This is a genomic window from Yersinia sp. IP36721 (assembly GCF_003634395.1).
In the GTDB taxonomy this organism is placed as follows: domain Bacteria; phylum Pseudomonadota; class Gammaproteobacteria; order Enterobacterales; family Enterobacteriaceae; genus Yersinia; species Yersinia entomophaga.
The window spans coordinates 1-115,343 of sequence record NZ_QCZL01000010.1 but is presented as its reverse complement, the minus strand read 5'-3'; the positions used below and the strand labels follow the sequence as shown (position 1 = coordinate 115,343).

Below are 115,343 nucleotides of genomic sequence, written 5' to 3'. Positions count from 1 at the left end.
TGAATTAGGTGCCAATGACGGGCTGCGCGGATTTCCCCCGCAGGATATTCAGCGGGATTTGGCGCAAATCATCAGTCTGGTTAAAGAGGCCGAGGCACAACCATTGTTAATGCAAATCCGCATTCCACCTAATTATGGTCGCCGCTATACCGAGTCATTCGCCGCACTGTATCCGACATTGGCACAGCAGGCCGAAATTCCGCTACTGCCTTTCTTTATGGAGCAGGTAGCGGTAAAACCTGAATGGATGCAGGACGATAGCTTGCATCCTAACGCCGAGGCGCAGCCGTTTATTGCCGACTGGATGTCAAAGCAACTCACGCCTTTTATCCAAAAAGGCAAGTCAGAATAACGCTGCACTTATTAATATAAGATATTAGCTATCTGATAATATAAGTTCTTAGTAAACCATTAGTCTGAGCAAATAGGTTCATTCAGTAGGTAAAGTTATGCAAAAAGCGGTTTTAATCACCGGATGCTCGAGCGGAATTGGTTTGGTAGCGGCGCAGGATCTGCGTAACAGAGGCTATCGGGTTTTGGCTGCCTGTCGGAAACCTGAGGACGTAGAAAACATGTCCCAATTGGGGCTGGAAGGTATTGAGCTGGATCTGGATGACAGCACCAGCGTCGAGCGCGCCGCGGCACAGGTTATCGAGCTAACCGGCGGGCGACTGTACGGTTTATTCAACAACGGCGGCTATGGCTTATACGGCCCGCTAGACACCATTTCGCGCCAACAAATGGAACGGCAGTTTTCCACCAATCTATTTGGCACCCACCAACTCACCCAATTACTGCTGCCTGCCATGTTGCCCCACGGCGAAGGCCGGATTATTCAAACCAGTTCGGTGATGGGGTTGATTTCAACGCCGGGTCGGGGCGCTTACGCCGCCAGCAAATATGCGCTGGAAGCCTGGTCAGATGCCTTACGGATGGAGCTAAACGGCAGCGGGATTTTTGTCAGTTTGATTGAACCGGGGCCGATTAGCACTCATTTCACACAAAACGTTAATCAGACCCAGGCTGACAAACCAGTGAATAATCCGGGTATCGCCAAACGCTTCACCCTGCCACCTGAAGCGATTTTGCCCAAATTACGTCATGCATTAGAAGCGCCGCGGCCAAAGTTGCGCTATCCGGTCACACTGGTGGCACACGCTGTTACCGTGCTGCGTCGCATTTTACCGGGCCGCTTGCTGGATTGCGTCTTGCGGGGCAACGCCTGATAACCGATAAACCGCGATAGAGGGTTGAAGCCGGATATTCTGCCCCCATCTATCGCTAAAACGGATGAGAGAATAAAGTCATGCTAGCACCAACAGTTATCGATATTACCGAAGCTAACCTACATCAAACCCTGGAACAGTCCATGGCGCAGCCGGTTCTGTTCTATTTCTGGTCGGAACGTAGCCAGCACTGCCTGCAATTAACGCCGGTTTTAGACAAATTAGCCGCCGAATACGCCGGTCAGTTCATTCTGGCCAAAGTAGATTGTGACGCTCAACAAATGGTTGCCTCACAATTCGGCCTGCGGTCTATTCCTGCGGTCTATCTGTTTAAAGACGGCCAGCCGGTTGACGGCTTCCAGGGACCTCAACCGGAAGAAGTTATCCGCGAACTGTTACAACGCGTATTACCTAAACCGGAAGAACTAAAAGCAGCAGAAGCGGCGCAGCTTATCGCCGATGGCAAAGCGCAAGAAGCCCTTCCGCTACTGAAAGATGCCTGGCAGCTTAGCCAATACAACGGCGAAATCGGCTTGCAGCTGGCTGAAGTACAAATTCAACTGAATCGTAGTGACGATGCGGAAGCGGTATTAGAAACTATCCCACTGCAAGATCGGGACACTCGCTATCAGGGCCTGATTGCACAGATAGAATTACTCAAGCAGGCGGCAGATACGCCGGAAATTCAGCAATTACAGCAACAGCTGGCCGAGCAGCCTGAAAACGTCGAGCTGGCGGTACAGCTAGCACTGCAACTGCATCAGGTTGGCCGTAACGAAGAAGCACTGGAACTGTTGATGAGCCATCTGAAAAAAGATCTGGCAGCAGCGAACGGCAACGCTCGCAAAACCTTGATGGATATTCTGGCCGCCCTTGGCACCGGCGATACTCTGGCCGGTAAATACCGCCGCCAGCTCTACTCTCTGCTGTACTAAGCCCATTTTAGCTACTCTGCGCGGGATCTTTCCCGCGCTCTTTCTTATTCACTTTTCAGTTTTTTTTCTGCTTTTTCGATAGCAGAATGATTCCTTACATGTATTTACCTCCCTTTAGTTAGTCTTTTAGCCTGTCGTCGCGTAATATTATGAAACAATATTCATTGACCGACAGGAAGTTAACTATGTTTACGGTTATCCCGATTATTATCGTCGTTGCGCTGGTTGTGGTGTTCTCCGCAATCAAAATTGTCCCACAGGGTTTCCAGTGGACGGTTGAGCGCTTTGGCCGCTATACCAAAACTCTGATGCCGGGCCTGAACATCGTCGTCCCGTTTATGGACCGCATTGGCCGTAAAATCAACATGATGGAACAAGTTCTGGATATTCCTTCACAGGAAATCATTTCCCGCGATAACGCCAACGTTGCCATTGATGCAGTCTGCTTTATTCAGGTTATTGACCCGGTCAAAGCGGCTTATGAGGTCAGCAACCTGGAACTGGCGATTGTTAACCTGACCATGACCAACTTCCGTACCGTGCTTGGCTCTATGGAATTGGATGAAATGCTGTCCCAGCGCGATAACATCAACAGCCGTTTACTCCATATTGTTGATGAAGCCACCAACCCTTGGGGCATCAAAATTACCCGTATTGAAATCCGCGATGTACGTCCGCCGACCGAACTAATTTCGGCCATGAACGCCCAGATGAAAGCCGAGCGAACCAAGCGTGCGGATATTTTGGAAGCCGAAGGCGTGCGTCAGGCAGCAATTCTGCGTGCAGAAGGTGAAAAACAATCTCAGATTCTGAAAGCCGAGGGGGAACGTCAATCCGCCTTCCTGCAAGCAGAAGCCCGTGAACGTGCCGCAGAAGCCGAAGCTCAGGCAACTAAAATGGTTTCTGAAGCTATCGCCGCCGGTGATATTCAGGCGATTAACTACTTTGTGGCGCAGAAATACACCGATGCGCTGCAACACATTGGCTCAGCCAACAACAGTAAAGTCGTGATGATGCCACTGGATGCCAGCAGCCTGATGGGCGCGATTGGCGGTATCGCTGAACTGATTGGCGAGAGCAAAACCAGCCGAGGTAAATAACCATGCTTAAACAGATTGCAGCAAACCCAAATTGGTTTTGGCTATCACTCGGCGGCTTGTTATTAGCCGCGGAAATGTTGGGTGCCAGCGGTTATCTGTTATGGAGTGGAATTGCCGCTGTACTGGTTGGCCTGTTGGTCTGGATGTTGCCGTTAAGCTGGGAATGGCAAGGCGTACTCTTTGCCGTTCTCACCGTCATCGCCGCCATTTTGTGGTGGTATTGGCTGAGTAAACGAGTCAAACCGCAGCCTGCCATGCTTAACCAGCGGGATCATCAAATGGTTGGCCTGCGGGCAACGCTGACGGAACCGACACTGGATGGCTATGGTCGGATGAAAGTCGGCGACAGCAGCTGGCGTATCCATAGTTCTGAAGAATTAAGCGTGGGCACGGAAGTCGAAGTGGTCTCCATTGAAGGTAACACCTTGAATGTCCGTGCAATAATACGCTAGTTTATCGCCCACGTTCGGTTTGCGACCGTGGGCTTCTTATCTCTATCCTTTCTCCTCGCGGTGACAACAACCCGCCAGATTATTGATAATCGGGCAATCCGCCCCCTCGTCGCCGGGGCATTCTGCCGCTAGCGCCAGTAAGCGTAAACGCATCTGATTCAAATCCTGAATATGCCGTTCTATTTCAGCCACTTTCTGTAACGTCGCGGCTTTGACGTCCGCACTATGGCGATCCGGATTATGGAACAGCGCCAATAATTCACGACATTCATCCAGAGTAAATCCCACCTGGCGCGCCTGTCGCAGCAAAGTCAATTCTTCAATATGACGGGCATCATAGCTGCGATAACCGTTATCGGTACGGATAGGCGGAGTTACAAGCTTTTTTTCTTCGTAAAAGCGAATCGCTTTGCTGGTCAAACCGGTCTTTTTGGCCACATCGCTGATATTCATATTTCTCCCTTGACCTTACCCTTGCTGGAAGGTTTAACCTCCATAAGTAGTTAAAATAGTCACGTCGGTCAAGAGAAATTCACCTTGTTGCCTGCCAGAAGATCGGCATCAAGGTAAAGGGCTTAATACCGACTAAACTTATCCCCGCAGTCAAAAGGATAAGTTTTTACTCTTTAAGGAGTTAATCATGTCACACACTACGCTGCTTGCTTTGCAGGGTTTAACCTGCATGAAATGTGCCGGACGGGTGCAAAAAGCGCTGGAAGACCGGCCTGACGTCGAACAGGCTCAGGTTAACGTTCACTATGCGAAAGTGGTCGGTGAGGCCGACATACAGGCACTGATCGAAACGGTAAAACAGGCAGGCTATCAGTCGGAGCCAGTACAACAACCGGACGTAGAGCTACAGCTTTCCGGCTTAACCTGTATGCACTGTGCGGCAACGACACGTCAAGCGCTGGAAGCCGTTCCGGGAGTCATCGCCGCCGATGTATCCACCTCCAACGCCAAAGTTTACGGTCGAGTCGACGCAAACGCACTGATTGCCGCCGTGGAAAATGCCGGTTATCAGGCCACGCTGGCGCAGGAAAACGCCGTCCCAAAAACTGAGCCGCTGGCACATGCTACGCAATCTGCGCCGGAATCTTTGGCAGCGGCCTCTTCTCTTCCGGCAACTGAAAATACTCCCGCAACCGCTCCGTCAGACGGCGACGATCCGGATAGCGTGCAGCTATTGTTAACCGGGATGAGCTGCGCCAGCTGCGTTTCTAAAGTACAAAAAGCGTTGCAAAGCGTGGATGGCGTGCAGATCGCGCGAGTGAATCTAGCTGAACGTAGCGCACTGGTGACCGGTTCTCCGGATAATAGCGCGCTGATCGCCGCAGTAGAAAAAGCGGGCTATGGCGCTGAGATTATCGAAGACGAAGCTAAACGGCGGGAACGCCAGCAGGAAATGTCTCAGGCCAATATGAAACGTTTCCAATGGCAGGCCGCGCTGGGGCTATTATTAGGTATTCCATTGATGGCATGGGGCTTATTCGGCGGCAGTATGACGCTCACGCCGGAAACCCAAACCCCGTGGCTGGTGATCGGTGTATTGACGCTGTTGGTCATGATCTTTGCCGGCGGACATTTCTATCGCAACGCTTGGGTCAGCCTGAAAAACGGCAGCGCCACTATGGATACGCTGGTGGCATTAGGCACCGGTGCCGCCTGGATTTACTCGATTACCGTCAATATCTGGCCCGATGTATTCCCGATGGAGGCCCGGCATCTTTATTACGAAGCCAGCGCCATGATTATCGGTTTAATCAATCTGGGACATGCGATGGAACAGCGCGCCAGACAACGTTCGTCCAATGCGTTGGAACGTTTGCTGGATCTGGCACCGCCAACCGCGCGGGTTGTGACTGAGGACGGTGAGAAACAAATCCCGCTGGCTGACGTACAGCTGGGAATGACCCTCCGTTTGACCACCGGTGACCGGGTTCCCGTTGACGGCGAAATTGTGCAGGGGGAAGTGTGGATGGACGAAGCCATGCTCACCGGCGAACCGATTCCGCAGCAGAAATCCGCTGGAGATAAAGTACACGCCGGAACCTCAGTGCAGGATGGATCGGTTCTGTTCCGCGCTAACGCCATTGGCAGCCAGACTACGCTGGCGCGGATTATCAAGCTAGTACGTCAGGCGCAAAGTAGTAAGCCGGAAATTGGCCAGTTAGCCGATAGAATCTCTGCAGTATTTGTTCCAACCGTCGTGGCTATCGCCTTGATTGCCGGTGTGATTTGGTACTTCTTCGGCCCTCAGCCCCAAATTGTATATACCTTGGTGGTGGCCACCACGGTGCTGATCATCGCTTGCCCTTGCGCGCTGGGATTAGCCACGCCGATGTCGATCATTTCTGGTGTTGGTCGTGCCGCTGAGTTTGGTGTACTGGTGCGAGATGCCGATGCGCTTCAGCAGGCCAGCGGCTTGAATACGTTGGTATTTGATAAAACCGGTACATTGACCCAAGGCCGTCCGCAGGTTGTCGCTATCCATACCTTTAACGGGATTACGGAACAACAGGCGCTTGGCTGGGCGGCTGCGCTGGAAACAGGCTCAAACCATCCGTTAGCGCAGGCAATTTTGCAACGTGCCAAAGGCCTGACTCTGCCTGCCACCAGCCAGTTCCGTACCCTGCGCGGTTTAGGCGTCAGCGGTGATGTTGAAGGAGCATCACTGCTATTAGGGAACAATGCACTACTGAAACAACAAGAGATTGATACCCTTGAGTTAAGCGACTTAATGCGGCAACAGGCGGAAACGGGTGCCACGCCGGTTATTCTGGCGGCCAATGGTCAAGTCGCGGCGCTGTTCTCCATCCGCGATCCGTTACGCAGCGATAGTGTCTCAGCATTGCAACGTCTGCATCAACAAGGCTACAAATTAGTGATGCTGACAGGTGATAACCCGATTACTGCTAATGCTATTGCCAAAGAGGCCGGTATTGATCAAGTGATTGCCGGAGTGCTGCCCGATGGCAAAGCCGATGCGATTAAGCAGTTACAGGCTGCGGGTAACAAAGTCGCGATGGTCGGAGATGGTATTAACGATGCGCCCGCGCTGGCTCAGGCCGATGTAGGTATTGCTATGGGCGGCGGCAGCGATATTGCGATAGAAACTGCGGCAATTACGCTTATGCGCCATAGTCTGCACGGCGTTGCCGATGCCGTAGAGCTATCCAAAGCCACATTACGCAATATGAAACAAAACCTGCTCGGCGCATTTTTCTATAACGCGCTGGGGATTCCAATCGCGGCAGGTATTTTGTATCCGTTCACCGGAACGTTGTTAAGCCCGGTGGTCGCGGGGGCTGCAATGGCGTTGTCCTCAATCACCGTCGTCAGTAATGCCAACCGTTTGTTACGTTTTAAACCTAAACAATAAACGAAGTCCTAACCCAGTGGCGCACAACCCTTTCTTGTGCGCCATTTAGCGTTTAGCATGGGAGAAATGCTAAATCAGGACGCACACCGGTATGGGTCAACTTTTACGTCAGCTAGCCACCTTTCTTGGCATCCTTTCTCCGCCGAGTTATCCGTATCCGGGTATCGATTTACAACTGCCCGGCTCACGTCACTTCCATCTGGTAGGGAGTATCCATATGGGAACCGAAGGCATGTTCCCGCTACCGGATATTCTGTTGGATCGCCTGATAAAAGCCGATGCGTTAATCGTTGAGGCCGATATTACCCAAGGTGGATCCCCTTTCGCTCACTATCCCGATGAGCTCCCGTTGGTCGACCGACTCTCTGAAACAGATTACCAACAGCTCGTTCAGCGCTGTGAAGAATTAAAAACCGACCCGTTGGCTCTGGCCACCCTTCCGGCCTGGCAAATCGCGCTGATGCTACAGGCGCGTCAGGCGCAAAATCTAGGGCTGCGCGGGGAATACGGTATTGATTATCAATTATTGAATGCAGCCAAAGCGCAGCGGAAAAATATTATCGAACTCGAAGGCTCGCAAATGCAGCTTTCCCTACTGGAAACCCTGCCTGACAGCGGAATGGGGCTGTTAAAAGATACTCTGGCTCACTGGCACACCAACGCCCGCATGTTACAAACCATGATCAGTTGGTGGTTAGAGCGACAACCCTGCGGTAGCCTGGCTAAACTGACAACGACTTTTAGCGATGATTTATATGAGCTATTAATGGTGCAACGTAACCAGCAATGGCAAAAACAACTGTCTGCCTTACCGGCGGGGCATTATCTGGTTGCTGTGGGCGCTTTACATTTATATGGCGACGGAAATTTACCGGCTTTAATGCAGCCAGCTCATGGATAAAAAAATGGCCAATATCGCTATTGGCCAGTCAAAGAGGAATTTTCATTGTTTTAGTTATTACGTAGCAAGCCGGCTTTCCTGACGGTCAACCAATTTGCCATATCAGGGTAGCAACCCGCGGATCCTATAAGCAACTGGGATTCATTATTATTGAGGAATACAATTTCATAATTTTGATTCTATTAAGTTAATTTTTTTCTTACTAAGCTGCATTAAGCGTAAGATACTAAAAAGATAAGGATTAGCCGCAACGATAGTCCTGTTATGATTAACTGGTATTATTTTTATAGTGGACGAAAATCATGACTCCTGCCGTCATTCTGCTGGAAAAGCAAAAAATCGCCTTTACTCTTCACCCTTACGAACACGACAGTGCAGAAACGAATTTTGGTGATGAAGCTGTCAGAAAATTAGGGCTAGATGCCCGGCAAGTTTATAAAACTCTGCTGGTTTGCCTGAATGGAGAAGCCAAAAACTTAGCCGTTGCCGTCACTCCGGTCGCCACTCAATTGGATTTAAAAAAAGTTGCCCGAGCCTTAGGAGCGAAAAAAGCAGATATGGCCGATCCACAGCTGGCGCAGCGAGTAACCGGTTATTTAGTCGGAGGAATTAGCCCGTTAGGACAGAAAAAACGTTTACCCACGGTCATCGACAGTCAGGCGCAGCAATATGCCACTATGTTCGTTTCCGGCGGCAAACGCGGGCTGGATATAGAGCTAGCTCCAGCAGATTTAGGCCAGTTGCTCAATGCGGTATTCGCGGATATAGCCAAACGGGATTAATCCTCGCTTCTCTCTGCCACAGAATGCCACTGAGCCAAAAATGGGGAATACGCATAGACGCATTAGCGCTACCCGTACTCCCCGTTCAGATAAAAAGTCCCTAAGGTATTTTTACCTCATCTCAACTCAACTCATTACTTGTAAACAATCTCACCCTTCGGCTCATAGGCCGCAGCATCTAGCGGAGAGTGTTTTTCAATATATTGCTTCAAGACTTCCGCATCGATGAAACCGGTATTAACGTAGCTTGGCAAAGTATCCACCTTCGGATAACCATCACCACCTAGCGCGTTGAAATTCAGCGTTGCCATGCGGTAGGTTTTATTCGCATCCAGCGGTTTACCTTGAATTTTAACATCACTGACACCTGTGCCATCGGCAACCAGGCTGACGTTGGCGAATTGAGCGTAGGCGCCTGAATCCACTTTTTTATTAGCGACGACGGCCAAATACTTCTCAACTTCACTGCCCTTCATATCCACATAAACCAGCGTATTACCGAATGGCTGCACTTTCAGCACATCTTTATAAGTAATATCACCAGCATCGATAGAGTCACGCACGCCGCCGCCGCTCATCACGGCAAAATCAGCGCCAGCACGCTCCATTTGCGCCGCTAATAGCATCCGCGCCATATTAGTTTGCTGGAAACGAACTTTGCTACGATCGCCCTCTAGCTTGCCATTAACGCTACCGACTTTAATTTCCAGCTGCGCTTTGCCTTTATCTTCAAACGGCGTGAGTAATTTCAGCATTGCCGGATTTTCAGCGATCTCTTCGGTATAGAAAACGCGCTCACTGGTACCGTCGGCTTTCTCTACTTTCTTCTTCAGATTAACCGGAATCAGCTGATAGTTAACCAACGTCAGCTCGCCGTTGCGGAATTTAAAATCTGCACGCCCGACGTATTTACCCCATTCGTGCGCCTGAACGATCCAGGTTCCATTTTGACGATCGGGCGCGCAAGCCGTACCCGGAACGTAATCTACCTGCTTATGATTCTCGCTGGACATACAAACCGGATCCTGCGAATGTCCACCCACAATCATGTCCAGATAACCTGCAGGCAGGCTACGAGCCATTTCTACATCACCTGGCGCATTAGAACCGTGATTACCGTTGTCATAATGCCCCATATGGGTGGCTGCGATGATAATGTCCGGTTTTTCATCCTGACGCAGTTTTTCGACGACCTCTTTGGCTTCCACCGCCGGTACACGGAATTCAATATCAGTGAAATACTCAGGATTGCCAATTTTAGCCGTATCGTCAGTGGTTAACCCAATAACCGCAATTTTAATCCCTTGCTTATCAAACAGGGCATAAGGTTTAAATAAGCGCTGCTGGGTACTCTTCTGATAAATATTGGCAGAGAGCAGCGGGAAAGTGGCCCATTTTTCTTGCTGACGTAATACGCTAAGCGGGTTATCAAATTCATGGTTTCCGATCGCCATAGCATCGTATCCCACTAAATTCATACCGCGAAAATCGGGTTCCGCATCCTGTAAATCAGACTCAGGTACACCGGTATTAATATCTCCGCCGGAAAGCAACAATAGGCTGCCCCCTTCTGCTGCCACTTGTTGGCGAATATTATCCACCAAGGTTTTTTGCGCCGCCAGGCCATATTCACCGTGATCGTTTTGCCAGAAATGGCCGTGATGATCGTTAGTGTGCAGTACAGTAATGTCGTAAGTTTTATCTTTTTCCCAAGCGCTGGCCCATCCGGGGGCAAAGGCCAATGTTACGGCCAACGCGCATGCTGTGGTATTTAATGAAAAACGCATGGCAAATCTCCATGTAATCGCCAAAAGCGGGTCGAGTAAAAGTCAGTCTGATGAATACAGATCGCGTAAGAGTTCAGGATTTCTGTGAGAATCAAGGTGATACCTCGATGCAGTTTGCATTGTAACTCGATTAGATACACCTGAATTTCACATTTTTGCGATATCCGTCAAATAATGTTGGATATAGTAAAAATCATACGATATGCATAATATGTATCCATTACCGCGCTACCTTTCGCAATAAAAACAATTAGGCTGATACTCATCATGACCGATCGCATCGTCCCTCCAACCTCCCAAAATAAGGGAAATGCCTTAAAGCGAACTTCGTTTTCTATTTTAGGGGCGATAAGCGTCTCTCATTTACTAAACGATATGATTCAATCGCTGATTTTAGCTATCTATCCTTTATTACAGGCAGAGTTCAGCCTGAGCTTCACTCAAATCGGCTTAATTACATTGACCTATCAGATGACTGCCTCAATGCTGCAACCGCTGATTGGCCTCTACACAGACAAACACCCACAGCCTTATTCTCTACCTATTGGTATGGGATTCACTCTTTCGGGCATCTTATTATTGGCCGCCGCGACTACTTTTCCGGTGGTGTTGCTGGCGGCGGCGCTGGTTGGTACCGGTTCCTCCGTGTTTCATCCTGAATCTTCCCGCGTGGCACGCATGGCGTCTGGCGGACGTCACGGGCTGGCGCAATCGCTGTTTCAGGTGGGAGGGAATTTTGGTAGTGCGTTAGGCCCATTACTGGCGGCGATGTTTATCGCGCCCTACGGCAAAGGGAATGTTGGCTGGTTCTCACTGGCGGCATTACTGGCCATTGTAGTGCTATTACAGGTCAGTAAATGGTATCAAATGCAAAATCGCGCGGTCGCCGGTAAGCCGATAAAAGCGGCACCGGTACAAACACTGCCTAAAAAGACCATAATTGCCACTTTAGCGATTCTGCTAGTACTGATTTTTTCCAAGTATTTCTACTTAACTAGTATAAGTAGCTACTACACCTTCTATCTAATCCATAAGTTTGGTGTTTCAGTACAAAATGCCCAAATACATCTGTTTATATTCTTATTTGCCGTAGCCGCAGGCACCATCATTGGCGGGCCCTTGGGGGACAGAGTCGGGAGAAAATACGTTATTTGGGGCTCCATCCTCGGTGTTGCACCATTTACCCTTATTTTACCCTACGTATCTCTGCAATGGATTGGCATTTTGACAGTGATCATTGGTGTCATACTGGCATCAGCGTTTTCTGCCATTCTGGTTTATGCCCAAGAGCTGATCCCTGGAAAGGTAGGCATGGTTTCCGGATTATTCTTCGGTTTAGCTTTCGGTATGGGCGGGTTAGGTGCGGCTGTACTTGGTTATGTTGCTGATTTAACCAGTATCGAGTTAGTTTACCAAATCTGCGCATTCCTGCCACTCCTTGGCATATTTACTGCCTTACTGCCTAATATTGAAGAAAAGTAGTCAGTATTACTAACTTAAGCCGGATGAGATAGCAGTATTATCTGGCTTAACTACCTATATCTATTAGGTCTAAATGAGATATCACTCATAAATAACCACCTTACGCAATTTACAGGCCAACCTTCAGTTTCATTGACAAAATATGAATTTTTATCGGGTAAAGTTCGCACAAATGCAATAAACTAGTGCTATTGCTGTGAATGAACACTGCCCGCATAACAAGAAGGAGTCTGGATGCACCACTCAACACCCCTGATTACAACGATTGTAGGAGGCCTGGTTCTCGCCTTCCTCCTCGGTACACTGGCACACCGCCTGCGCATCTCCCCATTAGTGGGATATCTCGCCGCAGGGGTGTTAGCCGGGCCATTCACGCCGGGTTTCGTCGCCGATACGTCATTAGCGCCAGAACTGGCTGAAATCGGTGTTATCCTGTTAATGTTCGGTGTTGGGCTGCATTTCTCTCTTAAAGACCTCCTCGCTGTAAAATCCATTGCCATTCCCGGTGCCATAGCGCAAATCGCAGTTGCCACATTGTTGGGTATCGGCCTTTCGAGCATGCTGGGCTGGGATCTGGTCACAGGCTTGGTGTTCGGTCTTTGCTTGTCTACCGCCAGTACCGTGGTATTGCTGCGAGCACTGGAAGAACGGCAGTTGATCGACAGCCAGCGTGGGCAAATAGCCATTGGCTGGCTGATAGTTGAAGATCTGGCGATGGTACTAACATTGGTGTTATTACCAGCATTCGCTGGCGTTATGGGTAGCGAAAATACCAGTTTGAGCCAATTATTCACCGAACTGGCCATAACTATTGGTAAAGTCATCGCCTTCATCACCTTGATGATAGTGGTTGGCCGCCGCCTCGTCCCATGGATATTGGCAAAAACCGCCAGTACCGGCTCCAGAGAGCTATTTACCTTGGCCGTGCTGGTCTTAGCGCTGGGTATCGCTTACGGTGCTGTAGGGCTGTTTGACGTCTCATTCGCGCTAGGCGCCTTCTTTGCCGGTATGGTGTTAAACGAATCCGAACTTAGCCACCGCGCGGCTCAGGATACTTTACCGCTGCGTGATGCCTTTGCCGTCCTGTTTTTTGTTTCGGTCGGCATGCTATTCGACCCGATGATTCTGGTTCGTGAGCCTTTAGCGGTTATCGCCTCACTGGCTATCATTATCTTCGGTAAATCTGCCGCAGCCTTCTTGTTAGTTCGTATGTTTGGCCACTCTAAACGCACTGCACTGACTATTTCAGTCAGTTTGGCGCAAATCGGTGAGTTTGCCTTTATTTTAGCAGGTTTAGGGATCTCCCTTGGTTTGATGTCGGAGCATGGCCGCAATCTGGTTTTAGCCAGTGCCATTCTTTCTATCATGCTGAATCCATTGCTATTTAGCCTGTTGGATCGCTATCTAATTAAAACCGAAACCATGGAAGATCAAATTCTGGAAGAAGCAGTAGAAGAAGAAAAACAAATTCCAGTGGATCTATGTAACCACGCTTTATTAGTCGGTTATGGTCGCGTAGGTAGCCTGCTCGGTTCAAAACTCAATGCAGCGGGTGTTCCATTAGTGGTCATCGAAAACTCCCGAACCCGAGTCGAAGCCTTGCGTGAGCAAGGAATTAACGCGGTACTGGGCAACGCAGCCAATGCAGAAATCATGTCATTGGCTCGACTAGACTGCGCACGCTGGCTGTTACTAACCATTCCAAATGGCTATGAGGCGGGTGAAATTGTCGCTGCAGCGCGCCTCAAACGCCCAGACCTTGAGATTATTGCCAGAGCGCATTATGACGATGAGGTGGTTTATATTTCCGACCGCGGTGCCGATCAGGTCGTTATGGGTGAACGCGAGATTGCCGGCAGCATGCTAAATATGCTGAAAATCGATACGTTGACTGAAGAAGTCAAAAGCTCAGCTTGCCCGATCTGACTAGACCGAAATTAAAATACAAAAGGCCAGCAATGCTGGCCTTTTGTTGTCTAGCGATTGGATTAACGTTCCCAGTAAGACTCTTCCAGACTATCCTCTCGCTCAGGTAAACCGCGCGTCAGACGAGGAGAGTGCTGATTCAACACCTGATAGCTCACTCGATTAGCATATTTACAAACCTGCGCCAAAGACGAATAGCTCAGGTAACTACGCACATGTTTACTTGAATTAGGAACATTATTACGATGATAACCGTTGGCCGCTATATCATGTAACACTGCGGACAATGCCCCATCCCCTGCCCCATTAGTATTCATAATTTTCTCAGGCCCTCCCATATAAGGAGCGATGTGTGAGTAAATCTTGAATGGCATATCACAATGCTCTTTTCTCATTGCGCGGCTAAATTCATACATATTAAATTCAGCAATAGTACCCGGCAGTAAAGGATGTTGAGTCTGGCGTTTGCCAGCTTCTTCCGTATAGCCAGCCATATAAAGGCCATTTGGCCCGGCGGTACATAGCACCAAATCTACCCAATCCAGCGCCATATCCGCGGCCATCAATGGATCGCTGATCCCCGTAAGCTCCAGTGCTTCATCTTCATTCATCGCTAAAATAGAGACGTTTTCTTTAAGGAAATCTCGCCACCATTGAGGATTATCTGCAATGACGTATTTTGTACCCAACGTCAGCACCACTGGCACATGATATTTTTTAGCGTACGCGATAGCCTGCATAGTTGCATCTGGCATTGGCTCACCGGGTTTACAACGTACTAAATAAGCAGTGAGAACTAAAGCGGAGGCACCTGCAATCACTTCTTCAGGAATGCTATCTGGGCGTAGCTGATTCATTTGGCCTGGACTGATAGCGAAAGTCCGCTCTCCGTTCTCAGTAATCAAGGTAAAACAGCGGCCAATAGCGCCATCCACGGCCTGCAAATAATTTAAATCGGTACGACTTGAGGTATTACACAGATAACGATAGGCATAGCTACCAATCTTTATATTGCTGCACATAGTTCCAAGTAAAACAGAACGGTCATCAGCCAGAACCGAGTAATTATGCAATGTATTACCGATGGTGCCACCTGCAAACTCATGGGTAATCAAACCGTTGCTGGTTAACTCCTGATAAAGAGCCTCAGCCACATCATCTTCAATAACTAAAGAATGTCCCTGGCTCAAACCGTAGCGCTGAATAAATCCCTCATCAACTTTGGCCTCAATATCGACTAGGGTTTGGTCGATACCGACGATATAAGAGGTGCTGACCTCATTTTCAGCCTGAACCTGCGTTTGTTGTAATAACGGATCGCGGGCATTAACCGGAAAATAATGTTTGGATTTACGTTTACCAGGAAATTTCATTGTTTTGATTGGCAGTGTGAAGATGAAAAGGAACAGGATTTTAGCATAAGCTCAAGCTGGAAACATAATTAGGGGAAAGGTATGAGGTCGATTTAACGCGGTCAAACAACAAGGATGAATGCTAACCTCAGAATTTTTATCAAAAAAAAACCGGACAAGCAGCGCTAATCCGGCAATGTAAAATATCAATTAGTATTGGTTCGTTATTCTTTATCGGTATTCGCCAGTTTTAGCATCTCTTCTTCACGCTCGCGTTCACGCATGAAATGATCAACTAACACAAAACCGACAGACCCCACCAAACCTGCAAGTGCGAACAGGATCATAATCAGCCCACGTTTAGGCGCATCTCTTTTGGTTGGCTCGGTTGGCTGTTGCAGATATTTAAATGGCACCACTTCCACTTTAGGAATTTCCAGCGCATTTAACTTATCAAGATATAGTCTACGGTTAAGAATTTCAGCATTGATAGAAGCCAGGTCAGTCACCGATTTCTCAATTTCCAATTTGCGATTCAGTGCATCAGAACCCATAGTAATAGGGAAATCTGGATCATCACTAATAGCGGAACCACTGCTGTAAACTGGCTTTTTTATACCCGCCGCATCAGCAATTGAAGTCGCGTACTTCAAACGTTCAATTTTAACTTCCTGATTATTCTTGGCACGCAATAGATCCAAAGTATATTTATCAGTACCAATACCTTTAGCTAAATCAACAGCACGCTGTATTTTTCTAGATACATCAGCATTAACTATACTGTTAACGTAGTTAATATACCCCTGCAATAAATCACGCGCATCTGTAGCCGTCATGGCGCTGTATGATAATTTGTAGTATCGATATTCCTTATCATTATCGCCTTTATCTCTCAGCGGGCTGACTGATGTGATATTCTCATTCACTATCCGTTCAATTAATGCTCTTTTCTCCAGACCATCTTCAGGTTTATCTCGCATTAATCTCTTAAAATACTCAGTATTCACTAAATATTGCTCACGGAGATCTTGAGAATCAAAGTTTTGTTTAAAAGTAGACAATAAATAATCTGAACTGATATCAAGCTTAATATCAAGCACAGATAAATTAGTTGTTATCTTATCTAACACTTGAATTTGTTCATCGCCAGGCGAGACGATGACCGCAGTACTGGTCCATTTTTGCGGAAGAATAAAAGAAACTGAAAATCCTATGACAGTAAAAATAACAACTGAAATTAGAATAGCCATCCGAAACTTTAACAAAATAGCAATGAGACTCAACAAATCAATTTCATTATAAGCTTCTCCCATGCCACCATATCTGTACTTTCTGATAGGAGAAATAATATCATTATTTTTTTCAGCAGCCATTAATAGCATCCAATTTAAATTATTTATTGAAAATAATATAACACATTAAAAACATTAATTATAAATTCGCCCACAGATATGAATAAACATCAAATAATGTTATCAATTATTTTTATTGCAGCACTCTCGACAGAGAACATATTAATTAATAATTTATTTGCCATTTTACCTCTAAACCTCCTATCATCATAATCATTCAATAATTTTATCGCAGCTCTTAACAAAGATTTATTATCCCCATTAATAAAAACATATCCCGCATCGTTATTATTAATCACATCCAATAAATCGTTTCCTGGATTTACACTACCCAATATAGGTATAGATTCAACCATATACCCTAACAATTTACCCGGAAAGTTATGTGTCTTATGTGATTTCGCCAGAGAAAATAAACCTATATCTACATCAGATAAAATACGTCTAAACTCTGACTGTTCAACTGAAGGAAGAAAGTTAACATTAGTTAAACTCCATTCAATTATTTTACTATTGACTAGTTCTACTTCATCACCTTGACCAATAAAAATAAAATGGGCTCTAGAATGTTCCTTCATTCCTTTAGCAAGTAGCAATAGATTGCTCATATCCTGAGCTCGCCCAATATTCCCACCATAAAAAAATATAACTTTTTCTTGTAAAGATAGTTTTTCTCTTAAGCTATCACTTCGGCTGCTACTTTTGTAAGGTTTTGCGCTGGCCCAGTTATACATTACATGTGTGTTATATTTATTATCGTGTCTTAAATTAAAAAGCTCCAAATTTCTCTCTGACATCAGACCAATAGAATTGGCAGATTTATAGTTCAACTCCTCAAAAAAAATAAAGTATTTAGCAATTAGTGATCCTTCCCTAATGAGCCCTTCATCAATAGCCCACTGTGGAAATAGATCTCTTAGTATTAAATATGACTTACAATTGAATTTTCTTTTTAAATAACTAACTATAGGGCCAAAAAAGATTGATGGTGAATAACATATCACTCCATCAAAATAAGTTCCCTCATTTATTTTCCCTTTAAGTGCAAAAAATGCATTAAATGAAATCAATGTCTCATTAAATGCTCTTCTTATCTTTGATGAGCACTTTACATCACCATTTTTAAAATACCAAACAGGTATCTCATCAATAGTATCGATGTATAACCTACTTTCACTATTTTTATATGCTGGAGTAATGATAATAGGTTCATGCCCTAGCCTCTTTAGCTCTATGGCTAGTTCATGCATCATTTTTGCCGCAACTCTTGTACTATAGGGCAAGTAGTCATCAACAAATATTGCCAAACGCATTTAATACTGCCTCCATACCACTCTCTTAACATAGCCTGTATAAGAAAGAATGATACGAACAATTTTATCGGATACATTGGGCATAGAATAATCATCAACTATCCGTAATAACCGATTTCTTCCAGATGGTTGCTCTTTGATAACATCCAATGCTTGTATAATTAAAGATAAATCAAGTCCAGTCATCATGACAGCCCCCTCTTCCATTCCCTCAGGACGTTCGTGAGCTTCTCGCAAATTCAAAGCTGGTATGTTTAAAATAGACGCTTCTTCAGTAATTGTTCCGCTATCTGATAGGACAGCATTTGCATCTAGTTGAAGTTTTACATAATCTTTAAAACCAAGAGGTTTTAACAATCTAACTAATGGATGAAACTTAATTCCTTTTGAGTCTATTTTTTTCTGCGTCCGAGGATGAGTAGAAAAAATAATTGGTCTAGCATATTTTTCCGCAATACCATTTAATGTTGCAACTAACTTATCGAGATTAATTTCAGAATCAATATTCTCTTCTCTGTGGGCGCTGACGACATAATACTCGCCTTTAGTTAAATGCAATTTATTTAAAATATCTGACTCCAAGATACCCGTCATATAATAACTGAGAACTTCAAACATCGGGCTACCCGTTTTAATTACTCTATCAGGTGAAGCGCCTTCACGAAGGAGATATTCCCTAGCAATACTACTATATGTTAAATTAATATCTGAAATATTATCAACAATGAGTCGATTCGTTTCTTCTGGAACCCTCATATCAAAACATCGATTGCCAGCTTCCATATGAAAGATTGGAATTTTGCGTTTTTTTGCCGGAATCACTGATAAACAACTATTTGTATCACCTAAAACTAACAAAGCGTCTGGTTCTAATTTTTCTAAAATCTCATCCGCTGATATTATTATCTTCCCTATAGTTTGCGCCGAAGTTTCCCCTGCCGCATTTAGAAAAAAATCAGGTTTTCTGATATTTAAGTCATCAAAAAATATTTGATTAAGCTCATAATCATAATTTTGCCCTGTATGGATTAAGTAATGGTCACAGAACTTATCTAACTTATCTATTACTCTAGACAATCTTATTATTTCTGGCCTTGTGCCAACAATTGTGACAACTTTCAATTTTTTTAATTCACTTGAAATATTTTTCATATTCATGATGCATTTTCTCAATAAGTTTTAACCAAGGCAGCGGTGTATATTTTGTATAACTTCTAAACAAAGAAGAGTCTAGACTTCGATCTATCTTAAAATCAACATCCTCCTTAATAGAAAGGTTTTTATTATATATAAAATTAACCATATTCAATAAGTCGAATTTGTTAATAGGCTCAGCACTTAGGTGATACAATCCATGTAATTCAGTATTAGGAAGAATAAAATTCTCAATAACCTCGGCCATGTAACATGTTGGTAGACCTGAAAAAATAGCGTTTTTAAAACCAAATACTTCCGATTCTTGCTTCAAGAACCAATCAATTAAACTAACACCCTTCTTTTCTTCGTGACCAATTATTGATGTTCTTAGCGTTATGTGCCCACCATAAGCGACCTCACCAAGCAATTTAGATCTGCCATAAAGATCCACCGAGTCAGGAATATCAAACTCTTTATAATTGCCTTTACATCCCGAGAAAATACAATCAGTTGAAAAATGGATTAATTTAGCGCCAATAACAGTCGCAGCCTCAGCTAGTTTATGTGGTAAAAGAGAATTTATCTCTATAGATACAACCGGTAATTTAGATTCATCTAGCTGTTTTATAATACCTATACAGTTAAAAATAAAATCTGGATTAATACTGCTAATCACATTATTTATATTATTAAAGTCGTTAACATCAACTCCAGATATTATGTTTGTAAAACCCTGACTGGCGAACCTAGATTTTACCGAAGTCCTCCTAACGGTACCAGTCACTTCAAACATATCATTTTCTGAGAAATGCCTAAATATGCTCCCTCCGAGCATACCATTGGCACCAAGTACTAATATTTTTTTACGCATCAGGTTGAGCATCTTCCCCAGCTTCTATTTTTCGAATGAAATCTAATTTACGTAATAAATCACTCATTCCTTTAATATCAAGACGAACAGTATTGTGTGAGTTATAATCATCTATTTCATTTATTTCTTTATTTCCATGCTCATAGTACTTGCTATAATTCAAATCTCTATTATCCGCGGGGATGCGGAAATATTCATGTTGGTCTTCTGCCACCAACATTTCTTCACGACTACATAATACTTCAAACACTTTTTCTCCATGACGAGTGCCGATTAAATTAACCGGATATTCTCTCTTGTTTGTAATTTCTAATATAGAACTAACAAGAGTTTCTATCGTCGCTGCCGGGGCTTTTTGTACAAAAATATCACCGTTACTACCATTTTTAAATGCATGAATTACCAAATCCACAGCATCATCCAATGTCATCATGAAACGTGTCATTGAAGGGTCTGTAATTGTTATAGGCTGATTGTTTTTTATTTGCTGAATAAATAGTGGAATCACTGACCCTCGTGAGGCCATTACATTCCCATAACGTGTAGCACAGATAGTGATACCTTCTGGCACATTTCTTGACTTACCGATAATAACCTTTTCCATCATTGCCTTAGACGTTCCCATTGCATTAATTGGATAAACAGCTTTATCAGTACTCAAACATACAACTTTTTTTACGCAGTTAACTATTGCAGCCTCAAGCACATTATCAGTACCGATAATATTCGTTTTAACTGCCTCCATCGGATAAAATTCACAAGATGGGACTTGCTTTAAGGCTGCAGCATGGAAAATAAAATCAACCCCACGCGTTGCAGAAAGAATACTGTTATAATCTCGGACGTCCCCGATATAAAACTTTATCTTTGGATTATTGTAATGCTTACGCATATCATCTTGTTTTTTTTCATCTCTACTAAAAATTCTAATTTCTTTCAAATCACTATTTAGAAATCGTCTTAAAATTGCATTACCAAATGACCCAGTTCCGCCTGTTATCATTAATACTTTATTGTTAAACATCAGAATTTACCTTTTTAATTAATTCAAAAAACTTTTTCCAAGATGAATCACAGTCATTATTTATCGGTGTGAAATTAGTCTGGTTATATAGATATTTTCGTATAGAAATAGCCCATTTCTGAGTATCTCCTGTTTTCACGAAAGTAGCACCATCATAATTTGATAATACTTCTCTTGAATAAACCTCATCAGCACAAACAATAGGCTTTCCATACGAAGCAGCTTCTTGAAGTGGCAAGCCAAAAGACTCCAGATAACTAGGAAAAACAACTAAATCACTTTTTTTATACATAGATAACACATCAGAATGGCTAATTTTCCCTATAAACTTAAAATTATCTTGCAATGAATTATCATAAACCATATCTATTAGTTCAGGAGACTCATTTTCCTCAAAAGTAAAAACAACAACAACATTTGATATATCTTGTTCTTCTTTTTTCAAAAATACAAATGCCTTAACTATTTCAATGTGATTCTTATAAATTAAAAAACTTGCGGGATAAAAAATTATTTTTTTATTTTCATACTCATCTAAAAAACAGTCACCTCTAAAGTTATTTTCCTCGCCAAAAGAAGGTCTAATTACATGAATTTTCTCCTCATTAATCCCTTTACTCTCTAAACTTTTTTTCATCCAATTAGTTTGAACAACAAATTGTGTATTATCATTTACAAACCTAAAAATAAAATAGCCATAAAACATTTTATACAACCAGAATTTATATTCTGTTTTTTTATAAAAAAGCCATTTCCTTTCAATAAATGGAAGAGCCTGATGTAAATAGATAATATTAGCGACTCGTTTATCGGTTCGAATACTGGTGTTTTGTAAAGAGATAACTACTGCTGGCTCTATATGATTTTTTTCTAACCATTTTTTCAAGCCATATGAATCCCAATAAATACGCATCATCCACGATTTAGCATCGATATAGACAATTTTAACATTACTGGGTAAATTTTTTGGCGAAGTATATTCCTGACAAACAAATACTATATAGTGGAATCCATCTGTAGTTATACTTCTTACAAATTGATTTAAAACCACTAATGCTCCCCCTGAGTCTAAGGCTGTTGCATTCACTATTATCTGATTCAATTTTCAACTAACCTCTTTTGTTTTGAGTATGATCGCTTTTGTTAGCACTAGTTGCATTACTTTTTAATTTAATCAAAAAAAATGAAAGCGTGAACATTATAAAGGGAATAATAAAACCGCTAAATACAGTAACTTTTGTTACCACACTAAATCCATCGCGAAAAAGCATGAAAGGTATTATTGCGCAACTAATTAAATACATATTTCGTAAAATCATACTTCGACTATGTAGTAATAACTCAAGAAAAAATGATAGCATGCTAATAAAAAACACACCACCAACGACTCCAAAATTCCCAATCAATGAAGCAAAAAAGCTCGTAGCGCCTACAGGAGAAATAAAATCAAACCCCACGTCATTCAAAGTCAACTCAGCGCCCGTTTTATATGAATTAACATCTGGAAGAATTAAGAGAAATGAATTTATATAATTATACGGATAATTAAAAATATTAAAGTTTGAGTCATTCGAGAGAAAGCTAAAAAGAGAAAAACTGGTATATACAGGTTCAGCTAATGCTATATAAGAAAGCATGTTAATATTAAAGTCCCCAGATCTTATCACGCCGACTAACACTAAAAATAGCGATAAAAGTAAAAAATAAATTATAACTCTACCTGGTAATTTTTTACGATCATAAAACCACATGAGAATATATACAGCACTTACTATTACATACATCCGCCCCCCCATACTTAACAAAAGAACATTATTAAGTATAAGTAGCACTATAGAAAAATAAATTATATATCGATTTATTGATGGCCTTAATGAAAATGAAATAACAAGCCATAATAGAGCCAATGTCGACATCTTACCCCTTATTCCAATATCATATTCACCGCTATATCCTTTAAAAAAAGCATCTCGAGCATAATACCAAATTACAACTGTAACCATGATAGCCGGAATTAATAATATAATTGAACTCGTTGTTCCCAACCCTTTTATTGAGCATACCCCTTGCATGTCTAAAAATCCCTTTTTCTTGCAAAGATGAGATGCCAACCATGACCCAAAAAAATAAAACAAAACCAAAATAATACTATAAAACAATAGGAATTCTTTTTGCTCCTCAGTTACATTAATAAAAACGTCATGCCAATTATCAAAAGCTGCTAATTTAAAAATATTATAGTTGCAGCCAACAAATAGTGGCAAAATAAAATAATAGTTAATGCCAAAAAGAAATAATTTTTTGTGGTTCAATCCAGAACTAGAAAGCAAAAAATATATAGATGACAATAAAAAAAAAGAAATTATTGTAGTAATCAAGGCTCCTCCCGACAAATACTAAATGTGATAAACATGCTTTAGATAACCAATAGGTAAATATAAAAACATTATTAATTCAATTTTAGTATGAATTCGGATCATTTTAAGTCTACCTTTTACCATAAATAAATTTATAGAATATGTATTTTACTTTTACAATAAAAAAATTGACCATGTTTTTAGTTGTCATTTCAAAACTATTACAACGTCCATAGTTAACACCACTTATATATTCATCATTAATTTTTATTAAATCCACTACATTAGAAAAGCACTCTGAAACATCTCCATCATTAATCAATTTTCGTCTAAGCTCATAGTTTTTATTAATTACACCGGTTATTGTTTCCGGCTTCAAGCTGAGATTATCAAGATATCGATAAAAACCTATCTTTTTACTACTATACATAATTGGCCCATAGTTTTTTATCCATCTAGTCCAGAATTCATAATCAGAGATGGGGTACCAATTCACATCGAAGCCAGAGATAGCAAGAGCTTTCTCCCTATCCATAACAATACCTAACGTAGCCTTGCAACGAGGCCCCCAGAAAAAATCATTCATTCTCATCTCAGATATAGCATTACGAGAAAATATTGATTTAAACAGATAGAATACATTCTGCGCAATTTTATATAATATTTTTTGCTTAACTTTATTACTTTCTGTTCGTTGATCTAAAATATGAGCATCAAATCCGATAAGAGGGACACTATCATAATTAGAAAAATTAGCTAAATATTCCTCAATAGCTGTTGAGAACTCTTGGCATAGTAAATCATCATCATGCAATATTGTGATAAATTTTCCCTTACCAAGAGTTAAACATTGATTCCAATTTTCAAACATAGGAATATTTTCAATATTTTTATAATAAGTAAATTTATAATTTGCAAACTCTTCCATTTCGGATAAAGCAGTTTCTGCCGAGTCAGGGTCATTATCAACGATGATAACCTCAACCGATATATTAAATTCAAGAGAAAATACGCTTCTTAATGTTTCCTTTAATAAAGGAAATCGCTTATACGTTGGTATTGCGATTGTCAGAACAAAATCTTCTTCCACTATATTTTGTTTTAGTATGACGCTTTTCATAAATCTCCAGAACTATTTTTTAATAAATAAGTTAAACATGACAACAGGCCATTTCCAGTTGTTATATATCAACTGAACTCCGCCTTGAGCCAGAATAAGGCCGATAACACCATATTCATAGTAAAATGTAAAAACTATAGATAGTATCACTATTCCCGCGCCCGATATAAGAGAGGAGGATAAGAATGGAACGTGATTTTTTGTAGTAATTATAGTAGCACAAATAGTATGATTCATTTCCAAGAAATAAATAAAACCTAAAATTAAAATATAATTTTGCGGTAGTAAAGAGAGATTTATATTAAGTAGAGGGAAAACAAATCCAGATAATACAACAACGAATAAAAAACCAATTAAATATATCATCGTTGAAAAACCGAATATCTCTAATATTAATTTTCTAATTTCATTATAAGAGTTTCTTGCTACGGACCTGGATATATCAGGAATTTTAATACTTAATAGAACATTGCTTACAGACATTAATGCGAAAAAAACCTGCATAGTTAAAACAAATTGTCCTGCTGTTACAATTGGACAGACTAAACCAACGATTAGCGATGTAGCTCTATTTATTAAAAAACCGCCAAGACTCACAATTCCAAGCTTCGATGCATTATATCCTATGAATGGTATTGTTGAGTTTTCATTAGAAGCATAGCTTTTGTTTGTACGTTGTATATATTCATTTTTTTTGAAGAAATATGAGCAAACATACCTATTTGTCAATACTGAAAATAGGAAACTCAAAGACAAACTGAGTAATGAAGGATATACGTAGATTGCAAACAAACTAAAAAACAACCAAGATATTCGACCTATAATATTAGCTTTATACGAACTCTTAATATCTCCTAGGCCTGTTAATACAGGCGTATAATATAAGTATATAAAACTTACTATTAATCCTCCTGAGAATACAGCCCAGGATAACAAAATAATTTGTTTTGAATCCGCAGGGGATATATAATAAAAATAACCTCCGCCCCCTACCCCTACAACAAATAGCGCTATAATGGAAATACAGGCATAGATCTTCTTAATATCTAATATTAGCCTAGATAAAAGTGAATACGATATTTTATCACCGATGATGATACCTTCCACCCCTGTCTTAACAAGGTTTTTAGCTCCAGATATAACATAACTGACATTCCTTACTATTGCAGGAGATAATCCAAAATCGAATAATAGCACAAGTGATATCATCGATAAAAAAATAACCCAAACACTTGCTATCTCTACATTTATATATTTATATGACAAAAATATAACTAAAAAAGGAATAAATATATTGCAGCATTGATTTACAATCCCCCAACCAACTAGAGAAGTAACCTTCATTTCAACATTATCCTAGATGACATATTTATGTAGAATTTCTCTTTTATTTTATTAATTTTAAAAAAGACTATTACCATAGTAATTAATTACATTACTCCAAACACCAGAGTCGCCACTTTCTCCATAAAAAACACGCTACTCTTTAGTAGAAGATTCATAATTACATGTAAGTTAGTATCATTTTTTATTAGAGAGGTTTTTGACGAAAATATTTATGTAATAACTTGACACTAAGACAAAAGATGTTGGCTCTCTAAAAATTACTCATAGTCAATTGTTTGAAAAAATGTAAGCATGTAGTCTCATTAGGAAATAAAATCATAATTTATTGACTTTGTACATATAATATACTGTAATAAATTCATCGTTTTCTCCTATTTAGGCCATCTTCTAGAGATACTATAGGATACCACCCCGGAATTGTTGTAAGATTAGTGCAAATTTTCATAACCTCTCGTTCCCTTAATGGCCTTGCTCCCCAATTTATATTCAATGCTACATTATTAACTTTTTCATAAAGTTCGACTAAACTTCTTAAACTCATTTTTCTTTTTGCACTGACACAGTATATTTTACTGCTTCCTTGTTGCTCATTTTTAATTTGACCTATCGCCGCTTCATAAGCTCTGCAAATATCGTGAATATGAACCAGTTCAATTTCTTGAATCCCTTCAGACATATCTAATGATTCATTTGTTTCTGCAAGCCTATCTAACAATGGTATTAATTTCATTCTTGGATCATTAGGACCGTAACTATCAAAAAGTCTTAATGAAATACTACAGAATTTCTTAGCACATACATAATATTTTATTATATCCTCAAATGCTTGTTTTGTTGCAGCATATAAATTAACTGGTTCATATTCAGCAGATCCATAATTTTGCCAAGTAGTTCCTGTATTGATGAATCGTCTTACTCCTGATAGTTCCATTGCTTCAAGTAATTTGGTAGGGAATTCAATATTACTCCTTAGTAAATCATCTATTAACTCATAATTATGAGAAGCAGAAGTAAGAGAAGCAATATGAATCACGACATCAGGATTTATATTTTTCACAAGTGAGCATAAATTATTATCATTAAAAACCTCCAACTGAATTCCAGATAACTTCTTACTTTTTTCCTCCTCGTTAATTTCACGCCTCATTAGCCCAAAGACTTCGAACCCTTTTTCTTTCAAATATCTTGCCACGTTCGAACCAATAAAACCACTAACCCCCGTGATTAACACCTTCATATTAAACCTCTTTGAATAATTTATATTATTAAAATAAATCTAAGTTCTTGTCTCTCTCTGAAATTATTGGATTCTCTACTGGCCATTGAAACCCAAAAGAATCCCAACGAATACCCGAATCCAATTCAGGAGAATATACTGTACTTGTTTTACACACTATCAATGTGTTTTCCTTCATGGAAAGAAATCCATGTGCAACTCCTTTTGCTAGAAAAACACTTCTTTTATTCTGGGAGTTTAATATGAAGCTCATGAATTTTCCATATGTGGGTGAGCTTTTGCGTAAATCGAGAAAAACGTCCAAAACTTCTCCTTCAGGACAATACACCATTTTTTCATGGTCATCCGGATACTGTTGAAAATGCATCCCTCGGATAACTCCTTTTTTCGATCTAGAGTAATACTCTTCTGCTAATGGAATATTCAAACCTGAGTTTTTAAATATTTCATTATGCGCAGTTTTAATAAACGCCCCTCTTTCATCTGAAAAACTTTTAGACTCAATTAAGTAACACCCTGCAATATTAAGTTCTGTAATTTTCATTTATTTAGAGATATTAAATATATCTCCCTCGTTTCATCGCTGTTGTATATAAAATATTCACATGAATATATAAATTATTTCAAAGATAATTTTTAATCTCTTTAACACTATATTCATGCATGTCTTTGCCGGCTAGCCAGGCTTTATGCCAGGCCACAATATATTCCAGCGTGGTGTTAAGGCTCCAACGTGGGTGCCAGCCAAGTTGCATTTTAGCTTTTGAACAATCTAACTTTAAATAGTGAGCTTCGTGCGGATGTTCATTACCATCCAATTGCCAACTTGCATCATCACCCCAAAATTCGACCATTTTTTCAACAATATTTTGAACCGGAGTAGCATCTGCTTCATTCGGACCAAAGTTCCAGCCTTCGGCATATTCTACGCCGCCGTTGTACAACTTTTGCGCCAGTAAAATATAACCGGACAACGGTTCAAGCACATGCTGCCAAGGGCGAATGGCGTGAGGATTGCGGATAATAACAGGTTTTGACTCTTCGAAAGCACGTAAAATGTCCGGAACAATACGGTCCAAAGCCCAATCGCCGCCGCCGATAACATTGCCGGCGCGGACAGTAGCCAGTGCTGTACCATGCTGATCGTACTTGGCTGGATTAAAGAAAGAGTTACGATAAGAAGATGTGACTAACTCAGCGCAACCTTTACTGTTGGAATATGGGTCATATCCTCCCATCGCTTCATTTTCGCGATAGCCCCATATCCATTCTTTATTGTCATAGCATTTATCGCTGGTGATATTAACCACAGCTTTGATGCCACCAACTTGACGGATTGCTTCCAGTAAATAGACGGTGCCCATAACATTAGTTGAGTATGTTTCAACGGGTTCCGAGTAGGATAGTCTTACCAGCGGTTGAGCCGCCATATGGAAAACGATTTCTGGCTGAAATTCACGAATTGAGTTTAATAGTTTTTGTTGATCGCGAATATCACCGATTTCTGATTCCATCCCGTCAGCTACGCGGGCAGTTTCAAATAGGCTAGGTTCAGTTGGCGCAGCCAGAGAATAACCTTTAACCGTTGCCCCCATGTTCTGCAACCACAAACTCAGCCATCCACCTTTAAACCCGGTATGACCTGTTACAAAAACACGTTTACCTTGCCAGAAGCTTGCATCAATCATTTTTTATTCCCATACCTTCCAAGGTGCGCGTCCTTCTTCCCACAGTTCATGTAGGTAGAGCTTGTCACGCAGTGTATCCATTGGCTGCCAGAAACCTGTATGCTCAAAAGCCATCAGTTCGCCCTGCTCAGCCAGGGTCATTAATGGTTCTTGCTCCCAAGTTGAGTTATCGCCATCAATTAGATCAATAACTTTAGGAGACAGGACAAAGTAGCCACCGTTAATTAAAGCGCCGTCACCTTTAGGCTTCTCTTTAAAGCTACGAACCTGTTTATCTTTGATGTCTAAAGCACCGAAACGGCCTGGCGGATAAGTGGCAGTTAAGGTCGCTTGCTTACCGTGATTTTTATGGAATTTAATCAATTCCGCGATATTCACGTCGCTGACACCATCACCATAGGTGAAGCAAAAGGCTTCATCGTCTTTAACGTAATCTTTTACTCGACGTAAGCGGCCACCAGTCATTGAATTCTCACCGGTATCAACCAAAGTAACATTCCAAGGCTCGACGCGTTTTTGGTGCACCGTCATTTCATTATCACGCATGCAGAATGTAATATCGGACATATGCATAAAGTAGTTCGCAAAATACTCTTTAATGACATAGCCTTTATAACCACAGCAAATAACAAAATCATTTATTCCGTAGGATGAATAAAGTTTCATAATGTGCCAGAGGATCGGTTTCCCCCCAATTTCTACCATTGGTTTTGGCTTAACTACGGTTTCTTCACTAAGACGGGTCCCAAGACCACCGGCAAGAATGACTGCTTTCACTAGAATCTCCATTACGTATTACTTTGACAAATCAAAGCTATTTTGATGGCACAAAGGCATCAGAGAAAAATTTATTTTCGTTTAATCCATTCTTTATAAAATCAGCGCGCGCAGCAGATATCATAGCTAAGGAACCGCAGGCATAAACATTAAATAGACTGAGATCGGCGATATCGTTAAGAACTGACTGATGTACAAATCCAGTTGCACCAGTCCAACTTTCATCATGACCTGAGACTACAGGAACATAATGAATATTGGGGTACTGAATTGCCCATTCCCTTGCGATATCGGAATAAAAACTATTCCCTGTCGGCATTCCCCAATAAATATACATTTCACGTTGATCATTTTTAGAAATTAATGCTTCAACCATAGACTTAACGGGAGCAAAACCTGTACCACCGGCAAGGAATATAATAGGTTCATTATTCTCACGCACAAAGAAGGTTCCCTGAGGCCCTTCAATACGTAAGAGTTGCTGTGGTTTTAATTCGTTAAAAATGATATGACTGAAAAGTCCATTAGCAACTTTCCGTATATGCAGCTCAACATTCCCGCCGGGCGCGTTAGCAATAGAATAACTACGGCGTTGCCCATTAATTATTAAATCAATATATTGCCCAGCCAAATACTCCATATTGGCGCTAGGTGGAAGCCTTAGCGACAAAATGGCAATGTCTTCGCCAAGATACTCAATATTGTCAACTTTGCAGGGGTAAGTCTTTTTCTTTATGTGGCTAAGTTCAGGATAATAATGAACGTCTAATTCAACATTAGACTTTGCTTTAGAACAGCAAGTTAGTATTGAACCCTTAGCAATATCTTCTTCGGATAAGAATGTATTCTCACCTTGCTCAACCTCGCCTGATAGCACAACAGCCTTACAAGCGCCGCAGGTTCCGTCCTTGCAGCTGTACTCAATATTGATATTATTTTCAAGTGCCGCATCCAGAATGGTTTCAGTACCATCAGAAGTAAAAATAACACCGGATGGATGCAATTTAATTTCTAAAGACATATATAAATCCGAATTAAATAAATTTGAATAAGTAAATTAATTCGCCTGACTGATTTTTATCTTTTTAAGAATTAATCTTAGCGAATGATTTTAACAAAATGCATGGAGTAGCGATCTCTTCATCCATGAAAGGCATCGTCGTATAAATAGAATAAAATCCCCACGCTACCGCCCTTGGCTTGCAGCTACCAATGCACTGATTCGAAGGTTTAGGTCTGTGGCCCCGCAGGGGGCTTGAGGGTACGCGCTTTGGCCTTAAATCGGTCTCAGAGCATTCCTAAACAGCAGACACATTTTAAGTTAAACATTCATTTAATTAAGGCATTAAAATTTTGTGCCAATTCTCGTACTAATACCCCGCTATTACAAGAAAAACGTGATTTATGCCACGCTTTAATTGACTAAGATAATACGAGAAAATCCGGAGAATGCCCTTTGCACAATAAATCGTAACCGAATGTATTCACTTGATTTTCTTCATGTCTTCGAGTATTTAAAAATCAAACTTTCAGCTAAACATAAGCCGCTCTATATATAGAGTGCTTATATTTAGCAAGGCACTACATATGCCGTTTAACTAATAACTCAAGCAAATCAATATGCGCAATATCATCATTCAATGCAGGGATATATTCAAACTTCTCGCCGCCTGCATGTAGGAAAATCTCACGATTTTGTTCTTTAATTTCCTCTAGCGTTTCAAGACAATCAGCGGAAAAGCCAGGGCAGATCAGCTGTATATGCTTAACACCTTGAGAAGGTAAGCTTTTTAAGGTTTCATCAGTATAAGGAGTGAGCCAGGGTTCGCGGCCAAATCGTGACTGGTAGGTCATCATGATCTGTTCTGCGGGCAGCGGCACAACCGCCGTAAGCGCGCGGGCTGTATCTTCACAACGCAGCGGATAGTCGTCACCAAGCTGTGCGTAACGTTTAGGGATTCCGTGGAAAGAGAGCACCAGACGGTCAGGTTGACCATGCTGCTCAAAAGACCGTTCTACGCTTTGTTTTAATGCGGCAATGTAAGCAGGATGCTCTGCATAGTCACGAATAAAGCTGATAGAAGGTAAACGACGATAATTTTTTAGAATACGTGCAACGCTATCCCATACGGCAGCGCTGGTCGAACAGGAATATTGAGGATAAAGCGGTAACACAACCAGTTTAGTTACGCCTTGTGCCAACAGTTTTTCTATGGCACCGGATAAATTGGGTGAGCCATAGCTCATTCCAAGCTCTACCGGTGTGTCCGGCATTCGGGCCGCTAGCGCCTGCTGCTGCCGACGACTAAAAACCAATAGCGGCGAGCCTTCGTCCATCCAAACTGATTGATACAGTTTAGCCACTCGCGGAGAGCGGATTGGCAGTATGACACCGCGTAATAAAGGCCACCAAAGCAAAGGGGAAGTATCAACTACTCGGCGATCGCTGAGAAACTCAGCCAGGTAACGCTTAATCGCTGGAGTCGTTGGGGCATCAGGCGTTCCCAGATTGACCATCAGAACGCCAAGTTTGCTTTGCATGAGTCAGTTCCCTTCCTTTACTAATAAGCTGCAATGTATTTAAACCCGCGACACACAGCGCGTTTATTTACTGCCATTATAGCGAGGCGGCCATAAATATAAACTCCCTGCTACTTCACCTCTGCAATACATAAATAAGAAAGGCGACCCAAGGCCGCCTTCTTTGTCTACTCAGTATATTAGCCCAAAATAGTAGCTAATTCAGCGCTTACTTCAGAAACTTTGCGAGTTCCGTCTAATTTAAAGTACTGGGTGTTGCCTGCATCAGCTTCTTTACGATAGTAAGAAACCAGCGGAGCCGTCTGCTGATGGTACTCAACCAAACGTTTGCGAACCGTGGCTTCCTGATCGTCTTTACGAATGGTTAACTCTTCACCGGTAATATCATCTTTATCTTCAACCTTAGGCGGGTTGAATTTGATGTGATAAACACGGCCAGATGGAGCATGGACACGACGACCAACGATGCGATCAACGATCAGTTCGTCTGGCACGTCAAATTCCAGGACGTAGTCAACCTTAATACCGGCTTCTTTCATGGCATCAGCTTGAGGAATGGTACGAGGGAAACCATCAAGCAGGAAGCCGTCGCGGCAATCGTCTTGAGTGATACGCTCTTTTACCAGTGCGATAACCAGCTCATCGGTCACCAGCTTGCCAGCATCCATAATTTCTTTTGCTTTTAAGCCCAATTCTGAACCGGCTTTAACAGCTGCGCGCAACATATCGCCAGTGGAAATTTGCGGAATACCGTACTTCTCCATGATGAATTGCGCTTGAGTTCCTTTACCAGCGCCCGGAGCGCCCAGCAGAATGATACGCATTGCGTAAATCCCCTTGCTATGTAGTTTTTCTATGTGTTTTTACTAGAATGAAATCGAAAATGCAGAAAACGCGTAACCATACCATTTCCACGGGTGATCGCTCAAGGCACCTTGCCGGAGGAAGTAATTGAAGAAATGAGGCTAACTGAATTGATTTGGCAGAGAAAGGCAGTGATTGTGCGGTTAAAATGCCCCTAACCGAGCTTTTGGTCAGGGGCAATCGCATTGCAAATTAGGCTGTCAGTAACTGATTCATACGGCGAATGAACTGGTTTGGATCATCCAAAGTCCCGCGCTCTGCCAACAGAGCCTGATCGAGCAGCAGCTCAACCCACTCCGCAAACAGGCTTTCATCACTGACTTCAGCGGCACGTTTTACCAACGCGTGTTCTGGATTCAACTCGAAAATGTATTTCACTTCAGGCGCTTGCTGACCCGCAGCGGCAAACAATTTTGCCATTTGTGTGCTCATTTCATCGGCACCTGTGGTGACGATGGCTGGCGTGTCGGTCAAACGATGAGTCAAGCGTACGTCTTTAACTCGGTCATTCAGCAGCGTTTTAACGCGCTCAACGAAAGGCTCCAGTGCTTTTTCCGCTTCTTGCTGCTCCGGAGTTTCTGCATCAACCAGTTTATCCAAGGATTCATCGGCCTTACTCACTGACTGGAAGGCTTTGCCATCGAATTCAGTCAGGTAGCTCATCATCCATTCGTCAATACGATCGGATAACAGCAGAACCTCAATGCCTTTCTTACGGAACAGTTCCAGATGCGGGCTGTTCTTCGCAGCGGCATAGCTGTCGGCAGTAATGTAGTAAATCTTCTCCTGACCTTCAGCCATACGGCTAACATAATCTTCCAGCGAAACGGTCTGCGCCGAGCTGTCGGTATGGGTTGAAGCAAAGCGCAACAGTCTAGCAATGGTTTCTTTGTTGCTGCCATCTTCTGCCGGGCCTTCTTTCAGTACCATACCGAACTGTTGCCAGAACTTCTGGTACTGTTCCACATCGTCTTTCGCCAGTTTTTCCAGCATTTGCAGTACGCGTTTGCTCAGAGCGCTACGCAAATTCTGGGTAATACGACTGTCCTGCAAAATCTCACGAGATACGTTCAGCGGCAGATCGTTAGAATCTATCAGGCCGCGAACGAACCGCAGATAGTTCGGCATAAACTGTTCGGCGTCGTCCATGATAAACACGCGCTGCACATAAAGTTTCAAGCCGTGTTTATGATCGCGGTTCCACAGATCCCAAGGCGCCTGCGCTGGGATATACAGCAGACTGGTATATTCCTGCTTACCTTCTACGCGGTTGTGGCTCCAGATTAATGGATCGGTAAAATCATGGGCGATGTGTTTGTAGAACGCTTTATATTCGTCATCGCTAACATCGGCTTTACTCCGCGTCCACAGCGCCTGAGCTTTGTTAATTTTTTCCCAGCTAACGGTGCCGTCTTCTTCGTTTTTACTTTCGATTTCCACCGGCAGAGCGATGTGATCGGAATACTTGCTGATAATTGAGCGCAAACGCCAATCGTCCAGATACTCATCTTCCCCTTCACGCAGGTGCAGGGTGATTTCAGTACCGCGATCTTCTTTGGTGATGTCAGCGATAGTGTAATCGCCCTCGCCTTCTGATTCCCAGAACACACCAGCATCCGCCGGTGCACCTGCGGCACGAGTGCGAACGGTGACTTTATCTGCCACGATAAAAGCAGAGTAGAAGCCAACGCCGAACTGACCAATCAGTTGGCTATCTTTAGCCTGATCGGAACCAATAGATTCCAGGAATGCTTTGGTGCCGGACTTAGCGATAGTACCGAGGTTTTCAATCACCTCGTCGCGGCTCATACCGATACCGTTATCACTCAGTGTCAGAGTGCGTTTTTCTTTATCGCAAGACAAACGGACGCGCAGTTCACCGTCACCTTCATATAATTCAGGGGCAGAAAGCGCACGGAAACGCAGCTTATCGGCCGCATCCGAAGCATTTGAGATCAGCTCGCGCAGGAAAATTTCTTTATTGGAGTAAAGCGAGTGAATCATCAAATGAAGCAGTTGTTTTACTTCAGACTGAAAACCACGGGTTTCTTGACCTTTCATACTCATTAGTTACCTCAATGCAAATTACTGTGCAGGCGGATATAGCCGAATGATGGAGATCAGATGGGGGTTGTAAGGAGGTGTTTCAAGTCTGAAAAGTGATGTTTGAGAGAAAAAAAGCATAAGCAGGGGCGACGGCCAGATTATCTCAAATGATATTATTCATATGATAATCAATAATAAACCGCCGCCTGACCTGAAAAAGGATCAATATTTGATCGGATGTCGCCCAGCCAGAGAGTGAGACAGCGTGGTGCCGTCCACCATTTCCAACTCGCCGCCCACCGGCACGCCATGCGCTATTCGGCTAGCCAATACGCCATACTGGCCGCACATCTGGCCGATATAGTTAGCCGTTGCGTCACCTTCCACCGTTGGGTTAGTGGCCAGAATGACTTCGCTGATACTTTCGCTGGCGAGGCGTTGTTCCAACAGATCCAGACCAATATCCGCAGGGCCGATACCGTCCAACGGCGATAAATGCCCCATCAGGACAAAATAACGCCCGCCAAACTGCCCGGTTTGTTCGATGGCGTGAATATCCGCCGGGCTTTCCACCACGCAAATCTGCCCGTTTTGTTGACGGCGAGGATTAGCGCAAATGGTACAGCTTTCTTGCTCAGTAAAAGTACGGCAATCGACGCAGTGGCCAATTTCCGACATCGCGCGGGTGAGCGCCTGAGCCAGACGCATTCCACCGCTACGATCCCGCTGTAGCAGGTGGAAAGCCATACGCTGCGCCGATTTTGGGCCTACGCCCGGTAAACAGCGCAGCGACTCCATTAATGTTTCAAGGAGTGGGCTGGTTTGCATCAGAACGGCATCTTAAAGCCCGGTGGCAGTTGCATACCACTGGATACGGAGGCCATTTTCTCTTTTTGCGTTTCATCAATGCGGCGTGCGGCGTCGTTCAATGCGGCCGCAATCAAATCTTCCAGCATTTCTTTATCGTCTTCCACCAGCAGGCTTGGATCGATTTCAACGCGGCGGCAGTTATGCGCACCGTTGATAGTCACTTTAACCAAGCCCGCGCCAGCTTCACCGGTAACTTCCAATTTGGCGACTTCTTCCTGCATCTGCTGCATTTTTTCCTGCATCTGCTGGGCTTGTTTCATTAAATTGCCAATACCGCCTTTACCAAACATAGTCTTCTCTCACAGCAAGGGCCGCGTCTGTGCACCATGCACGTACCGCAGCGATTAAATAGGTCGGATACTTTCTTCATCCAGCTCGGCATCAAAGAATCGACGCAGAGTCTGAATGTTCTTATCCGTAAGAATCGACTGACGCGCCTGCGCCAGCTTCTCTTCATAAATTGCCTGTCGCCATTCCAGCGGCGTTAGCTCCGCCGGATTGTCGTCTTCAATCACGCTTAGTTCAACCGGGCTGCCGTACAACCCACTTAACGCTTCCGTCAACACTTTCTGCGCGGACGGCGAATTCAGATGGCGCTGAGACGAACGCAGGTGAAGGCAAATATTACCCGGTTCTATCTGTTGTTTAAATGCATTCAGCGCCAACTGCTGAACCAATTTAGGGATCTGAAGCTGATTTATCTCCGCCGCCCAAGGGTCGCGAAGAATCGCCTCTTCCGCTAATTTTGCCGATAGCTCCGGCGTTTTCTCATGTTCTAGCGCCGAACGTAACGCTTTAGGCGTAGCAACTGGCTCCGGCGGCGTTTCAGGTTCGTTTTGCGCTTTCCAGCGATACGCCTCTTTCTTGCCCGGTTTCGCCTCGGTGGCTTTGGCAGCCTGACGCTGCTGACTACGCTCGGTTACTGAAGCCAATCGCTCCAGAGCCGAGATTGCCGGCCGCGCTTTGTCAGGCGCTGCCGGCTCATTCTTTTTTGGGCTGGATGTCCCATGCTGTCGTAAAAGCTGGGTTCGCGCCTGCAATAGCTGAGCGGTAGATTCCGGCACCGATGCTGGCGGCATTGGCTCTGACCGAGCTGGTGTAGACGTTACCGGCTGCGGCGCGGCGTGACGCTGCGGTATAGCATGAGTCGGCGCACCGATCGGAGAGGGAATCTGTGGAACAACTTCCGGCTCCGCGATAACCGCTTTTGGGTGGAAAGCCAGAGCGCGTAACAGCGTCATTTCAACACCCATACGGCGATCCGGCGCATAAGCTAGCTCTTTACGCCCCACCAGCAATGTCTGGTAATACAGCTGAATATCCGTTGGCGGCAAAGTACGCGCCAGTTCACGTAAACGCGGTTCTATTTCTGCGTAATGATTATCCAGCATGGATGGCAGCAATTGAATCATTGCAATGCGATGTAACAGACTGAGCGTTTCAACCAACAGGTTTTCCCAATCTACACCGCGTGACGCCGCCTGTTCTATCTGCGCCATCACCCGCGCACCATCGGCGCTCACCAGCGCTTCGATGATCGCCAGCGGCTGTTCATCATCCAAGGTTCCCAGCATCTGGCTGACCGTCGCGGTGGTCACCTGCCCCTGGCCCATAGAGACCGCCTGATCGGTCAGGCTCAGAGCATCACGCATACTGCCATCGGCCGCACGCGCCAGTAGTTGTAACGCGCGAGCATCGCTGTCGATTTGCTCAGCCTGAAGCACTTTTTCAAGCTGAGCACGAATTTGTTCCACATCAAGCGCTTTCAGATGAAATTGCAGGCAGCGGGAAAGAATTGTCACCGGTAATTTCTGCGGGTCCGTCGTCGCCAGCAGGAATTTTACGTGTGAAGGCGGCTCTTCCAGCGTTTTCAACAGGGCGTTGAAACTGTGGCGGGAAAGCATGTGCACTTCATCGATTAGATAAACTTTAAAGCGGCCACGCGCTGGCGCATATTGCACGTTATCCAGCAGTTCGCGCGTATCTTCCACTTTGGTGCGCGAAGCGGCATCGATCTCGATCAGATCGACGAAACGCCCCTGCTCAATTTCCAGGCAGTTGGCGCATTTGCCACATGGCGTGGCGGTAATACCGGTTTCGCAGTTCAGCCCTTTTGCCAATAAACGAGCAATAGAGGTCTTACCGACACCGCGAGTACCGGAGAAAAGATAGGCGTGATGAATCCGTCCTAACGAAAGGCCATTAGCCAGCGCTGTCAGAACATGTTCCTGACCAACAACTTCAGCAAAAGTTTGGGGACGCCACTTGCGGGCAAGGACCTGATAGCTCATTAATACTTCATCGCTGAGATTGAGAAGACCATTTATACAGAAAAAACAAAAACACCGTTACCGCTTATATTTCATACTGGATTGTTTTCATTCACCTTTACTACCAAGATATAACCTATCGACACCATCAAAGTTATACCCATATCATCTATCACTATACTGTACCAGTACGTTGATTGTCATTCCTATTACTTTGAACATCATATTTCAGCGATTTAAGCCTGACTGAGCTGCACACCCTTCTCCGCTCGCAGCACACAGTTATTGAAAGCCTGATACAGCGATTTTATTAATCATTAGGCTTACCAATAGATTGAGCCAATAAATGAAAACGGATACGTACCAGCAGTCCGCCCAGATTTCCCCCGGTCAGAAGCTCCGGATGGCTTTGATGGTAGATGGCAATATCTTTGACTAACGCTAACCCCAGACCGGCTCCGGACTGTTCGCCAACGTTATCCAAACGGTGAAATGGGATAAGCGCCTGTTCAGTTTCGTTATCGGCAATACCGGGGCCACTGTCCTCAATTTCCAAAATACAGTGATCAATATGCTGATCCTGATGCAAGCGTGCAGTGACCGTTCCACCGTCTGGCGTGTATTTCAAGGCGTTATCCAACAGGTTATCGCACAGTTCGGCCAGCAGCAGCCCATCCCCTGCAATTCGGTACTCCCCATCACTTTCATAACCCAAATCAATATGCTTGCTACGCGCCTGCGGCAAACGGGCAAAACAAGCGTCCCGCAATAATTGAGAGAGATTAACAGGTTGCAGAGTTCGCTCTACCACTTTAACGCGGGAAAGCTGCAACAGACGGTCAGTTAGCGCCACCGTGTTATCTAGAGTGTGTTTCATCGCCTGTAGGCTTTCACGCCACTGAGCCGGTTCGTTGCTAGCCAGAGCCACCGCAGCCTGCGTTTTCAGCACCGCCAGAGGCGTGCGCAGCTGGTGAGAAGCATCGGCGCTGAATCGTCCCTGCCGCTCAACCATTTCCCGCAGCCGCTGGATATAGCGGTTAAATGCCAGCAGCAACGGCGCCATTTCAGACCAGGGGAGAATTTTAGGCAGTGGCGTTAACTCACCGGGATCGCGCAGTAACATCAGGCTGGAGAGTTTACGTAGCGGCTTAAGAATTCGCTTCAACAGCAGATAAGCCATAGCCAGCGTGAATAACACTAAAGCCCCCTGAGTGAGCACCGCAGAGACCATAATTTGCTGCGCCAGATTATGCCGCGATGCCAGCGTTTCGGCCACGAGCACCATCACCATCCCCATTACGCCCTCTTCGTTAACCGGCTGATACAGCGCAGCCACACGAATCGGCTTTCCGTCATAATGAGCATCATAAAAATGTACCAATGCGGGATAAAGATTCGAGCGCGGCGTATTGGGCGGTAGCGGCGGTAAATCATCGTAACCGGCAATGCTTTTGCCTTCCGGCGTAATGACCTGATAATAAAGCTGATCATTCATGTTACGTTCGAAACTATCCAGGACAATGTAAGGCACATCCACTTCCAAACGGCCGTTTCTCACTACCAGCCGTTCCGCGACGGTTCTGGCCGAGGCTAACAGCGAGCGATCGTAAGCCAGCGTTGCCGCATTCATCGCACTGATATAATGGGTATAAATCGAAAGGCCGCCGAGAATCAGTAAAGGTAGAGCGAAAAACACCAATAATTGATGGAATAACGAACGAGACGTTGTCAGGCCAGCGCCTTTAGCCCTGCCCATGTTCGCATTCCAGACTGTATCCTAACCCGCGCAATGTCATGATCGACACATCGCTCCCCTGCAACTTTTTACGCACTCGATGAACATACAGCTCAATACTTTCCGGGTTAGCTTCCTCCGACAAGGTAAAAACCTGCTCAAATAATTGCTGTTTTGCCACTGGCCGCCCACGGCGATGCATCAGTGTGGTCAATACCGCAAGCTCTCGAGGCGTCAGCGCCAAGGGTTTATCGTCCAGTAAAAAATATCCCTCATCGTGATAAGTCAGAGAACCAAATTGCAGAGCTTGCTGAGTCACGCCCACGCTGCGACGCAATAAAGCGCGAATGCGAGCCTCCAGTTCGTCGAGTTCAAAAGGCTTGGTGAGATAATCATCTGCGCCCAGATTGAGACCTTTTACCCGATCCGCTACCTCGGTGCGCGCCGTCAGCAATAATACTGGCAAAGTTTGTCCACGTTTACGTAACCGGGCCAAGACCTCTAATCCATTCAAGCGCGGCAAGGCCACGTCCAAAACGACTAAAGCGTAGCTTTCGTTTTGCAGCAAATGCTCGGCTTCAATTCCATCATGGGCGATATCCACGGCAAACCCCGCGTGAGTCAAAGCCTTCTGTAACCAATGGGATAATTCGGGATGATCTTCTACCAACAAGAGACGCATATCACATCCTGTACTTTTTCCTGACCGTTGAAAGGTAACTGAAAGGTTATTGTTTTAACAATTCAGCAACCTCGCAATCGCGGGAAGGCTCACAGTTTGTAAGAAAATAACTTAGGAATCGCTATGAAAAATATAATTACCCGTGCTCTCACCGCTTCCGTCCTGATGTTAGCCGCACAACAAGTTTTGGCGATAGATCCACCGAAGCGCACCGAATGTATTGCTCCCGCCAAGCCCGGCGGCGGCTTTGATTTAACCTGTAAATTGATTCAGGTTTCCCTACAGGAAACCAAAGCCATTGACCGCCCGATGCGCGTCACCTACATGCCTGGCGGTGTTGGCGCTGTGGCTTATAACGCCATAGTGGCGCAGCGTCCGGCGGAATTCGGCACCGTCGTGGCATTTTCCGGCGGCTCGCTGCTGAATCTGTCGCAAAACAAATTCGGCCGTTATAACGCGAATGACGTGAAGTGGCTGGCCGCGGTTGGCACCGATTACGGCATGATCGCGGTACGCAGCGACTCTCCATATAAAACGCTGAAAGATCTGATGGATGCGTTCAAGAAAGATCCAAACAGCGTGGTATTTGGTGCCGGAGCATCCATTGGAAGTCAGGATTGGATGAAAACCGCGTTGCTGGCGCGCGAAGTCGGCGTTGATCCTCACAAAATGCGCTACGTCGCTTTTGAAGGCGGCGGCGAGCCGGTAACGGCGCTGCTGGGTAACCATATTCAGGCAGTTTCCGGCGATTTAAGCGAAATGGTGCCTTATTTAAGCGGTGACAAACTGCGCGTGCTGGCGGTGTATTCCGAACAGCGTCTGCCCGGCCAACTGGCTGATATTCCTACGGCAAAAGAGCAAGGCTTCAATCTGGTGTGGCCAATTATTCGCGGTTTCTATTTAGGGCCAAAAGTGACTGAAGAAGAATACCAATGGTGGATTAACACCTTTAACACCTTGACTCAAACCGAAGAGTTTAAAAAGCAGCGCGACTTGCGTGGGCTGTTTGAATTCAATCTAAGCGGCAAAGCATTGGATACTTACGTCAAAAATCAGGTTGAACAATATCGTGAACAAGCCAAAGCCTTTGGTTTAGCTAAGTAATCGGAGGTAGATGATGAGCGACCGCATTTTTGCCGGTATCTGGATTCTGCTGTGCGTCAGCGGCTTGTTTATCGGCTGGGGAATTCAAAGCGAATACAGCTATGAACCACTGGGGCCAAGGCCTTTCCCTATCGCTATTCTGGCGTTAATGACCCTGTGTGCAGTGCTATTACTGCTGCGCAAGCCGGAAACCGTTTCCTGGCCGCACAGTAAAGTATTACAGCGTTTGCTGGTGATGATCATTACGCTGGTGCTGTATGGCTGGGGTTTTGAATGGCTCGGATTTCCACTCGCTACGGCTTTGTTGACCTTCAGCATAGCGCTGTTGTTCCAGGCCAGCCTGATTCAGGCGCTGCTATCGGCGGTGGTTATCGGTATTGCTTTATTTTATGCCTTTGACCACTTACTGGATGTCACCCTACCGCTCGGCGTTTGGCTGAACTAACGAGGCAATAATGGAAACCTGGATGTATTTATCCCAAGGGTTTGAAGTGGCATTAGTGCCACAAAACCTGATGATTGCCCTGATTGGTTGCTTTATCGGCACCATCGTTGGCCTGCTACCCGGTCTTGGGCCAATCAATGGCGTGGCGATTTTACTGCCGCTGGCGTTTGCCTTAAAGCTGCCAGCAGAATCTGCCCTGATTTTACTGGCAACGGTTTATATCGGCTGTGAATACGGCGGACGTATCTCCTCGATATTGCTGAATGTCCCCGGCGATGCGGCGGCGATTATGACCGCGCTCGACGGCTATCCCATGGCGCAGCAAGGGCGCGCAGGCATTGCACTGTCTATCTCAGCGGTAAGTTCCTTCGTCGGTTCAATCATTGCCATTGGTGGCATTATTCTATTTGCACCGTTGCTGGCGCAATGGTCGCTCTCATTCGGTCCGGCAGAGTATTTTGCACTGATGGTGTTCGCCATCGCTTGCCTGGGCAGCATGATGAGCCAGAATCCGATTAAATCACTATTGGCAGCATTAATCGGTTTGGGGCTGGCAACGGTGGGCGTCGATGCCAACACCGGGGTATATCGATTCACCTTTGACAGCGTCCATCTCTCTGACGGCATTCAGTTTATCGTGGTGGTGATTGGTCTGTTCTCGGTCAGCGAAATTTTGCTGATGCTAGAAGGCACCAGTACCGGGCAAAAACTGGTGCGAAAAACCGGCCGTCTGTTATTTAACCGTAAAGAGGCGGCGGAATGCGTGGGGCCAACCCTGCGTTCTTCAGTGATTGGTTTCTTCGTGGGGATCCTGCCCGGAGCCGGTGCTACCATTGCCAGCGCGCTGACTTACATGACGGAGAAAAAAATCAGCGGCAATAGCGAAAGCTTCGGCAAAGGAGATATTCGCGGCGTGGCGGCACCGGAAGCGGCCAACAATGCCTCGGCCTGCGGTTCGTTTATCCCAATGCTGACGCTAGGCGTGCCCGGTTCAGGCACCACGGCGGTGATGATGGGCGCATTGACGCTGTATAACATCACGCCGGGGCCAGCCATGTTTACCGAGCAGCCGGACATCGTCTGGGGATTGATTGCTTCGCTACTGATTGCCAACGTGATGTTGCTGTTGATGAATCTGCCATTGGTCGGTTTTTTCACCCGAATGCTCACCATTCCCCTATGGTTTCTAGTGCCGGCGATCGCCGCCGTTTCTGCAGTCGGGGTCTATGCGGTACACAGCACCACATTTGATCTGGTCTTGATGGTTGGACTGGGCGTCTTTGGCTATCTGCTGCGAAAAATGAACTTCCCGATGTCACCGCTGATTTTAGGCTTTGTTCTGGGAGAAATGCTTGAGCAGAATTTACGGCGCGCGCTTTCCATCAGTAACGGAGATTTCAGTATCTTATGGCAGGGTGCAATCGCCCAAACCTTACTCGGTCTGGCTGTTGCAGTATTGATATTGCCTTTTATATTAAGGCGTTGGCGTAAACGTCGACAGAAATCACCGGCAAATGCCAATGTGTAATCGTCAGATGCAGTATTATTCGCAGCGAGTATTGTTAACAGAAAATATGGTTAGCTGAAAGTGCAGTCAGACTGTGATCATTCAGACAGCAATAGAGAATTAACTGGGCCTCGTGCTATTTCAGTAACGAGGCCTTTTTTTACCGATTGCCAAAAGGCATGGTCAAATTAATGACCGTCGAAAGAGACCAGACTGTAGCAATCAATACCTTGTTCCGTCAGGCGTTTTTCACCGCCCAGCTCTGGAAGATTGATAATAAATGCCGCAGCAACCACTTCACCTTTCAAACGGTGAATCAATTTAGCCGTCGCTTCAATGGTTCCGCCGGTCGCTAACAGATCGTCGATAACCAGAACTTTATCACCTGGTTTAATGCTATCGGTGTGAATTTCCAGCTTATCGGTGCCGTATTCCAGTTCATAGCTTTCGCTAATGGTTTCGCGCGGCAGCTTGCCGGGCTTACGGACTGGAACAAAACCTACGCCCAGAGCCAATGCAACCGGCGCGCCGAACAGGAAGCCACGGGCTTCGGTACCTACAACTTTGGTCACGCCAGCGTCCAGATAGCGTTCTACCAGCAGTTCGATACTGGAAGCGTAAGCCAAAGGATTATCCAACAGGCTGGTAACATCGCGGAACAGTATGCCCGGTTTTGGATAGTCAGGGATGGTTTCAATACTGTCTTTAATATACTGAAGCTGTTGTGCTGTATTAGGTGCGGTAGCGGTCATAATTTGTGCCTGATAAAACTGCTGAACATACTAAAACGCGGCCACCCGATGTCGATCAAACACCGCCGGGACAGAACACATCCACCCCTTTTAACGCCCTAAACAGGGACTATGGGGCAATCCGCGCACGAAAACGCTCAAATCTATTCAAACTGATGGAAAAATGCAACCGGAGCCAGATAATCAGCGCTTTTTTTGTTGCGTTAGGTCAATAACCGGCATCCGCAGCATGAAAATCAATAAAACGATAAGCATAATTGCTAACAGCATTCTTACCCACCAGATTTTAACCAACCACAGGGATATGGAAAAAGTGATAAGCGTCACCAGTACCGCTTTCCACTTGGCTCCCGGTGGCAGCGCCCGATGTTGCTGCCAGTTGCGAATATAGCTGCCAAACCATGAACGATAGAGTAGCCACTGATGAAAACGCGGCGATGAGCGAGCGAAACACCAAGCGGCTAATAGCAAAAATGGTGTGGTGGGTAACAACGGTAATACCACGCCTAAGGTAGCCAAGACCACGGCGGTCCATCCCAGGATGATTAACAACCAACGAGACATAAGCTCCCTTTATTTATTCTCACCATCATTGAAAAAGATACTAACCGGTACTTTATCATTAACCAGATTCACCACCAGTCGATTCATGATTCAATTTACCCAAACCAGTCCTTATTCCTTGTTTCCCGGCGGGTTCAAAGGCAAGCTAGCCCCAAGAATATCAGGAGAGAATTCCATGAGCACAGAAAAATTGTTACAGGTGCTTGAAAGCCAGGTTGAAGCACTGTCGGCTGAAATCGCCCCACAGGCGCACACGCCTACGGCTCAGGCTCGTTTTGATCAGCTTCTTTTCAGTAACCACGGCACGCGTTTGCGGGATTATCTGCTGGAGGTTCGCAAGAATCTGACACAATTGAAGCAAGTCGTCGCCGAACAGCGCTCCGAACAGGTGGCTTTTTTGGCAGAAAAGCTGGTGGCGCAGATTTCAGCTTTACAGCGAGAGCTCGCGACTCAAACCCTACGTAAAAATCAGCCCAAACCACGACAGGTTAGCCAGGATCCGTACCATAAACTGGCAGAGCATCAGGATTATGAAAGACGGATCATCACTATGATTCAAGATCGTGAAAGTCAGTTGGGACAACAAACCCGTCTGGTGGATCAGCAGCGAATCCAGAAGGAACTGGCGGCGCTGGAAGGCCGATTAATGCGTTGTCGTCAGGCTTTGACGCGAATCGAGCGCAGTATCGAGAGAAAAGATAATGGTTTTTGAAGGCGGGTCACATTTGCATAAATGATGATTATTTGGTTTAAATTTATTATCTATAATAATATTCTGATTAGCTAGCATGCATTCAAAGTTGATTCATTACGTATATATTTACGTCTCTGAGGCTGGCCGGCTTCCTCACTATGCCACCGGATTATGCGGGATAATGCAGCTTATCGATTTGTCAGTTCTGCCGGCATTCACATTGACGGCACGGATATAACTGCACCAGATTGTTTTTGGTGTCACGTTGGATTTTCTTCACTCAAACTGAAACCCTAATGTTGGCTCATATGTCAGTTGAACACGCCCCACCAGAATTGCAGCTAGCGGTAGATTTGATTTACCTGCTGGAATGCAACGAAATTGCGCCAGAAACGGCGCTGGCAGCGCTGGAAATTGTTAAGCGTGACTATCAGCAAAAGCTGAGTCATCACCGTCAGGAATAATTCCCTGCCTGACTACGGCTTACAACGCTGCCCCAAAAAGGGCGAAACCTCTCCGGCTTCGCCCTCAGTATTTATGGGTTTTCCAATTAGTTTTTCCGATCCAAAACCCGTTTCAAACTAAGGCTGCGGTTGTTTCCGCTCGTTATCCGGCATCAAATTAATAGGACGGCTGACTTCCTGCACTTCTGCCCCATCTTCTTTATGCAGATAAACCTCAAGCTGATTGAACGCAATATTGATGTCGTTTTCGCGACAAAGCTTATCAATCGCGCGGTTTAACTCATCCACGGTGTAACTACGATCGCGCAGTTCACGTACATACAACCGCAGTTCATGATCGAGTGTACTGGCACCGAAATTGAGGAAAAACACCTGCGGTTCCGGATCGGACATAACTCTCGGATTATCATGAGCGGCTTTCAGAAGAACTTCTTTAACTTTATCTAAATCAGAGCCATAGGCCACGCCAACTTTAATCAGAATACGGGTAATCGTATCCGACAGCGACCAGTTGATTAAGCGCTCGGTGACAAAGGCTTTGTTTGGGATGATCACTTCTTTCCGATCAAAATCGGTGATGGTGGTGGCGCGGATACGAATTTTGCTAACCGTACCGGAGAAAGTGCCGATAGTCACCGTATCACCGATACGCACCGGACGTTCGAACAAGATAATGATACCGGACACAAAGTTAGCGAAGATTTCCTGCAAACCAAATCCCAGACCCACCGTTAGCGCCGCGACCAGAAATTGCAGCTTATCCCACGAAACGCCGAGAGAACTTAAGGCGGTAATAGCCCCGACCGAGGTAATCAGATAAGTGAGCATAGTGGTTATGGCGTAGGACGTGCCCTGACGCAGCTGCAGGCGAGATAATACCAGCACTTCCAGCAATCCTGGCAGGTTGCGGGTCATGACATAAGCCACCACCAGCGCCATAATCCCCACCAGAATATTACCCAGCGTCACCGCCTGCTGCACATTGGCACCGGCAACCGTGCTGTTGTAATGCCACAGAGTGATACTGTCCAGATAGGAGATAACCGTGACTAAATCCGACCATATCCAGTAAAACGCCGTAGCAAAAATCAGGAACAGCACCATCGTGGTCAAACGTAATGACTGCTGGTTAATTTGATCCAACGCCAGCGGCGGCTCCTCTACCGGCTCACTCCCTTCCGCCCCTTCTTTCGCCAAACTCTGGCGACGAGCAATGGCGCGTCGGTAAGCCAAACGGCGGGCGGCAACGCCTAAGCCTCGAATCGCGGTCAGATAAACGATATTCCACAGGAAGAATAGATAGATACTGTCAATCCAACGCCCGGCCAGACGCAGCGTAGTATAGAAATAACCCGCAGCCATCAGGCCAATCAGAATCACCGGCGTCACCGCAATGGCAGTCACTATCACCAATCGCACCGCGTGGCTGTTTTTCTCACGCCAGCTATCACGACAGAATGGGAAAACAAATACCGCTAGCAGCGCTAACGCAATCACCACTACCACCTGACCGATAACATCATCCACCAGCCGTAGAGGACTTTTCTCGCCCAATACCGACCAGAAAATCACCGGCAGCAGCGCTACGCCCAAACGTACCATTTGCCGACGGTAATGCGCGCAGCGCTCAGCGGCAATATTGAAGTGACGTTCGGTAATCCCCCCTGGGGACAACATGCGGTAGGTCAAATCGAATATCAGCCAGAACAAGGCCAATTGCTGGAAGAAGCTCCAGAGGAAATCACTAATCGCCATCTCCGATTGCAGGCACCAATAGCCTACAAGCAGAATCAGCACCACACCCGGCAATACCTTTAATAAAATGAGCAAAATCGCCTTCGGCGTATGCATCTGCGTATCGTGTTTTAGCTGACCAACATCGTTCGCCAGACTATCCAGATGGTTATCTATGATTTTATAGCGCCAGCGAATCACGCCGACCAGCAGCAACCCCGGAATCACAAAAATCAAAGATTTCAGTAATCCCGCCAGAATATCGCTAGGGGAAAATTTGAAATGAAGATTGCTCAACTCACTGTGAATCGCCTCGGGCAAGCTTTTCAACCACGACCAATCCATCGGTTTATTGCTACTCACCCAAAAGATTTGTTGCGTTAAAGTATGTTGCAGTGAGCTGTTGACGCTGAGTAATTGCTGCTGATTTATTTGCAGGTTAATCGCCAATGTCAGTTGGTTACCCAACTGTTTATTCAATTGATCCAACAGCTCACGGCGAATATCGACAATTTGCCCCAGCGCATCTTCCACTTCGCCACTGACTTTTTCTTTACTGTCGCTCATCACCTTTTGAATATAATCATCGCCCTGGAAGAGCTGATCCCGCTGTTGATTAATTTCAAACTGTTCCAAACGCAGGTCAGCAATGCGCGTCCCCATATCGCTAATCAGGCCATCGGTCGGTAAGCTAAGCTGTTGTTGATACAAAATACGAGATAACAGCAGGCTACCTCGCAATACGGTAATTTGTTCTTTTAAATTGCGTTCAGACTGCAATGCACGATCCAGCCAGTTTTTCACACGAATATTTTGCTGAACCAGCGTATTGCCTTCTTTGGTGGCATTGATCAAACGCTGGCTTAAATCGCGATTAATCGCCAGTTCGCGGCTGACCAGCGGATCGTTTTGAATGTCGGTAGAATCATCCGGAACCTGGGCTTCTTTAGCCGTTTTTTCGGAAAGAATCAGCCGCTTACCACTGACAACCTCTTGAAGCGTTTGGATGTTACGTTCCAGTTGGCCAATATGAGCATTGGTATAATCCCGCTGCTTTTGCAGTAAATCCTGCAACGTAGTGTTGGCTTCCAGATTTCTACGTTGTAAGTCCAACTGCGCATTCAACAACACCTGTTCAGTTAACAGCATTTGCTGTTGCGTAGGACGTAAACCATCCTGTCCCGGCGCTAATCCATTGAGTAAATTACGGATTTGCTGTAGCCGCTGGGAAGCGCTATACATGGCGCTTTGTACACGTTCAGGTTGGGTTTGTAGGGAAATCAATTGGCTATTGTAAGTGGAAAGATCTTCCTGAGCCGCCTGTAGGTCATCCAGCGTTTCATTTAGCCGGGATTCCAATTGACGTAAAGAATAGTTCGCTAGTGATTCACGAGTCAGCGAATCGGAGGAGTTGCTTTTCAGCACTTCCAGCGCATCGGTCGCCTGGCGCAGTTTAGCCGGTGCCTGAGCCAATTGCTGCTTAAGCTGGTTGGTTTCCTGCTTAACCCGCTCAATGGCGTCGAGGTATTCCAGCGTTTGCACCAAATCTTGCTGAGCCAGTTTGTCGGCTGGCGTCGGAGTTTTCAGCTTAGCCAGAACATCGAGCTGATTTTGTACTTCACTACGGCTCGGCACGTCGCCATTTAAGTTCGCCGCGTTAGCCGCAGGCAAACACACCAGCGCCAGAATAAGCAGACTAAAAAGCATCCAGACACGAAGCAAGGGTGCGCTGTTGGTATTGCTGTCGGTATTATTGAAAAGCAGAGACGATTGGGTATTGAACCAGCGAATCATGATCTAACTTCATATCAGCGGAGATAATAGAAATCCTACCACGTTCGGCCAACGCCGATCATAAGAAAAATTCTTCATTGCATAAAAAACGGCCTACGGGGCTGAAAACCGCCCTATCAGCCTGAGAATTAGAAGGTTAACACTTTCTCTGCCGCCAGCGTCCACTGCGCCAGTTCGACCAAAGTCCCAATTTCAATGCCTTCAATAAGCGTCAACGCGCTAATTCCGCGCGCATCAGCACAGGTTTTACACAGTTTGATAGGAACCAACTGGGCGCTGAGAATCTCCAGCATCTGCTGAATGTTGTATCCCTCATGTGGCTTTTGTCCGGTCATAGCGGCAGTTACCGCATCGGACATCAGAAATAACCGAAGATCTAAATCGGGCTGCTGATCTTTTAGCGCAATGGATAAGCGTAGTGCGTTAAATAATGACTCATGACCATAGGCAGCACCGTTGGCAATAACGACCAAAGAACTCATATTTACCTCACGTTAATCTTATTTCGCTGAAGCGCCTTCCCCTCGCAGGGTTTGGCACCGTGAAATCATTTCCAGATAGGTATCAATTAATACCGCTGCATCCTGTTGGATATCAAAACATTCTGGGGTAAATAACCAATTTTCCATCAGGCCGGTAATATAGGCGCGCATAATGATCGCCGCACAGCGGGTATTCAAATCGGCAGGTAGCTGTTTTGCTGCGATACAGTCTTGCAAAACGGCTTCAATTCGCTCATAACTTGCCAGATAGAGGACTTTTCTTGCGTCATGGACTGAGGTCATCTCCCCGACAAATTCGCATTTGTGGAACACAATTTCCATCAAAGCACGACGTCGGCAGTCTTCTTTCGTAGCGACCAGAATATAAATCAGGATTTCTCGTAGGATACGCAGTGGATTATCGGGATATTTTGCCTGATACTCTAGTTCGAGTTCATCGATGTCAAATTCCGATAACGACCAGACTTCATTAAACAGATCGACCTTGTTTTTGAAATGCCAATAAATAGCACCACGGGTAACACCCGCAGCGTCAGCAATATCCGCGAGTGAGGTTCCTGAAACACCATGTTCAGAAAATTCTCTCACGGCGGCATCAAGAATTTGTTGCCGGGTCTCAAGGGCCTGCTGTTTGGTTTTTCGTGCCATGGCGTTGTTTTTTCGGGGGGCTGTGATTTACATACATTTGCGAATGTATGTACCATAGCACGCACATATCATTTTCGCAGCAATGGGTTTTAGAGCTTGTGATCCATTGGTTAATTAAAAATCGGACACTTGAGGTTTATCTATGAGCAAAAACAGAGGGGTAATGCCTCTGGCTGCAATTCTGGTACTTTCAGGCAGCTTAGTACTTATAGGATGTAATGATAAAGATGCAGCGCAAGGCGCCCAGGCACAACAAGCCCCTGAAGTTGGTATCGTGACATTGAAAGCTCAACCTCTCAATATTACTACTGAGCTTCCGGGGCGGACGTCTGCTTTCCGTATTGCTGAGGTTCGTCCTCAAGTTAGTGGCATTATTCTTAAACGTAATTATGTTGAAGGCAGTGACGTTACCGCCGGAACATCGCTATATCAAATTGACCCGGCGACCTATCAGGCCGCTTATGACAGCGCCAAAGGCGATTTAGCCAAAGCACAGGCCAGCGCGGAAATTGCGCGTTTGACCGTTAACCGTTACAAACCTCTGTTAGGCACCAACTACATCAGTAAACAAGATTACGATACCGCGACCTCTAACCTGATGCAGGCCAATGCGGCAGTACAAAGCGCAAAAGCTGCGCTGGAAAGCGCACGTATTAATCTGGCTTACACCAAGGTAACTTCGCCAATTTCAGGTCGTACCGGTAAATCTTCGGTAACCGAAGGCGCTCTGGTTAGCAGCGCTCAGGCCACCGCATTAACCACCGTTCAGCAGCTCGATCCAATGTATGTGGACGTGACGCAGTCCAGTGATGAATTCCTGCGCCTGAAGAAAGAACTGGCCAGCGGCGTCATGAAACAGGAAAACGGCAAAGCGAAAGTGCGCCTGTTATTGGAAAACGGCACTGAATATTCTGAAACCGGGACGCTGGAATTCTCCGGCGTAACCGTGGATGAAACCACAGGTTCCATTACGATTCGTGCCATCTTCCCTAACCCGAACGAGTCATTGTTACCGGGAATGTTCGTCCGCGCCCGTCTTGATGAAGGTGTGAGAGCAGATGCGCTGCTGGTTCCTCAGCAGGGTATTACCCGTAACCCGCGTGGTGAAGCCACCGCGATGGTCGTGGGCGAAGGTGACAAAGTAGAACTGCGCACGGTAACTGCGGCTCAGGCAATCGGCGATAAATGGCTGATTACCGACGGCTTGAAACCGGGCGATCGCGTGATTGTAACCGGCTTACAGAAAATCAAACCGGGCGTGCAGGTGAAGGCGCAGGAAGTCTCTGACGCCGCACCGGCAGCAGCACCGGCTGAACAAGCGAAGAAGTCTTAAAAGGAGCCGGTAATTCATGGCTAAGTACTTTATAGATCGCCCCATATTCGCATGGGTTATCGCCATTATCATTATGTTGGCGGGCGCACTTGCGATAATGAAACTGCCCGTAGCGCAATATCCGACCATTGCGCCACCGGCAATTTCGATCTCTGCCAACTATCCAGGCGCCGATGCGACCACGGTTCAGAATACGGTAACTCAGGTTATCGAACAGAACATGAACGGCATCGATGGCTTGCTGTATATGTCTTCCAGCAGCGACTCGTCCGGTAGCGTACAGATCACTCTGACCTTTAACGAAGGTACCGATCCGGATATCGCGCAGGTTCAGGTGCAGAACAAACTGCAACTGGCCATGCCGCTGTTACCGCAAGAAGTACAACAGCAAGGCGTTAGCGTCGAGAAATCCAGCAGCAGCTTCTTAATGGTTGCCGGCTTTATTTCCGAAGATGGCACCATGCAGCAGGAAGATATCGCCGACTACGTAGGTTCGAACATTAAAGATCCTATCAGCCGTACCTCCGGCGTGGGTGACGTTCAGCTGTTCGGTTCCCAATATGCGATGCGTATTTGGATGGATCCACACAAGCTGAACAACTACAAGCTGACGCCGGTTGACGTTATCAATGCGATTAAAGTGCAGAATAATCAGGTGGCAGCAGGCCAGCTTGGTGGTACACCGCCAGTGCCGGGCCAGCAGCTTAACTCGTCTATTATTGCGCAAACCCGTTTGACCTCTGCGGAAGAATTCAGCCAGATCTTGCTGAAAGTGAACACCGACGGCTCTCAGGTTCGCCTGAAAGACGTCGCAATCGTCAAATTGGGAGCGGAAAGCTACAGCGTTATCGCTCGTTTCAACGGTAAACCTGCGGCAGGTATCGGTATCAAACTGGCTACCGGGGCTAACGCCCTGAACACTTCGGCGGCAGTAAAAGCCGAACTGGCCAAGCTGCAACCGTTCTTCCCAGCCGGTCTAAAAGTAGTTTACCCGTACGACACCACGCCATTCGTTAAGATTTCCATCAACGAAGTGGTGAAAACGCTGGTCGAAGCGATCATTCTGGTATTCCTGGTTATGTATCTGTTCCTACAGAACTTCCGGGCTACCCTGATCCCAACCATCGCCGTACCTGTGGTGCTGTTGGGGACGTTCGCCATTCTTTCCGCCTTTGGCTATTCGATAAACACGCTAACGATGTTCGGGATGGTGTTGGCGATAGGGCTATTGGTGGATGACGCCATCGTTGTAGTAGAGAACGTCGAACGTGTGATGCAAGAGGAAGGGCTACCGCCGAAAGAAGCCACCAAGAAATCCATGGAGCAGATCCAGGGCGCATTGGTGGGGATCGCGATGGTGCTTTCTGCGGTATTCATCCCGATGGCCTTCTTCGGTGGTTCTACCGGTGCGATTTACCGTCAGTTCTCTATTACCATCGTTTCTGCCATGGTGCTGTCGGTTCTGGTGGCGTTGATTCTGACACCGGCACTGTGCGCCACTATGTTGAAACCTATTCCTAAAGGTTCACACGGCCCGAAAACCGGTTTCTTCGGTTGGTTTAACCGGATGTTCGAAAAGAGCACCCACCATTACACCGACAGCGTAGCTAATATCCTGCGCAGTACCGGCCGTTATCTGGTGATCTATCTGGCGATTGTTATCGGTATGGGCGTGTTGTTCCTGCGCCTGCCAACATCATTCCTACCGGAAGAAGATCAGGGCGTATTCCTGACCATGGTTCAGCTACCGGCAGGTGCTACGCAAGAGCGTACCCAGAAAGTGCTAGACCACGTGACGGATTACTATCTGGACAAAGAAAAAGACGTAGTTAACTCGGTCTTTACCGTTAACGGCTTCGGTTTCAGCGGACAGGGGCAAAATACCGGTTTGGCGTTCGTCAGCCTGAAAAACTGGGACGAACGTCAGGGCGAGGAGAATAAGGTACCGGCTATCGTTGGCCGCGCATCTCACGCCTTCTCGCAAATCAAAGACGGTTTGGTATTCGCCTTTAACCTACCGGCGATTGTCGAGTTAGGTACTGCGACCGGCTTTGACTTCCAACTGATTGACCAGGGTAACCTGGGGCATGAAAAACTGACTGCGGCACGTAACCAGCTGTTAGGTATGGCGGCTCAGCATTCAGACATGCTGGTAGGCATGCGTCCAAATGGTTTAGAAGATACACCTCAGTTCAAAGTGGAAGTTGATCAGGAAAAAGCACAGGCCCTCGGCGTGGCTATTTCCGACATCAATACCACACTCGGTTCCGCCATGGGGGGGAGCTACGTGAACGACTTTATCGACCGCGGTCGTGTGAAGAAAGTTTACGTACAGGCAGATGCGCCGTTCCGTATGTTACCGAGCGATATCGATAAGTGGTATGTCCGCAACAACGCGGGTGAAATGGTGTCGTTTGCCACCTTCTCTACTGCGAAGTGGGAGTATGGTTCACCGCGTCTGGAACGTTATAACGGTTTGCCATCAATGGAAATTTTGGGTCAGGCTGCACCGGGTAAAAGTACCGGTGAAGCGATGGATCTGATGGAGCAACTGGCGTCTAAATTGCCAAGCGGTATCGGCTATGACTGGACCGGTATGTCCTATCAGGAACGTCTGTCTGGTAACCAGGCTCCGGCGCTGTATGCCATCTCACTGATTGTGGTATTCCTGTGTCTGGCCGCACTATACGAGAGCTGGTCAATTCCGTTCTCCGTTATGCTGGTGGTTCCGCTGGGCGTAGTCGGGGCGTTACTCGCCGCTTCTCTGCGTGGATTAAACAACGACGTTTACTTCCAGGTGGGCCTGTTGACAACCATAGGCTTGTCGGCCAAAAACGCCATCTTGATCGTTGAGTTCGCCAAGGACTTAATGGAGAAAGAAGGTAAAGGGCTGATCGAATCTACGTTGGAAGCGGTTCGTATGCGTCTGCGTCCGATTCTGATGACCTCACTGGCCTTTATCCTCGGGGTAATGCCGCTGGTTATCAGCAGTGGTGCAGGTTCAGGCGCTCAGAACGCGGTAGGTACTGGCGTAATGGGCGGGATGGTAACCGCAACCGTACTGGCGATCTTCTTTGTTCCAGTGTTCTTCGTGGTGGTTCGCCGCCGTTTCAGCAAGAAGAATGAGGATATTGAACATAGTCATTCGGTTGATCATCAGGTTAAGTAATGCTTAACCTGCGATAACACTCTGTAAAAGGCCGCGCAAGCGGCCTTTTTCTTGCCTGGCATTTCACTAAATTTTCATCGCTCCCCTTCTTAAGCGCAGGTCTGACGATCGCCTCATCCATCATCATTTTTCCATTGTTTGCATTTTTGGCTTGAAACCGCTTATTTCTCGGCGCATAATTATTGTTATATTATAACATTACATAGAGGTTATTATGAGAGCCGGTATTCACCCTACCTATCGCACCGTAGTCTTTCACGACACCAGCGCCAACGTTTACTTCACCGTAGGTTCGACCATAGCCACCGAACGCACGATCGAATTCGAAGGCCAAACCTATCCTTACGTCACTTTGGATATCTCTTCCGCTTCCCATCCTTATTACACAGGGAAACAAAAAGAATTCTCCAAAGAAGGTAGCACCGCGCGCTTCCAGCAGCGTTTTGGCCATTTTTTCAAAAAAAATAACTGATCTGGGAATGCATCATGCAAGTGCTTAGTTCATTACGTTCAGCAAAAAACCGTCATCCAGACTGCAAGATTGTCCGTCGCCACGGACGAGTCTTTGTTATTTGTAAAAGCAATCCGCGCTTCAAAGCGGTTCAGGGAGGAACTAAAAAGAAACGTTAAGTCCGATTTACCAACTTGTATTTTGCTTGTTGCCTGTAGATAAAAAGCCTCGTTGCTGCCCAACGGGGCTTTTTCTTTACCGTAAAACTCACTATGCCGTGCTTTTAGAAGTGTTGTCGCCCCCCTGCCCGTTGCAGACAGGGGAAAATAGTTATTTCATACTGGCGACGATAGTATCGACATTATGTTTGAACGCTTCCGCATAGGTAGCTGCCGGGCCAGTTTTCTGAGATAGCGCTTCAGGAAACAATTCGCCTCCGGCCTCCGCCCCGCTGGCTGCAGCAATCTGCTTCACTAAACGCGGATCGGTTTGATTCTCAATAAAATAGGTTTTTACCTTTTCCTGTTTGATTTGCTTAATCAAATTGGCCACGTCGCTGGCGCTGGCCTCGGCTTCAGTGGAAAAACCAACGGGTGCCAAAAAGGTGACGCCATATTCCTGTCCAAAATAACCAAAAGCATCATGGCTGGTCAGTACTTTGCGTTTTTCAACGGGAATACTGGCAAACTGGGCTTTAGCATAGGCATCCAGTTTTTCCAATTTCTGGATATATTCTGCACCATGTTTACGGTAATAATCCGCGTCCTCAGGATCGGCAACGATTAAAGCATTCATCACATGCGTGGCATATTGAATACCATTTTGCATACTGTTCCAGGCGTGAGGGTCGGTCACTTTTTTCCCCTCCTCCTCCATTTTCCGTGAATGAATACCCTCTGAAAGCGTCACCACCGGCCCTTTATAGCCAGAGGCCGCAATAAGACGATTCAACCAACCTTCCAGACCCAGCCCGCTGACAAATACCACGTCAGCCTGAGAAATCTGTTTGCTATCTTTAGGCGAGGGGGAAAAACTGTGCGGATCGCCGTCCGGCCCCACTAGCGTGGTGACTTTCACATGCTCACCACCGATTTGCTGCACAATATCTCCTAGAATAGAAAAACTGGCGACGGCTTCGATAGTTTTGGCCATAGCCAGCGGGCTGGACAGCAGGGCAGCGACCGCCAACGCGATAGGTAAACGCTTCATTTAATTCTCCTTTAAAGCACACACTTCTAATCCCGCGCCACGGCCCAAATGCCGCCGCGCGAGCCAAACAAAATCGAAATAAAGAAAATAATACTGGCGCTAAGCACAATAGCCGGCCCGGCGGGCAGTGAAGCGTAGTAAGACCAAATCAAGCCTACAACGCTGGAAATCATGCCGATCAGCACCGAAAAAGCTAAAGTATGAGGTAAATCCTTGGCCCAAAAACGCGCACTGGCCGCAGGTAACATCATCAACCCTACCGACATCAAGGTGCCTAAAATCTGGAAACCGGCGACCAGATTGACCACGACCAAAGCAAGAAAAATGCCATGCACCACCATCAGCCAACGCCCCATACTGACGCGCAGAAAGACAGGGTCGAATGATTCAATCACCAGGGCTCGATAAATCAACGCCAGTACTAACAGCGAAAGGGTCGCGATAGCGCCCACCATGGTCATCGCGGCGGAATCAATAGCCAGAATCGAACCGAATAACACATGCAATAAATCCATGCTGGAGCCGCGTAATGAAACCAAAGTGACGCCAAGTGCTAGAGAACCCAAATAAAAACCGGCGAAACTGGCGTCCTCTTTTAACGGTGTTTTACGGCTGACTAGCCCTGATAGCATGGCCACCGCCAGTCCAGCGATAAATCCACCGATGCCCATCGCAACCAGCGATACGCCAGAAATCAGGTAGCCAATAGCCGCACCGGGTAATACCGCGTGGGAAAGCGCATCCCCCACCAGACTCATTCGTCGTAGCAATAGAAAAACGCCAAGCGGCGCGGCGCTCAAAGACAAAGCCAGACAAGCCACCAACGCTCGTCGCATAAAACCGAAATCGACAAAAGGGTCGGCTAATAGATGAAACAAATTCATGGCTGGGCTTCCACAGACAGATTATTTTGATTGGAAAGGTTTCGGCCTGCTTCAGCGCACTCGGCAAACAAGCGTTTAGATTCATCCCAGCGACAATATTCAGCGGTGAGCTGTAATACTCGTGGAAAATGCTGCGCTACCATCGACATATCATGCAAAACGGCAATAATGGTTCGCCCTTCCTGATGGAGCTGCTGGATAACGTTTAATAGCAAGCAGAGAGTCTGATTATCAATGCCGGTAAAAGGCTCATCGAGCAGTAATAAAGGAGCCTGCTGTACCAACAACCGGGCGAAAAGTACCCGCTGCAACTGCCCGCCGGATAACACCCCAACCGGACATCTGGCCATATCCAGCATGCCGACGGTGTCCAAAGCCTGCTTGATGCGTTGTAACGATTGTCGATTCAGGCCACCAAACATCCCACTTTGTGGCCAGCATCCCATTGCTACTACATCGAACACGATAATAGGGAATTGGCGATCCAATTCGGCTTGCTGCGGTAAATAAGCCATTCTGGGAATCTTCTTGTCGCCAAAGACTATTTTGCCGCCTAACGCTGGCTGTAATCCGGCCAATGTCTTAAGTAAGGTGGATTTGCCGGCACCATTTGCGCCAATCACTGCGGTGAGCGAGCCGCGGGCAAAAGAGCCGGTAAGAGGAGCGGTGACCGGCTGCTGCCCATAACCAACCTGTAGCTGTTGCAAAGTGATCATGGCAGTGCATTCGCCCAATAAATGGCTGACCACAATAAGATCAGCACGGTTATCATGCCGAACGCGCGCAGCCATGAAGAAATTGAAAATAGCGTTCGATTCGGTACAGAAAGCGACGCTTTATGGTGATGGGATTGGCACATAGGAAGATATCAGTGAGTTATTATTGATACATTATAACATCACATCAAGTTGTCAGATTCAATACTCAAGATGATATTGATGCATAATTTAGGTAACAAAGAGTGAGATAACGCGGAGAAAGGAGAATCAGGGAGAAGAGTCTAGAGTGGGAGGCCTATGGCAATAGCAGGCAAAAAATTATGGTTTAAACTGTAAATGGCATCTAATTTAATTTAAAATAATTCGTAACAGTAAATTAAATTATCTTTACCAAATGACACCGGGTTAGCCAGCTATACTGTTTCGTATTCGGAAGGGTAATGATAGCAATATCGAATGATCTTTAGTTGCCCATGTGTAAGGCTGCGTCCCTCCATCATGGGCTTCCCTTCACATTAACCGCTCAACAGATGAATTTAGTCTTAAATTTTTCTTGTACTCACAGTGCAATAATCGGGAAATATTAGGAAGCCATGACTCTCACTCGTCAAGATTAAACAATATTAAGTCTATTCTGACGTATTACACTACATTGCTAAGCTGTTTATTTGATTAATAATATTACTTATTCGAATTATTCAAAAACCACTTAAATCTCATGGACAACAGGCTGTATCAGCAGGTTCACTCCCTGCCCTTGAGTTTTGATACATTAAATAAATTAATTAGCCCATAAGCGAACAATTAATGAACAAGGAAATCCGAGGAGACTTCTCCCGCTGCCTCAGCTCTGTTTCACAACTGAGTGAGGTAATAAAAGATAATATCAGCACGATTGAAGAAAACCTGACGTCTGGGCTAATGTATTATTCCGAAGATGCACGCTACGCTGCAGGCTCATTAGAAATTCTTGAGATTAAAAACATTCAGCTTAACGATTATTCAATGACTTACCGTTATCAATGGTATATTTTTAACGCCTGTCTTGATATCAACACCCAAGATTACATTACTAACGCTGTAACATTTATTGTACATCCTGAAAAAATAATCTTTGATATAATAGATTACGACAAACCCTCTACCGCTGATGAATTGTAAGATTAAGTAATAAAGATAGAGCAGTGACTGAAAAAATGATTTATATTTGTATACGACAGACTTATTTACTTTCTGGCTGTTTACCTGTTCGTATAATGATTATCAGTCTACTCACTATGTGTTATCGCACCGATTAAGCGTTAACGGAGGGGATGATATGGATGAGTACTCACCTAAGCGACATGATATTGCTCAGTTGAAATTCTTATGTGAGAATTTGTATGATGAAGGTATTGCCACATTAGGCGATAGTCACCACGGCTGGGTAAACGATCCGACTTCTGCGATAAATTTACAGTTAAATGATTTGATCGAGCATATAGCTTCATTTGTGATGAGTTTTAAAATAAAATACGCGGAAGAAGCGGACCTCTCCGAGTTAGTGGAGGAATATCTAGACGACACTTATACACTGTTTAGTAGTTACGGAATTAATGACCCGGAATTGCGTCGCTGGCAGAAAACAAAAGACCGATTATTCAGACTATTCTCAGGGGAATACGTCTGTACCCTGATGAAAAATTAAGGGATAGTGCCCTATAATTTCTTTATTCATATTTTATTCATATATTGAGAAGAATTTCCATTATGACCAAAACTGACTATCTGATGCGTTTAAGAAAATGCACAACAATTGACACTTTAGAACGTGTTATTGAAAAAAATACGTATGAACTATCTGATGACGAACTGGAATTATTCTACTCCGCCGCAGATCATCGCCTGGCTGAGCTAACTATGAATAAACTGTATGATAAGATTCCTATGGGTGTTTGGAAGTATGTAAGGTAAATCGCTTAGCGCTGGTTAAGACGAACAACGTTGAGCCGATAACCCTATCGGCTTCAATGGGGTAATGATTTAACGGTTATCATAAACTATGTAAAAACTCTTTTCTGTCTGTACGGTTATTTACGTAACCCGGTACAACACCCCTTTACGCCAATATTTTAATCTAATTTTGTCAAATCCAGTTAAAAATAGCCTTTTATCCAAAACAATAATGGTTAGCTTCAAGGTTTAGGTATTATGGTTAGTGGCTAAAAATTCAATTCTTATAAGAAACACCCCAACGCTTTTTCCCCGTAGTTTTTTAAAAATATCCATTCTTGCCATTGATAAACTATGGGGATGACAAAGAGAGATATCTAAATACAAAATGTATTGAGCATATTGTGCCTTTGTCTCGGTTAAACGATACAGGCTAAAAGGATAACTACGGGGAGAGAGCAAACGTTGGTGAAATCGCTGCAACAGCCTAAAGAAAGCGATTAAATCATCTGGGTAGTGAGGTAGGAGTAGTCAGGTATAAGTCGTTGGGTGTAAATGGCGATATATGAGAAACAGGAGAGATTTAGGCTAGGCCAGAATTGGTGGAGACCCTGCCAGCTACATCCCGGCACACACCTCGCCTGCTGCGGCTGCTTCCTTCCGGACCTGACCGAGTTCACAAGTTAGTGTTGCGGGAGAACCAACAGAGCCTCCATTGACAGCTCCTGATACTCCGAAGCGGTGGGCATTATTGACCATACCCCGCTAAATAGCAAGACAACCCGCATCAACTGGTGGTTTCTTGCCCAACAAATGGCTAGTGGCCGTCAGAAATATGTTTCTCGCAGCTCCGGGGATATTGCATGATAATAATTCCAGGCACTCGCATTCATTTAAAAAGAGCTCCGCAGAGTATGGAACAGGAAGAAGATAGTTTCCGTCAGCGCGTATTTCATGTGGTATCCGCCATTCCTTATGGTCAGGTGACCACCTATGGCACCATCGCGCGTCTGTGCGGCTCGCCACGGGCAGCCAGACAGGTCGGTGGAGTACTGAAACGCCTGCCGGAAGGCACTAGCCTACCCTGGCATCGTGTCGTCAATCGCCACGGTGAAATCTCACTAAGCGGCGAAGATTATTTGCGTCAGCAAAAAGCCTTACTAGCGGAAGGTGTCACTTTTGAAGTTCAAGGATATATCGACCTTAAACGATTTGCCTGGCGTTGGTAATAGCGGAAAATTAAAACAGAAAGATAAAAGCAGTATGGGAAAATACGCCTTGGCATCTATTCCATCCTGCTTTTATGTCATTCTCAAAGGTGATTAAGGTGTAGTCTGAATTGGCGCGGAGGTTACCGGTACTAATACCAGATCCGCATTTGTCCCCTGACCACGGTTAATCACTTCCTGAATGGTATCAGTGATAAATAATAACTGGCCATTCTGAGTTATCGCCGCGCTAAGGATAATCCGAGCGTTAGGCGTAATTTCCGCAGGATTAAACGGCAGCACGAAAGTAAAAGGTGCCTGCTTGCCGTCGGTTCGCACTGCACGCTGAGCAATCACTTTGGAAGGAGCATCGGCCAAAGAAGCATCAGACAAGGTTACCGTAATGACTGCGTCAGGTGGCAATGCCACACGTTCGCGAATATTTACGGTACCTCTGACTGATGGCTGCGCGATAGCGGCCGAGGTCGCTGCGGCGCTTGCTGCCGTCTGGGTAGGAACTTCTGCGCCGTGATTCGCGCAACCCGCCAAGGTTACCGTTAATGCTGCGCCGCCAACTATCTGCCATAGTTTCATAGGGTCGTCTCCTTCTTATTATCCCAATGCCGGTGACTCATCGAAAATCCGGCGCTTAATAAGTGGCTTCAACCACCTAGACAGGTAATTATAGCATAAAACGCTACCTGGCGTTTCTGACATCCAGCCTAATCATTCAGTTAGCAATTAGTTTCTCTACAAACAATAGTTTGTATAGTGAATTAATAGCAATACATTGACTAGCTACCTAATAATTCAGCACACTATGCTGAAAGAAAACACAGAGGGCCACACCATGGGTCAGGCACTGCAAAAGCTCCTCAACTTGATTAATCTGGAAAAGATCGAAGAGGGTCTTTATCGTGGCCAAAGTGAAGACTTAGGGCTGCGTCAGGTATTTGGCGGACAGGTTGTCGGCCAGGCAATTTATGCTGCGAAACAGACCGCACCAGCCGATCGTTACATTCACTCTTTCCATAGCTATTTTCTTCGCCCCGGCGACAGCAGCAAACCTATCGTTTACGATGTGGAAAACCTGCGAGATGGCACCAGCTTTAGCGCACGCCGCGTCAGCGCTATTCAAAATGGCAAACCGATCTTCTTTATGACCGCGTCATTCCAAACGCCTGAAGAGGGATTTGAGCATCAGAATGACATGCCGGATGTGCCACCGCCGGAAGGTTTGGTATCGGAAGCCGAAATCGCCAAAAATCTGGCGCACCTGATTCCAGAAAAACTGCGGGATAAGTTTATTGGCCACCAGCCGATTGAAATGCGACCGGTTAAATTCCATAACCCGTTGAAAGGTCATAAAGAAGAACCGCTGCGTCACGTATGGTTCCGCGCTAACGGCCAGATGCCGGACGATTTGGATATCCACCAATATTTGCTGGGCTACGCGTCTGATTTTAACTTCTTGCCGACGGCTCTTCAGCCTCATGGCATCGGTTTTCTCGAGCCGGGAGTACAGATTGCTACCATCGATCATTCTATGTGGTTCCACCGCCCATTCCGCCTGGATGAATGGCTGTTGTATACGGTAGAAAGTACTTCAGCATCCGGCGCTCGTGGCTTTGTTCGTGGTCAGATTTACAATCGCCAGGGTGTGCTCGTCGCCTCTACGGTGCAAGAAGGGGTTATTCGTTTACGCGGCTGATGGGTACTTGTGCCGCTGATTCATTCGGTTTTACTTCTTTCTAATCTCTTTAATCAACAAAGGGGCGAAATCAATATCGCCCCTTCGCTAAATATTACTTATTTCGAACTCAAATTCTTACTGGTTATAAGCATTTTCACCGTGGCTGTTAACATCCAAACCTTCGCGTTCCTGCTCTTCTGGCACTCTCAGGCCAACGATAACATCGGCAATTTTGAAAGCGATAAAGGCAACAACGCCAGACCAGACAACACACACGCCAATACTGAAGAGCTGTACGCCGACCTGATGCCCCATGGTGACACCAGCCGCATAACCGGTGCCTCCCAGTGAAGATGCGGTAAACACGCCGGTAAGTATGCAACCTACGATACCGCAGACGCCGTGTACGCCAAATACATCACAAGTATCATCAACACGTAGCCATTTCTTCAGTAATACAACGCCCCACAACCCAGCAACGCCACCGACTAAACCAATAATCAGCGCGCCACCAACGCCCACGGTGCCCGCAGCCGGCGTAATAGCAACCAGACCCGCGATACAGCCGGAACAAGCGCCGAGCAACGATGGTTTCCCACGTAAAATCCACTCGGCAAATACCCAGGATAAAATAGCGCCAGCTGTTGCCACCACGGTATTAATAAAGGCCAATGCGGCAATTTCATTCGCTGAACTGGCAGAACCTGCGTTAAAGCCAAACCAGCCGATATACAGAATAGCGGTACCGGTAAAGACCATAGGCAAGTTGTGAGGTTTAAAGGCTTCTTTCCCAAAGCCTGCTCGTTTACCCAGCATATAGGCACCGACCAAACCGGCTACCGCGGCGTTAATATGCACCACGGTGCCACCGGCAAAGTCCAGCGCGCCATCCTGTGCCAGAAAACCGCCGCCCCACACCATATGCGCCATAGGTAAATAAGAGAAAGTCAGCCAGATCAGAGTGAAAATGAGCACCGCAGAGAAGCGGATACGTTCAGCAAAGGCACCGACAATCAACGCCACGGTAATACAGGCGAATGAAGCCTGAAACGCAACGTGAATCAATTGATAGAAAGTGCCGCTCAGGTTGGTCAAGCCAATGCCTTTCAGCATTGCCATTTCGAAACCACCGAAGAATGCGTTACCTGTGCCGAAAGCCAGACTGTAGCCGTAGATAATCCACAGTACGCAGACCAGAGCGAAAGTGACCATCACCTGTGTCATTAGTGACAGCACGTTTTTCGAACGAATCAAGCCACCGTAAAACAAAGCGATGCCTGGGATAGTCATGAACAACACCAACGCAGTGCAGATCATCATAAAGGCGTTATCGGCTTTATCAGCGACCGCAGGCGCGGCGGCCATAGCCATCGAAGGCAACATGGCTGCTGCGCTCAGGCCCCACACGGATAAACGTTTTTTCATTATCAACCCATCCCTAATCACTAAATTTGAGCCTAGAATCAGAGCGCTGCTTCGTCTGTTTCACCGGTACGAATGCGAATAACCCGTTGCAATTCGGCAACGAAAATTTTGCCATCACCGATCTTGCCGGTGTAGGCCGCTTTGCTGATGACATCAATGACTTCATCCAATTGATCATCGGCAATAGCAATGTCTATTTTGACTTTGGGCAGGAAATTAACGCTATATTCAGCCCCACGATAAAGTTCAGCATGTCCTTTCTGGCGACCAAATCCTTTCACTTCGGTTACGGTCAGCCCCTGAATACCTATGGAGGATAAGGCTTCGCGCACATCCTCAAGTTTGAATGGTTTTATTACCACGGTAACCAGCTTCATATTTGCCCCTTCTCGAATTAAGTCCGAATAACGTCTGCCGCATCAGGGATAAAGCAAAGGATGTGCCATAAATAAACTAGCGAAGAATTTATTGATAAAAAGAGGCTTGAGGATGGATTATCGACTTCAGTATAGGTGTGAATCTCACCGCAGCAGCGAGCAGTACGTTTTTTGTGCACCAAAATAGTGCCACACGCGTCACAAAAGTGCATTTCCACGAACAAGGCGGCGCAAGACGCCAGATTTTAGTGCGGGGAAGAAAATAAGCGGGCATGAATTGAATTTCAGGGGGAAAGCTCCCCCTGACAATCTGAGCTAGCTAATAGCGGCTTCTTCCGGTTCGACGGTCTCCAGTTCTTCGCTAACTAACTGCAATTGATACATTTGATAATAGCGGCCCTGTTGCGCAAGGAGTTCCTGATGCTTGCCTTGCTCCACCGCTTGTCCACGATGCAGAACTAAAATACTGTCGGCATCCACAATGGTCGACAAACGATGAGCAATCACCACCAGCGTGGTATTTTTTCGGATTAAGTGCAAAGCTTTCTGAATAGCCTGTTCCGTGCCGGAGTCAATATTGGCCGTTGCCTCGTCCAGAATCAGAATTTGCGGCGTTTGTACCAATACACGAGCCATAGCCAGTAGCTGTTTTTGTCCAACCGACAGCGTATTGCCCTGCTCCCCCAAACGAGTGTGTAATCCTTCCGGCAAGGCGCGGACCAAAGGTGCCAGTTGAACGGTTTCCAGCGTCTGCCAAACCTGTTCCTCACTGATATCACGCCCCAGTGTAATATTGGCAAAGAAAGAATCAGCCAGCACCACCGGATCTTGCTGCACCATGGAGACACCCTGTCGCAGCACTTGATGAGAGAGTGTGTCAAGCGGGCGCCCATCCAGCAGAATCTCTCCCTGCTGTACCGGGTAATAGCCCATCAGCAAGTTGGCTAGCGTACTTTTCCCACTGCCGGTATGCCCGACCAATGCGACAAAGCCTCGCGACGGCACATCCAGATTGATGTGGTTTAGCACTGTTTTATCCGAACGATAAGAGAAGGAAACGTCTCGCATCCGGATATGACCGCTGGCCAGTGGATTATTATCCTGACCGTAACCTTGCTGAGCGCGATCCATCAGTTCGAATATACGTTCCCCAGCCACCACCGCCTGCTGCATGATTGATTGCTGAGAAGTTAGCTCGATTAAAGGTTCATTCAGGCGACCAAGGTAGTTAATAAACGCGTACAGTACCCCCACACCCACCGAGCCTTCTGGGCTCAACCCAAACAGTAACAACAGCCCGCAAAGTACCAATGCCGAAAACAAGCTGAGTAATGGCCGTAGCAGGAAGCCTTCTAGACGCAGAGTTTGCATTCGCGCCCTATAGTGCGCCCGATTAACGGCAGACATTCGCTCGCCAAAACGAACCTGCTGGCGGAATTGCTGAATGACCCCCATGCCGTTGATAACTTCGTTAAAACCATCGTTAATATCTGCCAGATAGGCGCGTACTCGCCGTACCACCGGCGTGCTGTAGCGTTGATAAAGCGCCATGACCACCAAAACCGCCGGAAAAATACAGATGGCAATCCACGCCATACGCCAATCGAGGCTAAACATCGCCACCAGCATCGCGCCAATTAACGCCGCACTTTTCAGCACGGTAGAAACCACCATCACATATAAATCTTTAATGACTTCGGTATCGTTAGTAACGCGAGAAATTAATTGACCGACCGGCTGAGTATCAAATGCGCTAAGCGGCTGGCGTAGTGCGGCATCCATCACTTCAATACGCAACTGTTGCACCACACCCACGGCAGCCCGGTTAAACAGAATCGTCTGAAAATAATGCAGCGCCGCCGCCAAGAGTTGCAGCAGCAAATAGGCCAGCGCCAAGCCACTCACTACAGCCAAGGGCAAATTGCCTTTTGCGACCATATTATCGATGAAATAGCTGATCAGCAGTGGGCCACTTACCTCCGCCGCTGCCGCAATCCACAGCATGACTATCGCGATAGACAAGGGTCTTTTGTAGGCTGAACCATAAGCCAGCAGACGTTTTAACGTCGGCCAAAGTTGTCGAGCTTTACTCATCGGATACGACCTCCAGCCCTTCATCGCTATCTAAAGCTGCTTCAATTTGCTGATAACGATACATTTCCCGATACCATCCCGACTGATTCAGTAACTGCTCATGATCGCCACGCTGCACCACGCCCCCCTGTTGCATGACCAGAATTTCATTTGCCTCAGTCAATGCAGAGAGACGATGAGCGCTAATAATAACGGTGCGATGTGCTCCCCACTGACGCAGGTTCTTCAGGATTTGATGCTCCGTCTGCCCATCAACCGCCGACAGAGCATCGTCCAGAATCAATATTTCGCTATTAAGCAACAGGGCGCGAGCAATAGAAATACGCTGCTTTTGTCCACCGGAAAGCATCACGCCCCGCTCTCCCACTTCGGTTTCGTATCCCTGTGGTAACCGCAGAATATCTTCGTGAACGCTGGCTAAACGAGCCGCTTGTTCAATTTCCTGCTGCGTGGCCTCAGGCTTACCCAATGCAATATTGCCTGCAACGGTATCCGAGAATAAAAATGGCGTTTGGCTGACCACCGACAGGCGGCTACGCCAATCGTCCAAACGAATAGCCGTCAGAGGTTGCCCCTGATAGCAAATGTCACCTTCGTCTATATCAAACTGTCGTTGAATCAAGGCCAGCAAGGTACTTTTCCCCGAACCGGTTGGGCCGCATAGCCCCAGCATCTCTCCTGGCTCCAGCTTCAGCTTGACGTCTTGTAAAGCGGGCTTATCACTTCCGGGATAATCAAAGCGGCGAATATCAATCGTCAAAGTACTGCGTTCCGCCTGTAATGGCGTTTGTCCATCGACAACAACCGGAGCCTCTTCCAACAAACTACGGATACGGCCGTAAGCGGCACTGCCACGCTCAACGATATTAAACATCCACGCCAGCGCCAGCATTGGCCAAATCATCAACCCTAAATACATAATAAAACTGGTTAATTGCCCTAACGTAATGCTGCCATTCACAACCATCCAGCTACCGCCACCGATGGCCAGTAAATTGGCTACGCCGATAGCGATATAAATCGTAGGATCAAAACAGGCATCAACCTTGGCTACGTGCATATTTTTCGCACCGGCCTCGGTTGCTACACGGGAAAACTGCTCAGACTGATGATTTTCAAGGCCAAATGCCTTAATCATGCGAATGCTGGTCAGGCTCTCTTGCGCCTGATTATTTAACGCCGAGAAAGCCCCTTGCGCAGATTTAAAACGTTGGTGCAATAAATCACCGAAATAATTGATTACAATCGCCATTATCGGCATCGGTAACAACGACAGCAGCGTCAGCTGCCAGCTGATTTGTGTGCTCATCACAATCAGCACCGCACAGCCCATCACCAATGAGTCCACCAGCGTCAATACCCCTTCACCGGCGGCGAAAACCACTCGATCGACATCATTGGTGGCGCGAGCCATCAGATCGCCTGTGCGGTGACGCAAGTAAAAACCAGGATTCTGCCGGCTAAGCTGACGGTAGAAATTAGAGCGTAATTCCACCGCTAATTGATAGGATGCGCCGAAGAGTAATACGCGCCAGACGTAGCGTAGCAGATACACTATTATCGCGGTCACTACCATTACGCCAATCCATGTCCACAACATATTGGCGGACATGGTTTTTTCCGTCATACCATCCACGATGACCCCAACCAGTTTGGGTGGCAACAGCTGTAAAATGGCGATAATGATCAGCAGTACTACCGCACCCAAATAGCGACGCCATTCGCGACGAAAGTACCAGCCTAGTTGAGCAAACAATCTCACGCAGTTTTATTCCATGATATGAAGGGAAATAGTATGGAGGCGAATCGAATAATGTCAGACTCTCTCGCCACGGCTCATGCGGCATAGAATAACATCGATAAAGTTGTTATTTAGTGAATTATTCACTCAGGAACCGGTAGTACCGTTGTGTACTTAATTTTCTCCATTGCGAAGCTGGAAGTTACATCTATCAACCCCGGAACACCATTCACCATACGCTTATAGAAACTATCGTAGCTTTTCATATCCGCAACTTCGACCTGCATCAGATAGTCATATTCTCCGGCCATACGGTAGAAAGCCAGTACCTCCGGCATCTGCTTAGTGAATTGCACAAACTCCTGATACCAGCCGCTATTATGCTGTTGGGTTTTTATCAGTACGAAAGCCGTTAATCCCAGCCCCAGTTTTTCGCTATCCAAGAGCGCCACCCGGCCACGGATATAACCTTCATCCTCCAGACGCTTTAGCCTTTTCCAGCAAGGCGTTGACGTCAGATTGACTGCCTCTGCCAAAACCTGAAGAGAGAGCGTGCAATCCTCCTGCAACATACGCAGTAGTTTTCGGTCTGTTTTATCTAACATATCGCCACTCCAGAGAATAAATTTCTCTCATTAGGAGATAAAGAAGTAAAAATGGCAACAATTTTTTCCCAAAATACCGTTAACCTAGTCATAATTTGATACCCCCGACATCGCAGGCCACTACATGACCAATACTTGGGTAAAAAACGCCATCAGTGAAATAGAGGCGGATTTTCAACGCTCAGCTGATACACACTTAATTCGCTTAAATTTGCCTGAGTTTCCTGGCATTTACCTGTATCTGAAAGACGAAAGCACCCATCCAACCGGAAGTCTGAAACACCGGCTGGCGCGCTCTCTGTTTCTTTACGGCCTGTGTAACGGCTGGATAAAGGAAGGGACAACTATTATTGAGGCCTCTTCCGGCAGCACTGCGGTTTCTGAAGCTTACTTTGCCCGCCTGATTGGGTTGCCGTTTATTGCAGTTATGCCAAGCTGCACCGCGCGCAAAAAAGTCGAACAAATTGCCTTTTACGGTGGTCGCTGCCACTTTGTCGATCATGCGGGGCAAATTTATGCCGCGTCCGAGCAGTTGGCAAAAGAATTAAACGGCCATTATATGGACCAATTCACCTACGCTGAGCGAGCTACCGATTGGCGCGGAAATAATAATATTGCCGATAGTATCTATCGCCAGATGGCCCGCGAACCCTTTACCGTTCCCAATTACATTGTGATGAGCGCTGGTACCGGTGGCACTTCGGCGACGCTGGGCCGTTATATTCGTTATCAGGGGCATAATACTCAATTGATGGTAGTCGATCCGGAAAATTCGGTCTTTTACGATTGCTTCTGCAATCGGGATCGCAGCGTAACCGGCACCTGCGGCAGCCGCATCGAAGGGATTGGCCGCCCGCGCGCCGAACCCTCTTTTATTCCTGAGGTGATCGATAGCATGCTACGCGTTCCCGACGCGGCCAGCGTTGCTACGGCACATTGGTTAGAAGGCGTTTTGGGTCGTAAAGTGGGCGCCTCCACCGGCACTAACGTATGGGGTGCTTTACAGTTAGCCCGACAAATGCGTGAAAAAGGCGAGTCAGGAGCTATTGTCACTCTGCTCTGCGACAGCGGAGAACGCTATCTGGATACTTATTACAACCCTGAATGGGTGAGCGCTAACATTGGGGATTTAACCAGTTTTAAGGCGGAGTTGGAAAACCTGTAATCATCCAGTTCATCGGCCAATTTATTTAAAGTTGGTCGATAATAAGCAAAAAAAAGCCGGATAAATATCCGGCTGGCTAATAGCAATCACCTCAGAATTCGGGGGAATAGGTGAGGTGTGGTGAACTTAGCCAATGTTGCAAATAGTGAGCTACGGCCTGTTCTTCACAATGGCCAATAACCTGAAGCTGCGGCAATGCTGATTTAAGCTGAGGCAATGCGTTACCCATTACCATTCCGCGCCCAACCTGATCAAGCATTTCTTTATCATTCATTGCATCTCCAAATGCCATGCAATCGACCATTTCAACACCCAATAGTTCTGTCAACGAAGCCAGAGCAGCACCTTTATTACAGTGACGAGGTAAAACTTCCAGACAGTCCCTGGCAGAAAAACACAAATCCACCTCTTGCCCCATCCGCGCAGCTAACCTGTCCTTCAGCGGCAACAGCTCTTCGTGAGGCGCGCAGAAACAGATTTTGTGTGTTCCTGCCAAAGGTAACTGATTAAATTCAGTGAGTTGGTATTTAAACCCGCTCAGTTTATGCGCCGTTAACTGCGCCGGATCGTCACGATTGGTAAACCAGCCTTCATCGCGAAAAATATGCATGCTGGCGTTGGTAGACCAGGTTGTTCCCAGAACGAACTGCACTAATTCCGCGGGTAAATCTGTACCCTGCAATTTATTGCCGTCAATATCATGAATACGGGTTCCATTACCGGTAATCAGATAACCTTTAATTCCTAAACTGGATAAAATCCCTTTCATATCGAGGTAATGACGTCCGGTAGCAAAAGTGACAATTATCTGTCGCTGGTGCAATTGATGCAGCGCTTCCAAAGTCGCCTCACCGATCTGATGGTTACGCATTAATAAAGTTCCATCCATATCGAAAGCGGCTAAGCGGTACATACTTACCTCATAAAATTGTGAGCCTGCTGGCAGTGACAAAAGTATGGCGTAGTATTTAGGGAACTAATAGTGAACAATTAATACAAACCCTTCCGGATTTAACTATGCGCATATTTCACCGATTGGCTCAATATCAGCGTTTATATCAAGAATTTGGCCAGCAGGCTGGTAACACGACGGTTAGTGAATTAGCCAAGCTGTTTTTTTGTAGCGATCGGCATACCAGAACCCTTATCCAAAAATTTGAGGAACAGGGCTGGCTCAGTTGGGATGCGCAAGTTGGCAGAGGCAAACGAGCACGAATTCACTGCCTGAAAACACCGGATGAATTGCGAGCAACCTATCTACGCCAGTTATTACAACAAGGGGATCATCAGGGTGCATTTCAATTAGCCCAGTTGGAACCCCAGCGTCTGCATGCATTACTTAGCCCACATATGGGCGGGCAATGGCAAGCGGATAGCCCGGTACTACGAATTCCTTATTATCGAGAGCTGGAACCGCTAATTCCGCTAGAAACCAACGGGCGCGCGGAACAGCATTTGATATATACGCTACATGCGGGTCTGACCCGCTTTCAGACCGGTGATCCTCTGCCAAAGCCCGATCTGGCCCATCACTGGCACATTAGTGATGATGGCCTAACCTGGCAATTTTTCTTACGCAGCCAGCTTCGCTGGCATAATGGCGATCCCATTAGCGGAGCACAGTTACTGGAAACCTTCCATATACTGCGTCACCATCCTCGCGGTCAGCCGGGGCTGGAAAATGTTAAATCTATAACTCTGCCGCATGCGTTATGCGTCCAGTTTACCCTTGAATATCCCGATTACTGGTTGGCTCACCGTATGGCCGATTTGCCCTATCGTTTGTTTCACCCTGACTCTCCATCGGTAGGCGCCGGGCCGTTTAAAGTAGCCGACTTTGAAAAACATTTGATAAGGCTCGAACAACATGAGTTTTATCATTTGCAGCATCCCTATCTCGACAGTATCGAATACTGGATCTCCCCACAGCCTCCGGATGTTGTGGTTAACGGCAGCAGCCAGCATCCGGTCAGCATCACCATTGGGCAAAGCGAAGATATGCCCTTGGCAAAACCTGTTCAACGCAGTACCAGCCTAGGTTTTTGCTATTTAGCCATGAACCTGAAACGAGGCCAGCTCAATTCCCAGCAAGCCAGAAAAATGATGATGCTGATTCAGGCATCCGGTTTTCTGGCAAATTTATCCATTCAAAGGGGAATTATCATTCCCAGCGAAGAAATGTTGCCCGGCTGGCCTATCCCTCGGTTCCCAGAAGATAAAAGCATCACGCTACCTAAACGGCTAATTTTGCTCTACCAGCAACCAGCAGAGTTGACCATGGTTGCCAGCGAGTTGAAAAAATTACTCGCCGAACACGGCTGCGAGCTTGAAGTTCAATTTTGCGCCAACAAACACTGGCAAAGCGTTAACCAATGTGAACAAGCAGACCTCTTAATGTCAGACCATCTTGTTGGAGAATCCCGCGAAGCCACCATGGAAAGTTGGTTACGCCATGATTTTTTATGGCAGGGTATTCTTCCGGCAGACTTACTGCTTTGGCAACAGCAGTCATTACTGCAAATTCAACAGGTTAAAGCACCAAGTGAACGTTATGCATTATTGCGGGAACACTATCTACAGCTGATGTCCACCGGGTTGGTTCTGCCGCTATTAAATTATCAATATCAGGTTAGTGCGCCACCGAGAATCAAAGGCGTTACGCTCACCGCCTACGGTTGGTTTGATTTTTGTCAGGCCTGGTTGCCCCCTACCCCAGATTCATCGCTGGATAACGCCATATTAGATAATTAAAGCGAACTATCCTTGGATAGCGCTTATTGCAGGTACAGTAATTATCAATGGCTTCACTGATTCAATTCGGCCTGTTATTACCTTTTAGCCAGCTAACTGAGTTAACATAGCCACAGTATTTAATTTCCGGCTCAAGGTTATTGTTATATCGACCTTAAGCCTACGAGGGAGCGATTAATGAAACGCGCAGTCGTAGTATTTAGCGGTGGGCAGGACTCCACCACCTGTCTGATTCAGGCATTGCAGCAATATGATGAAGTTCACTGTGTGACTTTTGATTATGGTCAGCGCCATCGTGAAGAGATCGACGTAGCCCGCGAACTTGTCATTCAATTAGGCGCCAAAGCGCACAAAGTGCTGGATGTCTGCATGCTAAACGAGCTGGCGGTCAGTAGCCTAACTCGCGACAGTATTCCCGTGCCGACTTATGAAGAAAGCAGCGAAAATGCCATTCCCAACACCTTCGTTCCCGGCCGCAATATCCTGTTTCTGACTCTGGCGGCAATCTACGCTTATCAGGTACAAGCAGAAGCGGTCATTACCGGTGTATGCGAAACGGATTTCTCTGGCTACCCAGATTGCCGCGATGAATTTGTTAAAGCCCTCAACCATGCCATTAATCTCGGCATCGCGCGGGATATCGCTTTCATCACTCCGCTAATGTGGCTAGACAAAGCTGAGACCTGGGCATTAGCCGATTATTACCAACAGCTAGACCTTATTCGCCACCACACGCTGACCTGCTATAACGGCATTAAAGGCGATGGCTGCGGCGAATGTGCAGCCTGCCACTTACGGGCTAATGGGCTGAATAATTACCTAACTAATAAGTCTGCTGTCACGACCAGCCTTAAAAAGAAAATCGGTCTACTTTAATTTCAGTTTCCCCAGTTTGGTTCAGCCCTAATCGGTTCAACCTAAACAGGCCTATGCAGTCTGTGATACATAAATTCACAGGCTGCTTGCTATAGAGCTATAGAGCAATGCAAAATATTATTCGAACAAACTGAACCCAAATAGCCGCAACGATTTTCAAAGTAAGCTAATTAAAGCACCATTGCTCATCAGGACGACTACTGCCCTTGCGTCGGCTCTTCTAACGCACTCAATCTTTCCCGAAGCTCGCCGTCTATTGGCACAGCTTTTTGTGTTCTCAGATCAATACAAACAAAAGTCAGTGCGGCATCAGCCACCAGCGAACCATCGGACTCTAAGGTCACAATCTGATTAAGCACCCCGCTTTTACCACTGAGTTTTACCAAATGGCTATCTATGCGTAGCACATCACCTAACACCGCGGGTTTACGGTAACTAATATTGACGTTCACCACGATAAAAGCGATATGGTTGCGGGTCATCCACTGAAATGCTTCCTCCCCATCCAGCCATTCCCAGCGCGCTTGCTCAAGAAACTCAAGATAACGGGCATTATTAACATGCTGATAAACGTCAATATGAAAACCACGAACTGTTATATGGGTGCGCATAGAAAACCTCAGCTACGGGATAAAATCGAATGCAGGTAAGCATCTGCCAGAACTGTAAACCAAACTGGTATGACCTCATCGATAATAGCAGAGCCACCCAAGCACATAGCAGACTCACTATATAACTTAGATTTAGATCACAGTTAGTTAACCAATTATTTACATTTTCGCTCTCTGCGAACAGCCTTACACCAACTCCACTATTGCAGAATAAAATAGCTGAACTGAACGCACCCCATTAGCTCAGCTATAGTAAAAAATATACCAATAAGTTAGTTACCTAATAATTCCAATTTGTGTTTTAACTCCCCTTCCATAGGCAGCGCTTTTTGTATTCCCATATCTATGCAGACAAACGTCATATCAGCGTCTGCGATAACCGCGCCGTCCGATAACCTTTTCATGACCTGCTTGAATTTCCCGCAGCGCCCTTCCAGGGAATACACCAGACTCTCAATTCGTAGCAGATCTCCCTCAACGGCCCCTTTACGATAATTAATATTGATATTTACCATATAGAAACCAATATTCCGTTCTTTCAACCATTCCAGCCGATTCTCTCGATCAAGCCAACGCCAGCGCCCCTCCTCAAAGAACTCCAAATAACGTGAATTATTGACATGTAAATAACCATCAACATGATAGCTTCTAACCAAAACTTCATGATGCATGCTAATCAACGCCCCTTTCATCATTTATGAATTTTTCAAATACATACGCCACAGAACTGGTATGACCTGATGAAAGGTTAGCAGCCAATGTTATAAACCACTAACTAAATGATTAAATATCATTCAACTTACATTTTTATTTTCTGCCGATTGCGCTCAATAAATATCGGCCCAATACCTGAAACCTCTTGCAGTTGCTCTATTTGACTAAAGAAGCCAAATTCCTCTCGATAGCGAACAATGGCCTGGGCTTTTTTCAAACCAATACCGCTCAGCGCAGCAGCCAGCTCTTCTGCCGTGGCTTTATTAACATTTATCAGTCCGTCTTCTGCCTCATTTTTCCCGGCTGAAGGCTTATTGGTGTTTGCTCCGTCAGCTTTCAAGTTATTTTCTTTCGACCTATTCCACGACTTCTCTGAGGTTTGAGCCGATGCTTTTGATGAGTTGGTTTGCACGGATTCTTTCGTTTGATTAGGAGCCGCTAGCGTTACCGGAGCTGATAACCAGGCCAGTAGCAATGCCAGTGCTAAGGATTTTCCATTATTTTTCATGCTGTATCCTCCATGTATTTGACAGCATCTGTACCTTGCCTCAAGCGTTTTTTTTCGGCAAATCACGGATTCCAGATATGCGAAAGGCCGCTAAAGCGGCCTTTCATTGTTACATCGGTTTGCAGAGGTTTGCGATGTTTACTGCGGCTGTTGTTGTTCCGCAGCACCCATTTTAATCGTTGCCTGTTTGTGCAAGTTAGCCATCAGCGCATCCAGAGTCACCCCGCCGATACCCTCTTCCATTTTAGCAATGAAGTTTGCCATTTCACCCTCTGGTAATTTACCCGGCGTAACGGAAAGCAATTCGATCAATACAATATTGTCCTGACGATCCTGAGATAAACCGTAAACCGGTTTGTCCGCCTGCGGATGAGGCAGCGCAAATACGGTTTGAACTAACTGATCGTCATCCGGCGCACGAGCGATGGACTTCTTCTCGCCAAAGCTCAGACCAGCGGCTTTCATCGCTTCTTCGCCTTTATCTTGCTTCAGCGCAGCCAGAATTTTTTCACCGTCAACGCGAGCCTGCTGCTCTGCTTTCTGGCGTTTAACCAGTTCAGCAACCTGATCGCGTACCTGATCAAATGGCTGTACGCCTTCTGGTTTATGACCATCGATACGAATCACGAATGCGCGATCGCCATCAACGGTAATGACATCAGAGTTACTGCCAGGAGCACCATTCTCACCAACCAAAGCGCCATCAAAGATAGCCTGAACTACGGGTTTGAAATTCACTTCGGCAGGTACAGAATCACGAGTAAACCAACCGGTTTGCTTCGCTTTGGCACCAGCAGCTTCTTCAGCTGAAGCCAGAGACTCATTATCACTGGTTGCCGCCTCGCTCACTTTCTGCTGCAACGCATAATAAGCATCAACCGCTTTTTCCTGCTTAACTTTGGCTGCCAGCGAATCATGCACTTCAGACAGCGGCTTAACCTGCTCTGGCTTGACGTCGTTCAAGCGAACGATCAAATAACCCACAGAAGACTTCACCACGCCAGACAGCTGGCCTTTTTCGGTCAGATTCGCTTCTTTCAGCTCATCGGCGGTTGTCTCAGGTTCTAACCAACCCAGTTCACCGCCATTTTTACGAGAAATAATGTCGGTGGATTTTTCTTTCGCCAACGTAGCGAAATCAGCACCTTTTTTCAGTTCATCCAAAGCAGCCTTGGCATCTGCCTCGGTTTTAAATTGAATAACGCTGTAATTTCTGCGCTCCGGCTGAGTAAAACTGGATTTGTGCTGATCGTAATAAGCAGCAATATCTTCTTCAGTCACGGTGATTGTATCTTGCATCGCTGCCGCATCCATGGCGATGAAACTCACTTTCATCTCTTCAGGCGCGATAAAGCTGTTTTTGTTCTGATCGTAATAGGCTTTCAGCTCTTCATCAGTGACTTTCTGCTGAGCCTGTAACGCTTTCAGATCCAAGGTTGCCAGTCGCACTTCACGCTGTTGCAAAATCAGCTCGGACATAGCGGTAGCTTCTGCCGGCAGTGCAAAACCGCTGTCGTTAAAGGCCTGTAGCAATTGCTGATTAATCAACTGCTGACGTTGTACCTGCGCGAACTGATCGAGGCTGTAGCCCATACGGTTTACTAGCTCGAGATATTTGCTGTTATCGAACTGACCGTTAGTCTGGAAATAAGGAATCTGGCGAATAGATTCTTTTACCTGATCGACACTGGCAGTCAGGCCGAGTTGTTTAGCATATTGGTCGAGCAACATGTTGTTGACCAGTTGCCCCAACACCTGCTGACGCAGCTGCTGCATATAACCTTCATTACCAGCCAGCACGGAGAACTGCTCGCCTAGCTGTTGCTGTAAACGACTACGTTCACTTTGCATTGCCTGTTCAAGCTGGGCACGGCTTATCTCTTGGCCATTAACCTTAGCTGCATAGTCGTTGGAGCCACCGATCAGATAGCCGCCCACGCCGGTCAGGATAAAGGACAACATAATCAGGGCCAGGATGATTTTGAGCACGACGTTATTTGCAGCCGCGCGTAAATTGTCCATCATAATGTGACAATACTCCGCTGTAATGTGGATAAAAACTCTTGCTCAGGTATGAAGACCCAGCGTTCCTTGCGTCAGCCCAAAATCGTTGCTGCGCGATAAAACTTCTCACAGTGGCCAACGCCGCCATTGCCTTACGGCTAAGTCAGCATTTTACGCCAGTTCAACTGCCAAGCGAAAAAAAAGCGCATCAGTTACGATGCGCCTTATATCTTACCTTACCAACTCAACTGCGTCAGGTTATTGTTTATCACAAACAATATTTGGCACCGAAGAGATCTGAGGTAGTCATCAGTTAACTGCGTCTTTCAGGCCTTTACCAGCACGGAAGCCTGGTACTTTTGCAGCTGGAATACTGATTTCTTTACCGGTCTGAGGGTTACGGCCAGTACGGGCAGAGCGCTCACGTACTGCAAAAGTACCGAAACCAACCAGAGCTACATCATCCCCTTCTTTCAAGGATTCAGTAACAGAAGCAATAATTGCATCTAACGCGCGCCCAGCGGCCGCTTTAGAAATATCAGCACCTGCGGCAATTTTGTCGATCAGTTGTGACTTATTCACTCTTTCATCCCCTTTAGAATTCTATCGTCGCGCCGAAAATCCCTACGGACAACACGACAGCGCAGCTGTTATATCAATCCTGTCTAGCCTTGGCAAGCAACCTAAAGGCGAATGCTTTCGTCAGACAGCCGATCTAACTTAGCGGCACAAAAAATAGCTGGCAAGTAGGATTTCGCTTACCAGCATTAGTTTTATCAATACTTCTTGCTATCCGTCACTATTTTGACGCAACAGGCTGTGCGCCAAAGGCCGGATTTTGCAACGCAATGGCTAAAACATCATCAATGCGCTTAACCGGATGAATCTCCAGATCGGCGATAACGTTGTCTGGAATCTCTTCCAAATCACGTTTGTTCTCATCTGGGATCAGTACCACTTTGATACCACCACGATGAGCTGCCAGCAGTTTTTCTTTCAATCCACCGATAGGCAATACCAAACCACGCAGCGTAATTTCACCCGTCATGGCGACGTCGGCGCGCACAGGGTTACCCGTCAGGCAGGAGACCAACGCAGTACACATTGCGATACCTGCACTTGGGCCATCTTTCGGCGTAGCGCCTTCAGGTACGTGAACGTGAATATCACGTTTTTCGTAGAAATCAGGGTTAATCCCCAATTTATCCGCACGAGCACGAACGACTGTCAGCGCAGCCTGAATGGATTCCTGCATGACTTCACCCAGAGAGCCGGTATAGGTCAATTTGCCTTTACCCGGAACACAGGCGGTTTCAATAGTCAGCAGATCGCCACCCACTTCGGTCCATGCCAGACCCGTTACCTGACCAACGCGGTTTTCAGTATCGGCGCGACCATAGTCAACCTTCTGAACACCCAAGAAATCCTTCAGGTTATCTCCGTTGATTTCGATGTGTTTAACCGTTTTATCCATTAGCAGATTTTTTACTGCTTTGCGGCACAGTTTGGAAATTTCACGTTCCAGACTACGTACCCCAGCTTCGCGGGTGTAATAACGGATAATGCTAATAATCGCGCTGTCATCAATAGTCAGCTCGCCTTTCTTAATGGCATTACGCTCGAACTGTTTTGGTAGCAGGTGCTGTTTAGCAATGTTGAGTTTTTCATCTTCGGTATAACCAGACAGACGAATCACTTCCATACGATCCAGCAACGGTGCTGGGATATTCATGGAGTTGGAGGTCGCCACAAACATCACATCGGACAAATCGTAGTCCACTTCCAGATAGTGGTCGTTAAACGCCACGTTTTGCTCTGGATCCAGCACCTCCAGCAACGCTGACGCCGGATCGCCGCGCATATCGGACGCCATTTTATCGATCTCATCCAACAGGAAGAGTGGGTTTTTCACACCCACCTTCGCCATTTTCTGGATCAATTTACCTGGCATAGAACCGATATAGGTACGACGGTGGCCACGAATTTCCGCTTCGTCACGCACGCCGCCCAACGCCATACGGACGTACTGACGCCCGGTCGCTTTGGCAATAGATTGCCCCAGAGAGGTTTTACCCACGCCCGGAGGCCCTACCAGGCACAGGATTGGGCCTTTGATTTTGCTGACTCGGCTCTGAACCGCAAGATACTCAAGGATGCGGTCTTTCACGCGCTCCAAACCATAATGGTCGGTATCCAACACTTCCTGCGCCTTGACCAAGTCTTTTTTAACTTTGCTACGGCTGTTCCACGGAACCTGCAACATCCAATCGATATAACCGCGCACTACGGTAGCTTCCGCAGACATCGGCGACATCATTTTCAGTTTTTGCAGCTCAGCTTCGGTTTTTTCACGCGCGTCTTTCGGCATTTTCGCCGCTTCGATTTTGCGTTTCAGCGCTTCGTGTTCATCCGGCGCATCGTCCATTTCACCCAGTTCTTTCTGAATAGCTTTCATTTGCTCATTCAGATAGTACTCACGCTGGCTCTTTTCCATCTGCTTTTTAACGCGGTTACGGATACGCTTCTCAACCTGTAACAGATCGATTTCCGACTCCATCATTGCCATCAGATATTCAAGACGTTCGGTAATGTCGAACATTTCCAACACTGCTTGTTTATCATTCAATTTCAATGGCATATGTGCAGCAATGGTATCCGCCAGACGTGCAGCGTCTTCAATGCTATGCAGGGAGGTCAGGACTTCCGGTGGGATTTTTTTATTCAGTTTGATATAGCCTTCAAACTGATTAATTGCCGTGCGCACCAGTACTTCCTGCTCACGCTCATCGATTGCAGGTGATTCCAGGTATTCGGCCTGGGCAGCGAAATGCTCTCCGCTGTCAGACAGAGTGGTAATGCGCACACGCTGTAACCCTTCGACCAGTACTTTGACTGTGCCATCAGGCAATTTCAGCATTTGCAAAATAGAGGCAACGGTGCCAACAGAAAACAGATCGTTGATACCAGGCTCATCCGTCGACGCTTCTTTCTGTGCAACCAACATGATTTTTTTATCATGTTCCATTGCAGCTTCCAGGCACCGAATCGACTTCTCCCGGCCAACAAACAGTGGGATCACCATATGCGGGTAAACCACTACATCGCGCAGAGGCAATACAGGGATTTCTATGCGTTCGGAACGCTCAGGGTTCATAGAGCTCTCTCTTATGTTTAGCTTCCGCCAGATTTCAGGAAATCTCGTGAAACACGGGAGGTCACGAGTTTCACTAAATAGGTTATTGAGTATATGGGGACGAATGTCTTACATTCAACGATAACAATGCGAGGAAAAAGAAATGGGGGATAAAATCCCCCATTATCTTACTAACTGTCTGGATTATTTGGCTAATTATTCGCCAGAAGCTTGCGCTTCAGGCTGGCCGTAAATCAGCAGCGGTGCAGATTGACCGGCGATAACTGATTCATCAACAACCACTTTATCCACACTTTCCAAAGATGGCAGATCGTACATGGTGTCCAGTAAAGCCGCTTCTACGATAGAACGCAGGCCACGAGCACCGGTTTTACGCGCCATTGCCTTTTTAGCAATCGCCGTCAGAGCTTCATCGCGGAATTCCAGCTCAACGCCTTCCAGATTGAACAACGCCTGATACTGCTTGGTCAGGGCGTTTTTCGGCTCTTTCAGAATCTGAATCAGGGCGTCTTCGCTCAATTCACTCAAGGTAGCAACAACGGGCAAACGACCAATGAATTCAGGAATTAACCCGAACTTGATCAAATCTTCTGGCTCAGCCTGTCTTAGCAATTCGCCTTCGGTTGCTTTCTCGGATTTTCCTTTTACCGTTGCGCCAAAACCAATACCGGTACCGGTATTCAGACGCTGCCCGATAACTTTATCCAGACCAGCAAATGCGCCGCCACAGATAAACAGAATCTTCGAGGTATCAACCTGCAGGAACTCCTGCTGCGGATGTTTGCGTCCACCCTGTGGCGGTACGGCAGCAATAGTACCTTCGATCAGTTTCAGCAAGGCTTGCTGTACGCCTTCACCTGATACGTCACGGGTAATTGACGGGTTGTCCGATTTACGAGAAATTTTATCAATTTCATCGATATAGACAATACCGCGCTGCGCTTTCTGCACATCGTAATCGCATTTCTGCAACAGTTTCTGGATGATGTTTTCGACGTCTTCACCCACGTAACCGGCTTCGGTTAGCGTCGTCGCATCGGCCATGGTGAATGGCACATCCAGGAAACGAGCCAGCGTTTCCGCCAACAGTGTTTTACCGCTACCCGTTGGACCGATTAGCAAAATGTTACTTTTGCCCAGCTCAATGCCGTTGCTGGTATCACCGTTACGCAGACGCTTGTAATGGTTATAAACCGCAACCGCCAACACTTTTTTCGCTGGTTCCTGCCCGATGACATAATCATCCAGATGGCGACGGATTTCATGCGGTGTTGGCAATGAGCTACGCTCCCGATGCGGGGCGACCTCTTTAATCTCTTCGCGAATAATGTCGTTGCACAAATCGACACATTCATCGCAGATATACACTGACGGCCCGGCAATCAGCTTACGCACTTCATGCTGGCTTTTGCCGCAGAAAGAGCAATACAGCAGCTTTCCTGAACCGTCTTTGCGCTTATCTGTCATCAGTAAACCTCTTCTTTAGTATCTGCCGTCACTAACAACAGGACGGCAGGGAGACTATTCTCGTTACTTCTGGACGTCACGTCTTCATCAAACGGACTGCCGGCACCTTAGCGTGCTAAAAGACTAAACTTTTCCAATTATAGTCTATCGGCGCACAGAAATACGCTGTTAGTCACGGCGGTTGAATATCTCATCGACCAATCCATATTCTACAGCCTCGGCCGCAGACAGGAAACGGTCACGCTCCGTGTCTCTCTCTATTTCTTCGAGAGGTTTCCCCGTATGTTTCGCCATCAGTTCGTTCATACGGGATTTCACTTTCAGGATTTCTTTCGCATGAATCTCGATGTCGGTCGCTTGCCCCTGGAATCCGCCCAGCGGCTGGTGAATCATCACCCGCGAGTTTGGCAGACAGAAACGCTTCCCTTTCGCACCAGCGGTCAGCAAGAATGCGCCCATGGAACATGCCTGGCCCATACAAATGGTGCTGACATCCGGTTTGATGAACTGCATGGTGTCATAGATAGACATACCCGCAGTGATCACCCCGCCCGGTGAGTTAATATAAAGGAAGATATCTTTTTCCGGGTTTTCGGCTTCCAAAAACAGCATTTGTGCCGTAATCAGGTTGGCCATGTGATCTTCAACCTGGCCGGTTAGGAAGATAATGCGCTCTTTCAGCAGACGGGAGAAGATATCGTAAGAACGTTCCCCACGTGAAGTCTGCTCAATCACCATCGGCACCAGAGCCATGTTAGGTGCAAATTGATCTCGTTCGCCACTGTATGACATTACCATCTCCTAATAGAATTTACTTTGGCGCCATTAATAACCGATTCTACTTGAGATAAGCAATGATGACCATGATAAGCAGTAGGTCGTCCCAGACATATCCAGCGGTGATAATCAGCCAACGCAAGGAAAGATAGAACATAAAGTCTGTAATAGTAATTGGGGGAAGGATACTGTTTTTCAAGCCCCATACCTTTTATTGTCTCAACGCCCCTTTCTCACCTCACGCGTTTTTTAGACGCTCGCTACGGATTTAATTCAGCACTTTCTTTTATTTTTTTAATATAGCCCAGTTTGACGGGAACCATAGCCGAGAATTTGTTGTTTTTATCGTGTAAATCAAGAAGAAAAAAGCCCGTAGCCAAAGGCGACGGGCTTGAGAAGTCAAAACGCCAAGTCAAAGATACTTAACGTTATGCGCTAAAAAACATTACGCTGCAGTGGTCTGATTCATCAGCTCGCTGAAGGTAGTTGGTTTTTCGGTTACCTTGGCTTTAGCCAGCAGTGTTTCTACCGCTTGTTCTTCCAGAGCAACGTTACGCATGTTGTTCATCAGCTCTTTGTTTTTGCTGTAGAACTCGATAACTTCTTGCGGATCTTCGTAGGCAGAAGCCATTTCTTCGATCAGCGCTTTAACGCGGTCTTCGTCAGCTTTCAGCTCGTGCTGGCTGATCACTTCGCCCAACAGTAGGCCAACAACAACGCGACGTTTAGCTTGTTCTTCGAACAGTTCACGTGGCAGTTCAGCAGCTTGTTTCTCGTTGCCACCGAAACGCTGTGCAGCCTGGCGACGCAGAACGTCGATTTCGCTGTCGATCAAAGCAACTGGAACGTCGATTTCGTTAGCGCTAACTAAACCGTCGATTGCCTGAGTTTTAACACGGTTACGCACTGCGCCTTTCAGCTCGCGTTCCATGTTTTTACGTACTTCAGCGCGCAGACCTTCGATAGAACCATCAGCCACGCCGAAACGTTTGATGAATTCTTCAGTCAGTTCTGGCAGTTCACGTTCTTCAACTTTCTTCAGAACGATAGCGAACTTGGCTGATTTACCTTTCAGGTTTTCAGCGTGGTAATCTTCTGGGAAGTTCACGTCGATAGTGAATTCTTCGCCCGCTTTATGACCCACAACGCCTTCTTCAAAGCCTGGGATCATGCGGTTCTGGCCCATAGCCAGTACGAAATCAGTTGCTTTGCCGCCTTCAAACTCTTCGCCGTCGATAGAACCGGTGAAGTCCAGAGTCACGCGATCTTCTGCTGTAGCAGCGCCATCGGTGTCTTTCCAGGTAGCTTGTTGCTTACGCAGGGTGTCCAGCATCGCATCAACGTCGGCGTCATTAACTTCAACAACCGGTTTCTCTACTTCGATTTTTTCCAGATCTTTCAGTTCAACTTCTGGATAAACTTCGAATTCAACAGAGAAAGTGAAATCTTCGCCTTCTTTGTATTCGCCCGGTGCGTAGCTTGGTGCGCCAGCCGGGTTGATTTTTTCTTTGATGATCGCGTCAACAAAGTTGCGTTGCATCAGATCGCCCAGTACATCCTGACGAACGGACGCGCCGTAACGCTGTTCAACGATGTTCATCGGCACGTGGCCTTTACGGAAACCGTCAATGCGAACATTTTTAGCCGCTTTCAACAGCTCGCTTTTTACTGCTTTCTCAATGCTATCAGCAGCAACAGTGATAGTTACACGGCGGCCAAGGCCTTGGGTGGTTTCAACAGAAACTTGCATCTTGTTACCTCAAAAAAATCACAGTGCTCGGTCAACTCCAGAAGCCGCTATCAAAACCCTGCCATTGTAGGAATGACACTGGCCCTGAAAACACCCTCTAAGAACCGGGACGGCCGCATTACAGAACCGAGTATCCCAGATGTCAGAAGCGTCCCGAAACCATTCCGGAAAAATAAGACGCGACATTATAGCGGTGCATAGGTTTCGAGTCGAGGAAAGCGAGTGAATGTCAGCGCGCGAAAATTTACGCGGACGTCGATCCCTCGACAAAAACGCTGGCAGCGCTGTGCTAAAAATAGTGTTGTCGCCAGTTAAAAAACAAACGGCCCAAAGGCCGCCTGTGGATTTCTCTATTACTAATACCTTAAATCAGCAGAAAAGTTCCACGGAAATCAGGCAAATACCATATTTATGCCAAGGTTCCGGCACCGCGGCATGATGGAGAGTCAGGCAAGGTGTCTTGCAGACTCTCCCATTCTTTGACCGTGTAGGTATGTAATGCCAGCGCGTGGACTTCACCGGCTAATTCTTCGGACAATACGCCATAAATGGCACGATGGCGGTTTAAAAAGCGCTCACCGGCAAATTTATCGCTAACAATCACAACCTTAAAGTGGCTCTCCGAGCCTGCGGGCACATTGTGTCTGTAGCTTTCGTTTATCACTTCCAGGTGAACAGGTTCAAATGCCGCCCTGAGTTTTTCTTCTATCTTTTCGCGAATCAGAATCATAAAGATCTCCTTACTGCACCGGCAGAGAACTGCACACCTTCTTACAGCAATATTAGTCGGTTTTGGCTGTTTTATAACATTCCTTTGACAATAATTCTCGGTTAAATACGCCTAACGCCGACGAAACGGCCAGAGGTTGAGGATAATCCGATTGTCACGGCAAAAGGTTATTTGTAGGGTTCCAGTATGAAAATCCGTATTTGTGGCGAATTTGTCACCATTGGGATCTTCCCCCTATCTGCGGCAGTGCTATGATGTCGCAATAATATTGCAGCTATCCCGCTCAGTTTATTAAAAATTCCATAACTCTCGAGAAAGTGAACATGCTAAAGAAAATTCTTTTCCCGCTGCTGGCCGCGTTGATGCTGGCGGGTTGCGCCACCAACAGCAATACGCTTGAAGTCACGCCGAAAATCGTATTGCCACCGCAAGATCCCACCTTGATGGGAATTACCATCAGTATCAACGGTGCCGATCAGCGTCAGGATTCCGCGCTGGCCAAAGTCAACCGCGATGGCAAATTGGTGGTATTAACGCCATCTCGCGACCTGCGCTTCCTGTTGCAGGAAGTGCTGGAAAAACAAATGACTGCCCGTGGCTATATGATTGGTACCGGCGGCCCGGTTGATCTGCAAATCGTAGTTAACCAACTGTTCGCCAACGTGCAGGAAGGTAATCTGCGCTACAACATCACGACCAAGGCTGATATCTCCATCACAGCTCAGGCGCAAAATGGTAACAAACAGGTTAAGAACTACCGTTCTACCTATAATGTCCAGGGCGCATTTACCGCAACCAATGCCAAAATAACTGAAGCAGTGAATACCGTGCTCAGTGACGTTATTGCGGATATGGCTCAAGACACCAGCGTTAACAGCTTTATCAAACAAAACGCACGTTAATCTGTTGTTTGCTTAACTTTGCTCTGCCCTGAATCGGGGCAGAGCACGTAGGTTTCTTATGTCCAGTCGCTATTCAAACCTGTTTACACAGCGTAATTCGCTCATTCTTTTATTACTGGGGTTTGCCTCCGGTCTTCCTTTGGCTCTGACGTCCGGCACGCTGCAAGCCTGGATGACGGTGGAGCAAGTTGATCTGAAAACCATCGGTATTTTCTCTCTGGTCGGTCAGGCTTACGTCTTCAAGTTCTTGTGGTCCCCATTGATGGACCGCTACACCCCTTCTTTCCTTGGTCGTCGCCGCGGTTGGTTACTGGTGAGCCAGCTATTATTAATAGTGGCTATCATCGTAATGGGCTTTATGGAGCCGGCGAAGCATTTATGGTGGCTGGCAGCGATTGCGGTATTGGTCGCCTTCTGCTCGGCGTCTCAAGACATTGTTTTTGATGCCTATAAAACCGATTTGCTTAGTGCAGAAGAACGGGGAACCGGCGCCGCAGTTTCGGTTTTGGGTTATCGGCTGGCCATGTTGGTTTCCGGCGGTTTGGCGCTATGGATTGCGGACCGTTATCTCGGCTGGCAGTCAACCTATTGGTTAATGGCTGGTTTGATGGTTATCGGGGTGGTTGCTACTCTGATGGCTCCTGAACCGGATGCCCCCGCCGCCGCACCTAAAACGCTGGAACAGGCAATTGTTGCCCCGCTGCGCGATTTCTTTGGCCGTAATAACGCTTGGCTGATTTTACTGCTGATCGTGCTTTATAAAATGGGCGATGCTTTCGCCGCTAGCCTGAGTACGCCGTTTCTGATTCGTGGGCTAGGTTTCAACGCCGGTGACGTCGGCCTGGTCAATAAAACCCTAGGTCTGTTAGCGACGATTATCGGTGCTTTGTATGGCGGTTTGCTTATGCAACGCCTCAGCTTATTCCGCGCCCTGATGATTTTCGGCATCTTGCAGGCGGTTTCCAATCTGGGCTATTGGATTCTATCGGTGACAGACAAGAATATCTTCACCATGGGGAGCGCCATTTTTCTGGAGAACATCTGTGGCGGCATGGGTACCGCAGCCTTTGTGGCGCTTTTGATGACGCTGTGCAATAAGTCGTTTTCCGCCACTCAGTTTGCCTTATTGTCAGCACTGTCTGCGGTTGGTCGCGTGTATGTCGGCCCGGTTGCAGGCTGGTTTGTAGAAACTAACGGCTGGTCGATATTTTATCTGTTCTCCATCGCCGCCGCCGTTCCGGGCCTGATATTACTCTATATCTGCCGCCATACCCTTGAATTCACGCAAAAAACCGATGAATTCATGCCTCGAACCGAATTTAAAAATGGTTATCGCTGGGCCTTACGCTTTTTAACCATCGGTTGTTTATTATTGGCCGCGTGGCTGGTGCTATTAATCAGCAATGCCTGGGGATGGACCGCAGCGCCAGAAGTGGCCGATGTGCTGCTATTACGAGGGATTCAACTCAGTATTGTTGGAATGATACTGGGTGGAGCGCTGGATTATCTGGCACTGCGTCGCGCCCGCTTGACTTAAGACGACACGTTGCTTCACCAATAGCCGGTATTCTATTACCGGCTTTTTTATACGTAAAAGTTAGTCAACTGGGTATACACCCGACAAAACCACAATCATGATCACATTATTAAGCAACTAATCAGAAATATTATTCTTAAAATGAGATTCAAATCACCCTCAGGTCTTTAACCTTTTGTGCTGTCAGACTATGATGTGCGCACTTTTTATTAAGGACATATGTCCTTTTATTTCCCCTGACACCTTTTAACAATAATTGAGGCTTTTATGCGTAAAATTCTCGTTGGCGCCATCGCGCTAACTGCGGTCACTCTGGCTCCTTCTGCGCAAGCTGAATACCAATGGGGTTTCGGCAATATCAGCATGAACTACCTGGATTGGACGAAGAGCACTACGCATAAATCCGGTGGTTCATCTCATAAAGATGACTTTGCCTATATTGAATTAGAGGGCGGCGCAGGTTTTAGCTGGGGTGAAGTTTACGGCTTCTTCGATTTAGAAAACCCGTTCAACTCCAAAACTGCTCAGCCGGGCGATAACCAGCGTTACACCTTTAAAACCACTGGCCGCTACTATTTAGGCGACACCGGTTTTAACCTATACGGCCACGTTTATGGCACCTACTCTCTGCCAGCTGCTGAAGGCAACAACTACAGTAACTTCCACGAAGTGAATACCCTGTACGGTATCGGCTATAACACCACCATTGCTGGCGTATGGATGAAGCCTTTCGTTGCGCTGCACTACGTTGACCAAACTTATTACTCAGGTAATAACGGTTATGTTGTTGGTTGGGTTGCTGGCTACGATTTCACCGCTTTCGATGAGAAATTCAGCATTACTAACTGGAACGAGCTGGAATTTAACCGTGCAGAACGCTATGCGGCAGGTAACGGCGGTCGTAACGGGGTGAACGGTGCTATTGCACTGTGGTGGACACCAATGAAACAATTCACCACTGGTATTCAGTATCGTTATGCTTATAACAAGCTGGGCGAAGACTTTTTACAAGACGGTATCGTTTACTCAATTAAATATAATTTCTAACTAAATGATTCCGGGGAAACCATTTTGGTTACCCCGGAATATATTTTAATTCACTTTTAAGATACATATTATTTACATAAAATCGTAAATAAACTCCTCCCAAATCTGTATTTCCCGACAATAAAATCCTGCTTGGCATTGTTTTTCCTTAATATAGTTAGCTTTTAGTTACGCTTGTTAATTAACTCTTGCGCCAACATATTGTTGCAATTAGAAAATTATCAAAGAGAGCAACATCTGTGACCCCCTTAACATAAAGTGTCAACAAGCCGCTGACACAACCTTAAGCGTGTTTACAGTCCTGCAACCTTCCCGTAAAATGCCCGCACACCTGAAACGACAATAGAGCCCTTTGTAATTGAGGTCGTTAGATGAGACTTAAGAAATACATTAAAAATATTGGGATGTTGTCTTTATTTGCAGCCACGGTAACACTCGCTGGTTGCGATATGGTATTGATGAACCCTAAAGGCACAATCGGACTCGAACAAAAAACGCTGATACTCACCGCTATCGGTTTAATGTTGATCGTAGTAGTTCCGGTTATTTTTATGGCGTTTGCCTTTGCGTGGAAGTTCCGTGCTTCCAACAAAAATGCAACCTATACCCCGAACTGGTCCCACTCCAACAAAATTGAGCTTGTTGTATGGGCTGTACCAATTATTATCATTGCTATTCTGGCAACGATAACCTGGAAAACTTCTCACGAACTTGATCCGTTCAAACCTTTGGTTGTCGAAGGTAAAGAACCGATCACTATTGAAGTGGTTTCTTTGGACTGGAAGTGGCTGTTTATCTATCCAGAACAAGGTATTGCCACCGTCAATGAAATCGCCTTCCCTACTGATGTTCCCGTGAACTTTAAGATCACATCCAACTCAGTGATGAATTCGTTCTTTATTCCTCAGTTAGGCGGACAAATTTACGCGATGGCCGGGATGCAAACCAAACTGCATCTGATTGCCAATGAAGCCGGTAAATACAACGGTATTTCCAGTAGTTTCAGCGGTAAAGGCTTCTCTGGTATGAAATTCACTGCGATCGCTACGCCGACTCAGGGTGATTTCGATCAGTGGGTCGCGCAGGTGAAAAAATCGCCAAACACCCTGAATACCACTGCTGATTTCGATAAATTGGCTGAGCCGAGCGAAAATAACCCGGTTGAGTATTTCTCCAGCGTTAAGCCGGAGCTGTTTAAAGAAACGATTGGCAAATTTATGGGCGATATGAACATGCACAAGAGCGATGACATGCATAAAGGCATGGACATGAGCAAAGGCATGGAAATGGGCGACCACTCTCACGCCGGAGCCGAGGAATAAACGATGTTGGGAAAATTAACACTTGATGCGGTTCCGTTACACGAACCAATCATAATGGTTACCGTTGCTGCAATTATTCTAGGCGGTCTGGCATTAGTTGCCGCCCTGACTTATTTCGGCAAATGGAAATGGTTGTGGAGCGAATGGTTGACCTCCGTTGACCATAAGAAAATCGGTATCATGTACATTCTGGTAGCGATGGTCATGCTGTTGCGTGGCTTTGCCGATGCCATCATGATGCGAAGCCAGCAAGCGCTTGCTTCGGCTGGCGAGGCAGGATTCCTGCCACCTCATCACTATGACCAGATATTTACCGCCCACGGCGTAATCATGATCTTCTTCATGGCGATGCCTTTCGTGGTGGGTCTGATGAACATCGTCGTACCATTGCAAATTGGTGCTCGCGACGTTGCCTTCCCGTTCCTGAACTCCCTAAGTTTCTGGTTCTTCGTCGTCGGGGTGGTGTTGATCAACATCTCTCTGGGAGTCGGTGAATTTGCTCAGACTGGCTGGTTGGCGTATCCGCCGCTGTCAGGCATTGAGTACAATCCGGGCGTTGGCGTCGATTACTGGATATGGAGTCTACAGATTTCAGGTCTGGGTACCTTGTTGACCGGTGTTAACTTCTTCGCGACTATTCTTAAGATGCGTGCTCCTGGCATGTCCTTGATGAAGATGCCTGTCTTCACCTGGGCGGCTTTCTGTACCAACATCTTGATTATCGTTTCTTTCCCGATTTTGACCGTAACCGTTGCGTTACTGACTCTTGATCGTTACATGGGCACCCATTTCTTTACCAATGATATGGGCGGCAACATGATGATGTACATTAACCTGATTTGGGCTTGGGGCCATCCGGAAGTGTATATCCTGGTTCTGCCGGTATTCGGTGTGTTCTCCGAAGTCACGGCGACCTTCTCGAAGAAACGTCTGTTCGGTTATACCTCATTAGTATGGGCAACCATTGCCATTACCGTTCTGTCGTTTATCGTTTGGCTGCACCATTTCTTTACCATGGGTTCAGGTGCCAACGTAAACGCCTTCTTCGGTATTGCTACCATGATTATTTCCATCCCGACCGGGGTGAAAATCTTCAACTGGCTGTTCACCATGTATCAAGGCCGTATCCAGTTCAACTCTGCGATGCTGTGGACCGTTGGCTTTATCATCACCTTCTCCATCGGTGGGATGACCGGCGTTCTGTTAGCCGTACCGGGTGCGAACTTCGTACTGCATAACAGTCTGTTCCTGATTGCTCACTTCCATAACGTGATCATCGGCGGCGTAGTATTCGGTTGCTTCGCAGGTCTGACTTACTGGTTCCCTAAATCTTTCGGCTTCACGCTGAATGAAACCTGGGGCAAACGTGCGTTCTGGTTCTGGATTATCGGTTTCTTCGTAGCCTTTATGCCGCTGTACGTTCTGGGCTTTATGGGTATGACCCGTCGTTTAAGCCAGGATATTAACCCTGAATTCCACCCGATGTTGATGGTGGCAGCAGGCGGTGCAGTACTGATTGCCTGCGGTATTCTGTGTCAGGTTATTCAGGTCTTCGTCAGTGTGCGTGACCGTGAACAAAACCGCGATCTGACCGGTGACCCGTGGGATGCACGTACGCTGGAATGGTCTACCTCTTCCCCACCTCCGTTCTATAACTTCGCCGTAGTGCCTGAAGTTGTTGACCGTGATGAATTCTGGGACATGAAAGAGAAAGGCGAAGCTTACAAGCGTCCGGCTAAATATGAAGAGATCCACATGCCGAAGAATACCGGCGCGGGTGTCATCATTGCAGCTTTCAGTCTGATCTTTGGCTTCGCCATGGTCTGGCACATCTGGTGGATGGCTATCGCCGGCTTCGTTGGCATGATCGTCACCTGGATCGTGAAAAGCTTCGACGAAGATGTGGATTACTATGTGCCGGCAGAAGAAGTTGAGCGCATTGAAAATCTTCACCATGAACAAATCAGAAAAGCAGGCGTGAATCATGTCAACTGAAACTCTGACTAACCACAACGTAGCCCATGCAGAGCATGGGCACCACGATGCGGGAGCCACCAAGGTCTTTGGCTTCTGGGTCTACCTGATGAGCGACTGTATTCTGTTTGCGACTTTGTTCGCAACCTATGCAGTATTGGTAAACGGGACCGCTGGCGGCCCTACAGGTAAGGACATTTTTGACCTGAACTTCGTTTTGGTCGAAACCTTCCTGCTCCTGTTTAGTAGTATTACCTATGGCATGGCCATGCTGGGTATGAACAAAGGCAACAAAAATCAGGTAAATCTCTGGTTGGGTATGACCTTCCTGTTCGGCCTGGGCTTCGTGGCGATGGAAATCTATGAATTCCATCACCTGATCGCTGAAGGCTACGGCCCGGATCGCAGTGCGTTCCTGTCTAGCTTCTTTGCGTTGGTTGCCACTCACGGTATTCACGTAACAACTGGTTTGGTTTGGATTATCATTATGATGATTCAGGTAGCGAAACGCGGCCTGAACCCTACCAATCAAACGCGCCTGATGTGCCTGAGTCTGTTCTGGCACTTCCTGGACGTGGTGTGGATCTGCGTATTCACCGTTGTTTATCTGTTAGGAGCCATGTAAATGAGTCATTCAACTACTGGTCACGGTGGAGCAAGCCACGGCAGCCTGAAGTCCTATATAATCGGCTTCGTTCTGTCAGTAATTCTGACAGTCATTCCGTTTGTCATGGTTATGCAGGGCACCGCTTCTCATACCATGATTCTGGCAACGGTTGTGACCCTTGCCGTGGTGCAGATTATCGTACACCTGGTGTACTTCCTGCATATGAATGGTAAGTCAGAAGAGCGCTGGAACCTGGTGGCGTTCCTGTTCACCGTAATGATTATCGCGATCGTTGTTGTGGGCTCGCTGTGGATTATGTACAACCTCAACATCAATATGATGGTTGACTAAAGAGCTGCATGTGATGATTAAGCAATACCTGCAAGTAACTAAACCAGGAATTATTTTCGGCAATTTAATTTCTGTCGTTGGGGGATTCCTCCTCGCCTCTAAAGGCGATATTGATTACCCCCTTTTTCTCGCCACGCTAATCGGTGTTTCGTTAGTTGTTGCCTCCGGGTGTGTATTTAACAACTATATCGACCGTGATATCGACTGCATCATGGAGAGAACGAAGAACCGGGCCTTGGTAAAAGGCCTTATCGAACCGAAGATAACCCTGATTTATGCATCGGTACTGGGTATTGCGGGCATGCTGTTGCTTTATGTGGCGGCCAATGTGTTAGCAATGGCACTGGCCGTCATAGGTTTCATTATCTATGTCGGGGTTTACAGCCTCTACATGAAGCGTAAGTCGGTATACGGCACTTTGATAGGCAGCTTGTCCGGTGCGGCTCCGCCGGTTATCGGCTACTGCGCGGTGACAGGCCAGTTTGATACCGGCGCATTGATCCTGTTATTGATCTTCAGCATCTGGCAGATGCCGCATTCATACGCGATCGCCATATTCCGCTTTAAAGATTACCAAGCGGCGAATATTCCGGTATTGCCAGTTATAAAAGGGATATCGGTCACTAAAAACCATATCACCCTGTATATTCTGGCATTTATGGTAGCAACACTGATGCTGACTCTCAGCGGCTACGCCGGATATAAATATCTGGTAGTCGCAGCGGCAGTCAGCGTCTGGTGGTTGGGAATGGCTCTGCGTGGCTACAAAGCAACGAATGACAGCGTATGGGCGAGAAAACTCTTCGTATTCTCAATCATTGCGATTACTTCATTGAGTGTAATGATGTCTGTAGACTTCAACGTTCCGTCATCTGCTGCATTACTGACTTACGTCGGGTAAGCACACCGAAAGTTCCATGAAGCGGCCTCGCTGGTTTCCAGCCGGTCGCTTCCTCTTTTCTACCCTACCCTGTTTTATTCATACCTGATTTTGCCATCAGACTGTATATTCCTCTCGTTTTGAATACACCTATCAACCGTCTGATAAACTCTATTTTTCCGGAAGATACTCACTCTGGCTGTAATATATTCTAAACATCAATAGATTTACCGGTTGGCACTAAAATCATTACAATAGTGCAATAAGTTTTTTTGAGGTGGTAATGAACGATAACAAAATGACTCCGTTAGAGCTCCGGGCAACCTGGGGGCTGGGAACGGTTTTTTCACTGCGCATGCTCGGGATGTTCATGGTGCTGCCGGTGATCACCACCTATGGCATGGCTTTGGCCGGAGCCAGTGAAGCACTGATCGGTATTGCTATCGGTATCTACGGTCTGGCTCAGGCAATATTCCAGATTCCTTTCGGATTAATATCCGACCGTATTGGCCGTAAACCTCTGATCGTTGGCGGGTTACTGATTTTTGCGCTGGGTAGCGTGATTGCTGCCATGAGCGATTCTATTTGGGGCATTATCCTCGGCAGGGCATTACAAGGTTCTGGTGCTATTGCCGCCGCAGTGATGGCTTTGCTTTCGGATCTGACTCGCGAACAAAATCGTACTAAAGCCATGGCATTTATTGGCGTTAGCTTCGGTATTACTTTCGCTATTGCTATGGTACTCGGCCCAATCGTCACCCACGCCTATGGCCTGAATGCACTATTTTGGGGCATAGCGGTACTGGCGTTACTGGGCATCGTTATCACGTTGGCAGTGGTGCCTTCTGCGGATACCCATGTATTAAATCGCGAATCCAGCATAGTAAAAGGCAGCGTCAATAAAGTATTGAAAAACAGCCGGTTGCTAAAACTTAATTTCGGCATTATGTGCCTGCATATTCTGTTGATGTCGAGCTTTGTCGCCCTGCCTCAGGCCATGGCCAAAGCGGGCTTACTGCCCGAACAGCATTGGAAGGTTTATCTGGTGACAATGCTGGTTTCCTTCGCGGCGGTAGTACCATTTATTATTTATGCCGAAGTCAAACGCCGGATGAAACAGGTGTTTATGGGCTGTGTGGCCGTATTGCTGATCGCCGAAGTAGTGATGTGGGCATCCGGTGAACACCTGTGGGGCATTATCGCTGGTGTGCAACTCTTCTTTATTGCCTTCAATGTGATGGAGGCAATTTTGCCTTCGTTGATTAGCAAGGAGTCTCCCGCTGGCTACAAAGGTACGGCGATGGGAATTTACTCTACCAGCCAGTTTATCGGCGTAGCCATTGGCGGCAGTTTGGGCGGTTGGTTATTCGGGCTCGACGGTGCGGGAGTGGTGTTTATCGCCGGTTCGGTCATTGCTTTGGTGTGGTTTGCCGTTAGCGCAACGATGCAGGAACCTCCTTATGTCAGTAGCTTACGCATCACGCTGTCCGAATTAGCGGCTAAAGATTCGGCCTTGGAACATAAAATTAAAGCGCAGCCAGGCGTGACCGAAGCGATAGTCGTAGCGGCAGAACGCAGCGCTTATGTGAAAGTAGATATCAAGAAAACGAACCGATATCAGTTAGAACAACTGGTTAACGCTGTGTAAGAAGCATCGATGATGAGATGAGGAACAAAAGCTGTAAATGGGCATTTGTTCCTCTTTATCAATCAGCAGCCTTTATTACTGTTATCAGCAATCAGACTTTGAGCTTAGTCGCGGAAGTTATTGAACTGGAACGGTTGCCCCAAATCTGCACCGCGAACCAGTGCCATTACGCTTTGCAGATCGTCACGCGCTTTACCGGTTACGCGAACCTGTTCACCCTGAATCTGCGCCTGCACTTTCAGCTTGCTGTCTTTGATCAACTTAACCAGCTTCTTGGCCTGCGCGCTTTCAATGCCCTGCTTCAGCTTGGCATCCACGCTGTAGGTTTTGCCGCTGCGATCCATTTCTTCCGGAATCTCCAGCGCCGCACCTTCGATGCCACGTTTGCTCAGTTGCGCCCGTAGAATATCGAGCAACTGCTCCACCTGAAAATCAGATTCGCTGGCAACTTTAATACTTTCGTTTTTCTCATTTAATTCAAAACTAGCTGGGACGTTACGAAAATCCCAACGGTTTGCCAGATCGCGGGTGGCGTTTTCTACTGCGTTACGCACTTCCTGCATATCAATTTCAGAAACGATGTCGAAAGATGGCATATTCCCTCCTCCATATAAGATGAATGGCAAGCATAATAACCGCTTTATCGTCGTAGACAAAATCAAGCCGCTGGCTGTTCGCATTTTCGCCACAGAACGTAGCTAACTCAGCGTTTAATGAAGAAAAAGTCTATAATCCAAGCATAACACTTATAAATATTTAGCGCGTTTTCCGTTTACACCAGGGAGAGAGTTATGAAGATTACGGTTCTTGGTTGCGGTGCGCTCGGGCAGCTTTGGTTATCGGCTCTGTACCAACAAGGCCATGATGTTCAGGGTTGGTTGCGAGTGCCTCAACCCTACTGTTCGGTGAATGTCATCACCCTTGAAGGTGACGAATTCAATCAAAATCTGCCCACCAACGATCCGCAGCATTTAGCAGAAAGCGAGTTACTGCTGGTATGTTTGAAAGCTTGGCAAGTTTCCAGCGCGGTAACCACCCTACTGCCTAAACTCAATCCGGATTGCACGGTTTTGCTCTTGCATAACGGAATGGGTACGCAGGAAGAGTTACCGGACGCGGTAAATACTTTCCTGCACGGCGTAACGACTCATGCAGCGCGACCTGACGGCAATACCATTATCCACGTTGCCGGCGGCATATCTCATATTGGCCCCGCGATTGCCCCCGGCAAAGATGTCAGTTATCTGGCGGATATACTGCACCACGCCCTGCCGGACGTCGCATGGCACAATGATATTTCCTCCGCCTGCTGGCATAAGCTGGCGGTCAACTGCGTTATCAATCCTCTTACCGGCCTGTATGAGTGCCGAAACGGTGACCTACAGCGTTATCCTGAGCTGGTAACGCGATTATGCGCAGAAATTGCCGATGTAATGGAAATGGAAGGTTTCCATACCTCCACCGAAAGCCTGCTTTATTATGTGCAGGAAGTGATTCAAAGTACGGCTGATAACGTCTCCTCCATGCTTCAGGATTTACGTGCGCAGAGACATACAGAGATCGACTATATCACCGGCTATTTACTACGTCGGGCGCGCAGTCACGGCATGACGCTGCCGGAAAATTCACGCCTGTACGATTCGATTAAACGAAAGGAAAATGTGTATGAGCGTATCGGCACTGGTTTGCCTGGCACCTGGGAGTGAAGAAACCGAAGCGGTCACCACCATTGATGTGCTGGTACGTGGCGGCTTTGAAGTGACGACCGCAAGCGTAGCCGGTGATGGAGAGTTAGTAATTACTTGCTCTCGCGGTGTAAAACTGGTGGCAGATACGCGTCTGGTCGATGTGGCCGATCAACAATTTGACGTAGTGGTATTACCCGGCGGAATAAAAGGGGCAGAATGTTTCCGTGATAGCCCGCTGCTGGTCGAAAAAGTGCGGCAAACTCATAATGAAGGCCATCTGGTCGCAGCCATTTGCGCGGCACCGGCTTTGGTGTTAGAACACCATAACCTATTCCCCATCGGGAATATGACCGGTTATCCCGGCTTGAAAGATAAAATTTCACCGAATAAATGGATGGATCAGCGAGTGGTCTACGATCGTAGAGTCAATCTGGTTACGAGCCAAGGGCCGGCAACCTCTATCGACTTTGCATTAAAAATCATCTTTTTATTATTGGGAAGGGAAAAAGCTGAGGAAGTCGCCCGTCAGCTTATTCTGCCGCCGGGCATCTTTAATTACCGTAACTGATTCATATAGCAGCCGTTCGACGCTGAACGGCTGTTTTAACCCTAAGATTAAGCTAATGCTTCTTTATCTAAACGTACCTGCTGATCTTTGCGTTCCCGCTCCAGTTCCAGCACGCCGCGATGGGACAGATAGCAGAAGATAATGCAGCAAATAATCCCCCCCATCAGCAAGTAGAACCCGCCGTGCCAACCCACTCTATCGACCATTACGCCAAACAGGCTGGTACCCAAACTGGCTCCAAGGATATAGCTCATAAAGCCGCGTAAGCCCACCGCTGACCCTACGGCGAAGCTCGGTACGATTTCCATGGTCTGCACTGAAGCCAGGAACTGAGGCACATAAATCAGACAACCGACGATAGCCGCAAAGAAAGTCACCATCAGTAGGGAATCACACTGCCAGTAACCGATCAGGCAGATAAAGATCATCACCATACAAATCATCGCCAACGGCATTCTACGGCCGCGGAAGAATTTATCCGATAACCAACCGGCCAATAACGTAGAAGGGATTGCCGCCCATTCAAAGAACAGGAAAGCCACGCTCATTTCGCCCTTGGTGAAGTGTTTTTCAGTCAACAGATAAATCGGTAGCCAACTGATCATACCGAAACGCACCATATAAACGAAAACATCTACGAAAGACACGTACCAGGCATGCTTGTTTTTCAGTACATAAGTACAGAAAATCTGGAATGCAGACATATTTTCCGGTGCTTTCTGCCCGGCTTTAACTGGCTCAATCACCAAGGCTTCCGGCATGATTTCCTGTAACGGAGGTAAGCCTTCACTAACCGGAGAACCTTTGCCCAACAGCAATACCATTGACCCCAAAATCACCGCAATAATGGCAGGCACGATATAGCTAGCGGTTTGCCAGTGCTCACTGCCTAAAATTGCGAATGCGCCGCCGACGATAGGTGCGACCACGCCGCCGCCTACATTATGGGAAATATTCCAGATAGCCCCCACCCGGCCACGCTCACGACGCGGGAACCAGTTGGCGATAGTAATAAAGGAAGGCCCGACTCCCATTCCCTGGAAGAAACCGTTAAAGATGACTAATACGGCAAACAGCCAGAATGCGCCGCTAAACCCCAATCCTACATTGACCAAGGCGCACAGTAGCAAACCCATTGCCATATAAACTTTGGGATTGGCCTTATCCGCCAAACTACTCATGATGCCTTTACTAATACCGTAGGCAATTAACATACAGCTACTTAGCATGCCAATTTCCGTGGCGCTTAAGTGCAATTGTTCTTTTAAATAAGGTGTAGAAAGCGTGAAGTTATTCCGCACAATATAGTAGGAAAGGTAACCAATAAATATACTGAACAACGCCTGAACCCGATAACGATTATATGTAGCTATTACTTTATCGTCGGGAACTTTATGGGTTGCTATCTTGGGTTTCATAAATGAGAGCATAGTTCACCTTAAAGATTTATTATTAAATTGTTATTTAGAAAAATGGATTTCCCTGGCGTTGAAGCCAATAAGTCTGTTATCGCAGACATTGTCTGAATAAAATAAAGTGTCTGATACTACAAAGCAGTTGATAATCCCAGCGCCACTGCGTCATTATGTTTCGCAGTCAGCATGCAGCGACTGACGAATTGGTGCAACCTAAGGGATATGTTTCAAAATTGACACAACAACCCAAAATTTATGAGTCAAAATTAACTCATTTTTGTCTTTCTTTATTTTTACGCGTTAAAAAAGACAAAAATGGGACAAATTGGAACAATCCGGCCATCGCTATAAATATATTTATTTGTTATTTATTTGATATTAATCACACATTAACCGGGGCGAATAAATAGATGCAAAGTTTACGCAACATTCTCTTGAACCTAATTATTGCCCTGAGTTTAGCTCCCGCGAGTTACGCTAATGAATTGGTTATTGCCACCACCTTCTCCCCCGAAGCTACCGCGCATATCATTGCGCAATGGCATAAACAGCCGCAGGCAGTTTCTATTCGAACGCTAAATCGCACTAGCTCTTCCCTAGAGCGTTTACTGGATACGCCAATGGGGGAAAATATCGATTTGGTGCTGACCTCATCCCCGATGTTGATGCAGCATTTGCAGGATCATCAGCGTTTGGCTACCTTGCCTACGCTGGCAGTACATAATCAGCAACGCGTTCCAGAATCCATCCGCAGCTCCACGGCGGCGGTAGCCATTTCCGGCTATGGCATTCTGGCCAATAGCGCACGCTTAAAAGAAAAGCATTTACCCACGCCGGTCACCTGGGACGGATTAAAAGACGCCCGCTATCAAGGGATGATTTTAATGAGCAGCCCTTCTCGCTCCGACACTAACCATTTGATGATAGAAACATTGCTACAGCAACGGGGCTGGCAGCAAGGCTGGGAAACCCTGCTGGAAATTTCCGGTAATCTGGCCACAATTTCTTCCCGCAGTTTTGGCGTTTCCAATAAAATCAAAACCGGACTCGGCCTTGCCGGCCCCATTATCGATAATTACGCCACTCTGTTGCTAAAAGACCCGCAGCTCAGTTTCAGTTACTTTCCTGAAAGCGGCGCTTCACCGACTTTTATCGCCATGACGAAAGGCAGCTCGCGCCAAACCGACGCCGCCCGTTTCATCAATTTTCTACTGAGTGACAGCGGGCAAAAAGCACTTTCAGATACCGATACCGGCAAGTATCCAGTTTCCCCGTTACCCGTTGAAGATCCGCGCGCCAAACAGCAACAGCGCTTATTACAGCAAACGCCGCTGGATTATCGCCAGATCCTGCAACGGCAGAAACTCGTGCAGCAATTGTTTGATACCGCGATCACTTTCCGCCTGCACCAGCTACAGGATGCGTGGAAAGCTTTGCACAGCGCCGAAGCTCGTCTAAAACGCCCTCTGCCGGAAATCCGGGCATTGCTGACCGCCGTACCCGTCACTCCGCAGCAGGCTGTGGATATGGATTATCTGCAACGCTTTAACCAGGGGCCGGATAACGCAATGGAGTCAGAGCTAATGATTTGGCAACAGTTCTTCCAAAAACAGCAGCATTTGGCGATCCAACAGTTGGAATCGCTGAAATGAACCCGCTTTTCTATCGCATCACTATCAGCTCTATTTTGCGCTGGGCATTTGCCTTTGGTGCAATACTGACTCTGTTTGTCAGCGCCGTCAGTTTGTATTCATGGCACGCCCAAAGTAGCCAGATTCGCTATGCGCTGGATGATTACTTTCCTAAAATTCAGGCGTCCTTTCAGCTGGAAGAAAATCTGAATGCACTCATTCAGGAATTGAATGAATTCCAGCATGCCCCCAACACAACGGCGCGTATTCAAATGCGCGATCAGATTGCTCATCGGCTGGATACCATCGAAATGGCCAGCCGACGTCTGACACCGGACAGCCAGCGCCAGTTGGCAACGACGTTGACCCGAAGTCGGGAACTGCTTTCTCGATTGGATAGTGCGCTATACAGTAATTTCCTCGCCAGAGAAAAGATCACCGAGCTCGCAGCACGGATTAACTGGCTTCACGATGATTTCAATACCGAGCTAACGTCGCTTTCTCAGGATATTAGCTGGCAGCAAGGCTCGCTCATCGATCAATTAACGCAGAAAACCAGTCTGGAAAAAAATCACCAGTTGCAAAGTACGCTGCGCAATGTTCAGGATGAATTACAGCTGGTTTACGCCCTTGCGCACATTGAAACTCAGGTGGTTGACGATCTGCGCGAACAGCTGGCCAATCCGAATATTGATAGCCTGAATAATCACATTCGTTACCTGAGCTACCTAAAGCAAACTGCGGAATCCAACATGCAATCGTTGGCAAAACATCCCAGCACCATCACTCTGCGCCAGACTATCGATGAATTGCTCAATTTAGGCACCGCAGAGCTAAAAATGCCGGCTATTTTGCAAGAACGGGCAACGGCGCTGGCATTGCTGGAGGAAACCGTGAATGCGAAAGAGCAAACCCTCACTCGCTTTCGCAGTCAGATTGAAAACCAGTTGGGCAACAGCCACCAGCAGTTACAAACCTTCAATCAACGCCTCGGCGATATTATGGGCATCAGCGGCCTGCTGATTATTGTCGCAACCCTCCTGGCTCTGCTGTTTGCCTTTACGCTCAATCATTTCTATATTCGCTCACGCTTGATCAAACGCTTTACCCTGTTAAATCAATCGGTAGCGCGTTTAGGCTGCGGCGAACTGGATACAACTATTCCGGTCTACGGAGGGGACGAACTGGGGCGAATTGCTGGATTACTGCGCCGCACCATCGGCCAGATTAATCAGCAAAAAAATCAGCTTAAACAAGAGATTGATGAAAGACGGCTCATTGAGAAGGATTTACGTACTGCGCAAGATGAACTGATTCAGGCGGCTAAACTGGCGGTAGTCGGGCAGACGATGACCACCCTTGCTCATGAGGTAAATCAGCCTCTCAATGCCCTGTCGCTGTATTTATTCAGCAGTGAAAAAGCGCTTAAAAACGGCGATAACGCCATGCTGGAGGCCAATCTGGATAAAATGCGCGGTTTGATTCTGCGTATTGTGAATATTATTAAGCAGCTACGACAATTCTCCCGTCGCAGCGATGCACATCAACAGTTACACCCCATCGATCTACGAGCCAATCTGGATGCGGCCTGGGATCTTTTATCCTTGCGTCATCGTCCACTCAAGGCGCGGTTCATCCAGCCAGAAAGTTTCCCTTTGGTATACGGCGACGATATTCGTATTCAGCAAGTGTTGGTCAACTTATTGACCAACGCGCTAGAAGCCAGCGCTCAACATCCGCCAATCATTGAGGTTTCTTTCGAACAACAGGCAGAAAATCTATTGCTGACTCTGCGAGATAATGGTCAGGGCTGGCCGCTAGCGCTGGCGGATCGATTGCTTAAACCTTTTACGACCAGCAAAGAAGTGGGACTGGGTATCGGTCTATCGATTAGCCAGTCCATTATGGAGCAGTGCGCAGGAGAGCTGCGGTTGGCGTCAACATTAGACCACCACGGAATGGTGATATTGCAATTCAGGAGTCTGAGCCATGTTAACTGATGAACAGCAAATTTTACTGATTGATGACGATATTGATGTGCTGGACGCCTATTGCCAGATCCTGACGCAAGAAGGTTATCAGGTAGCGGCATACAGCTCACCGCAGGCGGCAGCAGAACTTATTACCACCGATTGGCAGGGTATGGTCATCAGCGATGTCTGTATGCCAAACCTTTCCGGCATGGCTCTGCTGGAAATTTTGCTCGCCAAAGATCGTCATCTGCCGATATTGCTGATCTCCGGCCACGGCGATGTTCCCATGGCGGTGGAGGCGGTGAAAAAAGGTGCCTATAACTTTCTGGAAAAACCAGTCAATCCGGAAAAATTACTGCAATGCGTTCAGCTGGCGCTGGCAGATAGACAGGCTCTGATTGCTCGTCGTCACTGGCAGCGGGAGCAGCTTAGCGAACATCTGTTGGGCAACAGCGGTTGGGTTCGGCAACTAAGAGAACGCCTGCAGATGCTGGCCGATATTGATGTGCCGGTATTTTTTTACGGTGAGCTGGGAACCGGCCGCTCTCTGGCGGCACGCTATCTGCACCAACTGAGCCAACGCCGCAATAATCCGTTGATCATCATCGATCCTACCAGCGATGAGAATATCGACCTCAATAGTTACATCAATCAGGTACAGAACGGTACATTGGTAGTAAAAAACATTGAACGGCTCGCCAGCCAGCAACAGCGTGCTTTGGCGCAACTGCAAAACCCTGAAGAATGTCATTTCCGTTTAATTGCTTTGAGCAACTCCTTACCTGCACAGTTGGCCGCTCAGCAATTGCTGGTTCCCGAACTCTACTATCGATTTTCTCTTAGCCATATTGAGTGTTTACCCTTGGCAAAGCGCCCTGGCGATATTGAGGTACTATTCCGCCATTATCTGGAAAATGCCTGTAAACGTCTGGATCGCCAGCAGCCACAGCTGAGTGAGGCTTTCGTAAAAAGGTTGTGTCGCCGTCCGTGGCCGGGAAATATTCGAGAGTTATTAAACGCGGCAGAATTATTTGCCGTTGGCGTGATGCCATTGACCGAAACCAGCATGGAATGGGTGACTGAAACTGACTGTGGCCCGTTGGATGAACGAATTGAACAGTATGAGCTGAAGATAATTAATGAGGCGCTAAATATCCATCAGGGAAGAATTAACGACGTAGCAGAGTATTTGCAAGTACCGCGCAAAAAGCTCTATCTACGGATGAAGAAATACGGCATCGATAAAAAAGACTATCGCTATTAGCTTTCGGAAATAACAAAGGGCGCATTAGCGCCCTTTCAGAATCAGATACCGTCTCAGTTATGGACGATAAACTTTTACGTTCTTGTAGCCCTGCTCACGCAGATATAGCGCCTGCAAACGGCTCATCACGCCACGCTCACAGTACAGCAAATAGGTTTTGCTCTGATCCAGATCGCCAAACTGAGTGCTTAACTTATAGAAAGGCAAGGTCCGTACTTCTACCGGAGCCAAAACCAACGGCTTCTCTTCCTGCTCATCCGGCGCGCGAATATCCAGCACCACATCGGTATCAGCCAGTTCTGCTACGGTTTCTACTTCAGCCACCTGTTCGCGGCTTTGCTCGGCGATAGTGCGGATATCCACGTTTTTCGCTTCGCTCACTACACGATCGAGAATTGAGAAATCAAAGTGCGACTCTTCTTCCTCTATTTTAGCTTTCACCGCTTTAACCGTTGGGCTTTTAGAAATCACACCACAGTATTCCGGCATGGTTTTGGCAAAGTCTTCGGTACCGATCTCGCGCGCCAAATTGATAATGTGTTCTTTATCATGGGAAATCAGCGGGCGCAGAATCAGCGTGTCAGATGCGTTATCGATCAACCGCAGGTTGGTCAACGTCTGGCTGGAAACCTGCCCCAGCGCCTCACCGGTTACCAACGCCTGCACGCCATAGCGCTCCGCGACCTGAGAAGCCGCTCGCACCATCATGCGCTTCAGCACTACGCCCATCTGACCGTCTTCGACTTTCTCCAGGATTTCCCCAACCACAGGTTCAAAATCGATCGCCACAAAACGAACTTTGTGAGAGCTACCGAAGCGGTTCCACAGATAATGAGCCACCTGTTTTACGCCAATTTCATGAGCTGAACCGCCAAGATTGAAGAAGCAGTAATGTACCCGACAGCCGCGGCGCATCAACATATAGCTGGACACGCCGGAATCAAAACCGCCAGAAATCAGTGATAAAACATCTTCCTGCGTACCAATAGGGAAACCGCCCAAACCTTCGTGACGAGCTTTGATCAGCACCAGTTTATCTTGATCGATTTCCAGATTGACCGTGACCTGAGGCGCAGTCAGTTTCACTTTAGCCGTCTCAATATGCTGGTTCAGACCGCCGCCGACGTAGCGCTCTGCTTCGCCGGAACTGAACTCGTGCTTACCACGGCGTTTTACCCGCACGCAGAAGGTCTTGCCCACCAGCGTGTCACGATAAGCTTCCAGCGTTTGCTCGAAAATATCGTGTAGATCGGTGTAACTACGGTCTTCCACTTCCAAAATATGGTGAATACCGGGAATTCGGGTTAAAGCGTCACAGATCGCGGGGCCAAGATTTTCATCTTTGGTACGCACTTCAATATGATCCCAGTGACGAACCACCGCCAGCGAGTCATCAAGGTGTTTCAACACGTTGCGAATATTGGTAGTAAGAATCTTAATGAAGCGCAAACGCACAGTTTGACTCTTGATGGTGATTTCTGGGAACAATTTAATGATAAACTTCATGGCGGTCTTTAGTTGTCTAGTATGATGAGTGAATTAGGTTGCTATCGAAAGAACAATACTGTTGAGTCAAAATGACCGGACGACGCAGCGGTAAATAGCGAGTCACTGAGTAAATGGACGATGTTATCGTTAAGGCTAACTCCGGGCTGTCTGCCTTACCAATAATATTCAAGGCGCGGAGTATATCACCATATAGTGGATATCTGCTTAATAAAACCCGAAGCAAACGCCACGATTTGCTCGGCATAATTCGTTACAATAGCCCAAAACCGAGAGTGGCCCACCGGCCCCATGACGCCAACTTAACGTTGAAAATAAAATATGCCTAGAAAAGCTGCATCACCAGAAGCTACGGATAAGCCAGAGGCTACCGTAAAAAGTAGCGCCAGTTTTGAGACTTCACTCAGCGAGCTGGAGCAAATTGTGACCCGCCTGGAGTCAGGTGAACTGCCGTTGGAAGATGCGCTTAACGAATTCGAACGCGGCATACAGTTGGCTCGTCAAGGCCAGCAAACGCTGTTGCAGGCAGAACAACGGGTTCAGATATTGCTCAGTGATGACACCGATGCGCCGCTGACGCCTTTTACGCCGGATACCGAATAAACATGTCCCATCAGAACGAAATGAACCAACCCGTTGTTTTTACAGAGCAGTTGGCGATATATCAACAACGAGCTAATGATGCATTACTGAGTTTTATTGCACCGCTGCCGTTTAACGACAGCGAGCTAGTGCAAGCAATGCGTTATGGCACGTTGTTGGGCGGTAAACGACTGCGCCCCTATCTGGTGTACGCCACCGGCCAAATGTTCGGTTTGTCGCTCTCGACGCTGGATGCGCCAGCGGCAGCGGTAGAATGTATACACGCCTATTCTTTGATACATGACGATTTGCCGGCGATGGACAATGACGATCTGCGCCGTGGTCAGCCAACTTGTCATATCAAATTTGGCGAAGCCTGCGCGATTTTAGCCGGCGATGCCCTGCAAACGCTGGCATTTAGCATTTTAGCCGATGCGCCAATGCCGGACGTCGCCATGCAGGATCGCGTCAGCATGCTGTCCGAACTGGCAAAATCCAGCGGCGTAGCCGGAATGTGTGGCGGACAGGCCTTGGATCTGGCAGCAGAAGAGCGCCATATTTCACTGACGGAGCTGGAGCAAATTCATCGTCATAAAACCGGCGCGCTGATCCGTACCGCGGTGCGCATGGGCTCATTGGCTGCGGGAAAACCCGGCCATCGGGCTTTGGAACAGTTAGATCGCTACGCCGATGCCATTGGCCTCGCCTTCCAGGTTCAGGACGATATTTTAGACGTTATCGGTGATACCGCTACAATAGGCAAACGCCAGGGTTCAGACCAACAGTTAGGCAAAAGCACCTATCCGGCCCTACTGGGTCTGGAAGCAGCCCAAACCAAAGCCAGAGATCTTTATCTCGAAGCTCTGGCGGCGCTGGATGCTTTGGCTGAAATGTCGTATGACACCGCCTCACTGCGGGCGCTAGCGAGTTTTATAATTGAACGCGATAATTAGAAACAATTAATCCAGTAGGCGTTACTCGTGCAGAATAATATTCTGCCGCCAGCGCACCGGTGTTCAGACGATTTCTGATCCCGGCACTGCCCTGCCGGGAATGGTAATGCAGCAGCCTACGTAAACACCTCTGATATGAGCATCGAATGAGTCTTGATATAGCCAAATACCCGACACTGGCACTTGCGGAGAACCCCGAGGAACTGCGTTTACTGCCAAAAGAAAGCCTGCCCAAGCTATGCGATGAGCTGCGACAGTATTTACTCGACTCTGTTAGCCGTTCTAGCGGCCACTTTGCGTCAGGGTTGGGAACGGTTGAGCTGACCGTGGCCTTGCACTATGTCTATAACACGCCGTTCGACCATCTGGTGTGGGATGTCGGTCATCAGGCGTATCCTCATAAGATTCTAACCGGTCGACGCGATCGTATTGCCACCATTCGTCAAAAAGAGGGTTTACATCCTTTCCCTTGGCGTGATGAAAGCGAATATGACGTGTTATCCGTCGGGCATTCATCCACGTCTATCAGTGCCGGCTTAGGTATGGCCGTGGCCGCCGAACGTGAGGGTAAAGGCCGCCGTACCGTCTGTGTGATTGGCGATGGCGCGATTACCGCAGGTATGGCGTTTGAAGCCATGAACCACGCCGGTGATATCAATCCGGATATGCTGGTCGTGCTCAACGACAATGAGATGTCGATCTCTGAAAACGTCGGCGCGCTGAATAATCATTTGGCCCAATTATTATCCGGAAAACTGTATTCCACGCTGCGCGAAGGAGGAAAAAGAGCCTTCTCCGGCCTGCCGCCGATTAAAGAACTACTCAAACGTACTGAAGAACATCTGAAAGGTATGGTGGTTCCGGGTACGCTGTTTGAAGAGCTCGGCTTTAATTATATCGGCCCGGTTGATGGCCACGACGTACAAGCTTTAACCCAAACGCTGAAAAATATGCGTAGCCTCAAAGGGCCGCAACTTCTGCATATTATGACCAAAAAGGGCAAAGGCTACGCACCAGCGGAGAAAGATCCTATCGGCTGGCATGCGGTACCTAAGTTCGATCCTGCGCTAGGTACTTTGCCAAAAAGCAAAAGCGATTTACCCACCTATTCCAAAATATTCGGCGATTGGCTGTGTGAAACGGCTGAAAAAGACAGCCAACTGATGGCCGTTACCCCTGCTATGCGCGAAGGCTCTGGTATGGTGCGGTTCTCCCGTGAATTCCCGCAGCAGTACTTCGATGTGGCCATAGCAGAACAACACGCGGTGACCTTCGCTGCCGGTCTGGCGATTGGTGGCTATAAACCGGTTGTAGCGATCTACTCGACTTTCTTGCAGCGAGCTTACGATCAGCTGATTCACGATGTGGCCATTCCTAATCTACCGGTACTCTTCGCTATCGATCGCGGCGGTATCGTCGGCGCTGATGGACAAACCCATCAGGGCGCTTTCGATCTATCATTTATGCGCTGCATTCCTAATATGGTCATCATGGCGCCAAGCAATGAAAATGAATGCCGCCAGATGTTATTTACCGGCTACCACTACGACGGTCCAGCGGCGGTACGCTACCCTCGCGGGAATGGTACTGGCGCAGTTTTAGAGCCATTACAGGCTCTTCCTATCGGCAAAGGTATTGTGCGTCGTCAGGGTGAAAAAGTCGCAATTCTGAGCTTCGGTACATTGCTTTCTGAAGCGCAGCAGGTGGCAGAAAATCTGAATGCTACATTAGTGGATATGCGCTTTATCAAGCCGTTAGATGAAGAACTGGTATTAGAAATGGCAGCCCGTCACGATTTACTGGTTACGCTGGAAGAGAATGCAATCATGGGTGGCGCTGGCAGTGGTATTAACGAGCTGTTAATGGCAAAACGCCAGCAAGTTCCGGTACTCAATATCGGTTTACCCGATCGCTTTATTCCGCAAGGTGAGCAGGATGAAATGCGCGCCGAATTTGGTTTAAGCGCAGCGGGTATTCAGAAGACAATTGAAGACTGGCTAGCTTAATCGGCCATTACCCATAATTGGGGCTGATATCACGCAAAAGGGCACAGCTTAAACGCTATGCCCTTTTCTATTTAGCATATTCTCATCAGATAAACCTAACCCACACCACGGAAAGAAAGCTAAATTTTTTAGTGACTTGCCATGCTATGAGTTGTTCTGGTATTAGCCAAAAAGCGCTAAAGGCCATTGGTGCCCGATAAAATAAATCACTGCCGCCGCCCCCACGCCAGCAATGATATCGTCGACCATAATACCCATACCGCCATGAAGATTTCGGTCAAACCAACGGATTGGCCAAGGTTTCCAGATATCCAGAATACGGAAAACGACAAACCCCGCCAGCACCCACTGCCAGTCATTCACCGGTAATGCCATCAACGTGATCCACATTCCGACAAACTCATCCCAGACGATACTGCCGTGATCGTGAACTTTCATATCTTTAGCGGTTCGATGACAAACATAAACGCCAATGCAAATGCTAAACATCACGACCAGAGAGTAAAGTTGCCAAGGCAATTGGATCAACAGCAACCAAAATGGAATGGCGGCAATCGACCCCATAGTGCCCGGTGCCCACGGCGATAAACCGCTACCAAAACCAGTCGCCAGCAGATGCCAGGGATTGGTTAATCGCAGACGTTTCTTCGCCTCATCCATGGTTAGCCTTGGCTGGTAAAGTGATCGAAACCGCGCAAACCGACGTCAACAGGTTTGCCATCGCTAAAGAACTTCACCCCTTCGGATAAAGGAGCTATCTGACCAATACAAGTATAGCCCGCTCCGGCGTGGCTGAGCGCCACATCTAACGCCCCACGATTGATTTCAGGGACGGTGAAGCACAGTTCGTAATCTTCACCGCCGCTGAGTGCCCAAATCAGCGCTTGCTCAGGATCAACCTGATTTTTCATCGCATCTGAATAAGGTAGGGCGTCCAGCTCGATACGTGCACCGCAGTTGCTGGCTTTCAAAATATGCTGTAGATCGGAAACCAACCCATCGGAAATATCGATGGCTGAATTAGCCAAATCCCGCAATGCCTGCCCTTGCAGAACCCGTGGCTGTGGCCGCAGATGACGATTGATCAGTTCAGCCCGATCCTTCGCATCTTCAACCCGCAGCTGATTTTGCAGAATGGCTAAGCCAGCCGCGCTATCACCCAAGGTGCCACTGACATAAATCCAGTCGCCAATTCTGGCGCCGGATCGGGTCAACGCCCTGCCCGCAGGAATAAGCCCTTGAATAGTCAGCGTCATACTTAACGGCCCACTGGTGGTATCACCGCCGATAAGCTGCATGCCATAGTAATTGAGTTGGTCAAACAGACTGTCACTGAATGCCTGTAGCCAGGATTCGTTCACATCAGGGAGGGTAAGTGCTAAAGAAAGCCAGGCAGGGTCCGCGCCCATCGCTGCCAAATCACTGAGGTTTACCGCTAAAGCCTTGTAGCCCAAGTCTGCCGGGTCAATATCCGGTAAGAAATGGACGCCTGACACTAAGGTGTCTGTGCTGACCGCTAACAGTTGTCGTTCACCGACTGTTAGTAGCGCACAGTCATCGCCAATGCCCAACTCCACGTCCCGGCGGTTACTCCTGAACCGGTCAAAGTAGCGAGCAATGAGGTCAAATTCGCCACATGCCATAATACAATTCCAGAAAGGTTAGCCGATATATAAATTAAGGCCGGAAACCGGCCTTAATTTATATCGTTGATGTAATGCGATTATTTTCGTTTACGCACGACTGGAGCAACTTTGTCCAGCACGCCGTTAACGAATTTATGGCTATCTTCAGCGCCGAAAATTTTGGCCAGTTCGATCGCTTCATTGATTGCCACTTTATAAGGGACATCATCACGTTTGCTCAGTTCAAAAATCGCAAGACGCAGAATCGCTTTTTCAACCTGACCTAATTCTTCGAGTTGGCGTGACAGATACGGCGCCATTGCAGCATCCAGCGCGGTTACATTCACCGCAACGCCGGACAGCAACTCGCGAAAATAGGAGATGTCTACATCTTTGACATCCTGCTCCGACAGGAACTGTAATTCAACATCAGCGATGTCGTTTTTAGACAACTGCCATGAGTAGATCGCTTGAACAGCGCACTCACGAGCGCGGCGACGAGCAGCAGGTTTCACAGAATTCCCCTTAACTTAACTAAATTCAGCCTTTAATAGCTTTGATTACATTAATCATTTCAAGTGCGGTCAGGGCAGCTTCTGCACCTTTATTACCCGCTTTAGTACCAGCGCGCTCAATAGCCTGCTCAATGCTTTCAGTGGTTAAAACACCGAAAGCCACAGGGATATCGCTGTTCATGGCAACGCTTGCCAAGCCAGAACTTGCTTCACCAGCAACAAACTCAAAGTGCGCAGTGCCCCCACGGATCACAGTACCCAGAGCGATAACCGCGTCATAACGATTAGTTTTTGCCAACACATTAACAGCCAACGGCAACTCATAGGCACCCGGCACCCAAACAACGGTAATGTTGTCGTCGGAGACCTGACCAATGCGCTTCAGGGCATCAATTGCGCCTTCCAGCAGACTGTCATTGATAAAGTTGTTAAAACGCGCAATCGCAATCGCCACGCGGGCAGTAGGAGTAGCAACAACACCTTCGATAACGTTCATAGCTTTCCTCAATATCGGTTCATACCCCGCAGGGGGGCGGATTCTATCATATTCTTTCGCTGCCTGCGCCTGCGCATTTGTAAAACGCCCGACAAGACGGCCACCGGTAGGAAAATCTCCTACCATAAATTGGGGTTAATACCTCGGTTTTAGGCGTAATCGTAAATCAGGGCCTATCTGCCGCACTTCACTAAAGCTGAACTCGGGGGCCTGGGAAAGTTGATCCATTCCGGGCAAATGGCATAAACCACGGGCGCTATCACCGAGTAATTTGGGCGCGACATAGAGGATAAGTTCGTCGACCAAGCCAGCCTGCAATAATGCGCCGGCCAGCTGTGGCCCGGCTTCCACCCAGACCGAGTTAATTTGGCGTTTGCCAAGTAGCATCATCAGCAAGACCAAATCGATGCCGTTACCGTGATGTGGGAGCAATACCTGCTCGACGCTATCCGGCCACGGCTGCTGATCGGCCTTGACTCTTGCCAGCCAGCAGTTTCCCTCCTGCTGCACCACCTGATGAGTTGGAGCAACGCGATTCTGGCTATCCAGAATAATACGAGTTGGCTGTCGTAGCGCCGATTGCGGGTAAATTCGTTGGGTTTCTGCATCCAGTTCCGACCAACGTACGGTCAGCGAAGGATCGTCAGCCAGCACCGTTGCGCTGGTGCTAAGAATCGCCGAACTTTGGGCTCGAAAACGCTGAACGTCTTGTCTGGCCTGCGGAGAAGTAATCCACTGACTTTCCCCGGATGCCATGGCGGTTTTACCGTCCAGCGACGCCCCCATTTTCAATTGAACATAAGGAAATCCGGTACGCATACGCTTCAGGAAACCAAGGTTAACCGCCTCGGCTTCGGCCAGCATCACCCCATCCACGACTTCGATACCCGCCTGTTTGAGCCTATACATTCCGCGCCCTGCGACCTGAGGATTCGGATCTTGCATCGCGGTAACAACCCGCCGAATCCCCGCAGCGACAAGCGCATCCGCGCAGGGAGGCGTGCGCCCGTGATGGCTGCAAGGTTCTAGCGTAACATAAGCGGTCGCACCTTTAGCGGCGTCTCCTGCCATGCGTAACGCATGTACTTCCGCATGAGGTTCACCGGCACGAAAATGGTAACCTTCTCCGACGATCTGACCATCCCGAACGATCACACAGCCAACGTTAGGGTTTGGCGAAGTCGTAAATCGCCCTAAACGCGCCAGTTCAAAAGCTCGGGCCATATAAATCTGGTCGGAATGCATGCTAATCCTTAAATTCTACGGAAAGAACCCACTCTGAAAGAATCAGTCCTGCAATCTGGCAATTTCTTCGCCAAACTCACGAATATCTTCAAAGCTACGATAAACCGATGCGAAGCGGATATAGGCGACTTTATCCAGTTTTTTCAACGCTTCCATCACCAGATTACCCACCATTTTGGTTGGCACTTCACGTTCGCCGGTGGCCCGCAGTTGGGATTTAATATGGCTAATGGCCATTTCAACGTCGTCCGAGCTAACGGGGCGTTTTTCCAACGCTTTCAACATCCCGCGTCGCAGCTTATCCTCGTTGAAAGGTTCGCGAACATCATCACTTTTGATCACGCGAGGCAACACCAACTCGGCGACCTCAAAAGTGGTAAAGCGCTCATTACAGTCCAGACACTGGCGGCGACGGCGAACCTGTGAGCCATCACCCACCAGACGGGAGTCAATCACTTTGGTATCAACGGCGGCACAAAATGGGCAATGCATAGCAGTTCCTGATAATTGTTCCCAAATTTGCCTACAGTTTACCGCGAAGTGCCACGACAACAAAGGCTCAAGCCCATTTGTTGCGTAGCGTTGCGCAGTTATTGGTGAAATTATGTGTAAGACCTCGACCTGGCAATGACTTTCCCATTTATCGGGGCTAAGCTAGATGATAGATATACTGAAAAGGAAATCATTATGATGACAACCAGTTATCCTCGAATTTGTTTATTGGCCGCAGTGATAGTACTGGCCGGTTGTGCGCAGGATCCAGAGATTCCCGCGCTGAAAAATCAGGTTGGCCAGCTAAGCCAAAAACTGCAAACCCTGACCAATCAAGCATTAGCCGTAGAGCAGCAAAACACGCTGAACCGCCGCTCGCTTAACGGCGTTTACCTGTTGCCGGCTGCCAATACGCCTGCGGTGTTGAACAGCAGCGTCGGCAAACTTGGGGTTTCACTGACCGATATCTCCAGTGAAGCGAATGGATCTCAGGCATTGCTGCATATCCGTAGCCTGACAGACCAACCGCTCCCAGCCATGAGCGCCAACGTTGAGTGGGGACAATTGGATCCAACGACAGGCCAGCCATTAACTGCGGACGTTTTGTCACAGCCCGTCGCTATTAGCGCTTCTCTTTTGCCAAAAACCGAACACACCATTGAGTTGCGACTGAGCGGTCTCACACCGGAACAGCTAGGTTATATTCGTTTTCATCAGGTGGTTAACGCCGCTGATGCCGAAAGAGACGCGGTAAGCGAGTCTTTACTTCCTGCTCAATAAAGGTTTCTAGCCACTAAAACGCCAGTGCTCAGACCAGCCCCCGCTCAGCCTCAACTTGGCCAGCTTCACGAGTTCCAGATGTCAGGAACCAGTGCTACCGTCTTTCACTGTGGTTGAATAGACCCGGGTTTCGTAGACACTTTTTTGCCTCATAATGGAGGCTCAATGAAGGAGTGTTTATGTCAGCCAAAAATTTCACTGAAGAATTCAAAATTGAAGCCGTA

Annotated in this window: 104 protein-coding genes, 1 other RNA gene and 1 other annotated feature (1 of these 106 running past the window's edge); of the genes, 45 read left to right on the top strand and 60 right to left on the bottom strand. The window is 46.9% G+C overall.

The window, feature by feature from the left end; all coding sequences use genetic code 11:
- The 5 genes from tesA to DBA33_RS10585 all read left to right on the top strand — a co-directional run.
- A protein-coding gene (tesA, locus tag DBA33_RS10605; protein WP_064512354.1) for a multifunctional acyl-CoA thioesterase I/protease I/lysophospholipase L1 crosses the window boundary here: on the top strand, positions 1-352 show its 3' portion. 290 nt of this gene lie to the left of the window's left edge; only the last 352 of its 642 coding nucleotides appear in the window; its start codon lies beyond the left edge, outside the window; the stop codon is at positions 350-352.
- Positions 353-449: 97 nt separating this feature from the next.
- A complete protein-coding gene (locus DBA33_RS10600; RefSeq protein ID WP_064512352.1) occupies positions 450-1,226 on the top strand; it encodes an SDR family oxidoreductase in 777 nt (258 codons plus the stop codon).
- 80 nt (positions 1,227-1,306) lie between these two features.
- A complete protein-coding gene (locus DBA33_RS10595) occupies positions 1,307-2,161 on the top strand; it encodes a co-chaperone YbbN (protein WP_064512350.1) in 855 nt (284 codons plus the stop codon).
- Positions 2,162-2,346: 185 nt separating this feature from the next.
- Positions 2,347-3,261 (top strand): SPFH domain-containing protein, encoded by a 915-nt coding sequence (locus tag DBA33_RS10590; protein ID WP_064512348.1) that lies wholly within the window; start codon positions 2,347-2,349, stop codon positions 3,259-3,261.
- Positions 3,262-3,263: 2 nt separating this feature from the next.
- Entirely contained in the window at positions 3,264-3,713 is a 450-nt protein-coding gene (locus DBA33_RS10585; RefSeq protein ID WP_064512346.1) for an NfeD family protein, read from the top strand.
- Positions 3,714-3,755: 42 nt separating this feature from the next.
- Here DBA33_RS10585 and cueR read toward each other — a convergent pair whose 3' ends face one another.
- Positions 3,756-4,166, bottom strand: a complete 411-nt coding sequence (gene cueR, locus DBA33_RS10580; RefSeq protein ID WP_064512344.1) for a Cu(I)-responsive transcriptional regulator — start codon at positions 4,164-4,166, stop codon at positions 3,756-3,758.
- Positions 4,167-4,353: 187 nt separating this feature from the next.
- Here cueR and copA point away from each other — a divergent pair, with 187 nt between their 5' ends.
- The 3 genes from copA (at position 4,354) to ybaK (ending at position 8,778) form a co-directional block, all read left to right on the top strand.
- On the top strand, positions 4,354-7,095 hold the full coding sequence (copA, locus tag DBA33_RS10575) for a copper-exporting P-type ATPase CopA (protein ID WP_120806428.1): 2,742 nt from the start codon (positions 4,354-4,356) through the stop codon (positions 7,093-7,095).
- A gap of 91 nt (positions 7,096-7,186) precedes the next feature.
- Entirely contained in the window at positions 7,187-7,996 is an 810-nt protein-coding gene (locus DBA33_RS10570) for a TraB/GumN family protein (RefSeq protein WP_120806427.1), read from the top strand.
- Between the two features lie 302 nt (positions 7,997-8,298).
- Entirely contained in the window at positions 8,299-8,778 is a 480-nt protein-coding gene (gene ybaK, locus DBA33_RS10565; protein WP_064512339.1) for a Cys-tRNA(Pro)/Cys-tRNA(Cys) deacylase YbaK, read from the top strand.
- A 134-nt stretch (positions 8,779-8,912) separates the two neighbouring features.
- Here ybaK and ushA read toward each other — a convergent pair whose 3' ends face one another.
- Positions 8,913-10,565 (bottom strand): bifunctional UDP-sugar hydrolase/5'-nucleotidase UshA, encoded by a 1,653-nt coding sequence (gene ushA / locus DBA33_RS10560; RefSeq protein WP_120806425.1) that lies wholly within the window; start codon positions 10,563-10,565, stop codon positions 8,913-8,915.
- Positions 10,566-10,832: 267 nt separating this feature from the next.
- Here ushA and DBA33_RS10555 point away from each other — a divergent pair, with 267 nt between their 5' ends.
- Together DBA33_RS10555 and ybaL are read left to right on the top strand one after the other, a co-directional pair.
- The gene (locus DBA33_RS10555; RefSeq protein ID WP_064512336.1) at positions 10,833-12,047 is read left to right on the top strand and encodes an MFS transporter; all 1,215 of its coding nucleotides are present in this window, start codon (positions 10,833-10,835) and stop codon (positions 12,045-12,047) included.
- A gap of 234 nt (positions 12,048-12,281) precedes the next feature.
- On the top strand, positions 12,282-13,973 hold the full coding sequence (ybaL, locus tag DBA33_RS10550) for a YbaL family putative K(+) efflux transporter (protein WP_120806423.1): 1,692 nt from the start codon (positions 12,282-12,284) through the stop codon (positions 13,971-13,973).
- A gap of 62 nt (positions 13,974-14,035) precedes the next feature.
- On the opposite strand, the gene DBA33_RS10545 is transcribed toward ybaL, so the two are convergent.
- The 23 genes from DBA33_RS10545 to tctD form a co-directional block, all read right to left on the bottom strand.
- A complete protein-coding gene (locus DBA33_RS10545; RefSeq protein ID WP_064512332.1) occupies positions 14,036-15,346 on the bottom strand; it encodes an inosine/guanosine kinase in 1,311 nt (436 codons plus the stop codon).
- Between the two features lie 203 nt (positions 15,347-15,549).
- Positions 15,550-16,698: an LPS O-antigen length regulator Wzz(fepE) gene (gene wzz(fepE), locus DBA33_RS10540; RefSeq protein ID WP_120806422.1), complete on the bottom strand. Its 1,149-nt coding sequence runs from the start codon at positions 16,696-16,698 to the stop codon at positions 15,550-15,552.
- 89 nt (positions 16,699-16,787) lie between these two features.
- The gene (locus tag DBA33_RS10535) at positions 16,788-17,990 is read right to left on the bottom strand and encodes a glycosyltransferase family 4 protein (RefSeq protein ID WP_120806420.1); all 1,203 of its coding nucleotides are present in this window, start codon (positions 17,988-17,990) and stop codon (positions 16,788-16,790) included.
- Positions 17,991-19,148 carry a UDP-N-acetylglucosamine 2-epimerase (non-hydrolyzing) gene (wecB, locus tag DBA33_RS10530; RefSeq protein ID WP_205582772.1) on the bottom strand — a complete coding sequence of 386 codons (1,158 nt, stop codon included), beginning with the start codon at positions 19,146-19,148 and terminating at the stop codon, positions 17,991-17,993.
- Positions 19,123-19,998: an SDR family oxidoreductase gene (locus DBA33_RS10525; protein ID WP_120806462.1), complete on the bottom strand. Its 876-nt coding sequence runs from the start codon at positions 19,996-19,998 to the stop codon at positions 19,123-19,125. The genes wecB and DBA33_RS10525 overlap by 26 nt, the downstream gene beginning before the upstream one ends.
- A complete protein-coding gene (locus DBA33_RS10520) occupies positions 19,991-21,022 on the bottom strand; it encodes a polysaccharide biosynthesis protein (RefSeq protein WP_120806419.1) in 1,032 nt (343 codons plus the stop codon). The genes DBA33_RS10525 and DBA33_RS10520 overlap by 8 nt, the downstream gene beginning before the upstream one ends.
- Positions 21,015-22,109 carry a glycosyltransferase gene (locus tag DBA33_RS10515; RefSeq protein WP_162975195.1) on the bottom strand — a complete coding sequence of 365 codons (1,095 nt, stop codon included), beginning with the start codon at positions 22,107-22,109 and terminating at the stop codon, positions 21,015-21,017. Before DBA33_RS10515 ends, DBA33_RS10520 begins: the two co-directional genes overlap by 8 nt.
- 22 nt (positions 22,110-22,131) lie before the next feature.
- On the bottom strand, positions 22,132-23,400 hold the full coding sequence (locus DBA33_RS10510) for a hypothetical protein (RefSeq protein WP_120806415.1): 1,269 nt from the start codon (positions 23,398-23,400) through the stop codon (positions 22,132-22,134).
- 109 nt (positions 23,401-23,509) lie between these two features.
- Complete coding sequence (locus DBA33_RS10505; RefSeq protein WP_120806414.1) at positions 23,510-24,499, bottom strand: glycosyltransferase family 2 protein; 990 nt, start codon at positions 24,497-24,499, stop codon at positions 23,510-23,512.
- 12 nt (positions 24,500-24,511) lie between these two features.
- On the bottom strand, positions 24,512-25,843 hold the full coding sequence (gene wzx / locus DBA33_RS10500; RefSeq protein WP_120806412.1) for an O-unit flippase-like protein: 1,332 nt from the start codon (positions 25,841-25,843) through the stop codon (positions 24,512-24,514).
- 361 nt (positions 25,844-26,204) lie between these two features.
- Positions 26,205-27,083 carry an NAD(P)-dependent oxidoreductase gene (locus DBA33_RS10495; protein WP_120806410.1) on the bottom strand — a complete coding sequence of 293 codons (879 nt, stop codon included), beginning with the start codon at positions 27,081-27,083 and terminating at the stop codon, positions 26,205-26,207.
- Between the two features lie 28 nt (positions 27,084-27,111).
- Positions 27,112-27,627, bottom strand: coding sequence for a dTDP-4-dehydrorhamnose 3,5-epimerase (gene rfbC, locus DBA33_RS10490; protein WP_120806408.1), 516 nt, complete (start codon positions 27,625-27,627; stop codon positions 27,112-27,114).
- Positions 27,628-27,706: 79 nt separating this feature from the next.
- On the bottom strand, positions 27,707-28,771 hold the full coding sequence (gene rfbG, locus DBA33_RS10485) for a CDP-glucose 4,6-dehydratase (protein WP_120806406.1): 1,065 nt from the start codon (positions 28,769-28,771) through the stop codon (positions 27,707-27,709).
- Between the two features lie 3 nt (positions 28,772-28,774).
- The gene (rfbF, locus tag DBA33_RS10480; RefSeq protein ID WP_049598616.1) at positions 28,775-29,548 is read right to left on the bottom strand and encodes a glucose-1-phosphate cytidylyltransferase; all 774 of its coding nucleotides are present in this window, start codon (positions 29,546-29,548) and stop codon (positions 28,775-28,777) included.
- Positions 29,549-29,585: 37 nt separating this feature from the next.
- A complete protein-coding gene (locus DBA33_RS10475; RefSeq protein WP_064512314.1) occupies positions 29,586-30,569 on the bottom strand; it encodes a CDP-6-deoxy-delta-3,4-glucoseen reductase in 984 nt (327 codons plus the stop codon).
- A 560-nt stretch (positions 30,570-31,129) separates the two neighbouring features.
- Positions 31,130-32,089 (bottom strand): ferrochelatase, encoded by a 960-nt coding sequence (hemH, locus tag DBA33_RS10470; RefSeq protein WP_120806403.1) that lies wholly within the window; start codon positions 32,087-32,089, stop codon positions 31,130-31,132.
- Between the two features lie 179 nt (positions 32,090-32,268).
- Positions 32,269-32,913, bottom strand: a complete 645-nt coding sequence (adk, locus tag DBA33_RS10465; RefSeq protein ID WP_120806402.1) for an adenylate kinase — start codon at positions 32,911-32,913, stop codon at positions 32,269-32,271.
- 232 nt (positions 32,914-33,145) lie between these two features.
- On the bottom strand, positions 33,146-35,014 hold the full coding sequence (gene htpG / locus DBA33_RS10460; RefSeq protein ID WP_162975196.1) for a molecular chaperone HtpG: 1,869 nt from the start codon (positions 35,012-35,014) through the stop codon (positions 33,146-33,148).
- Between the two features lie 207 nt (positions 35,015-35,221).
- Positions 35,222-35,827 carry a recombination mediator RecR gene (recR, locus tag DBA33_RS10455; protein ID WP_049598610.1) on the bottom strand — a complete coding sequence of 202 codons (606 nt, stop codon included), beginning with the start codon at positions 35,825-35,827 and terminating at the stop codon, positions 35,222-35,224.
- Positions 35,827-36,159 carry a YbaB/EbfC family nucleoid-associated protein gene (locus tag DBA33_RS10450; protein ID WP_049598609.1) on the bottom strand — a complete coding sequence of 111 codons (333 nt, stop codon included), beginning with the start codon at positions 36,157-36,159 and terminating at the stop codon, positions 35,827-35,829. Before DBA33_RS10450 ends, recR begins: the two co-directional genes overlap by 1 nt.
- Positions 36,160-36,213: 54 nt before the next feature.
- Complete coding sequence (gene dnaX, locus DBA33_RS10445) at positions 36,214-38,160, bottom strand: DNA polymerase III subunit gamma/tau (protein WP_120806400.1); 1,947 nt, start codon at positions 38,158-38,160, stop codon at positions 36,214-36,216.
- Positions 36,817-36,881 (bottom strand) — a sequence feature (DnaX frameshifting element). It overlaps the preceding gene by 65 nt.
- A gap of 289 nt (positions 38,161-38,449) precedes the next feature.
- Positions 38,450-39,895 carry a sensor histidine kinase gene (locus tag DBA33_RS10440; protein WP_120806399.1) on the bottom strand — a complete coding sequence of 482 codons (1,446 nt, stop codon included), beginning with the start codon at positions 39,893-39,895 and terminating at the stop codon, positions 38,450-38,452.
- Positions 39,882-40,556, bottom strand: a complete 675-nt coding sequence (gene tctD, locus DBA33_RS10435) for a transcriptional regulator TctD (RefSeq protein ID WP_120806398.1) — start codon at positions 40,554-40,556, stop codon at positions 39,882-39,884. Before tctD ends, DBA33_RS10440 begins: the two co-directional genes overlap by 14 nt.
- A 123-nt stretch (positions 40,557-40,679) precedes the next feature.
- On the opposite strand from tctD, the gene DBA33_RS10430 reads away from it, so the two are divergent.
- The 3 genes from DBA33_RS10430 to DBA33_RS10420 are packed head-to-tail and all read left to right on the top strand — an operon-like array spanning position 40,680 to position 43,633.
- Positions 40,680-41,660 (top strand): tripartite tricarboxylate transporter substrate binding protein, encoded by a 981-nt coding sequence (locus DBA33_RS10430; protein ID WP_064512300.1) that lies wholly within the window; start codon positions 40,680-40,682, stop codon positions 41,658-41,660.
- A 13-nt stretch (positions 41,661-41,673) separates the two neighbouring features.
- Positions 41,674-42,105, top strand: coding sequence for a tripartite tricarboxylate transporter TctB family protein (locus DBA33_RS10425; protein ID WP_064512299.1), 432 nt, complete (start codon positions 41,674-41,676; stop codon positions 42,103-42,105).
- A gap of 10 nt (positions 42,106-42,115) precedes the next feature.
- Positions 42,116-43,633 carry a tripartite tricarboxylate transporter permease gene (locus tag DBA33_RS10420; protein ID WP_064512297.1) on the top strand — a complete coding sequence of 506 codons (1,518 nt, stop codon included), beginning with the start codon at positions 42,116-42,118 and terminating at the stop codon, positions 43,631-43,633.
- A 167-nt stretch (positions 43,634-43,800) separates the two neighbouring features.
- On the opposite strand, the gene apt is transcribed toward DBA33_RS10420, so the two are convergent.
- On the bottom strand, positions 43,801-44,364 hold the full coding sequence (gene apt / locus DBA33_RS10415; protein WP_064512296.1) for an adenine phosphoribosyltransferase: 564 nt from the start codon (positions 44,362-44,364) through the stop codon (positions 43,801-43,803).
- A 183-nt stretch (positions 44,365-44,547) separates the two neighbouring features.
- Positions 44,548-44,928: a DUF454 family protein gene (locus DBA33_RS10410; RefSeq protein ID WP_064512295.1), complete on the bottom strand. Its 381-nt coding sequence runs from the start codon at positions 44,926-44,928 to the stop codon at positions 44,548-44,550.
- A 175-nt stretch (positions 44,929-45,103) separates the two neighbouring features.
- Between DBA33_RS10410 and priC the strand changes: the two genes are divergently transcribed.
- Positions 45,104-45,640: a primosomal replication protein PriC gene (gene priC / locus DBA33_RS10405; protein ID WP_064512293.1), complete on the top strand. Its 537-nt coding sequence runs from the start codon at positions 45,104-45,106 to the stop codon at positions 45,638-45,640.
- A 290-nt stretch (positions 45,641-45,930) separates the two neighbouring features.
- Complete coding sequence (rsmS, locus tag DBA33_RS10400) at positions 45,931-46,086, top strand: pleiotropic regulatory protein RsmS (RefSeq protein WP_064518170.1); 156 nt, start codon at positions 45,931-45,933, stop codon at positions 46,084-46,086.
- 117 nt (positions 46,087-46,203) lie between these two features.
- Here rsmS and mscK read toward each other — a convergent pair whose 3' ends face one another.
- The 3 genes from mscK to acrR form a co-directional block, all read right to left on the bottom strand.
- Entirely contained in the window at positions 46,204-49,527 is a 3,324-nt protein-coding gene (gene mscK / locus DBA33_RS10395) for a mechanosensitive channel MscK (protein ID WP_120806460.1), read from the bottom strand.
- Positions 49,528-49,742: 215 nt separating this feature from the next.
- Positions 49,743-50,096 (bottom strand): DsrE/DsrF/TusD sulfur relay family protein, encoded by a 354-nt coding sequence (locus DBA33_RS10390; RefSeq protein WP_064512288.1) that lies wholly within the window; start codon positions 50,094-50,096, stop codon positions 49,743-49,745.
- An 18-nt stretch (positions 50,097-50,114) separates the two neighbouring features.
- A complete protein-coding gene (gene acrR, locus DBA33_RS10385) occupies positions 50,115-50,765 on the bottom strand; it encodes a multidrug efflux transporter transcriptional repressor AcrR (protein WP_064512286.1) in 651 nt (216 codons plus the stop codon).
- A gap of 142 nt (positions 50,766-50,907) precedes the next feature.
- Here acrR and DBA33_RS10380 point away from each other — a divergent pair, with 142 nt between their 5' ends.
- The 4 genes from DBA33_RS10380 to ykgO all read left to right on the top strand — a co-directional run bounded on the left by DBA33_RS10380 (position 50,908) and on the right by ykgO (position 55,897).
- Entirely contained in the window at positions 50,908-52,098 is a 1,191-nt protein-coding gene (locus DBA33_RS10380) for an efflux RND transporter periplasmic adaptor subunit (protein WP_064512284.1), read from the top strand.
- A gap of 16 nt (positions 52,099-52,114) precedes the next feature.
- Positions 52,115-55,267, top strand: coding sequence for an efflux RND transporter permease AcrB (gene acrB, locus DBA33_RS10375; protein ID WP_064512282.1), 3,153 nt, complete (start codon positions 52,115-52,117; stop codon positions 55,265-55,267).
- A gap of 214 nt (positions 55,268-55,481) precedes the next feature.
- Positions 55,482-55,739 (top strand): type B 50S ribosomal protein L31, encoded by a 258-nt coding sequence (locus DBA33_RS10370; protein WP_064512281.1) that lies wholly within the window; start codon positions 55,482-55,484, stop codon positions 55,737-55,739.
- Positions 55,740-55,753: 14 nt separating this feature from the next.
- Positions 55,754-55,897, top strand: coding sequence for a type B 50S ribosomal protein L36 (gene ykgO / locus DBA33_RS10365; RefSeq protein ID WP_071889688.1), 144 nt, complete (start codon positions 55,754-55,756; stop codon positions 55,895-55,897).
- Between the two features lie 151 nt (positions 55,898-56,048).
- Here the strand turns inward: ykgO and DBA33_RS10360 are convergent, their stop codons facing one another.
- Genes DBA33_RS10360 through DBA33_RS10350 form a run of 3 tightly spaced genes read right to left on the bottom strand, consistent with a single transcriptional unit; the run spans position 56,049 to position 58,527 of the window.
- Positions 56,049-56,927, bottom strand: coding sequence for a metal ABC transporter substrate-binding protein (locus tag DBA33_RS10360; RefSeq protein ID WP_064512279.1), 879 nt, complete (start codon positions 56,925-56,927; stop codon positions 56,049-56,051).
- Positions 56,928-56,953: 26 nt separating this feature from the next.
- Positions 56,954-57,811 (bottom strand): metal ABC transporter permease, encoded by an 858-nt coding sequence (locus DBA33_RS10355; protein ID WP_064512277.1) that lies wholly within the window; start codon positions 57,809-57,811, stop codon positions 56,954-56,956.
- Positions 57,808-58,527, bottom strand: coding sequence for an ABC transporter ATP-binding protein (locus tag DBA33_RS10350; RefSeq protein WP_120806397.1), 720 nt, complete (start codon positions 58,525-58,527; stop codon positions 57,808-57,810). Before DBA33_RS10350 ends, DBA33_RS10355 begins: the two co-directional genes overlap by 4 nt.
- 810 nt (positions 58,528-59,337) lie before the next feature.
- Here DBA33_RS10350 and DBA33_RS10345 point away from each other — a divergent pair.
- The 3 genes from DBA33_RS10345 (at position 59,338) to DBA33_RS10335 (ending at position 60,483) form a co-directional block, all read left to right on the top strand.
- The gene (locus DBA33_RS10345) at positions 59,338-59,691 is read left to right on the top strand and encodes a hypothetical protein (RefSeq protein WP_064512275.1); all 354 of its coding nucleotides are present in this window, start codon (positions 59,338-59,340) and stop codon (positions 59,689-59,691) included.
- A gap of 157 nt (positions 59,692-59,848) precedes the next feature.
- Entirely contained in the window at positions 59,849-60,217 is a 369-nt protein-coding gene (tomB, locus tag DBA33_RS10340) for an Hha toxicity modulator TomB (protein WP_064512273.1), read from the top strand.
- A 62-nt stretch (positions 60,218-60,279) separates the two neighbouring features.
- Positions 60,280-60,483 (top strand): HHA domain-containing protein, encoded by a 204-nt coding sequence (locus tag DBA33_RS10335; protein WP_064512271.1) that lies wholly within the window; start codon positions 60,280-60,282, stop codon positions 60,481-60,483.
- 588 nt (positions 60,484-61,071) lie between these two features.
- Here the strand turns inward: DBA33_RS10335 and ffs are convergent.
- Positions 61,072-61,168, bottom strand: an RNA gene (ffs, locus tag DBA33_RS10330) — signal recognition particle sRNA small type.
- 208 nt (positions 61,169-61,376) lie between these two features.
- Here ffs and DBA33_RS10325 point away from each other — a divergent pair.
- A complete protein-coding gene (locus DBA33_RS10325) occupies positions 61,377-61,691 on the top strand; it encodes an MGMT family protein (RefSeq protein ID WP_235601054.1) in 315 nt (104 codons plus the stop codon).
- Between the two features lie 93 nt (positions 61,692-61,784).
- Here DBA33_RS10325 and DBA33_RS10320 read toward each other — a convergent pair whose 3' ends face one another.
- Entirely contained in the window at positions 61,785-62,264 is a 480-nt protein-coding gene (locus DBA33_RS10320; protein ID WP_120806396.1) for a YbaY family lipoprotein, read from the bottom strand.
- A gap of 256 nt (positions 62,265-62,520) precedes the next feature.
- Here DBA33_RS10320 and tesB point away from each other — a divergent pair, with 256 nt between their 5' ends.
- Positions 62,521-63,381: an acyl-CoA thioesterase II gene (tesB, locus tag DBA33_RS10315; protein WP_064512267.1), complete on the top strand. Its 861-nt coding sequence runs from the start codon at positions 62,521-62,523 to the stop codon at positions 63,379-63,381.
- Between the two features lie 117 nt (positions 63,382-63,498).
- Here the strand turns inward: tesB and amtB are convergent, their stop codons facing one another.
- The 5 genes from amtB to DBA33_RS10290 all read right to left on the bottom strand — a co-directional run bounded on the left by amtB (position 63,499) and on the right by DBA33_RS10290 (position 69,605).
- Positions 63,499-64,788 (bottom strand): ammonium transporter AmtB, encoded by a 1,290-nt coding sequence (gene amtB, locus DBA33_RS10310; protein ID WP_064512266.1) that lies wholly within the window; start codon positions 64,786-64,788, stop codon positions 63,499-63,501.
- A gap of 38 nt (positions 64,789-64,826) precedes the next feature.
- The gene (glnK, locus tag DBA33_RS10305; protein ID WP_009114005.1) at positions 64,827-65,165 is read right to left on the bottom strand and encodes a P-II family nitrogen regulator; all 339 of its coding nucleotides are present in this window, start codon (positions 65,163-65,165) and stop codon (positions 64,827-64,829) included.
- A gap of 315 nt (positions 65,166-65,480) precedes the next feature.
- Positions 65,481-67,259: a SmdB family multidrug efflux ABC transporter permease/ATP-binding protein gene (locus DBA33_RS10300; RefSeq protein WP_120806392.1), complete on the bottom strand. Its 1,779-nt coding sequence runs from the start codon at positions 67,257-67,259 to the stop codon at positions 65,481-65,483.
- Positions 67,252-69,021 carry a SmdA family multidrug ABC transporter permease/ATP-binding protein gene (locus DBA33_RS10295; RefSeq protein WP_120806390.1) on the bottom strand — a complete coding sequence of 590 codons (1,770 nt, stop codon included), beginning with the start codon at positions 69,019-69,021 and terminating at the stop codon, positions 67,252-67,254. The genes DBA33_RS10300 and DBA33_RS10295 overlap by 8 nt, the downstream gene beginning before the upstream one ends.
- Positions 69,022-69,143: 122 nt before the next feature.
- Positions 69,144-69,605, bottom strand: coding sequence for an Lrp/AsnC family transcriptional regulator (locus tag DBA33_RS10290; protein WP_049598560.1), 462 nt, complete (start codon positions 69,603-69,605; stop codon positions 69,144-69,146).
- Positions 69,606-69,729: 124 nt separating this feature from the next.
- Here DBA33_RS10290 and DBA33_RS10285 point away from each other — a divergent pair, with 124 nt between their 5' ends.
- Positions 69,730-70,770: a PLP-dependent cysteine synthase family protein gene (locus tag DBA33_RS10285; protein ID WP_064512260.1), complete on the top strand. Its 1,041-nt coding sequence runs from the start codon at positions 69,730-69,732 to the stop codon at positions 70,768-70,770.
- Between the two features lie 91 nt (positions 70,771-70,861).
- Here the strand turns inward: DBA33_RS10285 and cof are convergent, their stop codons facing one another.
- Complete coding sequence (cof, locus tag DBA33_RS10280; RefSeq protein WP_120806388.1) at positions 70,862-71,683, bottom strand: HMP-PP phosphatase; 822 nt, start codon at positions 71,681-71,683, stop codon at positions 70,862-70,864.
- Positions 71,684-71,787: 104 nt separating this feature from the next.
- Between cof and DBA33_RS10275 the strand changes: the two genes are divergently transcribed.
- Both DBA33_RS10275 and queC read left to right on the top strand, forming a co-directional pair.
- Entirely contained in the window at positions 71,788-73,521 is a 1,734-nt protein-coding gene (locus DBA33_RS10275) for an SgrR family transcriptional regulator (RefSeq protein ID WP_120806387.1), read from the top strand.
- Between the two features lie 177 nt (positions 73,522-73,698).
- Positions 73,699-74,397: a 7-cyano-7-deazaguanine synthase QueC gene (queC, locus tag DBA33_RS10270; RefSeq protein WP_120806385.1), complete on the top strand. Its 699-nt coding sequence runs from the start codon at positions 73,699-73,701 to the stop codon at positions 74,395-74,397.
- A gap of 197 nt (positions 74,398-74,594) precedes the next feature.
- Here queC and DBA33_RS10265 read toward each other — a convergent pair whose 3' ends face one another.
- The 10 genes from DBA33_RS10265 to bolA form a co-directional block, all read right to left on the bottom strand.
- A complete protein-coding gene (locus tag DBA33_RS10265; RefSeq protein WP_064512253.1) occupies positions 74,595-75,008 on the bottom strand; it encodes a thioesterase family protein in 414 nt (137 codons plus the stop codon).
- Between the two features lie 272 nt (positions 75,009-75,280).
- A complete protein-coding gene (locus tag DBA33_RS10260; RefSeq protein WP_064512251.1) occupies positions 75,281-75,679 on the bottom strand; it encodes a thioesterase family protein in 399 nt (132 codons plus the stop codon).
- A 128-nt stretch (positions 75,680-75,807) separates the two neighbouring features.
- Positions 75,808-76,230: a helix-hairpin-helix domain-containing protein gene (locus DBA33_RS10255; RefSeq protein WP_120806383.1), complete on the bottom strand. Its 423-nt coding sequence runs from the start codon at positions 76,228-76,230 to the stop codon at positions 75,808-75,810.
- A gap of 138 nt (positions 76,231-76,368) precedes the next feature.
- Complete coding sequence (gene ppiD / locus DBA33_RS10250; protein WP_064512247.1) at positions 76,369-78,255, bottom strand: peptidylprolyl isomerase; 1,887 nt, start codon at positions 78,253-78,255, stop codon at positions 76,369-76,371.
- 288 nt (positions 78,256-78,543) lie between these two features.
- The gene (gene hupB, locus DBA33_RS10245) at positions 78,544-78,816 is read right to left on the bottom strand and encodes a nucleoid-associated protein HU-beta (protein ID WP_004392663.1); all 273 of its coding nucleotides are present in this window, start codon (positions 78,814-78,816) and stop codon (positions 78,544-78,546) included.
- 217 nt (positions 78,817-79,033) lie between these two features.
- Positions 79,034-81,388, bottom strand: coding sequence for an endopeptidase La (lon, locus tag DBA33_RS10240; RefSeq protein WP_049598546.1), 2,355 nt, complete (start codon positions 81,386-81,388; stop codon positions 79,034-79,036).
- A 195-nt stretch (positions 81,389-81,583) separates the two neighbouring features.
- Positions 81,584-82,855, bottom strand: coding sequence for an ATP-dependent protease ATP-binding subunit ClpX (gene clpX, locus DBA33_RS10235; protein ID WP_064512245.1), 1,272 nt, complete (start codon positions 82,853-82,855; stop codon positions 81,584-81,586).
- Between the two features lie 168 nt (positions 82,856-83,023).
- Entirely contained in the window at positions 83,024-83,647 is a 624-nt protein-coding gene (gene clpP, locus DBA33_RS10230; protein WP_049598543.1) for an ATP-dependent Clp endopeptidase proteolytic subunit ClpP, read from the bottom strand.
- 430 nt (positions 83,648-84,077) lie between these two features.
- On the bottom strand, positions 84,078-85,382 hold the full coding sequence (gene tig, locus DBA33_RS10225; RefSeq protein WP_049598542.1) for a trigger factor: 1,305 nt from the start codon (positions 85,380-85,382) through the stop codon (positions 84,078-84,080).
- Between the two features lie 409 nt (positions 85,383-85,791).
- Complete coding sequence (bolA, locus tag DBA33_RS10215) at positions 85,792-86,112, bottom strand: transcriptional regulator BolA (protein ID WP_120806381.1); 321 nt, start codon at positions 86,110-86,112, stop codon at positions 85,792-85,794.
- 323 nt (positions 86,113-86,435) lie between these two features.
- Between bolA and DBA33_RS10210 the strand changes: the two genes are divergently transcribed.
- The 9 genes from DBA33_RS10210 (at position 86,436) to DBA33_RS10170 (ending at position 96,380) form a co-directional block, all read left to right on the top strand.
- Positions 86,436-87,014, top strand: a complete 579-nt coding sequence (locus tag DBA33_RS10210; RefSeq protein ID WP_064512240.1) for a lipoprotein — start codon at positions 86,436-86,438, stop codon at positions 87,012-87,014.
- 58 nt (positions 87,015-87,072) lie between these two features.
- The gene (gene ampG / locus DBA33_RS10205) at positions 87,073-88,551 is read left to right on the top strand and encodes a muropeptide MFS transporter AmpG (protein WP_064512238.1); all 1,479 of its coding nucleotides are present in this window, start codon (positions 87,073-87,075) and stop codon (positions 88,549-88,551) included.
- 267 nt (positions 88,552-88,818) lie between these two features.
- Positions 88,819-89,598: an outer membrane protein OmpK gene (locus DBA33_RS10200; protein ID WP_064512237.1), complete on the top strand. Its 780-nt coding sequence runs from the start codon at positions 88,819-88,821 to the stop codon at positions 89,596-89,598.
- Between the two features lie 371 nt (positions 89,599-89,969).
- A complete protein-coding gene (gene cyoA / locus DBA33_RS10195; RefSeq protein WP_064512235.1) occupies positions 89,970-90,920 on the top strand; it encodes a cytochrome o ubiquinol oxidase subunit II in 951 nt (316 codons plus the stop codon).
- Between the two features lie 3 nt (positions 90,921-90,923).
- The gene (cyoB, locus tag DBA33_RS10190; protein ID WP_120806379.1) at positions 90,924-92,915 is read left to right on the top strand and encodes a cytochrome o ubiquinol oxidase subunit I; all 1,992 of its coding nucleotides are present in this window, start codon (positions 90,924-90,926) and stop codon (positions 92,913-92,915) included.
- On the top strand, positions 92,905-93,519 hold the full coding sequence (locus DBA33_RS10185) for a cytochrome o ubiquinol oxidase subunit III (protein WP_049598534.1): 615 nt from the start codon (positions 92,905-92,907) through the stop codon (positions 93,517-93,519). The genes cyoB and DBA33_RS10185 overlap by 11 nt, the downstream gene beginning before the upstream one ends.
- Positions 93,520-93,852: a cytochrome o ubiquinol oxidase subunit IV gene (locus DBA33_RS10180; RefSeq protein ID WP_049598532.1), complete on the top strand. Its 333-nt coding sequence runs from the start codon at positions 93,520-93,522 to the stop codon at positions 93,850-93,852. It abuts the gene before it with no gap.
- A gap of 13 nt (positions 93,853-93,865) precedes the next feature.
- Positions 93,866-94,753, top strand: coding sequence for a heme o synthase (gene cyoE / locus DBA33_RS10175; protein ID WP_064512231.1), 888 nt, complete (start codon positions 93,866-93,868; stop codon positions 94,751-94,753).
- Between the two features lie 262 nt (positions 94,754-95,015).
- Positions 95,016-96,380 (top strand): MFS transporter, encoded by a 1,365-nt coding sequence (locus DBA33_RS10170; RefSeq protein WP_064512229.1) that lies wholly within the window; start codon positions 95,016-95,018, stop codon positions 96,378-96,380.
- A gap of 104 nt (positions 96,381-96,484) precedes the next feature.
- On the opposite strand, the gene DBA33_RS10165 is transcribed toward DBA33_RS10170, so the two are convergent.
- The gene (locus tag DBA33_RS10165) at positions 96,485-96,976 is read right to left on the bottom strand and encodes a YajQ family cyclic di-GMP-binding protein (RefSeq protein WP_064512227.1); all 492 of its coding nucleotides are present in this window, start codon (positions 96,974-96,976) and stop codon (positions 96,485-96,487) included.
- A gap of 195 nt (positions 96,977-97,171) precedes the next feature.
- On the opposite strand from DBA33_RS10165, the gene panE reads away from it, so the two are divergent.
- Complete coding sequence (gene panE / locus DBA33_RS10160) at positions 97,172-98,086, top strand: 2-dehydropantoate 2-reductase (RefSeq protein ID WP_064512225.1); 915 nt, start codon at positions 97,172-97,174, stop codon at positions 98,084-98,086.
- Positions 98,046-98,636 carry a protein deglycase YajL gene (gene yajL / locus DBA33_RS10155; protein WP_064512224.1) on the top strand — a complete coding sequence of 197 codons (591 nt, stop codon included), beginning with the start codon at positions 98,046-98,048 and terminating at the stop codon, positions 98,634-98,636. The genes panE and yajL overlap by 41 nt, the downstream gene beginning before the upstream one ends.
- A 47-nt stretch (positions 98,637-98,683) precedes the next feature.
- Here yajL and DBA33_RS10150 read toward each other — a convergent pair whose 3' ends face one another.
- Positions 98,684-100,066, bottom strand: a complete 1,383-nt coding sequence (locus tag DBA33_RS10150) for an MFS transporter (protein ID WP_064512222.1) — start codon at positions 100,064-100,066, stop codon at positions 98,684-98,686.
- Between the two features lie 395 nt (positions 100,067-100,461).
- On the opposite strand from DBA33_RS10150, the gene DBA33_RS10140 reads away from it, so the two are divergent.
- The 3 genes from DBA33_RS10140 to DBA33_RS10130 are packed head-to-tail and all read left to right on the top strand — an operon-like array spanning position 100,462 to position 104,919.
- Positions 100,462-101,703 carry an ABC transporter substrate-binding protein gene (locus tag DBA33_RS10140; RefSeq protein WP_084414257.1) on the top strand — a complete coding sequence of 414 codons (1,242 nt, stop codon included), beginning with the start codon at positions 100,462-100,464 and terminating at the stop codon, positions 101,701-101,703.
- The gene (locus DBA33_RS10135; RefSeq protein ID WP_064512217.1) at positions 101,700-103,682 is read left to right on the top strand and encodes an ATP-binding protein; all 1,983 of its coding nucleotides are present in this window, start codon (positions 101,700-101,702) and stop codon (positions 103,680-103,682) included. The genes DBA33_RS10140 and DBA33_RS10135 overlap by 4 nt, the downstream gene beginning before the upstream one ends.
- On the top strand, positions 103,672-104,919 hold the full coding sequence (locus tag DBA33_RS10130; RefSeq protein WP_120806374.1) for a sigma-54 dependent transcriptional regulator: 1,248 nt from the start codon (positions 103,672-103,674) through the stop codon (positions 104,917-104,919). Before DBA33_RS10135 ends, DBA33_RS10130 begins: the two co-directional genes overlap by 11 nt.
- Positions 104,920-104,976: 57 nt before the next feature.
- Here DBA33_RS10130 and thiI read toward each other — a convergent pair whose 3' ends face one another.
- Positions 104,977-106,425 (bottom strand): tRNA uracil 4-sulfurtransferase ThiI, encoded by a 1,449-nt coding sequence (thiI, locus tag DBA33_RS10125; protein ID WP_064512213.1) that lies wholly within the window; start codon positions 106,423-106,425, stop codon positions 104,977-104,979.
- Between the two features lie 321 nt (positions 106,426-106,746).
- Here thiI and xseB point away from each other — a divergent pair, with 321 nt between their 5' ends.
- From xseB to dxs, 3 genes are all read left to right on the top strand, one after another.
- A complete protein-coding gene (gene xseB / locus DBA33_RS10120) occupies positions 106,747-107,028 on the top strand; it encodes an exodeoxyribonuclease VII small subunit (RefSeq protein ID WP_064512212.1) in 282 nt (93 codons plus the stop codon).
- A 2-nt stretch (positions 107,029-107,030) separates the two neighbouring features.
- Positions 107,031-107,960, top strand: coding sequence for a (2E,6E)-farnesyl diphosphate synthase (gene ispA, locus DBA33_RS10115; RefSeq protein WP_120806372.1), 930 nt, complete (start codon positions 107,031-107,033; stop codon positions 107,958-107,960).
- A 146-nt stretch (positions 107,961-108,106) separates the two neighbouring features.
- Positions 108,107-109,966: a 1-deoxy-D-xylulose-5-phosphate synthase gene (dxs, locus tag DBA33_RS10110; RefSeq protein WP_064512208.1), complete on the top strand. Its 1,860-nt coding sequence runs from the start codon at positions 108,107-108,109 to the stop codon at positions 109,964-109,966.
- Between the two features lie 162 nt (positions 109,967-110,128).
- On the opposite strand, the gene pgpA is transcribed toward dxs, so the two are convergent.
- The 6 genes from pgpA to nrdR all read right to left on the bottom strand — a co-directional run bounded on the left by pgpA (position 110,129) and on the right by nrdR (position 114,339).
- Positions 110,129-110,626: a phosphatidylglycerophosphatase A gene (gene pgpA, locus DBA33_RS10105; protein WP_120806370.1), complete on the bottom strand. Its 498-nt coding sequence runs from the start codon at positions 110,624-110,626 to the stop codon at positions 110,129-110,131.
- 2 nt (positions 110,627-110,628) lie between these two features.
- Entirely contained in the window at positions 110,629-111,609 is a 981-nt protein-coding gene (gene thiL, locus DBA33_RS10100) for a thiamine-phosphate kinase (RefSeq protein WP_120806369.1), read from the bottom strand.
- Between the two features lie 80 nt (positions 111,610-111,689).
- Positions 111,690-112,106, bottom strand: coding sequence for a transcription antitermination factor NusB (nusB, locus tag DBA33_RS10095; protein ID WP_049598505.1), 417 nt, complete (start codon positions 112,104-112,106; stop codon positions 111,690-111,692).
- A 25-nt stretch (positions 112,107-112,131) separates the two neighbouring features.
- Positions 112,132-112,602, bottom strand: a complete 471-nt coding sequence (gene ribE / locus DBA33_RS10090) for a 6,7-dimethyl-8-ribityllumazine synthase (RefSeq protein ID WP_064512201.1) — start codon at positions 112,600-112,602, stop codon at positions 112,132-112,134.
- 135 nt (positions 112,603-112,737) lie between these two features.
- Complete coding sequence (gene ribD / locus DBA33_RS10080) at positions 112,738-113,847, bottom strand: bifunctional diaminohydroxyphosphoribosylaminopyrimidine deaminase/5-amino-6-(5-phosphoribosylamino)uracil reductase RibD (protein WP_064512199.1); 1,110 nt, start codon at positions 113,845-113,847, stop codon at positions 112,738-112,740.
- A 42-nt stretch (positions 113,848-113,889) separates the two neighbouring features.
- Positions 113,890-114,339: a transcriptional regulator NrdR gene (gene nrdR / locus DBA33_RS10075; RefSeq protein ID WP_049598500.1), complete on the bottom strand. Its 450-nt coding sequence runs from the start codon at positions 114,337-114,339 to the stop codon at positions 113,890-113,892.
- Between the two features lie 198 nt (positions 114,340-114,537).
- Between nrdR and DBA33_RS10070 the strand changes: the two genes are divergently transcribed.
- Positions 114,538-115,119: a DUF3251 domain-containing protein gene (locus DBA33_RS10070; protein WP_064518162.1), complete on the top strand. Its 582-nt coding sequence runs from the start codon at positions 114,538-114,540 to the stop codon at positions 115,117-115,119.
- Positions 115,120-115,343 lie beyond the last annotated feature (224 nt).

What these genes read in the sequence shown, in the direction of transcription:
- DBA33_RS10345 (WP_064512275.1), top strand. Translation starts at nt 59,338, where the DNA reads ATGAACAAGGAAATCCGAGGAGACTTCTCCCGCTGCCTCAGCTCTGTT.
- cyoA (WP_064512235.1), top strand. Translation starts at nt 89,970, where the DNA reads ATGAGACTTAAGAAATACATTAAAAATATTGGGATGTTGTCTTTATTT.
- rfbC (WP_120806408.1), bottom strand. Translation starts at nt 27,627, where the DNA reads ATGAAAATTACAGAACTTAATATTGCAGGGTGTTACTTAATTGAGTCT.
- DBA33_RS10165 (WP_064512227.1), bottom strand. Translation starts at nt 96,976, where the DNA reads ATGCCATCTTTCGACATCGTTTCTGAAATTGATATGCAGGAAGTGCGT.
- tesB (WP_064512267.1), top strand. Translation starts at nt 62,521, where the DNA reads ATGGGTCAGGCACTGCAAAAGCTCCTCAACTTGATTAATCTGGAAAAG.
- DBA33_RS10255 (WP_120806383.1), bottom strand. Translation starts at nt 76,230, where the DNA reads ATGAAAAATAATGGAAAATCCTTAGCACTGGCATTGCTACTGGCCTGG.
- ampG (WP_064512238.1), top strand. Translation starts at nt 87,073, where the DNA reads ATGTCCAGTCGCTATTCAAACCTGTTTACACAGCGTAATTCGCTCATT.
- DBA33_RS10410 (WP_064512295.1), bottom strand. Translation starts at nt 44,928, where the DNA reads ATGTCTCGTTGGTTGTTAATCATCCTGGGATGGACCGCCGTGGTCTTG.
- DBA33_RS10590 (WP_064512348.1), top strand. Translation starts at nt 2,347, where the DNA reads ATGTTTACGGTTATCCCGATTATTATCGTCGTTGCGCTGGTTGTGGTG.
- thiI (WP_064512213.1), bottom strand. Translation starts at nt 106,425, where the DNA reads ATGAAGTTTATCATTAAATTGTTCCCAGAAATCACCATCAAGAGTCAA.
- DBA33_RS10300 (WP_120806392.1), bottom strand. Translation starts at nt 67,259, where the DNA reads ATGAGTAAAGCTCGACAACTTTGGCCGACGTTAAAACGTCTGCTGGCT.
- priC (WP_064512293.1), top strand. Translation starts at nt 45,104, where the DNA reads ATGAGCACAGAAAAATTGTTACAGGTGCTTGAAAGCCAGGTTGAAGCA.
- DBA33_RS10390 (WP_064512288.1), bottom strand. Translation starts at nt 50,096, where the DNA reads ATGAGTTCTTTGGTCGTTATTGCCAACGGTGCTGCCTATGGTCATGAG.
- DBA33_RS10260 (WP_064512251.1), bottom strand. Translation starts at nt 75,679, where the DNA reads ATGCATCATGAAGTTTTGGTTAGAAGCTATCATGTTGATGGTTATTTA.
- DBA33_RS10545 (WP_064512332.1), bottom strand. Translation starts at nt 15,346, where the DNA reads ATGAAATTTCCTGGTAAACGTAAATCCAAACATTATTTTCCGGTTAAT.
- ppiD (WP_064512247.1), bottom strand. Translation starts at nt 78,255, where the DNA reads ATGATGGACAATTTACGCGCGGCTGCAAATAACGTCGTGCTCAAAATC.
- cueR (WP_064512344.1), bottom strand. Translation starts at nt 4,166, where the DNA reads ATGAATATCAGCGATGTGGCCAAAAAGACCGGTTTGACCAGCAAAGCG.
- wzx (WP_120806412.1), bottom strand. Translation starts at nt 25,843, where the DNA reads ATGAAGGTTACTTCTCTAGTTGGTTGGGGGATTGTAAATCAATGCTGC.
- DBA33_RS10520 (WP_120806419.1), bottom strand. Translation starts at nt 21,022, where the DNA reads ATGTTTAACAATAAAGTATTAATGATAACAGGCGGAACTGGGTCATTT.
- yajL (WP_064512224.1), top strand. Translation starts at nt 98,046, where the DNA reads ATGAGCGTATCGGCACTGGTTTGCCTGGCACCTGGGAGTGAAGAAACC.
- DBA33_RS10525 (WP_120806462.1), bottom strand. Translation starts at nt 19,998, where the DNA reads ATGCGTAAAAAAATATTAGTACTTGGTGCCAATGGTATGCTCGGAGGG.
- panE (WP_064512225.1), top strand. Translation starts at nt 97,172, where the DNA reads ATGAAGATTACGGTTCTTGGTTGCGGTGCGCTCGGGCAGCTTTGGTTA.
- DBA33_RS10380 (WP_064512284.1), top strand. Translation starts at nt 50,908, where the DNA reads ATGAGCAAAAACAGAGGGGTAATGCCTCTGGCTGCAATTCTGGTACTT.
- queC (WP_120806385.1), top strand. Translation starts at nt 73,699, where the DNA reads ATGAAACGCGCAGTCGTAGTATTTAGCGGTGGGCAGGACTCCACCACC.
- hemH (WP_120806403.1), bottom strand. Translation starts at nt 32,089, where the DNA reads ATGCAAAGCAAACTTGGCGTTCTGATGGTCAATCTGGGAACGCCTGAT.
- DBA33_RS10210 (WP_064512240.1), top strand. Translation starts at nt 86,436, where the DNA reads ATGCTAAAGAAAATTCTTTTCCCGCTGCTGGCCGCGTTGATGCTGGCG.
- acrB (WP_064512282.1), top strand. Translation starts at nt 52,115, where the DNA reads ATGGCTAAGTACTTTATAGATCGCCCCATATTCGCATGGGTTATCGCC.
- ushA (WP_120806425.1), bottom strand. Translation starts at nt 10,565, where the DNA reads ATGCGTTTTTCATTAAATACCACAGCATGCGCGTTGGCCGTAACATTG.
- clpX (WP_064512245.1), bottom strand. Translation starts at nt 82,855, where the DNA reads ATGACAGATAAGCGCAAAGACGGTTCAGGAAAGCTGCTGTATTGCTCT.
- DBA33_RS10600 (WP_064512352.1), top strand. Translation starts at nt 450, where the DNA reads ATGCAAAAAGCGGTTTTAATCACCGGATGCTCGAGCGGAATTGGTTTG.
- lon (WP_049598546.1), bottom strand. Translation starts at nt 81,388, where the DNA reads ATGAACCCTGAGCGTTCCGAACGCATAGAAATCCCTGTATTGCCTCTG.
- DBA33_RS10275 (WP_120806387.1), top strand. Translation starts at nt 71,788, where the DNA reads ATGCGCATATTTCACCGATTGGCTCAATATCAGCGTTTATATCAAGAA.
- DBA33_RS10290 (WP_049598560.1), bottom strand. Translation starts at nt 69,605, where the DNA reads ATGTTAGATAAAACAGACCGAAAACTACTGCGTATGTTGCAGGAGGAT.
- dxs (WP_064512208.1), top strand. Translation starts at nt 108,107, where the DNA reads ATGAGTCTTGATATAGCCAAATACCCGACACTGGCACTTGCGGAGAAC.
- DBA33_RS10285 (WP_064512260.1), top strand. Translation starts at nt 69,730, where the DNA reads ATGACCAATACTTGGGTAAAAAACGCCATCAGTGAAATAGAGGCGGAT.
- tctD (WP_120806398.1), bottom strand. Translation starts at nt 40,556, where the DNA reads ATGCGTCTCTTGTTGGTAGAAGATCATCCCGAATTATCCCATTGGTTA.
- cyoB (WP_120806379.1), top strand. Translation starts at nt 90,924, where the DNA reads ATGTTGGGAAAATTAACACTTGATGCGGTTCCGTTACACGAACCAATC.
- DBA33_RS10355 (WP_064512277.1), bottom strand. Translation starts at nt 57,811, where the DNA reads ATGAATTTGTTTCATCTATTAGCCGACCCTTTTGTCGATTTCGGTTTT.
- cyoE (WP_064512231.1), top strand. Translation starts at nt 93,866, where the DNA reads ATGATTAAGCAATACCTGCAAGTAACTAAACCAGGAATTATTTTCGGC.
- ribE (WP_064512201.1), bottom strand. Translation starts at nt 112,602, where the DNA reads ATGAACGTTATCGAAGGTGTTGTTGCTACTCCTACTGCCCGCGTGGCG.
- rfbG (WP_120806406.1), bottom strand. Translation starts at nt 28,771, where the DNA reads ATGATTGATGCAAGCTTCTGGCAAGGTAAACGTGTTTTTGTAACAGGT.
- DBA33_RS10370 (WP_064512281.1), top strand. Translation starts at nt 55,482, where the DNA reads ATGAGAGCCGGTATTCACCCTACCTATCGCACCGTAGTCTTTCACGAC.
- wecB (WP_205582772.1), bottom strand. Translation starts at nt 19,148, where the DNA reads ATGAATATGAAAAATATTTCAAGTGAATTAAAAAAATTGAAAGTTGTC.
- DBA33_RS10450 (WP_049598609.1), bottom strand. Translation starts at nt 36,159, where the DNA reads ATGTTTGGTAAAGGCGGTATTGGCAATTTAATGAAACAAGCCCAGCAG.
- acrR (WP_064512286.1), bottom strand. Translation starts at nt 50,765, where the DNA reads ATGGCACGAAAAACCAAACAGCAGGCCCTTGAGACCCGGCAACAAATT.
- pgpA (WP_120806370.1), bottom strand. Translation starts at nt 110,626, where the DNA reads ATGGATGAGGCGAAGAAACGTCTGCGATTAACCAATCCCTGGCATCTG.
- rsmS (WP_064518170.1), top strand. Translation starts at nt 45,931, where the DNA reads ATGTCAGTTGAACACGCCCCACCAGAATTGCAGCTAGCGGTAGATTTG.
- DBA33_RS10265 (WP_064512253.1), bottom strand. Translation starts at nt 75,008, where the DNA reads ATGCGCACCCATATAACAGTTCGTGGTTTTCATATTGACGTTTATCAG.
- DBA33_RS10170 (WP_064512229.1), top strand. Translation starts at nt 95,016, where the DNA reads ATGAACGATAACAAAATGACTCCGTTAGAGCTCCGGGCAACCTGGGGG.
- copA (WP_120806428.1), top strand. Translation starts at nt 4,354, where the DNA reads ATGTCACACACTACGCTGCTTGCTTTGCAGGGTTTAACCTGCATGAAA.
- ybaK (WP_064512339.1), top strand. Translation starts at nt 8,299, where the DNA reads ATGACTCCTGCCGTCATTCTGCTGGAAAAGCAAAAAATCGCCTTTACT.
- DBA33_RS10505 (WP_120806414.1), bottom strand. Translation starts at nt 24,499, where the DNA reads ATGAAAAGCGTCATACTAAAACAAAATATAGTGGAAGAAGATTTTGTT.
- DBA33_RS10535 (WP_120806420.1), bottom strand. Translation starts at nt 17,990, where the DNA reads ATGCGTTTGGCAATATTTGTTGATGACTACTTGCCCTATAGTACAAGA.
- DBA33_RS10070 (WP_064518162.1), top strand. Translation starts at nt 114,538, where the DNA reads ATGACAACCAGTTATCCTCGAATTTGTTTATTGGCCGCAGTGATAGTA.
- DBA33_RS10325 (WP_235601054.1), top strand. Translation starts at nt 61,377, where the DNA reads ATGGAACAGGAAGAAGATAGTTTCCGTCAGCGCGTATTTCATGTGGTA.
- DBA33_RS10570 (WP_120806427.1), top strand. Translation starts at nt 7,187, where the DNA reads ATGGGTCAACTTTTACGTCAGCTAGCCACCTTTCTTGGCATCCTTTCT.
- DBA33_RS10335 (WP_064512271.1), top strand. Translation starts at nt 60,280, where the DNA reads ATGACCAAAACTGACTATCTGATGCGTTTAAGAAAATGCACAACAATT.
- DBA33_RS10420 (WP_064512297.1), top strand. Translation starts at nt 42,116, where the DNA reads ATGGAAACCTGGATGTATTTATCCCAAGGGTTTGAAGTGGCATTAGTG.
- ribD (WP_064512199.1), bottom strand. Translation starts at nt 113,847, where the DNA reads ATGCATTCCGACCAGATTTATATGGCCCGAGCTTTTGAACTGGCGCGT.
- adk (WP_120806402.1), bottom strand. Translation starts at nt 32,913, where the DNA reads ATGCGTATCATTCTGCTGGGCGCTCCGGGCGCTGGTAAAGGAACTCAA.
- DBA33_RS10430 (WP_064512300.1), top strand. Translation starts at nt 40,680, where the DNA reads ATGAAAAATATAATTACCCGTGCTCTCACCGCTTCCGTCCTGATGTTA.
- bolA (WP_120806381.1), bottom strand. Translation starts at nt 86,112, where the DNA reads ATGATTCTGATTCGCGAAAAGATAGAAGAAAAACTCAGGGCGGCATTT.
- dnaX (WP_120806400.1), bottom strand. Translation starts at nt 38,160, where the DNA reads ATGAGCTATCAGGTCCTTGCCCGCAAGTGGCGTCCCCAAACTTTTGCT.
- DBA33_RS10200 (WP_064512237.1), top strand. Translation starts at nt 88,819, where the DNA reads ATGCGTAAAATTCTCGTTGGCGCCATCGCGCTAACTGCGGTCACTCTG.
- amtB (WP_064512266.1), bottom strand. Translation starts at nt 64,788, where the DNA reads ATGAAAAAACGTTTATCCGTGTGGGGCCTGAGCGCAGCAGCCATGTTG.
- thiL (WP_120806369.1), bottom strand. Translation starts at nt 111,609, where the DNA reads ATGGCATGTGGCGAATTTGACCTCATTGCTCGCTACTTTGACCGGTTC.
- nrdR (WP_049598500.1), bottom strand. Translation starts at nt 114,339, where the DNA reads ATGCATTGCCCATTTTGTGCCGCCGTTGATACCAAAGTGATTGACTCC.
- DBA33_RS10595 (WP_064512350.1), top strand. Translation starts at nt 1,307, where the DNA reads ATGCTAGCACCAACAGTTATCGATATTACCGAAGCTAACCTACATCAA.
- mscK (WP_120806460.1), bottom strand. Translation starts at nt 49,527, where the DNA reads ATGCTTTTTAGTCTGCTTATTCTGGCGCTGGTGTGTTTGCCTGCGGCT.
- DBA33_RS10585 (WP_064512346.1), top strand. Translation starts at nt 3,264, where the DNA reads ATGCTTAAACAGATTGCAGCAAACCCAAATTGGTTTTGGCTATCACTC.
- DBA33_RS10135 (WP_064512217.1), top strand. Translation starts at nt 101,700, where the DNA reads ATGAACCCGCTTTTCTATCGCATCACTATCAGCTCTATTTTGCGCTGG.
- DBA33_RS10320 (WP_120806396.1), bottom strand. Translation starts at nt 62,264, where the DNA reads ATGAAACTATGGCAGATAGTTGGCGGCGCAGCATTAACGGTAACCTTG.
- DBA33_RS10360 (WP_064512279.1), bottom strand. Translation starts at nt 56,927, where the DNA reads ATGAAGCGTTTACCTATCGCGTTGGCGGTCGCTGCCCTGCTGTCCAGC.
- DBA33_RS10185 (WP_049598534.1), top strand. Translation starts at nt 92,905, where the DNA reads ATGTCAACTGAAACTCTGACTAACCACAACGTAGCCCATGCAGAGCAT.
- DBA33_RS10180 (WP_049598532.1), top strand. Translation starts at nt 93,520, where the DNA reads ATGAGTCATTCAACTACTGGTCACGGTGGAGCAAGCCACGGCAGCCTG.
- DBA33_RS10555 (WP_064512336.1), top strand. Translation starts at nt 10,833, where the DNA reads ATGACCGATCGCATCGTCCCTCCAACCTCCCAAAATAAGGGAAATGCC.
- ybaL (WP_120806423.1), top strand. Translation starts at nt 12,282, where the DNA reads ATGCACCACTCAACACCCCTGATTACAACGATTGTAGGAGGCCTGGTT.
- cof (WP_120806388.1), bottom strand. Translation starts at nt 71,683, where the DNA reads ATGTACCGCTTAGCCGCTTTCGATATGGATGGAACTTTATTAATGCGT.
- apt (WP_064512296.1), bottom strand. Translation starts at nt 44,364, where the DNA reads ATGACCGCTACCGCACCTAATACAGCACAACAGCTTCAGTATATTAAA.
- DBA33_RS10130 (WP_120806374.1), top strand. Translation starts at nt 103,672, where the DNA reads ATGTTAACTGATGAACAGCAAATTTTACTGATTGATGACGATATTGAT.
- clpP (WP_049598543.1), bottom strand. Translation starts at nt 83,647, where the DNA reads ATGTCATACAGTGGCGAACGAGATCAATTTGCACCTAACATGGCTCTG.
- DBA33_RS10440 (WP_120806399.1), bottom strand. Translation starts at nt 39,895, where the DNA reads ATGGGCAGGGCTAAAGGCGCTGGCCTGACAACGTCTCGTTCGTTATTC.
- DBA33_RS10350 (WP_120806397.1), bottom strand. Translation starts at nt 58,527, where the DNA reads ATGATCACTTTGCAACAGCTACAGGTTGGTTATGGGCAGCAGCCGGTC.
- DBA33_RS10150 (WP_064512222.1), bottom strand. Translation starts at nt 100,066, where the DNA reads ATGCTCTCATTTATGAAACCCAAGATAGCAACCCATAAAGTTCCCGAC.
- DBA33_RS10495 (WP_120806410.1), bottom strand. Translation starts at nt 27,083, where the DNA reads ATGAAGGTGTTAATCACGGGGGTTAGTGGTTTTATTGGTTCGAACGTG.
- DBA33_RS10425 (WP_064512299.1), top strand. Translation starts at nt 41,674, where the DNA reads ATGAGCGACCGCATTTTTGCCGGTATCTGGATTCTGCTGTGCGTCAGC.
- ispA (WP_120806372.1), top strand. Translation starts at nt 107,031, where the DNA reads ATGTCCCATCAGAACGAAATGAACCAACCCGTTGTTTTTACAGAGCAG.
- tomB (WP_064512273.1), top strand. Translation starts at nt 59,849, where the DNA reads ATGGATGAGTACTCACCTAAGCGACATGATATTGCTCAGTTGAAATTC.
- recR (WP_049598610.1), bottom strand. Translation starts at nt 35,827, where the DNA reads ATGCAAACCAGCCCACTCCTTGAAACATTAATGGAGTCGCTGCGCTGT.
- xseB (WP_064512212.1), top strand. Translation starts at nt 106,747, where the DNA reads ATGCCTAGAAAAGCTGCATCACCAGAAGCTACGGATAAGCCAGAGGCT.
- ykgO (WP_071889688.1), top strand. Translation starts at nt 55,754, where the DNA reads ATGCAAGTGCTTAGTTCATTACGTTCAGCAAAAAACCGTCATCCAGAC.
- DBA33_RS10140 (WP_084414257.1), top strand. Translation starts at nt 100,462, where the DNA reads ATGCAAAGTTTACGCAACATTCTCTTGAACCTAATTATTGCCCTGAGT.
- htpG (WP_162975196.1), bottom strand. Translation starts at nt 35,014, where the DNA reads ATGAAAGGTCAAGAAACCCGTGGTTTTCAGTCTGAAGTAAAACAACTG.
- tig (WP_049598542.1), bottom strand. Translation starts at nt 85,382, where the DNA reads ATGCAAGTTTCTGTTGAAACCACCCAAGGCCTTGGCCGCCGTGTAACT.
- glnK (WP_009114005.1), bottom strand. Translation starts at nt 65,165, where the DNA reads ATGAAGCTGGTTACCGTGGTAATAAAACCATTCAAACTTGAGGATGTG.
- DBA33_RS10475 (WP_064512314.1), bottom strand. Translation starts at nt 30,569, where the DNA reads ATGTCTTTAGAAATTAAATTGCATCCATCCGGTGTTATTTTTACTTCT.